The 115,343-nt window shown below is 44.1% G+C and carries 98 protein-coding genes, 4 pseudogenes and 2 riboswitches (2 of these 104 only partly in view); of the genes and pseudogenes, 25 read left to right on the forward strand and 77 right to left on the reverse strand.

Annotated features, from left to right (window positions below):
* The 3 genes from DEHRE_RS07300 to DEHRE_RS07310 form a co-directional block, all read right to left on the reverse strand.
* Positions 1-1,611, reverse strand: partial view of an ABC transporter ATP-binding protein gene (locus DEHRE_RS07300; RefSeq protein WP_025205688.1) — the 5' portion only. 183 nt of this gene lie to the left of the window's left edge; only the first 1,611 of its 1,794 coding nucleotides appear in the window; its start codon is at positions 1,609-1,611; the stop codon falls past the left edge of the window.
* An 81-nt stretch (positions 1,612-1,692) separates the two neighbouring features.
* Entirely contained in the window at positions 1,693-3,633 is a 1,941-nt protein-coding gene (locus DEHRE_RS07305; RefSeq protein WP_242837085.1) for a cell wall-binding repeat-containing protein, read from the reverse strand.
* A gap of 184 nt (positions 3,634-3,817) precedes the next feature.
* Positions 3,818-4,930: a PEGA domain-containing protein gene (locus tag DEHRE_RS07310; protein ID WP_019226864.1), complete on the reverse strand. Its 1,113-nt coding sequence runs from the start codon at positions 4,928-4,930 to the stop codon at positions 3,818-3,820.
* Between the two features lie 238 nt (positions 4,931-5,168).
* On the opposite strand from DEHRE_RS07310, the gene DEHRE_RS07315 reads away from it, so the two are divergent.
* On the forward strand, positions 5,169-6,713 hold the full coding sequence (locus DEHRE_RS07315) for an MBL fold metallo-hydrolase (RefSeq protein ID WP_019226863.1): 1,545 nt from the start codon (positions 5,169-5,171) through the stop codon (positions 6,711-6,713).
* On the opposite strand, the gene DEHRE_RS07320 is transcribed toward DEHRE_RS07315, so the two are convergent.
* From DEHRE_RS07320 to DEHRE_RS07340, 5 genes are all read right to left on the reverse strand, one after another.
* A complete protein-coding gene (locus DEHRE_RS07320) occupies positions 6,643-7,293 on the reverse strand; it encodes a response regulator transcription factor (protein ID WP_019226862.1) in 651 nt (216 codons plus the stop codon). The two genes, DEHRE_RS07315 and DEHRE_RS07320, sit on opposite strands and share 71 nt — an antisense overlap.
* A 391-nt stretch (positions 7,294-7,684) precedes the next feature.
* Complete coding sequence (locus tag DEHRE_RS07325) at positions 7,685-8,974, reverse strand: IS110 family RNA-guided transposase (protein WP_019226861.1); 1,290 nt, start codon at positions 8,972-8,974, stop codon at positions 7,685-7,687.
* 126 nt (positions 8,975-9,100) lie between these two features.
* Positions 9,101-11,455 carry a sensor histidine kinase gene (locus tag DEHRE_RS07330; protein ID WP_019226860.1) on the reverse strand — a complete coding sequence of 785 codons (2,355 nt, stop codon included), beginning with the start codon at positions 11,453-11,455 and terminating at the stop codon, positions 9,101-9,103.
* Positions 11,445-12,392 carry a polyprenyl synthetase family protein gene (locus tag DEHRE_RS07335; RefSeq protein WP_019226859.1) on the reverse strand — a complete coding sequence of 316 codons (948 nt, stop codon included), beginning with the start codon at positions 12,390-12,392 and terminating at the stop codon, positions 11,445-11,447. Before DEHRE_RS07335 ends, DEHRE_RS07330 begins: the two co-directional genes overlap by 11 nt.
* Before the next feature lie 6 nt (positions 12,393-12,398).
* Positions 12,399-12,593, reverse strand: coding sequence for a hypothetical protein (locus DEHRE_RS07340; RefSeq protein WP_019226858.1), 195 nt, complete (start codon positions 12,591-12,593; stop codon positions 12,399-12,401).
* A 335-nt stretch (positions 12,594-12,928) separates the two neighbouring features.
* Here DEHRE_RS07340 and DEHRE_RS07345 point away from each other — a divergent pair, with 335 nt between their 5' ends.
* Positions 12,929-13,381 carry a hypothetical protein gene (locus tag DEHRE_RS07345; protein ID WP_019226856.1) on the forward strand — a complete coding sequence of 151 codons (453 nt, stop codon included), beginning with the start codon at positions 12,929-12,931 and terminating at the stop codon, positions 13,379-13,381.
* A gap of 13 nt (positions 13,382-13,394) precedes the next feature.
* On the opposite strand, the gene DEHRE_RS07350 is transcribed toward DEHRE_RS07345, so the two are convergent.
* A complete protein-coding gene (locus DEHRE_RS07350; RefSeq protein WP_019226855.1) occupies positions 13,395-14,075 on the reverse strand; it encodes an alpha/beta hydrolase in 681 nt (226 codons plus the stop codon).
* Between the two features lie 235 nt (positions 14,076-14,310).
* Positions 14,311-14,621: pseudogene (locus tag DEHRE_RS07355) on the reverse strand (heavy metal-binding domain-containing protein).
* Positions 14,622-14,787: 166 nt separating this feature from the next.
* Here DEHRE_RS07355 and DEHRE_RS07360 point away from each other — a divergent pair.
* Positions 14,788-16,164, forward strand: a complete 1,377-nt coding sequence (locus DEHRE_RS07360) for an IS4 family transposase (protein WP_025205691.1) — start codon at positions 14,788-14,790, stop codon at positions 16,162-16,164.
* 62 nt (positions 16,165-16,226) lie between these two features.
* On the opposite strand, the gene DEHRE_RS07365 is transcribed toward DEHRE_RS07360, so the two are convergent.
* The 15 genes from DEHRE_RS07365 to DEHRE_RS07425 all read right to left on the reverse strand — a co-directional run bounded on the left by DEHRE_RS07365 (position 16,227) and on the right by DEHRE_RS07425 (position 33,259).
* Positions 16,227-17,900: a diguanylate cyclase gene (locus DEHRE_RS07365; protein ID WP_019226741.1), complete on the reverse strand. Its 1,674-nt coding sequence runs from the start codon at positions 17,898-17,900 to the stop codon at positions 16,227-16,229.
* 60 nt (positions 17,901-17,960) lie between these two features.
* Positions 17,961-18,046: riboswitch (cyclic di-GMP riboswitch) on the reverse strand.
* 172 nt (positions 18,047-18,218) lie between these two features.
* Entirely contained in the window at positions 18,219-18,713 is a 495-nt protein-coding gene (locus tag DEHRE_RS07370; protein ID WP_019226740.1) for a LiaF transmembrane domain-containing protein, read from the reverse strand.
* Positions 18,714-18,791: 78 nt separating this feature from the next.
* Positions 18,792-19,673: an N-carbamoylputrescine amidase gene (aguB, locus tag DEHRE_RS07375; RefSeq protein WP_019226739.1), complete on the reverse strand. Its 882-nt coding sequence runs from the start codon at positions 19,671-19,673 to the stop codon at positions 18,792-18,794.
* A gap of 230 nt (positions 19,674-19,903) precedes the next feature.
* A complete protein-coding gene (locus DEHRE_RS07380; RefSeq protein WP_019226738.1) occupies positions 19,904-20,935 on the reverse strand; it encodes an agmatine deiminase family protein in 1,032 nt (343 codons plus the stop codon).
* Between the two features lie 183 nt (positions 20,936-21,118).
* On the reverse strand, positions 21,119-22,801 hold the full coding sequence (locus DEHRE_RS07385) for an AMP-binding protein (protein WP_019226737.1): 1,683 nt from the start codon (positions 22,799-22,801) through the stop codon (positions 21,119-21,121).
* Positions 22,802-22,814: 13 nt separating this feature from the next.
* A complete protein-coding gene (locus DEHRE_RS07390) occupies positions 22,815-23,363 on the reverse strand; it encodes a helix-turn-helix domain-containing protein (protein WP_019226736.1) in 549 nt (182 codons plus the stop codon).
* Positions 23,356-24,078 (reverse strand): PilZ domain-containing protein, encoded by a 723-nt coding sequence (locus DEHRE_RS07395; RefSeq protein ID WP_019226735.1) that lies wholly within the window; start codon positions 24,076-24,078, stop codon positions 23,356-23,358. Before DEHRE_RS07395 ends, DEHRE_RS07390 begins: the two co-directional genes overlap by 8 nt.
* 396 nt (positions 24,079-24,474) lie before the next feature.
* Positions 24,475-25,413: an AEC family transporter gene (locus DEHRE_RS07400; protein ID WP_019226733.1), complete on the reverse strand. Its 939-nt coding sequence runs from the start codon at positions 25,411-25,413 to the stop codon at positions 24,475-24,477.
* Between the two features lie 55 nt (positions 25,414-25,468).
* Positions 25,469-26,551 (reverse strand): A/G-specific adenine glycosylase, encoded by a 1,083-nt coding sequence (mutY, locus tag DEHRE_RS07405; protein WP_025205696.1) that lies wholly within the window; start codon positions 26,549-26,551, stop codon positions 25,469-25,471.
* Between the two features lie 80 nt (positions 26,552-26,631).
* A complete protein-coding gene (locus DEHRE_RS15265) occupies positions 26,632-27,654 on the reverse strand; it encodes an AAA family ATPase (RefSeq protein ID WP_242836901.1) in 1,023 nt (340 codons plus the stop codon).
* A gap of 1 nt (position 27,655) precedes the next feature.
* Complete coding sequence (locus DEHRE_RS15270; protein ID WP_242836903.1) at positions 27,656-28,861, reverse strand: coiled-coil domain-containing protein; 1,206 nt, start codon at positions 28,859-28,861, stop codon at positions 27,656-27,658.
* Entirely contained in the window at positions 28,851-30,005 is a 1,155-nt protein-coding gene (locus DEHRE_RS07415; RefSeq protein ID WP_025205698.1) for a metallophosphoesterase family protein, read from the reverse strand. The genes DEHRE_RS15270 and DEHRE_RS07415 overlap by 11 nt, the downstream gene beginning before the upstream one ends.
* Before the next feature lie 252 nt (positions 30,006-30,257).
* Positions 30,258-31,430 (reverse strand): 5'-nucleotidase C-terminal domain-containing protein, encoded by a 1,173-nt coding sequence (locus DEHRE_RS15275; protein ID WP_242836905.1) that lies wholly within the window; start codon positions 31,428-31,430, stop codon positions 30,258-30,260.
* Positions 31,427-32,230 carry a metallophosphoesterase gene (locus DEHRE_RS15280; RefSeq protein ID WP_242836906.1) on the reverse strand — a complete coding sequence of 268 codons (804 nt, stop codon included), beginning with the start codon at positions 32,228-32,230 and terminating at the stop codon, positions 31,427-31,429. The genes DEHRE_RS15275 and DEHRE_RS15280 overlap by 4 nt, the downstream gene beginning before the upstream one ends.
* A gap of 75 nt (positions 32,231-32,305) precedes the next feature.
* Positions 32,306-33,259, reverse strand: coding sequence for an alpha/beta hydrolase (locus DEHRE_RS07425; RefSeq protein WP_019226728.1), 954 nt, complete (start codon positions 33,257-33,259; stop codon positions 32,306-32,308).
* 252 nt (positions 33,260-33,511) lie between these two features.
* Here DEHRE_RS07425 and DEHRE_RS07430 point away from each other — a divergent pair, with 252 nt between their 5' ends.
* Both DEHRE_RS07430 and DEHRE_RS07435 read left to right on the forward strand, forming a co-directional pair.
* Complete coding sequence (locus tag DEHRE_RS07430; RefSeq protein WP_019226727.1) at positions 33,512-34,189, forward strand: C40 family peptidase; 678 nt, start codon at positions 33,512-33,514, stop codon at positions 34,187-34,189.
* Positions 34,190-34,408: 219 nt separating this feature from the next.
* Positions 34,409-35,068, forward strand: a complete 660-nt coding sequence (locus DEHRE_RS07435; RefSeq protein ID WP_019226726.1) for a hypothetical protein — start codon at positions 34,409-34,411, stop codon at positions 35,066-35,068.
* A gap of 29 nt (positions 35,069-35,097) precedes the next feature.
* Here DEHRE_RS07435 and DEHRE_RS07440 read toward each other — a convergent pair whose 3' ends face one another.
* The 4 genes from DEHRE_RS07440 to DEHRE_RS07460 form a co-directional block, all read right to left on the reverse strand.
* Positions 35,098-35,901, reverse strand: coding sequence for a YlmH family RNA-binding protein (locus DEHRE_RS07440; protein WP_019226725.1), 804 nt, complete (start codon positions 35,899-35,901; stop codon positions 35,098-35,100).
* Positions 35,902-35,986: 85 nt separating this feature from the next.
* Positions 35,987-36,748 carry a DUF3307 domain-containing protein gene (locus DEHRE_RS07445; protein WP_019226724.1) on the reverse strand — a complete coding sequence of 254 codons (762 nt, stop codon included), beginning with the start codon at positions 36,746-36,748 and terminating at the stop codon, positions 35,987-35,989.
* A gap of 3 nt (positions 36,749-36,751) precedes the next feature.
* The gene (locus DEHRE_RS14110) at positions 36,752-37,609 is read right to left on the reverse strand and encodes a SatD family protein (protein WP_019226723.1); all 858 of its coding nucleotides are present in this window, start codon (positions 37,607-37,609) and stop codon (positions 36,752-36,754) included.
* Between the two features lie 480 nt (positions 37,610-38,089).
* Positions 38,090-38,956 carry a cell wall-binding repeat-containing protein gene (locus DEHRE_RS07460; protein ID WP_019226721.1) on the reverse strand — a complete coding sequence of 289 codons (867 nt, stop codon included), beginning with the start codon at positions 38,954-38,956 and terminating at the stop codon, positions 38,090-38,092.
* A gap of 196 nt (positions 38,957-39,152) precedes the next feature.
* Here DEHRE_RS07460 and DEHRE_RS07465 point away from each other — a divergent pair.
* The 4 genes and pseudogenes from DEHRE_RS07465 (at position 39,153) to tnpC (ending at position 43,118) form a co-directional block, all read left to right on the forward strand.
* A pseudogene (locus DEHRE_RS07465) lies at positions 39,153-40,621 on the forward strand (IS1182 family transposase).
* Positions 40,622-40,749: 128 nt separating this feature from the next.
* Complete coding sequence (gene tnpA, locus DEHRE_RS14115; RefSeq protein ID WP_019226926.1) at positions 40,750-41,082, forward strand: IS66 family insertion sequence element accessory protein TnpA; 333 nt, start codon at positions 40,750-40,752, stop codon at positions 41,080-41,082.
* Positions 41,076-41,432: an IS66 family insertion sequence element accessory protein TnpB gene (gene tnpB / locus DEHRE_RS07475; RefSeq protein ID WP_019226927.1), complete on the forward strand. Its 357-nt coding sequence runs from the start codon at positions 41,076-41,078 to the stop codon at positions 41,430-41,432. The genes tnpA (DEHRE_RS14115) and tnpB overlap by 7 nt, the downstream gene beginning before the upstream one ends.
* Positions 41,433-41,516: 84 nt before the next feature.
* Positions 41,517-43,118, forward strand: a complete 1,602-nt coding sequence (gene tnpC / locus DEHRE_RS07480; RefSeq protein WP_242836908.1) for an IS66 family transposase — start codon at positions 41,517-41,519, stop codon at positions 43,116-43,118.
* A 246-nt stretch (positions 43,119-43,364) separates the two neighbouring features.
* Here tnpC and DEHRE_RS07485 read toward each other — a convergent pair whose 3' ends face one another.
* Positions 43,365-43,826, reverse strand: coding sequence for a hypothetical protein (locus DEHRE_RS07485; RefSeq protein ID WP_019226119.1), 462 nt, complete (start codon positions 43,824-43,826; stop codon positions 43,365-43,367).
* Between the two features lie 19 nt (positions 43,827-43,845).
* Positions 43,846-44,283, reverse strand: coding sequence for a hypothetical protein (locus DEHRE_RS07490; RefSeq protein ID WP_019226118.1), 438 nt, complete (start codon positions 44,281-44,283; stop codon positions 43,846-43,848).
* Between the two features lie 336 nt (positions 44,284-44,619).
* On the opposite strand from DEHRE_RS07490, the gene DEHRE_RS07495 reads away from it, so the two are divergent.
* Entirely contained in the window at positions 44,620-44,805 is a 186-nt protein-coding gene (locus DEHRE_RS07495) for an SH3 domain-containing protein (protein ID WP_019226117.1), read from the forward strand.
* A 62-nt stretch (positions 44,806-44,867) separates the two neighbouring features.
* Here the strand turns inward: DEHRE_RS07495 and DEHRE_RS07500 are convergent, their stop codons facing one another.
* Both DEHRE_RS07500 and DEHRE_RS07505 read right to left on the reverse strand, forming a co-directional pair.
* Positions 44,868-45,203 (reverse strand): phage holin family protein, encoded by a 336-nt coding sequence (locus tag DEHRE_RS07500; protein ID WP_019226116.1) that lies wholly within the window; start codon positions 45,201-45,203, stop codon positions 44,868-44,870.
* Between the two features lie 63 nt (positions 45,204-45,266).
* Positions 45,267-45,491, reverse strand: a complete 225-nt coding sequence (locus DEHRE_RS07505) for a sigma factor-like helix-turn-helix DNA-binding protein (protein ID WP_019226115.1) — start codon at positions 45,489-45,491, stop codon at positions 45,267-45,269.
* On the opposite strand from DEHRE_RS07505, the gene DEHRE_RS07510 reads away from it, so the two are divergent.
* Both DEHRE_RS07510 and DEHRE_RS07515 read left to right on the forward strand, forming a co-directional pair.
* Positions 45,491-45,967, forward strand: a complete 477-nt coding sequence (locus tag DEHRE_RS07510) for a hypothetical protein (protein WP_019226114.1) — start codon at positions 45,491-45,493, stop codon at positions 45,965-45,967. The genes DEHRE_RS07505 and DEHRE_RS07510 overlap by 1 nt on opposite strands.
* A gap of 421 nt (positions 45,968-46,388) precedes the next feature.
* Positions 46,389-50,081: an Ig-like domain-containing protein gene (locus DEHRE_RS07515; protein WP_020424308.1), complete on the forward strand. Its 3,693-nt coding sequence runs from the start codon at positions 46,389-46,391 to the stop codon at positions 50,079-50,081.
* A gap of 69 nt (positions 50,082-50,150) precedes the next feature.
* Here DEHRE_RS07515 and DEHRE_RS07520 read toward each other — a convergent pair whose 3' ends face one another.
* The 19 genes and pseudogenes from DEHRE_RS07520 to DEHRE_RS07605 all read right to left on the reverse strand — a co-directional run bounded on the left by DEHRE_RS07520 (position 50,151) and on the right by DEHRE_RS07605 (position 73,197).
* Complete coding sequence (locus DEHRE_RS07520; protein WP_019226113.1) at positions 50,151-51,218, reverse strand: hypothetical protein; 1,068 nt, start codon at positions 51,216-51,218, stop codon at positions 50,151-50,153.
* Between the two features lie 336 nt (positions 51,219-51,554).
* Entirely contained in the window at positions 51,555-52,163 is a 609-nt protein-coding gene (locus tag DEHRE_RS07525; protein ID WP_019226112.1) for an ATP-binding cassette domain-containing protein, read from the reverse strand.
* Entirely contained in the window at positions 52,160-54,142 is a 1,983-nt protein-coding gene (locus DEHRE_RS07530) for a DUF1430 domain-containing protein (protein WP_019226111.1), read from the reverse strand. The genes DEHRE_RS07525 and DEHRE_RS07530 overlap by 4 nt, the downstream gene beginning before the upstream one ends.
* A 382-nt stretch (positions 54,143-54,524) precedes the next feature.
* Positions 54,525-55,907 carry a hypothetical protein gene (locus DEHRE_RS07535; RefSeq protein WP_019226110.1) on the reverse strand — a complete coding sequence of 461 codons (1,383 nt, stop codon included), beginning with the start codon at positions 55,905-55,907 and terminating at the stop codon, positions 54,525-54,527.
* Positions 55,882-56,412, reverse strand: coding sequence for a sigma-70 family RNA polymerase sigma factor (locus tag DEHRE_RS07540; RefSeq protein ID WP_019226109.1), 531 nt, complete (start codon positions 56,410-56,412; stop codon positions 55,882-55,884). Before DEHRE_RS07540 ends, DEHRE_RS07535 begins: the two co-directional genes overlap by 26 nt.
* Positions 56,413-56,931: 519 nt before the next feature.
* A complete protein-coding gene (locus DEHRE_RS14670) occupies positions 56,932-57,114 on the reverse strand; it encodes a hypothetical protein (protein ID WP_144284043.1) in 183 nt (60 codons plus the stop codon).
* A gap of 72 nt (positions 57,115-57,186) precedes the next feature.
* Positions 57,187-58,806 (reverse strand): ABC-F family ATP-binding cassette domain-containing protein, encoded by a 1,620-nt coding sequence (locus DEHRE_RS07545; RefSeq protein ID WP_019226108.1) that lies wholly within the window; start codon positions 58,804-58,806, stop codon positions 57,187-57,189.
* 91 nt (positions 58,807-58,897) lie between these two features.
* Positions 58,898-60,769: an ABC-F family ATP-binding cassette domain-containing protein gene (locus DEHRE_RS07550; RefSeq protein WP_019226107.1), complete on the reverse strand. Its 1,872-nt coding sequence runs from the start codon at positions 60,767-60,769 to the stop codon at positions 58,898-58,900.
* Between the two features lie 113 nt (positions 60,770-60,882).
* Positions 60,883-61,723: pseudogene (locus DEHRE_RS07555) on the reverse strand (alpha/beta fold hydrolase).
* A gap of 50 nt (positions 61,724-61,773) precedes the next feature.
* A complete protein-coding gene (locus DEHRE_RS07560) occupies positions 61,774-62,334 on the reverse strand; it encodes a PadR family transcriptional regulator (protein WP_019226106.1) in 561 nt (186 codons plus the stop codon).
* Between the two features lie 123 nt (positions 62,335-62,457).
* Positions 62,458-63,501, reverse strand: coding sequence for a DMT family transporter (locus tag DEHRE_RS07565; RefSeq protein ID WP_019226105.1), 1,044 nt, complete (start codon positions 63,499-63,501; stop codon positions 62,458-62,460).
* 62 nt (positions 63,502-63,563) lie between these two features.
* Positions 63,564-64,376, reverse strand: coding sequence for a carbon-nitrogen hydrolase family protein (locus DEHRE_RS07570; RefSeq protein ID WP_025205727.1), 813 nt, complete (start codon positions 64,374-64,376; stop codon positions 63,564-63,566).
* 183 nt (positions 64,377-64,559) lie between these two features.
* Entirely contained in the window at positions 64,560-65,375 is an 816-nt protein-coding gene (locus DEHRE_RS07575; protein WP_019226104.1) for an NADH-quinone oxidoreductase subunit B family protein, read from the reverse strand.
* Between the two features lie 231 nt (positions 65,376-65,606).
* Complete coding sequence (locus DEHRE_RS07580) at positions 65,607-67,280, reverse strand: hydrogenase large subunit (RefSeq protein ID WP_019226103.1); 1,674 nt, start codon at positions 67,278-67,280, stop codon at positions 65,607-65,609.
* 90 nt (positions 67,281-67,370) lie between these two features.
* The gene (locus tag DEHRE_RS07585) at positions 67,371-68,855 is read right to left on the reverse strand and encodes a hydrogenase 4 subunit F (RefSeq protein WP_019226102.1); all 1,485 of its coding nucleotides are present in this window, start codon (positions 68,853-68,855) and stop codon (positions 67,371-67,373) included.
* Between the two features lie 11 nt (positions 68,856-68,866).
* Positions 68,867-69,526, reverse strand: a complete 660-nt coding sequence (locus tag DEHRE_RS07590; protein ID WP_019226101.1) for an NADH-quinone oxidoreductase subunit K — start codon at positions 69,524-69,526, stop codon at positions 68,867-68,869.
* Complete coding sequence (locus tag DEHRE_RS07595; protein WP_019226100.1) at positions 69,519-70,514, reverse strand: respiratory chain complex I subunit 1 family protein; 996 nt, start codon at positions 70,512-70,514, stop codon at positions 69,519-69,521. Before DEHRE_RS07595 ends, DEHRE_RS07590 begins: the two co-directional genes overlap by 8 nt.
* 40 nt (positions 70,515-70,554) lie before the next feature.
* The gene (locus tag DEHRE_RS07600; RefSeq protein WP_019226099.1) at positions 70,555-72,606 is read right to left on the reverse strand and encodes a proton-conducting transporter transmembrane domain-containing protein; all 2,052 of its coding nucleotides are present in this window, start codon (positions 72,604-72,606) and stop codon (positions 70,555-70,557) included.
* A gap of 33 nt (positions 72,607-72,639) precedes the next feature.
* A complete protein-coding gene (locus DEHRE_RS07605; RefSeq protein ID WP_019226098.1) occupies positions 72,640-73,197 on the reverse strand; it encodes a TetR/AcrR family transcriptional regulator in 558 nt (185 codons plus the stop codon).
* Positions 73,198-73,423: 226 nt separating this feature from the next.
* On the opposite strand from DEHRE_RS07605, the pseudogene DEHRE_RS07610 reads away from it, so the two are divergent.
* The 4 genes and pseudogenes from DEHRE_RS07610 to DEHRE_RS07625 all read left to right on the forward strand — a co-directional run bounded on the left by DEHRE_RS07610 (position 73,424) and on the right by DEHRE_RS07625 (position 78,616).
* Positions 73,424-74,601, forward strand: a pseudogene (locus DEHRE_RS07610) (Ger(x)C family spore germination protein).
* Positions 74,602-74,686: 85 nt separating this feature from the next.
* A complete protein-coding gene (locus tag DEHRE_RS07615) occupies positions 74,687-76,297 on the forward strand; it encodes a spore germination protein (RefSeq protein WP_019226096.1) in 1,611 nt (536 codons plus the stop codon).
* Positions 76,298-76,335: 38 nt separating this feature from the next.
* Positions 76,336-77,415, forward strand: a complete 1,080-nt coding sequence (locus DEHRE_RS07620; protein ID WP_019226095.1) for a GerAB/ArcD/ProY family transporter — start codon at positions 76,336-76,338, stop codon at positions 77,413-77,415.
* Positions 77,384-78,616 (forward strand): Ger(x)C family spore germination protein, encoded by a 1,233-nt coding sequence (locus DEHRE_RS07625; RefSeq protein ID WP_019226094.1) that lies wholly within the window; start codon positions 77,384-77,386, stop codon positions 78,614-78,616. Before DEHRE_RS07620 ends, DEHRE_RS07625 begins: the two co-directional genes overlap by 32 nt.
* 8 nt (positions 78,617-78,624) lie before the next feature.
* Here DEHRE_RS07625 and DEHRE_RS07630 read toward each other — a convergent pair whose 3' ends face one another.
* Entirely contained in the window at positions 78,625-79,809 is a 1,185-nt protein-coding gene (locus DEHRE_RS07630) for an aminotransferase-like domain-containing protein (protein ID WP_019226093.1), read from the reverse strand.
* 207 nt (positions 79,810-80,016) lie between these two features.
* Between DEHRE_RS07630 and DEHRE_RS07635 the strand changes: the two genes are divergently transcribed.
* Positions 80,017-80,730, forward strand: a complete 714-nt coding sequence (locus tag DEHRE_RS07635; protein ID WP_019226092.1) for a uracil-DNA glycosylase — start codon at positions 80,017-80,019, stop codon at positions 80,728-80,730.
* On the opposite strand, the gene DEHRE_RS07640 is transcribed toward DEHRE_RS07635, so the two are convergent.
* From DEHRE_RS07640 to DEHRE_RS07650, 3 genes are all read right to left on the reverse strand, one after another.
* The gene (locus DEHRE_RS07640) at positions 80,699-81,535 is read right to left on the reverse strand and encodes a CvfB family protein (RefSeq protein WP_019226091.1); all 837 of its coding nucleotides are present in this window, start codon (positions 81,533-81,535) and stop codon (positions 80,699-80,701) included. The genes DEHRE_RS07635 and DEHRE_RS07640 overlap by 32 nt on opposite strands.
* 166 nt (positions 81,536-81,701) lie before the next feature.
* Positions 81,702-82,328: a carbonic anhydrase gene (locus tag DEHRE_RS07645; protein WP_019226090.1), complete on the reverse strand. Its 627-nt coding sequence runs from the start codon at positions 82,326-82,328 to the stop codon at positions 81,702-81,704.
* Between the two features lie 22 nt (positions 82,329-82,350).
* On the reverse strand, positions 82,351-83,535 hold the full coding sequence (locus DEHRE_RS07650) for a M24 family metallopeptidase (RefSeq protein WP_019226089.1): 1,185 nt from the start codon (positions 83,533-83,535) through the stop codon (positions 82,351-82,353).
* 503 nt (positions 83,536-84,038) lie between these two features.
* Here DEHRE_RS07650 and DEHRE_RS07655 point away from each other — a divergent pair.
* The 7 genes from DEHRE_RS07655 (at position 84,039) to DEHRE_RS07690 (ending at position 92,559) form a co-directional block, all read left to right on the forward strand.
* Positions 84,039-85,409 carry a TrpB-like pyridoxal phosphate-dependent enzyme gene (locus DEHRE_RS07655; RefSeq protein WP_025205736.1) on the forward strand — a complete coding sequence of 457 codons (1,371 nt, stop codon included), beginning with the start codon at positions 84,039-84,041 and terminating at the stop codon, positions 85,407-85,409.
* A gap of 203 nt (positions 85,410-85,612) precedes the next feature.
* Positions 85,613-85,747, forward strand: a riboswitch (cyclic di-AMP (ydaO/yuaA leader).
* 3 nt (positions 85,748-85,750) lie between these two features.
* Positions 85,751-86,947 carry an NlpC/P60 family protein gene (locus DEHRE_RS07660; protein ID WP_019226087.1) on the forward strand — a complete coding sequence of 399 codons (1,197 nt, stop codon included), beginning with the start codon at positions 85,751-85,753 and terminating at the stop codon, positions 86,945-86,947.
* Positions 86,948-87,216: 269 nt separating this feature from the next.
* Complete coding sequence (locus DEHRE_RS07670; protein ID WP_019226085.1) at positions 87,217-87,696, forward strand: DUF456 domain-containing protein; 480 nt, start codon at positions 87,217-87,219, stop codon at positions 87,694-87,696.
* Between the two features lie 200 nt (positions 87,697-87,896).
* Positions 87,897-89,654: an ABC transporter ATP-binding protein gene (locus tag DEHRE_RS07675; protein WP_019226084.1), complete on the forward strand. Its 1,758-nt coding sequence runs from the start codon at positions 87,897-87,899 to the stop codon at positions 89,652-89,654.
* Positions 89,655-89,815: 161 nt separating this feature from the next.
* On the forward strand, positions 89,816-90,334 hold the full coding sequence (locus DEHRE_RS07680; protein ID WP_019226083.1) for a hypothetical protein: 519 nt from the start codon (positions 89,816-89,818) through the stop codon (positions 90,332-90,334).
* A gap of 88 nt (positions 90,335-90,422) precedes the next feature.
* Positions 90,423-91,466 carry a DUF4474 domain-containing protein gene (locus tag DEHRE_RS07685; protein ID WP_019226082.1) on the forward strand — a complete coding sequence of 348 codons (1,044 nt, stop codon included), beginning with the start codon at positions 90,423-90,425 and terminating at the stop codon, positions 91,464-91,466.
* A 121-nt stretch (positions 91,467-91,587) separates the two neighbouring features.
* Entirely contained in the window at positions 91,588-92,559 is a 972-nt protein-coding gene (locus DEHRE_RS07690) for a DUF4474 domain-containing protein (RefSeq protein ID WP_019226081.1), read from the forward strand.
* An 81-nt stretch (positions 92,560-92,640) separates the two neighbouring features.
* Here the strand turns inward: DEHRE_RS07690 and DEHRE_RS07695 are convergent, their stop codons facing one another.
* Both DEHRE_RS07695 and DEHRE_RS07700 read right to left on the reverse strand, forming a co-directional pair.
* Entirely contained in the window at positions 92,641-93,756 is a 1,116-nt protein-coding gene (locus tag DEHRE_RS07695; RefSeq protein WP_019226080.1) for a DUF6765 family protein, read from the reverse strand.
* Positions 93,757-93,847: 91 nt separating this feature from the next.
* On the reverse strand, positions 93,848-94,612 hold the full coding sequence (locus DEHRE_RS07700) for a MerR family transcriptional regulator (RefSeq protein WP_025205739.1): 765 nt from the start codon (positions 94,610-94,612) through the stop codon (positions 93,848-93,850).
* A gap of 153 nt (positions 94,613-94,765) precedes the next feature.
* Here DEHRE_RS07700 and DEHRE_RS07705 point away from each other — a divergent pair, with 153 nt between their 5' ends.
* Entirely contained in the window at positions 94,766-95,251 is a 486-nt protein-coding gene (locus DEHRE_RS07705; protein ID WP_019226078.1) for a rubrerythrin family protein, read from the forward strand.
* A 568-nt stretch (positions 95,252-95,819) separates the two neighbouring features.
* On the opposite strand, the gene DEHRE_RS07710 is transcribed toward DEHRE_RS07705, so the two are convergent.
* The 19 genes from DEHRE_RS07710 to cobS all read right to left on the reverse strand — a co-directional run.
* The gene (locus DEHRE_RS07710) at positions 95,820-97,745 is read right to left on the reverse strand and encodes an MFS transporter (protein WP_019226077.1); all 1,926 of its coding nucleotides are present in this window, start codon (positions 97,743-97,745) and stop codon (positions 95,820-95,822) included.
* A gap of 35 nt (positions 97,746-97,780) precedes the next feature.
* Positions 97,781-98,212, reverse strand: a complete 432-nt coding sequence (locus tag DEHRE_RS07715) for a MarR family winged helix-turn-helix transcriptional regulator (RefSeq protein ID WP_025205742.1) — start codon at positions 98,210-98,212, stop codon at positions 97,781-97,783.
* Between the two features lie 270 nt (positions 98,213-98,482).
* Positions 98,483-98,929 (reverse strand): IS200/IS605 family transposase, encoded by a 447-nt coding sequence (tnpA, locus tag DEHRE_RS07720; protein WP_025205743.1) that lies wholly within the window; start codon positions 98,927-98,929, stop codon positions 98,483-98,485.
* Positions 98,930-99,144: 215 nt separating this feature from the next.
* Positions 99,145-99,897: an SDR family NAD(P)-dependent oxidoreductase gene (locus tag DEHRE_RS07725; RefSeq protein ID WP_025205745.1), complete on the reverse strand. Its 753-nt coding sequence runs from the start codon at positions 99,895-99,897 to the stop codon at positions 99,145-99,147.
* A gap of 33 nt (positions 99,898-99,930) precedes the next feature.
* Positions 99,931-100,809 carry an Hsp33 family molecular chaperone HslO gene (gene hslO, locus DEHRE_RS07730; protein ID WP_025205746.1) on the reverse strand — a complete coding sequence of 293 codons (879 nt, stop codon included), beginning with the start codon at positions 100,807-100,809 and terminating at the stop codon, positions 99,931-99,933.
* A gap of 81 nt (positions 100,810-100,890) precedes the next feature.
* Entirely contained in the window at positions 100,891-102,459 is a 1,569-nt protein-coding gene (locus tag DEHRE_RS07735) for a hypothetical protein (protein ID WP_025205748.1), read from the reverse strand.
* Positions 102,459-104,549 (reverse strand): efflux RND transporter permease subunit, encoded by a 2,091-nt coding sequence (locus tag DEHRE_RS07740; protein ID WP_025205750.1) that lies wholly within the window; start codon positions 104,547-104,549, stop codon positions 102,459-102,461. Before DEHRE_RS07740 ends, DEHRE_RS07735 begins: the two co-directional genes overlap by 1 nt.
* A 25-nt stretch (positions 104,550-104,574) precedes the next feature.
* Entirely contained in the window at positions 104,575-105,153 is a 579-nt protein-coding gene (locus tag DEHRE_RS07745) for a TetR/AcrR family transcriptional regulator (protein ID WP_025205751.1), read from the reverse strand.
* A gap of 244 nt (positions 105,154-105,397) precedes the next feature.
* Positions 105,398-106,372 (reverse strand): cytochrome b/b6 domain-containing protein, encoded by a 975-nt coding sequence (locus tag DEHRE_RS07750; RefSeq protein WP_025205753.1) that lies wholly within the window; start codon positions 106,370-106,372, stop codon positions 105,398-105,400.
* 227 nt (positions 106,373-106,599) lie between these two features.
* Positions 106,600-107,136, reverse strand: coding sequence for a hypothetical protein (locus tag DEHRE_RS07755; protein ID WP_025205754.1), 537 nt, complete (start codon positions 107,134-107,136; stop codon positions 106,600-106,602).
* Positions 107,137-107,439: 303 nt separating this feature from the next.
* Complete coding sequence (locus DEHRE_RS07760) at positions 107,440-107,700, reverse strand: hypothetical protein (RefSeq protein ID WP_144284044.1); 261 nt, start codon at positions 107,698-107,700, stop codon at positions 107,440-107,442.
* A 146-nt stretch (positions 107,701-107,846) separates the two neighbouring features.
* Positions 107,847-108,377 (reverse strand): cob(I)yrinic acid a,c-diamide adenosyltransferase, encoded by a 531-nt coding sequence (locus DEHRE_RS07765; protein WP_084544190.1) that lies wholly within the window; start codon positions 108,375-108,377, stop codon positions 107,847-107,849.
* Positions 108,378-109,889: a cobyric acid synthase gene (locus DEHRE_RS07770; protein WP_025205759.1), complete on the reverse strand. Its 1,512-nt coding sequence runs from the start codon at positions 109,887-109,889 to the stop codon at positions 108,378-108,380.
* Between the two features lie 37 nt (positions 109,890-109,926).
* Positions 109,927-111,048 (reverse strand): alkaline phosphatase family protein, encoded by a 1,122-nt coding sequence (locus DEHRE_RS07775; protein WP_019226066.1) that lies wholly within the window; start codon positions 111,046-111,048, stop codon positions 109,927-109,929.
* Entirely contained in the window at positions 111,023-112,108 is a 1,086-nt protein-coding gene (gene cobD / locus DEHRE_RS07780; protein WP_019226065.1) for a threonine-phosphate decarboxylase CobD, read from the reverse strand. Before cobD ends, DEHRE_RS07775 begins: the two co-directional genes overlap by 26 nt.
* Positions 112,109-112,785: 677 nt before the next feature.
* A complete protein-coding gene (gene cbiB / locus DEHRE_RS07785; protein ID WP_025205762.1) occupies positions 112,786-113,751 on the reverse strand; it encodes an adenosylcobinamide-phosphate synthase CbiB in 966 nt (321 codons plus the stop codon).
* A gap of 81 nt (positions 113,752-113,832) precedes the next feature.
* Complete coding sequence (locus DEHRE_RS07790) at positions 113,833-114,435, reverse strand: histidine phosphatase family protein (protein ID WP_025205764.1); 603 nt, start codon at positions 114,433-114,435, stop codon at positions 113,833-113,835.
* On the reverse strand, positions 114,428-114,823 hold the full coding sequence (locus DEHRE_RS07795; protein ID WP_025205766.1) for a hypothetical protein: 396 nt from the start codon (positions 114,821-114,823) through the stop codon (positions 114,428-114,430). Before DEHRE_RS07795 ends, DEHRE_RS07790 begins: the two co-directional genes overlap by 8 nt.
* Positions 114,820-115,343 carry the 3' portion of an adenosylcobinamide-GDP ribazoletransferase gene (gene cobS / locus DEHRE_RS07800; protein WP_025205768.1) on the reverse strand. It continues 250 nt past the right edge of the window, so only the last 524 of its 774 coding nucleotides appear in the window; the start codon falls outside the window, past its right edge — the gene reads right to left on this strand; the stop codon is at positions 114,820-114,822. Before cobS ends, DEHRE_RS07795 begins: the two co-directional genes overlap by 4 nt.

Consider the following 115,343-nt stretch of genomic DNA (forward strand, 5'->3'; position numbering starts at 1 on the left):
CGGAACCATTGCTTTTTGAATGTACAGCTCCGACACCGAATCCAGGGAAGAAGTTGCTTCATCAAAGATAATGATCCGGGGGGTTTTTAAGATGACGCGGGCGATCGAGATCCGCTGCTTCTCCCCTCCTGACAGCTTGATGCCTCTGTTCCCAACCACTGTTTGGTATTTGTCCGGCAGCGTCATGATAAAATCATGGATATAAGCCGCTCTGCAGGCTTCTATCATTTCATCTACCGTGGCATCTTCCCGGGCGTATTTTAGATTTTCTTCAATTGTATCATTAAATAAATAAGGCTCCTGCATCACAATGCCAATTTGTCTGCGCAGTGACTGAAGTGTTAGGTCCCTGATATCTTCTCCGTCAATTTTGACACAGCCGTTCACAACATCGTACAGTCTTGGGATCAGATTGGTAATGGTTGTCTTCCCTGCCCCGCTCGGACCGACCAGCGCGACCATGGTTCCGGACGCAACGGAAAAGTTGATATCCCGAAGAACGGGTATTTTACGGTCATACGAAAAAGAAACGTGTTCAAAGTCAACTTGACCGACAGCCGAGACGATTGTTTTCGCTTTGTCACGGTCCACAATCTCGATCGGCTGATCAAAATAGTCAAAGATCCGCTGAAACAAAGCGAACGAACGGACAACGCTGATATGGATATTTGACAGCTGAGCTGCAGGGGTATAAAGCCTGGCCAACAGCGCTACAAAAGCCACAATTTCCCCGACGGTGATTTCACCCTGCATATAGAGGTAGCCGCCAAAAAAATAGATGAACATCGGCCCGATAAAGGTAAAAATGCTGATGGTCATCGTAAACCATTGCCCGGCTAAAGACTCTTTCATCCGCAGACGGGATTCTTCCCGATTGACTTTTTCGAATTTCGTATAATCCGCTTGTTCTTTTGTAAAAATTTTCATCAAGATCGAACCGCTGATGCTGAACGTCTCCTGTAAGATCTGGTTCACTTCATCGACCTTGGTCTGGGTCTGGGATACAATCTTCCATCTGACTTTGCCGACCTTGCGCGTCGGTATGACAAAAAGCGGAATGATCACGATGCCGACCATCGCCAGCTTCCAGTTCATCGAGATCAGTGCTGCAGCCGTGGCGACAAGCGTCAGGGTACTATTAAGCGTATTGATGATCGTGCTGTTCAGCATTTCCTGGACGCCATTGATATCGCTGTTCATCCGCGTGATGATTTCACCCGGTTTGACCGTCGAGAAAAAACGCAGGGACATATGCTGGATATGGTCAAACATCTGGTTTTTCATCTTATAGATAATATTGCGAGCAATCAGGGTTTTGAGATAATTCTGTCCAACCATCAACAAACCGCTTAAGACAACTGCCCCGATGGCCACCACCATCAGAATCGTCAGGTACTTCATATCATGCTGAGGCAGAGCCTCATCTAAAATACTCCGGGTCGCTAAAGGCGGTACGAGTCCAAGCAGCGCTGAAATGACCAGGGACAGGATGATCACAACGGTTTGTTTCCAGTACGGAATAAAGTACCGGAAGATTCTGGCCAGCATTTTGCCTGTAATATTCGGCATCTCCACTGAATCATCTATAAAACGAACCCTGCCAAGACCCATGTTACCACCCACCCTTCCGATTAATTCTCTATGGGTAGATTAGCACGACTTGGCAGGATTGAAAAGTCCTTAACAAATCTCCTAATACCAGTATTGCGTATACCCGTCCCAATTATCAAATGACATATAGAATGAGTCTCCGTAGTACATTCCACCGCTGAACGCATTCGAGCCATACCTTGTTTGAAGGTCATTCAGCATAGCCTCCAGCCACACAAGATAAGCATTGAAATGATTATCCAGCACGTCGGATTCAGCAGAATCTGTCTCAGGGGTAACCGTAAATACGATAAATGCACTTCCATCATGGGAAGTATCGGTATTACCCTGATAGGTAGTCACGGTAACGGCATATTTTATTGTTTGGCCTGCAATCACGTTTGTGCCGTAGGCATCCTGAATATAAGAAGCCATATTGGAAAAGACACTGTAAATGGCCGGGAGAATTTCCGGCAGCGTTTTATTAATATTCTCCGAGAGCATTGGTCTTAACAGGTTAATCGGAACTGCAAAGTTTAAGTTCTGGCCGCCATAATACACAGCAGCAGTGATACCAATAACTTTCCCCTGATCATCCACCAGCGCCCCGCCGCTTGAACCGGAACTGATCGGAGCAGAAATCTGAATATATGTCGTTCCGTTAATATCTCTGGATTTTGTGCTGATTAAACCGTTAGATATAGTATCCTCCAATCCAAACGGGTTGCCGATCGCATAGATATTATCCCCTGTTTCAATCAGGCTGGAATCACCGAGGGAGACAGCAGTCAATCCTGTCGCACTAATTTTAAGTATGGCCAGATCGGTTGTTTCGTTATAGCTTAAGACCTTTTGGACATCATAGGTTATTCCTGCAGCTGTTTTTACTTTCGCGCTGTACGAACCTTTAATGACATGATAGTTCGTCGCGACTTTGCCGCTGGAATCAACAATAAACCCGCTGCCGCTCCCCAAAGCATTCCCGCTGCTATCATAGGTCTCAATGTAAACGATAGAAGGGCTGACCTTGGCAAAGATCTCTTTGGCGGTTAAGGTCCCTCCCGTTTCAATCCCAAGGTAACTGTTGACCAGGGATGATGAAATTGCAGCTTCCCCACCAAGTATATTCAGCTGTGTAATACTGGAGCTTAGGGCTGATAAGTAATTATTAATGCGGCTGTCCGATGTTTTTCCGGTCAAGATGATCGGTGAGCTCAATTTGGCGGCATAGGATGAGCCTGCCAAGGCATCGGCAAAATTATTACCGGTTGCTAAAAATGTATTGTCAAAGGCATATTCGGACTCAAAAGCTTTCAAAACCGCTAGATTTGTTGCGTAGCGATCGGTGCCTTGAATGCGTGTCGGGCTTGGAAGCGCGTTGACGACTGAATCATTGATCTCAGCAGTATTACCGATCACATAGGTTTGCTGAATACTGTTGTTTGCTACATATTGTTTCAGACTTTCACTGACCGTACTCTTGTCCACCAGGATCATTGGAATTTGTTTTTTGCCGGCGTAGGATGAAACCGAAAGCGCATTCGGATAATCACCCCCGGGAGCGACGACAAGCATTCCGGATGTATTACCGATACGCTTAGCTATCTCAACCGAGGTATAATATCTGTCGCTTCCGGACAGTCGGGTAACTAAGATTCCCATCGACTTCAGCTGGGCTTCAACAGCCGTAGAAACGACAGCTGTTCCACCGACAATATAGACATTCTTTGTGCCGAGCGCAGTCAGCGTGGACTTCGTAACTGCTGTTAGACTGTCTTTTTCCGTCAGTAAGATCGGAGCATTATACTTGGCCGCCAGAGGGGTTGAGGCCAAGGCATCGGGAAAGTTACTTCCGCAGGCGATAATCGCCCACTGTGAACCTCCGGACCAACCTTCTTTGGCAATATTAGCGGCAGTGGTATATCGTGTATCCCCAGAAATCCGATGCGTAGAGATCGCGGATAATGCCAAAGCATCAGGGACAAATGCGCCCAGACATAAGATTAAAGTCAACGATACAAAAATGCATCGCTTTGCGTACATTTTCACTTTTTATCTCCTTTCACCTTACAGCTGATTATATCCTTACATAATCCTCTATATGAAAGTGATTCTACCGTTATATTATATCATACCATTATTTACCGAAAAATAACGATCATAATTCTTTTTTTAAGCAGAAAATATGCAAAGAAATTTTGCGAGCATACCTGTGAGGCTCAAAAGGTTATCGGCTTAAACCGGAAGCCCAATGGATGGGATGAATCAAGATATAAAACGGGCCGGCGCTGCTTTCTTCGAGTTTTGGGTAAGGAAATGGTTCCCAGATACCGCCTGAATCGCTCATATAAGTGAAGTGTTGGATTATGGGTCCATAGGCAGTACCGATAATACCATAATTGTGCGGATCTTCCCCGGCCATAATTGCCTGATAATTCGTAACGCCAAGCCTAATATTCTCTTCTGCCCCGTGGGAAGCAATGGTATATACTTTTCCAAATTGCTGTCGGAAATGAGCAATTTCCGACTTTAATCGTCTTTGCAACTCTTGTTTGACAGCCGGCGTTATATCCTGCGCAGATTTGAGATGATATTGCAGGGAATAATCCGCCAAAGTCTCGTAATGCAGCCCAACTTCATGTCCTAGCGCCCTTACTTCTTTGAGAACTTCAGGATCAGCGGTGCCCCAACGAAAATAATAGGTACTTTTGACTCCTCTGAGATGTTCAATCTTTGCCATAGCTAAGGCATCCTCAGCGGATACATCCACATCATGCCTTAAAACAATAGTTTTCTTGGTAATCGGAACATGGTTATAGTAATCCATAACCCTTATAGGTTTGTAGCCAAGTAAGATAATTTCATCTAGAAATCCTTCATAGTTTTTTTGGTCCACCGGCAATATGATCTGTTTAATCGAAGCAGTTTCTGGCCGAAGTGTTAAATAGCGTATTGAGCTCACATGTCCGGGGTTTTTCGCCACAACCACATATTTTCCTGCTGAAAGCCTTTTCTTAACCGGTGTTTTGCCAATGTACGTGTTATTGACATAGATTGGGATTCCCTGCGTCGTCGAATCGGTCTTGATGTCAAGATAATAGCTATCCAAGCCTGTTTGAACCGTAATTTCTTGGGCTTTCTCATCCAAAGTCACAATAGCCCCTATCTTTTCTAAATAATCACGGAAATAGAAAATAGTGTCCTGACTGAATAAGTGATTCGGAGTATGAAATTTAATGATATTAACTGGGATGAATAATTTTCCGGCCATTAGAACAACTGCCAGCAAAAGTATGCCAACGATGGCTATCTGGGACTGTCGTGTAACGTTTAATTTCATATTCGCAGCTTTCCCCTGTCGTTCTTAAAAATATGTACCTGTCCATTTCTCAGAAAAAACATATGGCTTAAGACAAAATCATTTGTGAATTATCTTACAATATGATAATACGTATTATTTTTCATTATGTAAATATAAACTTTTCGGCTTCTAAAATAGGTTGACTGTATGATGCTGTGGAAAATTAACGAGCAGAACTTTATAATAAATACAACCAATTATTTGATTTGAGGTAGTTATGAACAGAAAATCTTATGTTACCCGCATGCCTGATAAGACAGGAGCTTTCCTGCTCGCTTCCAAAATCATTGCCAAATACTGTGGCAATATTGTCCGCGTGAGCTACAATAAAGCGGTCGATCTTCACATGCTTTTTCTGGATGTTGAGGCAACAGCAGAAAACCATCAAAAGATCGCCAAAGAACTTGAAACAGTCGGCTACTTGAAAAATGAAATTTCTGAAACACGTGTCATTGAGGTCAATATCAAAATCCCGGATCAGCCTGGTGCCGTACTGCCTGTGCTGAAAATCCTGGATCTCTATAATATTAATATTTCGTATTTGAACTCGAGTGCCAACGGTACACCCTATCAGGATTTCAAAATGGGCCTGCTGATCGAAAATCCGGATATGATTAAAATGTTGCTCGATGATATCAGCGTAGTTTATCAGATTGATATCATCGAATATGACGATTTTGAAAAGAATTTGGACAATACGATTTTCTATATCCGCCTGGCGAATGAAATGCAGCATATCCTTTCCTTAAGCACAGAGCAAACCATGGAATTCATCTCCGAATCCAACCGAATCCTCCAGATGCTGCAGGAAACCGGTGAGAGCCCCAAAAAAGTCTTTGGCTATATCCGTCGTTTTGCGTATTTTATCAGCAAGTACCGCGGCAGCCATTTCAGCGCCGACATCGATCAGGTCCAGATTAGCGAACAGGTCACACTGTACAGCATTCAGCCGCCCTGTGGCAGCAACACCTATGTGCTTGCTTCAGCTGAAGAACTTGTTTTGGTTGATACCGGCTATGCAATCTATGCCGAAGAAATGTTCAAGATATTCAAGGTACTTTTCCCGGCCTGGGATACGCTGATTAAACGCGTCTTTATCACCCATGCCGATGTCGATCACTGCGGCCTGCTCTCCAAACTGGAAGGCATACGTATCGGCTTAAACCAAAAGAGTGCCGACAGTCTACGATGCCAAGCCGCCGGAATGCCCGACTACCGTGAAAACAGTGATCTGGGCTGGGGCTACAGCAAGCTCAGCCGGATCATCTCCGGCTATTCCCCGCCAAATCCCGGGCAGTTCGAGGTACTCGACGCCGACTCCCCGACCCCGGCACCCGAAGAACACCAAGAACTGATCCCTATCGCGAAATTCACCGTTGCGGATCTGAAATTTCAGGTTTTCGAAGGCAGCGGTGGCCATCTTTACGGTGAGATGATCTTTGTCTGCGAAGAATACGGTCTGGCATTTACCGGAGATAACCTCGTGAATATCAGCGGCTTCTCCGAGGAAAGAGCCGCGTTCAATTCCCTGGCACCTTACCTGATGCGGAGTGTGAACATCGACTCGCCAAAAGCAACCGAGATGCGCAGACAGATCATGAAGCTGCTGGGAGAATTAGAAGACAAAAATAAAAAGCCCTGCCTTGTCTGCTGTGGGCATGGACCCTTATCGGCACTGGAAAACGGGGAGCTTAAGGCTCTACAAAAGGCCAGGTTAAAACAGCCTCTAACTTGGTATTCACGCCAAATTTCAGGAGGATAATATTGATTCGTTCACTGAGAACACGAATCGACACGCCTAAAATGGAAGCTATCTCCTTATTGGACAACCTCTTGGTCAATAATCTCATGATTTCCTTTTCTTCAGGAGTTAATATATTTTTAAGAATTTCCACAGGCTTGACTGGAAAGTGCATTTCATCAATATCTATCTGAATTTTTGGAAAGGCTAAAGGACTTTGAAAAAAGTACGTTCTGCCATCCATGACCTTTAGAATGGCCTGGACCACTTCCCGGATATGCAAATCCTTTATGATTACCCCCTGGGCCCCTTTACTCTTTGCTGCAATGACATACCCTTCCTGATTAAATTCAGTCATCAAAATGATTTTTACTGTGGGCGCAATTCGTTGGATTTGTTCGATCAAAGAGATTCCGTTGCTATCATTCAGATGGATATCCAGCAATACGACATCAGGCGGAGATTGACGGACAAAATCAAGGCATTCTTCCCCATTTTTTACAATCCCAACTGTTTCAATTTGCGGCTCCATGGAAAAAAGGAATTTGGTATTCTCCGCAAAAGGCCCGTGACTGTCAACAATTAAAACTTTAACGTTCATTTAACCCACCTAACTATCTCAATTTTTGAAATATATCAACGAATTACTCCGTCAATCGCAGTATTTCTTGAAACGCAATATTTTACATGAATTTCGCCAGTGCTATCCAAAACTCACCCTATCATAACTCGCTGGGTCTATGCCCTTACATTCCTTCGTTCTGTTTATGGATAAAAGCGGAGATAGCGTTTAAGCTTTAATGCTGGGTCATGCCCTAATGGAGGTGATCTCCTTATCTCCGCTTTATCGGCGTGATTTCATGTTTCTTGCTTTGCTGTAACATAGCCACTTGCCTTGTCGGATGTCATGGGCGGCGCAGCCGTTTATATACCCTTGACATCTAGCACGTAACCAAAACCCTTGTAATGGGCTGTTTAAGCCGTATTTAGGCTTAAGCAGCTTGACTGCCAATTTGGTTCTTTCTGTATTCCCCAAGCACTAATTCTGCCTTGTATTCGGTTTGCTTTTTTACCAGATTGTATATTACTGTTATTACTTTTTTGGAAATAACAACAAGTGCTTGCTTCTTCTTAAGCGGATTGGTTTCACGCGTTTTCAGGTATTGGTAAAGTTCTTTCATTTCTTTGTTTACCGCAACCATTGTCATGTCCATCAGGTATAAAATACTCCTTAAGTTTTTTCTTCCGCGCTTGGAGATTGCTGTTCCGCTTCTACTCTTGCCAGAGCTGTCTTCAACAAGGTTGTATCCGGCCATTTTGCTTATCTGACGCGGATGGTTAAATCTCATCGGATCGCCTATCTCGCCTAAAAAACTTGCTGCGGTGACCACGCCTATGCCGGGGATGCTGAGAATTATTTCGCCGATTCCTGTCGCAGCCAGGGCCAGTTCCATTGTGTTTTCCACTTGTTCGAGCTGCTTTGTTAATAATTCCAATTCCTCAATCATCAACTCTAATTTCAACTTTGACGACGCTGTTCCATAACTCACGCCTATGGAGTTTTGGGCTGCTTCTACAAGTTGCTGAGCCTTCTTCCTGCCTACTGTCTTTTTGACGACTTTCTTTATCTCGACAAGTACTCCCTCAACTCCCAATTCAAGTATCAGCGAAGGGAATGGACAGGTCTTTAATATCTGCATGGACGCTTTCCCATTTAATGGACTTTTGAATACGAGTTTCATTTCAGGAAAGTATTCATCCATGACTGCTGTTATGGTATTTTTTAAAGCGTTATGCCGCTTCATCAGGCTGATCCTGGCGTTTGCCAACACTCTTAGTTCCGCGAATATATCCTGAGGCATATATACTTCGTAATACCTGCCGTCACGCACAAGTTTCGCTATAGTTAGAGCGTCTTTCTTATCACTCTTGGTCTGGCTGTTGTCATCCAGCTCTTTGGCCTTTTTGGTGTGATAGGGATTAACCATGACTACTTTTACTTCATGCATCAACAGATAGTTAGCCAGCGGCTTCCAGTAGTGCCCTGTGGGTTCCATTCCTACGATTACGTCGTCAAGTCTTTTGTTCTTGCAAATCACTTCAATGCTTGCTAAGATAGTTTCGAAGCCGGTTTTATCGTTCTGGAATTTCAGGGCTTTACCCAATTCTATGCCCCGATAATCTACGAACCGGGCCCACTGCGTTTCTTTGGCAATGTCGACTCCTACTATCAGTGTTTTAGGTGTTATTGCTTCTAGTTTTTGATTGTTACGGTTCTTCATCTGTTTACATCCCCCTGATTCTCTGTGATTTTTGTGCGTTTGTCAGGCACACATAAAATCATAGCAGGGGGTTGTTTATTTCTCAAAGATCATTTTCATTCATTACAGGAATGCTTCAATTGTATCTTAATATACCGGAATCGTAGCTTTAAGCGTTGTACCTCTCTGAAAGCCGGAACTGATCAGCATTTGTCCCCCTAGGCTCTCAATACGTTCTTTCATGATTGCTAAACCGAAATGTGCCCCGCCTAACGATCCTTTTTCAAGTTGATCAGGATCGAAACCTTGTCCATTATCCTTCACCGTTAATTCTAATTTATCTCCACTTAGTTCAACACGGACTGTCTGCTTCTTTGAACCGGAATAACGCAGTGAATTGATTATTGCTTTTTGTATAAAGCGGTAAGCGGCTATTTCGACGTCTTCTGAAAAATGATCATTTAACTCAATACCTTCTGTTTCCAGTATGATGAAATTTGGTTCCTTCAGCATAATATCCTGAAACAGCGATTGTATGGCAGGAATTAAACCCAAATCCGATAAAACTGGCGGACGCAAATTGTGAACCGTTTGATTCAGATCATAGTTCAGATCATTGATTTGATTTCTGATCCAGGAAACCACCTGTTGGGTCGTATCATCACCGAGATTTTCTTTTTCCAATATTTTCAGCAGGCGGCTGATATCCAGAACACTCTGTACCGGGCCATCCAATATTTCTTTGGACAAACTTCCTTTGCCTCGTTCAATCATTCGGATTAAGGAATTGGTAATACACTGAAGTTCCCGGTTTCTTTTTTGCGAGCTCCAGGATGTTAGCGTCAAGGCATTAATATCCTTGGTCAAGTTGTCGATAATCAGCAGCATCAGCACTTCGTAGGCCAGCTGACCGGCAAGCAAAGTAAGAAAAGGTAATTCAGACTTTTCAAATTTAATATGGGAATAGCGGTGCCCAAAGAAAATGCCGCAAGTGGAATTTTGGGAAACAAACGGCACAAAAATCTCAGCGGGACAATCATCCGAAAGAAATCTTGCTTCCAAATCTTGTTTTTGGTTTCGACTAAAATACGCTTCTAATTCGGACTGTTCTTGACGGTTTTTTCTAAACCGGCCGACCGCTTTTCTCAAACAGCCGGTCTGTTCATTTTCAACAATGATGAACACCCCGTCAATTCCTAACGTTTTGACAGCTTCTTCAAAAACATGGTCTTCAGAGATAAGGGAGGTCATGCTTTTGTTTAACTCCGCAACCCTTTGTTTCAAGCCGATATTTGTTTGGAAAAAGCTAAGCCTTTCCAATAATTTGCTGATAATTAGCCGAATAAAATAAAGACAAACAAAAAACAGCAGGGATAGGAAAAACGCAGATAAATAAAATTCGATATTAATAGTATTGATAATTTTACAAAAGTAAAGAACGTACAAGGCAATTAAACTAATAAAAATTATTGTAAGGAAATTGGTAATTATTATTTTATACAACCTTCGGCTGTCCGGCAAATACTTGTTAACAATCGCATAATATAAAGAGACTGGCACGGCAGAAACAAAGATGGTACTAATCTCAGTGTAACCCAGCTTGTGCATATTAAAAATTGTTGGAAGGGCTATTAATACTACGCTCGGTGAAAAACCAATCACCATTCCGGTTAGGACAATCCCTGCTTCATTTTTTTCCGGCCGGTCTTTGTGTAGCCTCATGACTTGGACTAGGTTCCATACCGAAATAAGAATTCCGATAAGCATATTGGACAATGCCAGTTTTCTGATAAAACTCGCAAGATGGACTAACCCCAAAGACTGTAGGACAGTCAGGATAAGAATAATCGCAGATAGAATAACAGCGATTTTACAGCTGTATGTATTGATCCAATTTTTATTGAGAACAGGAAAAATGGAAAAAAAAGCAATCAACAATACAGGTGCTGCCGAAAACGCTATATACTCCAATTCTTTAGCGAAAAACAGACAACGGCCGGAAGCGTAGGTAAGAAGAATCACCAAGCCAAACAACCATAGCAGCCAGAATAAAGTACGGGCCTGTCGCAGAAAAGGGCGTTTAATCCAGGTCAAAAAACCTAAAAGCCAAAAAATGAACCCTAAAAGAAACGTAGGGCTTTCGCTCATAACTGTGAGTAAATCAAAGTGTTTGGGTATTATAATCTCCAGAGCTGAAAGTTCACCCTGCTTACAAAATTCAATCGAGGAAGTGCCTTCCATTAGATTCCATTTTTGAACTATATCGTATTCCCCTGGGTCCCCCCCGTTAATTTTCAGGATCTGGTCCCCCAGCTCAATACCGGAGCGATAGCCTTCTCCGTGGGTATCGCAAAATGTTATCAGCCATTGACCATTGACGTTCTCTAAATTTAGCCCAATGTAAGGTTGCTGTAGGCAAGCAGAAAAATAAACCAGCCCCAACACAATAAAGACGATACTCGCAATATAATAAATTTGCCGGTTAATGAATCTACCCCACAAGATTGATCATCTTCTCCTTCTGTTTTTCCGGAACAGGAATGGTCTCTAGAATTTCCCGAGCTTTTTGACGGTAAATTTCAAACATTACGGAGCAGTACTGGGCAACCCCTTCTTCGGTAGCTATCTGCTTTAACAGATGTTTTTCTTTATCTCTAAACGCTTGTGATTCTCCGGTGTAACATTGTGTTAAACGCTTAAACTGTCCGGCTGTTTCACCCTTGAGTGTATGACATAAATACACATACGGCAGGGTTTTCTTATTGCTAACAAAATCTTTCTTTTTTTCAAAATCCAGAAAATCATTGAGATCGTTACGGATTTGGTTCATAATCCCGAAGTTGAGACCAAACTTGGCCATGGACTCTGCAAGCGTTTCCGTGGCATTTCCAAGGATGGCCCCAATTTTACAAGCACAAGCAGTTATACTGCCGGACTTTTGCCTTACCATATCAAAGTATTGTTCCAGCGATACCCGCTGGCTGTCAGTATAGAGAAACTCCAGGAACTGCCCGTTACTGGCCGTGGTTCCCATACGCTGCAGCGCTGTGCAGACTTCCCTGTAAATCCTATCATCCGGTATTGCGGCTATAGCCTCAAAACTCAGCATTAAAAGACAATTGGCCAAGTTAATGGCATTGGCCTCAGGGATCTGACGCCAGGGCAAATCATCATGATCCTTGTCCTGTATATCATCAAAAATATCCGCTGCCAGGGCAAATAACTCCATACTTATGGCCCCTGGCAGCGCAGTCTCCGTATCCCCGCCTATACACTCACAGCACATACTGGTCAAATGAGCCCACCTAAACAACTCACCCGTTGGGCTGTCGGCATTTAGCGAAGCTTGGATTATTCGGCCCATTTCCAAACACAGTCCGGATGACCTTAAGATTCTTACAATTTCGGCATCAATAACTTGATCGGGCTGAAGGATCATGGCTTATTACCACGTCTCAAGGATACCAACTTCAATTGCCACAGTACCCCCGGATACTTCGCATCGGGAAAAAACATTTTGTATGACAGAGAGCTCACTGGTTTTTACAGCATTTTTACCATACTTGTCATCCTTGGTCATTAAATTCTTGGGATTTTTGACACATTCATGAACCAAATTAGCAATACCTTCATAGTTCATCTTAAAAAACCCCTTTCATAATAAAAAAATTTACCGTTTGTCTTACTGAAAGTAGTCTTTAGTCAAAGTTCTCATTCATTTCTGGTACATTTCCCTCAGCTTGATCAATTATAAGGAGAATTCTTCAAATAGCGCCAGATTCCTTCAGCGAATAATAGAATGTTTTGTCGAATTTTACATTTTATCCCATACAGTTCAAAAAATAAAAGCCCTGCCCCGACTGCGGTGGGCATGGGCCTCCTAAAACTCATCATAGGAATTGCAAAAAAATACTTGTAAAAATGTATATATTGGGAATACTAATCTCAAACATTTATAAAGAGGTAGTACGAAAGATGAAATACGATAAACCAACTTTAGCTATGTTTATGGGAGCTTTATCCACGATTCCCTATGAAATCGTGACAAGAATCCTCATGACTTTTGGGTTTGCCAAGTATAGTGTATATCAGCTTACTAGCTTTATGATAACATTGGACAGGCCTAATGCTATCCTGGGAGCGATATATTCCATCATATTAGGTTGTGTATTATCTCTTGTTTTTTACTACGCACTTAAATTCTTAAATCATGACTATTTTATAGTCAAAAGTATTGGCATTAGTTTATTAAACTGGTTAACATTAGAAGTCATTTTCATGTGGCTTATTGAAGGGCGTAACTTTATTCCGCCTAGACCGATCAATGATTATTATTCAGAAATGATCGGTTCAATTGTGTTTGGGATTACGCTAGGACTACTGTTTCGCTATTATTTATTTAAAGGTTATAAGAAAAGCACATCATAGGAACATTTTGCAATCACATTTGCAAAAAATCTTCAATACATAGCATCACCTGTTCAGCCGTCGGACTTAGAAGGATCAAATGACCGCCTTTTGGGAAATACCTAATCTTTTTCTTGTCCGACGACACATGTTTATTGATATAATCCACACTCTTTCTTCTTACAGTATCATCATCTTCAGCCTGAATAATTAGGATTGGACAATTTATTTCCTTTAATTTTGGCTTTGTTTGGTGTAGTAATAACAAAAATTGGATCATAGACAAAAACGGTGAGATCTTTTTTGCTTGTAAATATCTCTTGATATGGTTAGGCTTCTTGTTCTTCATATCATCCGCAATATTACGAAACACTTGGTATATATTCCAATAAAAGATGGGGGTATTGATTGTCACAATACCCTTAATATCATGTTTACAAGCAAGATTAAATGCAATCAGCCCTCCCATGGAGAACCCTATCAGCAGAATTTCTTCCCCAATTTCTTTCAATCTTAAAAGTTCACGTTCAGCAGAATCTATCCAGTCCATGTAAGTTGATTTTTTCATTTCATGTCTGGTTGTTGAATGGCCTTTTAATATAGGACAAACAACATCATAACCAAGAGCAGTCAAATATTCGGCCAAAGGCTTCACTTCGTGTACCCCGCCACCAAACCCATGAATGATTAGGCATTTCGTTTTCTTATTATCCATAGAGCTCACCTATCATTGCCCCTATTTTTACCTGTCACATTTATGATATATATCGATATCTTTATTATGTTCCAAAATTATAAGAAAATCATCACAGTAATCTTGAAGCGATACAGAGTAACCATTATTTTTTATATTTCTCTTTTTTAGCGATCGTTCCTCTTCAATCTTATATAAACTTGCAGAAAAATACCCGCCGGTTCAAAACCCGCGGGCATCTTTGGAATTCCGGGAACTACTCTACTCTTACGGCGGTTCCGGAAGTGCTGACCATCAGCATGCTGCCGTTGGCTCTTAATCCAGGTCGATGCCGACTACGGCATTAGCTCCCATCTGGAACGCCCGGTCTTCCATTTCTCGCAAGGCGATATTGCGGGCTTCCTGCAGTTTCTCTTCATAGGTGCCGGAACGACCGCCGATCACATCGGTGATACTCGCAAAAATATCGCGGACAATATTGGCTCCCATAATGGCTTCTCCGGTAATCACCCCGTAATATTCGGTGATCCTGCGTCCTTCTACGGACGGTGTCGTTGTTAAAATCATGTTGGTTTCCTCCATTAAGTTACTAACTCAACTTTCCCACCCTGTCGGGTAGGTTGAAACCTTGAAAGTCTTTGAAAGTATGGTTAAATACAACAAGGAAACCACCAAATCTGGTATAATGAGAATAACCACAAACCCAATAATACCAGTACTTTGGAGGTTTCCTATGACCAGTATTATACCAGATTTGACGAGTAACGAAAATGCTGTTTCCTCACGAATCGATCAATATTTTATCCAGAATTCATTTTCCAAGCTCCTTAAACGTTGCAATTTTTATAAAGAATCAGGAATTCCGTGTGTGACTATTTTAAAAGAACTTTTCACCCTTGTTTTTACCGGAAAGAATCTCTTTAGAACACTTGAAATGAAACCCGAAGAATTATCTTTCCGTAAAAATACAGCCTATCGCTTCTTAAACTCCGGTCATTATAATTGGTCAAAACTCCTGTTGTTACTAGCATCTAAGGTCATTGATTTTGTTAATGGTTTGACCAGTGATGATCGGAAATCGGTACTCATTGTTGATGATTCTCTTTACAGCAGAAGTCGAAGTAAGAAAGTTGAACTGATGACTCGGGTCTTTGACCACACAACCCATAAATTTGTGAAAGGCTTTCGAATGCTGACTTTGGGCTGGTCCGATGGAAACACATTTCTGCCTATTGGTTTTTCACTCTTAAGTTCCCAGAAACCGGAGAAGATCTTGAATCCGGCCAAGCCTTTGGATAAGCGAACGATTGCTTACAAAAGAAGAACCGAGGCGATGGGGAGTACAACCGATGCTTTGATTAATCTTCTCCACTGTGCTGCTCATATTCCAGCTAAGTACGTTCTTTTTGACAGCTGGTTTGCCCATCCTAAGACGATCTTAAGGGTCAAACAAGAAAAGCGCGATGTTATTTGCATGTTGAAGATTACAGAGAAAATTCATTACCACTATAACGGAAAATGGCAGCCCCTTCAGGAACTTCGTAAATTGGCAGGTGATATTGCTGATGCTAAAACAGGGATCATCGGTTCAATAACAGTTCAAATACGTGAGACCAAAAATATTCAAGACTTAACCGATGTGAAAATTGTTTTTGTTCAGGACAGACGATCGAAAAACTGGCTGGCCCTCCTGAGTACGGACTTGGAGCTATCTGAAGAAGAAATTGTCCGTATTTACGGCAAACGCTGGGACATAGAAGTTTTCTTCAAAGTATGCAAGTCGTATTTGGCTCTGGCTAAAGAATACCAAGGACGAAACTATGATGCTCAGGTAGCCGCAACATCCATCGTATTTCTAAGATACATTATGTTAGCAGTTGAAAGCAGAAATACTCAGGATGATAGGACAATTGGAGAACTATTTTACTATTACAGTGATGAAATGGAAGATCTCAAACTTTCTCAAGCATTAGTATTGTTAATCGACACTCTCAGGCGTGTTCTAAGCAATTTTCCTGTCATAAGCCAGGAATTAGCCAATATGATTATGGATACTTTTCTTAGCACTATTCCACGGTCTTTCAAAGAACGATTGTTGTTTGCAACCTGATGTGTCAGAAAAATCATGGCTTTAACCATTATTTAATGGTGGGAAAGTTGAGTTAATTACAGTTACCTATCATTCACAACAAGGTCTTCCTGCATAATCTTGTTAAAAACAGTAACCAGATACGGATCAAATTGTTTGCCGGCGCACTTATTGATTTCAACAAGTGCACTATAGGGGTCCATGGCCCGTTTATAGGGCCTTTCATGCGTGATCACATCGTAGGAATCAACAATAGAAACTATCCTCGAGAACAGCGGGATTTCATCTTCTTTCAGCCCCTGCGGGTAACCTTTTCCATTCCACCATTCATGATGACCGAGAACGGCTTCTGAGACATGCGCTAATTCCCTGGACGACTGCGTGATCCGATAGCCGATTTCGGAATGTTTTTTCATAATGCTCCATTCTTCCGGGGTCAAGTCACCTTGTTTTTTTAAGATTTCCCCCGGAACACCGATCTTGCCGATATCATGCAGCATTGCAACTTGGACCAATTCGACGATCTCTCTTGGGGACAGGCCGATCTGACTGCCGAATTTACTGACCAGACTTTTCAGCCTCATGACATGGGCTTCCGTCTGATAATCTTTTTCCCAGAGCAGTTTTTCCAGGAACTCGATGATGGCAAGGCGGGATTTCTTGCTTTCATTTAATTTGTTGCTATACATTTTTTCCTCAGCCTGGCTGATCATTTTTGCCAGGGGTTGTTCCCTGTTCTCATAAACCGTCAGGCCAAACGAGATATCTATTGGTACCGTTTGCGGGCGGGAGATTTTTAAATTATTTTTAATATTGTTTAAAAACACGCCGGCCTGATCAAGCGGCACACCAGGCATGATAATGATAAATTCGTCCCCGCCCCATCGGATAATCACATTCTCAGTGCCGATCGTCTCTTGCATGATTCTGATCCCGTCAGCAAGCAATTCATCCCCTTTTTCATGACCAAAGGTGTCGTTGATCAGTTTCAGACCATTAAAATCCCCCATGGCCAATGTTGCAGGCATGAGGGTTTTATCAAGGAAATCTTCCAGCACATTTTCAAAATAGGTACGGCTGTAGGCCCCCGTTAATTTATCATAAATGACAAGTTTTCTGATATTTGCTTCTTTGCTTTCGAGCTCCTCCCGGATGCTTTGAAAATACAGGGCCTGCATATTAAGATAAGCAAGCAGACCAACAACACCGGCAACTAAATAACCTACAGACGGTGAAATAACGTTAATTAATTTGCACAACGGATAAAGTAAAATCGACAAGGCCCAAAAAATATAGGTATAGCCAAGTATTATTCGGATCGGGCCTTGTGGTGTTTTTGCTTTTAAGCATGTCATAGCAGCTTTGGATAATAATGCAATGATCCAGACAACAGATAGAAGTAAAAGAGCGGTTGCCGAGATTCCCTGAACAGCAATACATATAAAAGCAACGATCAGAAAGCCCGTGCCGATATCCCAAAACACCGGGTAGCTTCTGCTAAAAAACAACAGCGTACCCTTGAATATCAGCCAGTACCCTGCGATCGAAGAGGCATAGTTGATAATCTGAAGCACCACGGACGGGCTGTCGGTTTCCAGCAATGCAGTTCTGGAAAGATAGGTTATCATGAGCATCAAGACAGAAAGACTCCATGCTAAGAAATAATGTTTCTTCTCGGAAAAATATAAAAATCCGTAAGATATCAACAAGACCAGGGTAATTGAAATACTGGCTGCAACGATGGAATCCGCTGTCATATTAAATCCCCTCCTCAGAAAAAAAAATCGCGGCCAAAGCAGCCGCGGTTTTCATCTTCTGTGTGCAACCCGACTGTCAATATGCTTCAGCACTTAGACTCGTAGCTTTGCGTCCCTGCTTTTCAACAGGTTTGCCAATGGATCATATGATTTTAACTCAATTATAGTAAAATACACGAAATCTGTCAATAAATGTATGAATAATCAATAAATGTATGAATATTCAGAGTCTGACTATTCATACATTTATTGATTAATATTATGCAATAGATATTATCATCCAGATCAGATTCTTCTTACATGGTTTCCAAATTTAGTTCATGTTTTTTTCCTTTGGATGATCAGGATCAGACCTGCCAGAATCAGCAGGATCGGGACCACCAGGCCTAGATCTATATAGCGCTGAATTGACGTTACAAACATCCCAGTAAAGGATATGCACGCTAGAGCGGTTAGAATAAAAACAGGCACCAGCAGACCGCGCGGGCGTCCGGAAAATAAATAGAGTTGAAATAGACCGACTGCAACAGCCAGCGGATAGACCGGCCAGGTATATCCGGAAAATTGCCAGTGTGTAAAAGTCTCAAAGATGAACAACAGACCAATAACGGTAAGGATACCACCGGGAACTAGCAATCCGGGGCTTTCTTTCTTACTGAAATAGTTGAATTCAAAAGCAAGCCCGAGAATAAGGATCAATACCGGCCAAAGAAATTCCATACTGAAGATTTGCCAGTTGCCAAGATTATCTATAAGCAGCAAGCCTCCTGTAAGGATTAGAATGATTCCCCAAAATAAGCCGCTTTTGTTCATATAGAGCCTCCTCTCACCTTATAAAGGTTAATAAGATACTCGAGATTTAAGAACTACAAATTCGTGTTAGATAATGGATTATTTTGATAAATAAAGTTCCCCGTCGTAGGAAGAAATCCTTCCATATAGATCAGGCCGGCGGTCTCTAAAGATCCCCCACTCCAGCCGCTGAACCTCGAGCTGGTCCAGATCAAATTCCGCGATTAGAACCGCTTCTTCGTTTCGTCCAGCCTCCGCTATCTTATTACCCTGCGGTCCGGCAATGAAAGAAGAACCATAGAAGGTGATTTTGGAATCATCCTCTTCCTCGACACCAATCCGGTTGGATGCGACCACAGGGATCAGGTTCGCGGCAGCATGGCCGAGCATGCAGGCCTGCCAATGGTCTTTGGAATCGATCGCCTGATCCATCGGTTCTGAACCGATGGCTGTCGGATATAACAGGATCTCCGCCCCCATCAGGGTCATGCAGCGGGCAGCTTCCGGGTACCATTGATCCCAACAGACGCCGACTCCAATCTTGGCGTAGCGCGTTTGCCAGACTTTAAAGCCTGTATCACCGGGGTTAAAATAGAATTTTTCCTCATAGCCCGGCCCGTCGGGGATATGACTCTTTCTGTATTTGCCGAGGATCTCACCATCGGCATCAATCACGGCAATCGTATTATAGCGCGCGTAGTTTTTCTTCTCATAAAAACTGATCGGCAGGACGATCTCCAGCTCTCTGGCAATTTTCCGGAAATGTCTGACTGCTTGATTATCTTCTAGCTCTGCTGCATAAAGGTAAAAATCCGATTTTTCTTTCTGACAAAAATACGGGGTTTCGAACAACTCCTGCAATAGGATGATCTGCGCGCCCCGGGCTGCTGCCTCCCTGACCAGTGTCTCCGCCCCCGCAATATTTTCTTCAACGTTACTGGTGCAGCGCATCTGGGTTGCTGCCACTTTGACGTTTCTCATCGTTAATATTCCTTCCCAATGCCTGATTTCGGTGTGTTCTGAACCTGATCTTACAGGTGTTTCTACTATTTTGTTAATTTGTATGCATTTTCTATTTTACATGATGCAGAAAAAAACCACAACGCAGAAGAGCGCAACATATAACAGATGTATCTGCTACGTTCTCCTCTTTGTTTATATTTTTATTTCAGATTTTGGTATATATTGTCGGGCAATTCATACACTGACCTTCAATGGTTTACAGCAGGCATCTGCTGGGTTGTACAGTGAACATTGCCGCCTTCCCCAATAATTGCCATTCCATTAATGGTGCGGATCCGTCTTTCTGGAAAGATCCCGCTCAGGGTCCGAATAGCCAGGGCATCTGTTTCGGCAGCCTGGCCGCCAAATACAGGTAAAATAATTCCGCCGTTGACAAAGTAAAAGTTCAGATAACTCAGCGTCAGGCGTTTACCGTCGGCAAATACGGCGGGAGGCTGCTGTATTGGGATGATTTCAAAGGTTCTTCCTCTGGCATCCGTTTCTCGGCTTAACACCGCAAGGTTTTCCCGGGTAATCGCATAATTCGGATCGCAAGGGTCATCACAGACCTGAATCAGGATTTTGCCAGGCGAAGCAAAACAGGCGATATTGTCGACATGTCCGTCTGTTTCATCTCCACATAAGCCTTTTCCCAGCCAGATGACTTTGTGGATACTCAAATATTTCTTCAATAGTTCCGTAATCTGCTCCCGGGAAAGATCAGGGTTGCGGTTCGGATTGAGCAGGCATTCGGCCGTTGTCAAGAGTGTACCTTCTCCATCCACGTGCAACGAGCCGCCTTCCATAATCAGCGGCGCATCAAACGGTTTCAGGCCGAGGTGCTTCAATATTTGCGGTGCGACCTGGTTGTCCAGATCCCAGTCCGGATATTTGCCGCCCCAGGCATTGAAGTGCCAGTTGATGCCGGCTATATCTCCCTGATCATTGACGATAAACGTCGGCCCGTTATCCCGAAGCCAGGCATCATTATGCGCCAACGGCAGGAGCTCGATCTGCCTGTTCCGAAAGCGGCCTTCGAGCAGCAATCGTTCTTTGGGGTTTACCAATACGGTGACGGGTTCAAATTCCCCGATAGCTCGAATAATGTCGGTATAACCCTCGCAAACAGCCTCGTAATTTTCCGGATGACACATTGATGCCCCGACCGGCCAGGAAATAAAGGTACGTTCGTGTCTGGCCCATTCCGCAGGCATTCTATATTTTAAATCGCTCGGAAACATCAGTTTATCCTTTCTTTAGCAACAACATATATCATCATTACTTTCAAATCTACTTTTGTCATGATGATTATTTATGGTTCATTTTACATGAAAATCCAACTACTTTTCAAGGCATAAAATCACCCCACGATGATTGTGGGGTGCATCAGACAATATTCAATGATTGATGGGTATACGTTAAAGTTATTCTTTATCTTGAAACTTTTCCGTGTCTTCACGCCGGATCTGGGCGCGTTTGATCTTGCCGCCGATCGTCTTCGGCAGTTCGTCGACAAATTCGAGAATTCTCGGGTATTTATACGGAGCCGTCACCTTTTTGACATAGTTTTGGATCTCTTTTTTTAACAATTCAGAAGCCGTATAGCCTTTGGCCAGCACAACAGTCGCTTTGACGACCGTTCCCCTAACAGCATCCGGCGCGCCGGTCACAGCACACTCCACGACTGCGGGATGCTCAATTAGTGCACTTTCAACTTCAAAAGGACTGATCCTATAGCCGGACGCCTTGATGACATCATCATTGCGGCCAACAAACCATAAAAAGCCGTGTTCATCCCAGTAGGCCATATCCCCTGTGTGGTATGTATCGTCATACCACACTTTATGGGTAGCAGTTTCATCCATGTAGTACCCACAGAACAATCCGGCAGGTTTATTGGAATCAGCCTCGCGGATGACCAGTTCTCCTTCGACTCCCGGAGGGCATGGAGCTCCGTTTTCATCGACCACATCGATCTTGTAAGCCGGGTTCGGTTTGCCCATTGCTCCCGGATAGATATCCAGCCATTCAAAGTTGGCAACCAGCACGGTTGTCTCGCTCTGGCCAAATCCATTTAAGATGCTTAAGCCGGTAATGCTTTTAAAACGGTTAAAGACATCCGGATTTAAAGGTTCTCCGGCTGTGGAGCAGTGAACAATCGAGGACAGATTATATTTTTCGAGATTGTGTTCAAGCAGAAAACGATAAATTGTCGGAGGTGCGCAAAACGTGGACAGCTTATATTTTTGCATCATTTCCAAAAGCTTTTCCGGGATAAACTTATCCATATCATAGACAAACTGCACCGCACCGCAAATCCACTGGCCGTAAATTTTCCCCCAGCCGAATTTAGCCCAGCCGGAATCGGAAACCGTCAGGTGCAGCCCGCCGTCCACGACGCGCTGCCAGTATTTAGCCGTCACAATATGACCAAGCGGATAGGTGAAGCTCTGAATGGCCATTTTTGGCATGCTCGTGGTCCCTGACGTGAAATAGATGATCATTGTATCGTCATTCGTTGTCGCGTCAGCACCTGTCGGCCGGACCCAGTTTTCGGAAGCAGCCTCCATGCTGCTGTCAAAATCAACCCAGCCGGGACGCTTAGCACCGACCAGAAACAGCGTCTGGAGCGTTGATGATTCTTCCCTGGAAGCTTCGACATGGTCGAGAATTACCGGATCATGATAGGCGATGATCGCTTTAATCGATGCGGCATTATTTCGATAAATAATATCCTTCTGCGTAAGCTGATTGGAAGAAGGAATATAGATCGCGCCGATTTTGGCCAGAGCCAGAATCGCTATGTACACTTCATAACGCCTTCTCAGGATCAGCATGACTTTGTCGCCTTTACGGATCCCGGCTTCGCTTAACATGTTCGCCGTTTTATCCGAGTATTTTTTCAGATCGGCAAAGGTAAATATCCGTTCATTATCGTGGTCGTCGCACCAGACCAGCGCTGGACGCTCTGGTTCCAGACGGGCATATTCATCGACGATATCATACGCAAAATTGAAATTGTCAGGTACTTTCACTTGATAATTCGCACAAAAATCTTCATAAGAATCAAAATCGGTTTTCCCGATATATCTTGAAGCGAGGTTCATCTGTTCACATCCTTTATAAAAGTATGACGGTTAAAAATTTTGCTGATCTTTTTTCGAGGGCTAGCATTTTATGTGGAATCAAGGAATTAAAATACAGAGAGTCTCCCGGGTCCAGCACATATTCCATACTGCCGATGATGACTTTCATCTTGCCTTCCAGACAGAAGTTAAATTCCTGTCCGTGATGGGAAACAAGTTCAGGACTATTTTCTGCATCCAGGGTCACCAGCAGCGGTTCAATTTTTCTGTTAACGTACTGATAAGCCAGACTCTGAAAATCATACTGGTCATACCGTTCAACTTTGAGACCCTTACCCTTTTTGATGAAGCAGACATCATGCAGTTTGGGCGAGACACCGGTAAGAACATCCGTTAAATCGACCTGATAACAATCGGCAATTTCATAGAGAATACTGATCGGAATATCATCTTCTCCTTTTTCATACTTCAGATATTCTTGAACAGGTAGTCCGATTTTACGCGCAGCCTCTTCTTCGGCCCAACCGGTAAGTAATCTTAAGCCTTTAATTCTCTCGGCAATATCCCTCACCTTTTCATTCATCTTTCAAGCCTTCCTTTCGCGTGAAATAGTGGATCATGTAATGATCCTCGAGGTACAGCCAGCGGGCCTTACACCTTTGTTCCTGCACAACGGCATTTGTCTCGAGAAGATGATCCGCTTTTTTGGCATCTTCCAGCAGGCAGAATGGGCAGGCATGATGCCGTTTGGCGACCGTGGAATAACAGCGCTCGCCAAGTTTGACACCGCTGTCCTGCGCTGCCTTATTTGTGGCGACAACGATCCGGCGGCTGGTAATCAGATAAGCCGGTTCTTCGATCAGCTCCAAGCCCTTGACAAAGCATCCGATGTATTTCTGTTTGCGTAAATCAAGCTGAATCTTCATAAAGCGGGTGTGCTTGATTTTATATTGATTCAGACATCGGGTGATCCGGCTTTCATCTTTCTGGGAATGAAAAAGGAATTTCATCCCGTATTCAAAGCCGTCATCTTTGGGGGTCTTGCGAATAATCAGCGCATTAAATGAAAATTCTTCATTTTCAAACGTAAACATGATATCGATAATGACAATATTGACTGGAATATCCACTGGGAAAAAAGCATATATCCCACCTGTGCTCAAATCCAGGATTGCAATCGGAAATGTTTTCTCCACTTCGACCTTCCGGTTGTTAATCGAGGAAATCTTCGCTGTGGCTGGAATATCATGGATCAAATCGACACGGAAATACTTCCGCTTTTCCTGAAAGTCTTCCATCCAATCACCTCATGAAACAGTTTGAAAATCATGTCAATGCGTTTTTCTGATAAATACCATTTTACATGATGTTGGATAGAACCACAACGAATGTACCCGCAAAAATTTGCGAATAATATGCCACGGATGAGTCCGGACAAAAAAATACCAAAGTCCAAACATTGATTTGGAGACTCTGGTATTGCTAAAAAACACAATGCAGAAATATTGAGTTTTATCGTTACAAGTTTTACAGATTATTTTCCGGATAAAGTGTTTCGGGTTTCTTTTCTGTTTTTTCTTTTTTGTTTCATAATATTCTTTGGATTTTTGTCGCCCATACCGATCCTCCCTCACATGTTATAGGATCATTTTATCCATATTATGGATATTCTATACATTGTAAAAGGGATGCTGTTAAAAATGAGACAGCACAAGTATCAGCAATGGAATTGATAAACAGCTAAGCAAGGTTGAAATCAGCACCGTCTGTGATGCCAGACGTGCATCATTTTTGTATTCAATCGCCATTAAAACCGTATTGGTTGCAATAGGCATGCCGGCCATGATGACCGGGATGGCAATTAGCCACATCTGATCAATCTGAAAGATATATTTGACCAAAACCAGGGTTAATAACGGCATCACAAGCAATCTGACGACCGACAGGATATAAATACCGATATCACTGAACATCCGTTGAAGCGGCAGTTCACTTAATGTCGCCCCGATGGTCAGCATTGACAGAGGAACACAGGTATTTCCAATCGCATCGATCGTGCCGGTCATAAATTCGGGCAGCGGAACAGCGGTGATAAATAAAATGAACCCGATGATACTCGCACCCACGCCCGGATTAATAATTTTTTTCAGGTTTAGCCTTGTAGGATGTTCGGTTTTATTCGCATTCATGATTTTAATGCCAAGCGTATACAACAACAAGTTAAACATAATATTGTAGATCGCAGCATAAAATATTGCTTCTTTGCCATAGAGCGCCTGAAATATCGGAAAACCTAAAAAGCCTGTATTTGCAAAAACAATTCCAAAATTAAAGATGGCTTCTCTGGTCAGATCTTTGGTCAGGATCTTCGCTGTCAGTTTCCCGACGAGAAAGGCAAGACCGTAGCAGGGTATCGTAAGCAAGAAAACAAAAAGTGCCGTATGCAGCCTCTCCGTAGTAAAAGATACTCTCATCCCGGACAGGATCAAGGCCGGAAGTGCAATTGTCAGGACAAATTTAGAAAAAACCTGAGTCGCTGCCGGTGGAATAATCTTCACTTTGGCCAGGACATAACCCAGTAAAATCGTTAAGAACAAAATCCCCAGTTGATTATAGACGCCTTGTAGTTCCACTTTTCTCTCTCCAATAGTTTAAGCTGAAATTTTACGAAAGTTATACAATTTATTATTATATCATAAGCTGAAGTACTTTTTGAAATGCTTTTGGAATCGGCAGGTCCTTCAGTTTCTCCCGGGAAATCCAGGCAAGCCCTGATTTTACCTCCGAGTCCGGCTTGAGCGAGAACAAAATGACATCCATTTGCCAGACCTGATGTGTGAAAACATGCCGAACGCTGCCCAAGTATTTAATAAATCGGAGATCTAACTCCCAGTCGCGACGGAACAGTTCTTCCGCAGAAGAACCAGATTCCTTTTGGACGAGCGGCAGTCCCCACATGTTGCCGAGCAGCTGTGTATTGCAGCGGTACTCCATTAGAATATCCCCGTCGTTACAGACAAGCGCCGTCCAGTAATTGAAGCAGGTTGCTTTTTTTGCTTTTTTCTTAACCGGCAGGACAGTCTCCCTGTGCGTACGATGGGCCGTACAGACGGTACGCCAGGGACAATCCCGGCAACCGGGAGTATTGGGTGTACAGCACATTGCGCCAAGTTCCATCAGCGCCTGGGTAAAATCCCCTGCCCTTTCCTTGGGAATCATCTCTTCGATGATTTCCGCAATTTGCTTTTGGATTTTTTGCTGGCTGATGTCATCTTCAAGTCCCAGCAGACGGGTTGCGACCCGCAGTACATTCCCGTCGACAGCCGGATAAGGCAGATTGTAAGCAATACTTGCAATAGCCCCAGCCGTATAGTCACCGATTCCTGGCAAAGCGCGGATTTCCGGAAAAGTGCGCGGAAAATTCCCAGCGTACCTGTCGCGGACCGTGATGGCAGCCTGATGAAGGTTCCTGGCCCGACGGTAGTAGCCGAGACCTTTCCATAAGGTTAAAACGTCTTCTTCATCTGCATCAGCCAGGCTGCAAATATCCGGGAACCGTTCCAGGAACCTCCGGTAATAATCTATAACCGTATCGACCCGTGTTTGTTGAAGCATGATTTCCGATAACCAAACCGTATAGGGGTCGTTCGTTCTTCTCCAGGGCAGATCCCTTTTATTTTGGTCATACCAGGTCAATAATAACGCAGCAATCTCTAACGGTTTCTCCTGAATATCTTTTGGTTTATCTACTAGATCTGCTAATTTATTCAAACTGCCTCCCTGTTATTTGCCTCAATGTTAGATAATGCTAGTTACATGCATTTAGAGTTGACAAGTAACTGGTAAGAAGATCAGGCATTGCTGCAGAGCTGATCAGCTATTTTCCGTAGTCTGGTATCCGCCGTACAAAAAATAACCTGACGGAAACGTGATAGTTCCTGCAGATAAGCCAGTGCTTTCTTCCAAAATCCCTCGGTTCCGTTCATTGATCCGGCCAGAAAGAACAGAGGAATCTCAATGCTGCTGTCCTCAAGAGCGGCTTCAGCAAGGGCCAGACGGTAAGCAAAATAATACGAATAGGCTTCGGCCATCATCATTTCTTTTTTATCCGACAGGTTCAACGAAAATGCCCGCCTCAAAAACCGCTGCGCTTTAATCTTTAAAACAATGCCGTTCTCGGTCTGCCATTTTTGCAGCGAGGCTTCAAGCAGTTCCGCTGTATCATCAAGGGTATGCTGTAATTCCTGATAGGTCTGCCATTGCTGTTTTACGCTCCCAAGTTTTTTCTCCAGGTCATGGTCAATTTTCACAGCCTGACTATCCTGAAGGTCTTTACGGATCTTCTGTAGCCGGCTGTTTCTCTCCGAAAGCGCCTGGCGGGAAGCCGCCAGGGCGGCCAACCTTTCTTCTTCTGGCAGACATGCTTCACGTTCCAGTTCGGCAAGCGGTTCCAAAGTTCTGGACAGTTGATCCAGATTCCGCTTATTTAAGGCGATATCATACTGTTCTTTCAGTAAATCATATTCTTTTTCAGTTTCTTCTTTGATCCGCAGTTCACGCGCAATCAGCAGCACGGCCTCAAAGACCTCGTCGATATCGGCATCAGACGAGATCCGGTTCTGCAATTTTTCGCGCAGTTGTGATGCATATTCCTGCAGTTTCTGTTCTGTTTCCTGCTGTTGTCCTGTCTGTGCCTGCAGCGTCTGAAGCATTTCCGTGATATGGCTGTTTTTTTGCTGGTACTCGTCCCAACCGCTTTTCCAGGACGGAAAATCGGCTGCATTAACCATCTTAAAAGCTTGTTGCAGCCGCTGACTGTGGGACAGGATGATTCTGAGCAGTCCTTTTTCCCTTGCAGCTTTTTTCCTGACCACGTTATAATCCGTCTGCAGCCTGATATTTTTGCAGAAGCTTTGTCAGACGTGAAGCCAATCGGTCTTCAATACTGACTGCCCCGGACCGCCGGATGACCCTGCGGTCAATCATGCGTCCAAGTACAGAGTCCTGCCATTTTTTCAGACGTGCGTATGATCGGGCAAGTGAACGTCGGTCTTTGTCAGTCACACCGGCGATCAGCGCATATTTTTTGAGCTTGGCTTTTTCTTTAGAAAGAGACCTTTCCAGTTCCTTCGCGGTATCAGCCAAACCGGCAAAGCCTTCAAGCTCCTTCTGCGCGGCACGAAGCTCTTCTTCGGCGCTGCGTAAGTGCTGCTCCTCATTTTCCGGCAGTTGCCGATAGCCGGATGATCTTAGAGAATCCTGAAGCTCATGGATGGCCTGAGTCTGCCGGGTGATCAAAGCTTCGCCCTGTTCTGCCTCTTTTTGAATCAAGGCCCAGGCATAACACTCTTCCCGCAAACCTTCAATCATGTCCCAGTCAACCTGTTTATCCTGAACAACGGCCGTCAATCGAATCCCGGTATCCCTGCGCAGTTCTTCGAGGCGGGCAAGTTCCCCCTGCAGACGACGCAATTCCCGGTAATCAGGGTTCTCTCTCAGGATGATAAGCCGCTGTTGAACCTTTTTCATCTCAGCAATTTTTTCTGTCAGGAGATGCTGTTCAGCCTGTAGGTTTTTGATTTCGATCTGCAGAAAGCGCTGTTCTTCCTGCCGGTGGTTTGCTTCTTCCCAATCTCGTCTTAATGCCTCATACTCGGCTTTGACCTGAGCCATTCCATCCGCCTGTTCTTCGACGCGTTCTTTTGCCCTGGCCAGGGCGTCATGCACCCGTACCAGGGAAAGCTCTTCATTTCCGACCTGCTGGAGATTGGAGACCCTTCGGTACAAACCATGCTTATTGGTATCCGGCCAGACAATAAAGCCGCCCTGCCGGATTGCCTCAAAAGTCATATGCAAACCTGTCTGTTCACCGGAAAGCAGGATTTCTGACAATCCTTGTCTTTTCCGCTTGTCTGACGGTACCGCCGATACCCGGTCGTCATAGTATTCCTGCAGTAATTGATACAAAGCTTTTGCCAGTTCGGGTTCCTCCAGATGCAGCACCGTAAAATCCCCGGGTAAGGACCACTCCGTATCCCCGAGCAGCGGATGCCCCTGCAGCCCAATCTTATCAATCCTCATAATCTTCCCGTCCCTGACTGATTGCGGCCAATCCAATTTTCTGAACTAATTCCCAACGCCGCTGTTCTTCAGGCCGGTTTTCTGAAGAAAGGCGTTTTTGGATCTCTCTCCTGAATACTTCGGTTAAATCCGGGAAGCCGCTGGTTTGGCGTCTTATAACATTGCCATCGGCGCAAAGAGCCGGACCAGACTGGGATGTATGGTAAACCTCAAAGTAGCTGAAGTCTTCGGAGAGAAGCTGATGCAAAGTCTGGACTGTACTTTCCTGATCCAGATATGGCCCAGACAGAACAATCCGGAACAAATCCCTTTGCCGTTCTTCTTTCGTTGTATCCGCCAAAAGCCCGCTAGCAATCTCATTCGGTTCAGCCGCCTGCGGCCAGAACTTTTCAATATAGTTCCGTCTGCCAAGTTCCACAAAATCAACCTGTGTCAATTTCCCGTCTGTTTCTCCAAAAAGCACGCCATGCGGTCCGCTGTCCTGAAAACTCCTGGCTTCAGGTGATCCGCAATCTGCCCAGAAAGTATCACCGATCTGATGCAGCCCACTGAATTTCTGCTGATGCCCTAACGCCAGATAGGTTAAACCACTTGCTGTAATCGTCTCTGGTTCCAGAGGAATAAACCTATCCGTATTTTGTGGGGACGCTATCTCTGCATGGAGCAGCATCATCTGAATAGGTACGTTGTGTAAGGCAGGCTGAATCATCCCCAGATCAATCCGCTCCTGACGGTAATTCGTCCATCCCGAGCCATAGATGACAGTTCCTTTGGCCGGAATTTCAATATGGCTGACGCCCCCCGCAAAGATATGAACATTATCGGGCCATTCAGCAAAACGGTAGGCCGAAGAAATGACCAAAGGATCCTTATCCCCAGGAGTGATAAAGACACGGGTGTCCTTCAAGCCGGAGAACGACCTGTAGACACGTTCGACCGTTTCTTTACGCGCATTCTCTTGGTCGAATAAATCCCCTGTCACATACAGAAAATCCACTTTTTCTTTTTGGCAAAGCGTCAGGACGGCTTCGAAAGTATGCCATAAGTCCTGATTGCGCATTGCTGTCCAGCAAGCCGGTCCTTCCCAAGAACGGCTGTCAAATTGAAATCCGGCACAATGCACAAAACGGATGGTACTCGCCATTTTTTCACACCTCACCCTGATAACACCAAAACATCAATCGCTCGTCACTTACCAGCCATGTAAACATCGCAGCAAGCGGGCTGTTTGCAGCCAATACGATTTCCCAAGTATGCTGTTATGTTAGTTCTTGGAGACCCCGGCAAATTCCTGCTTACAATTGCAACTTACTTTTTAGCTCGATAAAAAATAGAAAATAAAAGCCAGAAATCTTCTGGCTAAGATTCTGCATATTTTCATACAGAAAAACCGCATTTAGACAGATTTCTGGTTGATTCGAGCCAAGCGTCTGCGGCGGACAGCGATCCTGTAAATCGCAAAAATAATCAGCGCTATAACAACAAGAACAACAGTGTAGACCGTCAGGGTTATTTTGTTCGGATTGGCGAGCAGGGATATTGGATGATGACTGTTGTCTACCACTTTTCTTCCAAGTACCATGCCGTAATCATCGGAAATCGTTGGAACTCCGCCGACTTTAGCAAATGACTGAAGATATAAGGCGAGGGCCTGCCATTCTTTGACTTCGGCATTATTTCCGGCTGTGTCTTTGACGATCTGGGCTTCAAAATCTGTAACCGGCGTACCTTCTTCTGTTTTCGGCACAATCGATAATAGACCGTAAGATTTATCGCCGACGATCGAAAGCATCTGAGCAGAATACAAACCAGCAACCACCCTGTATAATTTGGTATCGTCAATCTCTTCAATAGAGCCGTCCGGCTTCTGCAATACGGCGTCAGTGACCTTATTGAATATCATCCGGTTTGGATTATACGTGAAGTTAATACCTGACATGAACAACTGGGCTTCAGCCATCATCGGCGAGATCGAGGCATCTACTTCGCACAGGGTCTTTAATTCCTGGCCGGTTAAATAGACAGAAACCAGCGGATACCCCGGAATATTATCCGGACCGATCCCGAGGGAGCTTACGCTAAAAGCGTCTGCTGCCGTGATCGCCCCTTTAAAGAAGGTACCTCTGATCGTCCCGGCAGGTACAACTGCGACATCCACCGGAACATAGCCGGAACCTTCCGCCTTCTTCACAGCATAAACGTAGGCATCGGAAATCAGGTTGGCCAATGGATCTTCCTGATGCGTATTCAATAAGTCGTTGACCTTCCGAAAGTTATAGGGGGATTCTGCCAACACTTGATCATAATTTAACTGAAACGGTGTAAAGAATTTGTCCTGAACCTGCTGCTTGAACTGACTTACAATACCGGCAATCTGCTGATCCTCAGACAGGCTTTCATCGATTGCCGGCAGACGGTAAGCGACAAGTCCCCAGTCTGAAGAACCGGATTTTTGAGAAATTTGCAAAACACCGAGGTACTTGCAGCTGTCTCCGGCGGAACAAATAAGTGTCTTGCCTTTGATGATCGGTTCTTCAAGTTTGGTGTGGGTATGGCCACTGATAATCACATCAATATCGGGAACTTTTTTGCCAGGATCTGGTCTTCAGATTCGGATGCCTTTTCCCAGGTCCCGGAATGGGATAAGCAGACAATTAAATCAACCTTTTCCTGGTCTTTCAGGATCGAAACGATCCGTTCGGCGTTCGCGACTTGATCCGTGAATTCCACTTCGGCTTTCGGTGCGTTGGATGCCGCATCGTTTCCAATCAGGCCAAAAACACCGATCTTTACCCCATTCTTTTCAACGACGGTGTATTCGGTGATCCCATAATCCTGATAAGCCTGTTGCAGAGCTGCCAGCGAAGGCGTTAAGCTGCCGTCCTCCTTGGCCGGAAAGGCAATATTGGCCTGAACGATCCGGGGCGAAATCTCCCCGTTTTTCCGCGCAGCAACAGCTGCCTGAAGGCTGTCGGCCAGTCCGGAAGCCCTGTAGTCATATTCGTGATTACCCGGGGTTACAACATCATACCCCATCTGCCCCATAACGCGAAGCTCCGGGGAGTCTGTCCGAAAAATCGTCTGAAATGGCGTTCCCATGGAATAATCTCCGGCATCGAGGAGCAATGCATCCGGGTCACCCTCTTTCTCGGCAGCAATGGCGCTCTGGAGTCTGGCAAATCCGCCTGACTGATTTATCACACCGTTTTGTTCGTCTTTGACCGGCAGGAGATGATCATGCATGTCATGTGTAAACAAAATCGTCATACTCTTCTGAGTTTCGGCCGAGGCAATAGGAGAATTAATGGGCAAAACAAACATTGTGCCAATCAGGAAAGCAACCAAAGCAAATTGGATCCTTTTCATCATCTTTCCCTCCTCATTTCTATATCTATGCTATCGGTCTACCTATCTGTCAATCAATCTATCTATCCGTCTATCCGTCTATCTATGCGCTATGTTATTCTTACCAATCTTGGAACTTAGCCACTGAATTATATCCTGAAGAACTTGAGAACGGTCCGTTTCATTGTGCAGTTCATGTCTGCAGTTTTCATATTGCTTTACAGTAACATCACGGATTCCAGCTTGTTGGTAACGCAGACGCAGAGCTGTGATAATTTCTCCGTAGTGGCCGACAGGATCCATTTGGCCGGAGAGGATCAGAATCGGAATGTCTTTCGGGATCTTCCTGATGTTAGACTTCTTTTGTACTTGCAAAATTCCGGCAAAAAAATCATGATAGAACGCTAAAGTACAGGTTCCCCCGCAGTAACTATCCTGAATATATTCATCGACAACAAGCAGATTGGTGGTAAGCCAGTCAAATTCCGTCCTGTTTTCTGCGCACCGGGCATTGAAGTTTTTAAAAGTCAGCTCGTGAATGAATTTGCTTTTGTAAAGCTTTCCTTTGACCAGAGCTATCATCCGACATAAAAAACGGCCAAAATACAGCATAAACGTCGTGTCTCCGCCCGGGCCGGATAAAATAAACCCCTGTACTCCCTGCTCATCTCCATAGAGATGCATATAATGCTGAAGAATAAAGCTTCCCATACTATGACCAAAAATGAACAACGGCAGTCCGGGATTTTCTTTTTTGATCAGAGCAACAGAATCATAGACATCATGTACCATAAGGTTCCAGCCGTCTTGACCCGCAAATCCTTCCATGCCTGCGGTTTCAGTTGTTTTGCCATGGCCTCTCTGGTCGTAGGCATAAACAATGTACCCTGCCTCCGTCAACTCCCTGGCAAACGGCGCATATCTGCCGGAATGCTCCGATATCCCGTGGATAATCAAGATGATTGCTTTGGCGGGGAGCGTATCCGGCTCCCATTTGGTTGCAAATATTTGATCTGAAGGATGGATATTCCAGTAGCTTTGCTTTTCTCTCATGCTATTTCCCCTTACGGCAAATTAGAGGTGTGGTATCCGAGGTGTGTGTATCCGTTTAATGAAAACATTCATTTAATGAATCACACCTAATATATCATCTTGAAGACAAATTATCATCCTTTTCCCACGTTATAAATATTTCCAGAATTTTGGACATGCCTTTTTTCCAATGAATTGTTAAAATACTGGTAAGAAGCGAACGAGACCGGTACAGAATTCCAGATGAAAAAATTTGACGCGTGGAGGATTTCAATGACGAAAAAAATGGTTGTTACGCTGCTTCTTTCTGCAATCCTGATTCTCGGCTTAGCTCAGGTAACGTCTGCTGCCCTCGGCGATACACTTCTGAAGACAGGCTCGACGGGGTCGGATGTCGTAGAACTACAAACCAAACTTAACTGTCTGGGTTACAGCGTCGGCACAGTGGACGGAATTTTCGGACTCAAAACACAAGCCGGTGTCATCGCTTTTCAGAAAGCCAAGAATTTATCGGCTGACGGAATTGTTGGGCCGATCACGGCTTCAGCCATAAACACCGCCTATACGAATAAAGCGCAGGGCGTCAAAGCCAGCGCGATTGTTGCGACGGCCCAGAAATACATTGGTGTCCCCTACAAATACGGAGGTACTTCCCCATCGACTGGATTTGATTGTTCCGGATTTGTTCAATATGTTTTTGCGCAAAACGGCATTACCCTGCCGCGTATTTCCAGGGACCAGTACCTGGTTGGCAAAGCGGTCAGTTTCGCTAATTTACAACCGGGAGATATCGTTTTCTTTTCAATTGCCAAAAACGGTGTCGTTGATCATGAGGGGATTTACATTGGCAATAACCAGTTTATCAATGCTTCAAGCTCCAAAGGTGTTGCTGTTTATAGTTTCGGAACCTATTGGAAATCTGTCTATCTCGGGGCAAAACGGGTGATTTAGTGGTTATATGAATCATGTTCATTTCGTCGGCTGAAATATATTTATTCATTTATTGAGAATGTCCGGATCGAATAATATCTGACATTCTCATTTTTTCTGACCTTGTGGCTTATTCGTTTATCAGTAAAAGTATTTAAAAAAAATCGCAGATTGTGTTATATTAAGACAAAACACAAATCAGTCTGCTAGCTTATCCTTTATGGACAGAAAGGACATCATATGCCTGCGAACCATCCGAAAAAACATTCGCATCATCAACCTAATCGGCACAATCACTCCACTCAGCATCAGCAATCCTGCAACTGTGGCCATGACCATTCCCAGAAGACCGGCCATGCCGTTCATGTTCATGATGCTGAATCCTGTCCGGTCTGCAGTGGTTCGGAAACCATTACGCCGGAAGAATACCTAAATAAAATTGAGGAAGCCGTAAATAAGCTCCCTCAAAATAAAACCAGGGACAGAATGCACCGGCTGATTGTCCTGACAGCCGGCACAGCCGCCTCGGCCGCTGAACACAAGGATACCATCCTGCTTCAAATCACAGAGGTATATCTGACGCTGCGCCTGGCGGAGGAATCCGGTCAAACGCTGGCTCCCGAGGACGCCCAACGTCTTTTCCGCGAACTTTCCGGGCAGGCCGGCCTTGCGCTTACTGCCAAATATGGTCTGGAAGGATTGACCAGGGTTGGCTTGGACGCAGACTCAAGCAGCACGCCGGGAACAGCCTCGCTTGTGTTTATTAGCTGCTATGCAATCGGCAAAGTATTGATGCAATATTTCAGGAAGCAAAAGGAAGGCTCCGCCTTGGCCGCTGAAGAAATCAAAGACTGCTTTCGGGCAGCGAAGGCCGAAGCAGAACGATTGGCACGAGAATAAATTTGGGTATTTATTTCAAGAGCGTTGTACTAGACATACTTTTTAATCACGATGGACTGGCGGCCTTTTTTAGAAAGTCCGCCTACTTCCTGAAGCTTGATTTTTCCGAAGCCGCGCAGAGATAGCGTATCCCCTTCCGCAACTGTCTTATCTGTTTTGTCACATTCCAGCGAATTTAGCATGACCTTCCCGGATTCAACATATTCCCCCGCTTTGGTACGGCTTAAGTTAAAACCTGCCGCGACCACACTGTCCAGCCGTAATGAGGCTACGGTGTCTTTCAGCAGAAGAACTTTTTCTTCCGGTATTTGCAGCAATCCCGCAGAGATGATTGCTGTTTTTATTTTGACACGGCCAACTGATTCCAGATTGTTTATCAGGAACGGCAGGATTTCTTTCAGGACAATCAGATCACAGCTTTTTTCTGTGACCAGAATGTCACCGACCGTTTCCCGTTTGATTCCTGCCCCCATCAAACTGCCTAGGAAATCCCGATGCGACAGGCCGCTGTCTGCAGGATATTCCGCCCGGATAAAAGCTAATGGGCAATATTCATCATCCTGAATGACCTGTTCGGGCTCCAAGTAGTCCGGAAAAAAGACCAATACGGTACGCTCAGCCCCTTCATAGCCTCCCCAGAAAAAGTGCCGGGATCTTCCGTCCGTAATAAGCATATTTTCGGCCAAAGACCGCTGCTGCTGATTGCAGAACCTTGTAAAGGTCGGAATATTCTTTTTCTCGGATTCTTCAAGCTTGTCAAGGACCCGGGCAAGCAGTAGCCTGCTTTCTTCATCCTGGGCATATTTTTTGACGATTTCGTTTTTATTAATCATGCAGCATCCTTTTAAGAACTTTTAAACAATTATTTCTTATATATCTATTGTACTGATTTTCAACGTATTCAATTAGTTTGATGGCTCACCTGATGATCAGTAATGCGTTACCGAGTGTAATACAGCCGAGTGCGATCACAATGCTCAACAGCGTGCCGACAAGATATTTTTCGGCGAAGTCCCGGTCGTTTAGCTGACTGAAACGCGCTAAACTTTTTGCTGCGAGCACAAAGCCAATGGCCCCGAGCTGCCCGTTCAGCCACAGTGTCAGTGTAATAAGCCGTTCCAGCACGCCGATCAGATACCCGCTTTTAATTAACTCGTTGGTATCCTCCTGATTCTGAAAATGAAATAAGATCAGGATCTTTTTGATAAAAATAGCGGCAGGCGACAGGCACAAGATATACAACAAGATGAGCACGGCACCGTTGTATAATTCCGGCCCCGTTAAATCCACCGAAATCCTGCCTAAGACACTTTCTCCGAGTCCGCTTGTTTCTGTAAGATAAAAGCCGCAGGCCAGGATAATCAGGATATGTAAAAACTGGTCGGCAACAAACAGGAAAAAATCTGTTTTTGCCAAGTCCGGCTGTTTGGCTGCATAATATTGAAGCAGACGGGTTCTGGAATAATCGATAGACAGGTGGCTTAGAACGATGATCAGCACTGCAAATATCATGTTATTAACAGGTCCAAACCAGATTAGAGCCAGAATCAGAAGGACGGCATAGATCAGACAATGCCAGAGAAAGTACTTGATCTGGTCACGTTTTTTGGTAGCCATTGCCGTGCTTTGCAGAATGAAGTCTCCAAGCAGATGGGCAATTATCGGCAGCAAAAAATTCATAACTCACCTCTCAAAGGTTCGATGGATCATCAGCAGGGTAACAATATCAATTTCACGAATCTCTGGAATGTTGGCAGATTTGATCACGTTGTCAACATTCTGTCTGGATGTATTGGTAATATTTGATATTTTTCCTGATAATCCTTTTTTATAGACCTCTTTCAGGGTCAATTTATTTTGAAGTGACTCCGAAGCAAAAATGGCGAAAGGTTCAATATGCTCGCTGTTAATCCAGGATACGTCATCGATTGAAGCCGCTTTGATTCGTGTTTTTTGATAATAGCTCTGGCGGTACCTTTCCGAAACAAGACCTGGCAGCCGCTTGAATGCAGGCAGATCCATTGCCTTTTGGTCAAACAGCGGCTGAATGACTTCGGTCAGCAATAAGACGTTGTTTTGATACAGACTCTGTTTCCTGACGAGCAGATCGGATGTTTTGAGCAAGGCATTAATGACCAGATCGTTTTCGTGCTTGGCGTTGAATAATAAGTCATAGCCGCTGCGTTCCGGGATTCTTAAAATTGCCTCCCTGGCCAGATGGTAAGCTGGTCCGTCCTGTTCCGTTGAAGTCCCGTCCGGAATCCGGACATCCCAGTCCCCTACCCCAAATCCGCAGCGAATCGGTAGAGGAGCCAGCAGCATTTTTAAAAGACGAACATAGAGTAATGCGGCTGTCGGTGTTTTGAACAGTCCTTGTACTTCGTCACCTGCGCTGAAGATGACGGCAAATTCCTGCGATCTTTGAAAGATGCTGTTCAGGACATTCAGGCACATCTTCATATATCGTTGAATCTGTTCACGGTCACTTTTGGGAAGCTTTTTCGAGTTTACCAGATCGGCAATCACAGCAGTGTAGAGCATAGAACCACCTCTAGTGTTATTATAACAGCATTAAAATTTAAAGCAATCTGTTTTGATTGCTTTTTGTATTTACAACCTAAATTAGTTGCTTGCTTTCTTTACCTTTAGTATACGACTAGGACCTCTGAAAGAGTCTTTTCTTACGAAATACTCTCCTAGCCCTGTCTTAACACAGCAGATACCAGGATATTTGAATCAACAAATACTCGTAAGGCATTACTTTTTTCCCTTTCCCCGTATGATATATTGTCAAGCCTTTCAATGTATCTTCGATACAAAAAATTTCTAAATTTGAAGAATTTGTATGCGCTTACAAATTCTTCGGTAAATGAAATAATTGGCTTAAACAGGTAAGGAATCTGGACCTGGATTAAATTGATAATTAATATGCTGACGATTATAAAATAAGCTTCTTTTGTTAGATTCAACTTGTGAATTTAGTCAAAAGAAGCTTTAATTTAATATAAAGTGACTAATAGGTTAGAATATCACTGTATAATTCTCATCAATTCCTGGTTTGTTAAGCTGCAAATTCCCGTTGGTATTACCCGTATTTTGCAGCAGCTCCTTAACTACGCCATCGGATACAACATCTGTCTGACCTATGGCAACAACGTTCGGGAGAATTTGGTTTTGCAGCAAGTATTCTTTCGTCTTGTCCACGGCAGTATCATTAACCAGAAAAACAGGAGAATGAGTTTTAGCGGCCAGTGCGGAAGCAGCTAAAGCATCCGGATAATTTGAACCGGTAGCAACATAAACGGTACTTAACTTGAGCTCTTTGGCAAAATTGCTGATTACCGCCATATTGGTATCATAGCGATCATTCCCCTGCAATCGTTTGACATGGGGGAAATTGCCGGCTACCCCGTCGCTGACAACATCATCGCTACCGACAATATAAGCGGCAGTGATGTTTTTATTTTTGATGTAGTCTTTTACGCTTTGAGGACATTTGTACGTCATGGTTAAGAGCACGGGCATGCCTTTTTGGGTTGCGATCGAAGAAATTGAAATAGCATCTGGAAAATTGAGTCCTGTTGCTACGCAAACCTCACCATTGAAATCGAGCTTCTCTGCAATTTTTACGGAAGTATCAAACCGGTCTTCACCTGATATACGCGTACAGCTTAGACCTATAGCTTTAAGCTCTTTTTCAACGTTTTCCGAGATGGCTCCCGTACCACCGATAATTACAGCATTCTTGGCCTCAAGTCTTTGAATTTCCTTTTTTGTACTACTGAGCAAATTCTCTTTGATGTTTAACAAAATCGGGCAATTGTATTTTTGCGATAACGGCGCGGCACAGAGCGCATCAATTTTTTCATAAGAAAATCGTAATTGCACACTTTCTTTTCAGTGCTCACGGTTCAAGAATCTCCCGTAATTTTAGATTTTAGATAAAGAGGGGATAAAACGAGGCCACTGAAAAAGTGGTACCTGAACCTCAAAAGCAAAAGAGCTGGAATTACGAAGAAAGAAGTAATTCCAGCTCTTTTTTGATACAATTAAATAGAGAAAAAACTTCAGCGCAGGTAATCATATGATAAAGAAACAAACAAGCCTGGCCTTAAGTCCCTATATGGGCATATACGATTTGATCATACCCAAAGATAATTTATTGCGACAGATGAACGAATTAGTGGATTTTAATTTTATCTACGACGAGTTGGTTAATGTCTATTGTCAAAATAATGGACGAGGTGCAATAGATCCAGTTCGGATGTTCAAATACCTTTTACTAAAAAGCATTTTCGACATATCAGATGTTGATGTGGTGGAGCGATCAAAATACGATATGTCATTTAAATATTTTCTTGATATGACACCGGAAGAAGAAGTCATTGACCCCAGTTCACTGACCAAGTTCAGAAAGCTACGGCTCAAAGATACAAACCTGCTGGATCTATTGATCCAAAAAACAGTTGGAATCGCTTTGGAAAAAGGTATTATAAAAAGCAAAGCCATCATAGTAGATTCTACCCATACCCAGGCAAGATACAATCAAAAATCACCTCGGGAGCATTTAATAGAATGTTCTAAGAGGCTACGCAAAGCCGTCTATGCCATAGATGATAAGATGAAAGAGCAATTCCCGGCAAAAGTTAATAATGGCTTACTGGAAGATGAACTAGCGTATTGCCAAAAACTAATAACGGTCATTGAAAACGCAGAACACATTTCCGGTTACCCTGCTGTAAGAGAAAAACTAAATATGCTAAAAGAAGTGGTTGAGGATGACCATGAACAATTAGCCTTAATGTCAAAGGATGCCGATGCCAAAATGGGTCATAAAACAGCGGATACAGCCTTTTTCGGATATAAAACTCATCTAGCCATGACGGAAGAACGGATCATAACTGCCGCAGTTGTTACATCAGGAGAAAAACATGACGGGAAACAACTTCAGGCCCTGGTAGAAAAAAGTGAACAAGCAGGAATTGAAGTTACAGATATCATTGGTGATGCAGCCTATTCCGAAAAAGATAACATCGTATATACGAAAGAAAATAACATCAATCTGGTTTCTAAGCTGAGTAAAACAGTGACACATCAACAATCGAACCGAATAAATCCCAATATATTTGAATTTAATAAAGATTGTCAGATGTATGTTTGTCAGGCTGGACATATGAGCTTTAAAAAGACAAGCACCCGGCCTAAAAACATGCTAAAGACGGTACAGGAACGGTAGAATCCTACTTATTCGACGTGGAAAAATGCAAAATCTGCCCCTATAAAGCAGGCTGCTATAAAGACGGGGCAAAAACCAAAACATATTCTGTAACGATAAAACACCACACGCATGAAGAACAGGCCATATTTCAGGATAGCGAATATTTCAAAGAAAAGTCAAAGGAACGTTACAAAATTGAGGCAAAAAACAGCGAGCTAAAACATAGACATGGGTATGGTGTTGCATCTGCTTCAGGCATATTTGGTATGCAGCTACAAGCGGCGACCACAATATTTGCTGTTAATTTAAAAAGAATTATAACTTTAATGGGTTAAAAAGAGGTAAGCGTAAACCATGTAGGCGGATTGTCATAGAATCAGCAGAATGAGAGAATATCCCAAAGAGTCTAAGTGTCACCAAAAGAGTCTAAGGTAGACATTTAGATAGAATGGGAGTGACTCAAATGGAGCAAAGCCTGCAAACCTTAAGCGTAAACCAACGGCTGGCCGAGTGGAGCGAGCGGATCTCATCCTGCCGGAACAGTGGAATAAGCATCAGGCAATGGTGCCTGGAAAACGGGATTGTCGAGAAAACATATTACTATTGGCAACGCCGAGTGTTTAAAGCATTGACCACGCATCAAGAGCCGTACTTTGCCAGAGTTCCCGTTGAACGCCGGAATGACTGTCTGGAAATAGCGGCAACAGTGCGCATCGGAAATGCCGAAGCCGACATTTACCCCAGCGCAGATGCATCAGCCATTGAAGCAATCTGCCGCGCGCTGAAGTCATGCTGAATGATTTCACCGGAGCCGACTGCATCTATATTGCCTGCGGATACACCGATCTTCGATGCGGGATTGACGGTCTATCTGGAATCGTCCAGCAGAAGTTTCGGCTGGATCCGTTTTCGAGCACCCTGTTTCTATTTTGCGGACGCCGATGTGACCGGATAAAAGCTCTGTATTGGGAAGGCAATGGGTTTGTTCTCCTGTACAAACGGCTTGAAAACGGAAGGTTTCAGTGGCCGCGTAGCCCCGCCGAAGCGCAGGCGCTTACCCCACAGCAGTACCGGTGGCTAATGGAAGGTTTAAGCGTAGAACAACCCAAAGCACACCGTCCGGCGTCAGGCCTCTGCATGGTTTAAGAAGGCTCAGAAAGGGTTCGAAAAGAATACTGGAAACCCTTGAAAACACTGGAAAAACTGGCTTTTTCATGGTATAATTTTGTTATGAAAGAGCTACAAAAAAATGAGATAAATAACGCCGAAATGGTCACCATTTCACGTGCGGAATATGAAGCACTTAAGGCACACAACACAGAGTTAAACAAACAGATTGAGTTGCTTCTGCAACAGATACGCCTGGGCCAAAAGAAACGCTTCGGATCTTCCTCCGAAAAAACGCAGGAAGCGGTCATGGAGCAACTGAGCCTTTTGTTTAACGAGGCAGAAGCGTATATTAAAATCGAGTCACCAGAGAAAACAAAAGTTGCTGCCCATACCCGCCAAAAGCGTTCCGGCAGCCTTGAGGAAATCCTGCCGGATAATGTCCCCGTTGAAGTCGTTGAGCATCGTCTTTCTGAGGAAGAACGGCTTTGTGCAGCCTGCGATACTGTCATGCAGGAAATCGGCAAGGAAGTCCGCCGCAGCCTTGTAATTGTTCCGCCACAGGTAAAAATCCGTGAAGACCGGTATTTCAGCTATGCCTGCCTGACCTGCAAAGCAGAGGCCTTGGAAACCCCCGTGTTGAAAACACGGAAAGATAAACCCGTCATCTCCGGAAGCTTTGCCTCCCCGGAAGCGATAGCTCACATCATGACCCAGAAATTCGTCATGTGTTCTCCCCTTTACCGACAGGAACAGGAGCTGAATCGAAGCGGTGTGATGCTATCCCGTCAGACGATGTCCAGCTGGATCTTAAGAGTAGCCGAGGACTGGTTGAAACCAGTGTATGAGGAGATGCACCGACGGCTCTTGCAGCACAGTGTTCTCTTCGCGGATGAGACCACCTTGCAAGTACTCAAAGAACCAGGCAAGAAGGCGCAAGCCAAAAGCTACATGTGGATGTACAGAACCGGCGGGGATACAGAGCACCCGCTCATACTTTATGAATACAAGCCGGATCGAAAAGCTGAAAACCCGAAGAAATTTTTGGAAGGATTCTCCGGATACCTGCATGCGGATGGTTATCAGGCTTATTACACGTTGCCGGAAAACATCACGGTAGTCGGTTGCTGGGCCCATGCTCGGCGTAAATTTGATGAGGCGGTCAATTCCTTGCCAAAATCCGAGCAAAAAGGATCTTCGGCAGTAATTGGGCAAGAGTATTGCAACAAGCTATTCTCGATTGAGGATAAGCTTAAATGTCTTACCCCTGAAGAACGATATACCCAGCGGCTGGAGTTGGAAAAACCGGTTCTGGATGCCTTCCTGACTTGGGCACAAACAAGAAACGCAGCTCCGAAGTCTGCCCTTGGAAAAGCCTTATATTATCTGCAACAGCAGTGGCCTCACTTGATAGAGTATCTGAAGGACGGCCGGCTGGAGCTCTCTAACAACCGAGCAGAACGGAGTATAAAACCTTTTGTCATGAGCCGAAAAAACTTTCTATTCGCAAATACGCCGAATGGTGCCCAGGGCAGTGCAATAATTTATAGCCTAATTGAAACCGCCAAGGAGAATGACCTTGATCCGTACAGGTATCTGGTATATGTCCTGAACACTGCTCCTAACATTGATCAAACACATCCAGACTGGGTGATTCCATTACTCCCGGCAAATGCTCCTGAGCATTGCCGAGTACCGTATGCTAAGAGCAAATGCGACGAATGATTTTTATATGACGCGAGCCTGCTGGTTACGGCGGGCTCTTTTTTACGCCGCTAGAGTTTACGCTTACAAAAAGAGAGTGATAAACTAAGCCATTACATATAAGAATTGAAAAACCAGGAGAATGAGTCAATATATCTCATCTTCTGGTTTTTTGGTTGTGTGGTTTAAGCGAAAAACAAAGTGTTTTTCAGTGGCCTCGATAAAACCCCTCTTTATGTTAGGAAGAACTCACCTGTAATTTGAAACTTATTTGCCTACAGCTGCAGCTTTTGCGGCTGCTTCTTGTTTGGCTAATTCTGCTTGGCCTGCATCGGAGGCTGAATTGAAGACTTCAAATTTTCCTATTACCGTATCGCCATCAGACGCATATAATGGAATCTCTGAATATGCAGGGGCATTTTTCATTTTCTCCATATACGCAACGGCTTCCTGCGGATTCTGAGGTTGATCTTTGTCTAAATCAGCTTTCTTAATATATCCAATTGTTCCATCAGTTCCCTGAGCCTGTATCAAATCCGGAAATTGCACAGATGTGGATGCCATGTTGGTGCCATAGGTTTGTCCATGGGCATTTACTTTGTAGTTAGGAGCAACATTAGAATTATCCGAGTCTGCTATCGCAGATATTGCTCCAAGACTCAAAGAGCCTGCTAAAAGCCCTATAGCTAAAGCTATACCGATAGTAAAAATACCAGATTTTTTTAACATATTTTTCAACCCCCCTTCTTTAATTACTTTGTCTTGGTGAGTAAGCACACGGTTCTTCTAAATAACCACTCCCATTGTACATTCTAAAACTTCCACCGGCATAATATGTGCCTTTGACACTTGTATATGGAGAAGTAGCAGTTAACATTACCTGAGGAGAACTATTGTATGCCCAAGGGCTGTACTTAACACATGTCCCTGCGTCATTATACATATAAGCACTAACCCCCATATAACCTGTTGGCGCACTTCCATTTGTGCAGGACATTATAGCACTGGCAGAAGCAAAACTAGGAGATGTAGTAATTGTGCAATAACCGTTATAGATATACCCTCCATAATTCATACCAAAGTTTGTTACTGGGCTGGATGCTTGACCGGCATACGCCATGGTCGCAACAGAGAGAAATAAACCAAGAAAAAATAGTATGAAAGAAACTCTTAACTTTCTAATCATATTATACTCCTTTCTAATTTATACAGGCAAATTTTTCCTTCCAATACTAATAGACAACATAGATTACTTTTTGCAACACATATTTAGGATTTTTTTACTCCTGAGACTGTCCCTAAAACGGCAACGGCGCCAATTGGCACTTTTCGTATCAATATTATTTTCAACTGGAGCTAACCGACTACCCCCCTTTAAATTTAGACATAAATCAAAAATGCAAAGCAGGCAAGAAAGAATTAAGTTCTAAAATATATTTCCAGACTGGTTGCTAAACCCTTACTATTTTTCTTTTTACTCATTGAATTAGCTAATTCGATGAGTAAAAAGGAGGATACTGTAATGAGTACAAATGTTTATGGAGGCCCAGGAAACAAAGCGTATGCCGTGGTGGGATATCTCGATGCACTCGATCCCTACACTGTCCTATGGGAGGAATACGGATGGAAATTTATTGAATACCCATCGGGATCCAAAAAAAAAGAGAGCGTATCTGCCAGGTTGAGCATCTACCAGGACCTTAGATAATCCTCCGAGTGAGACGTTGAAGTAAGAATATTTCTCAGGGTTTTGACCTGTAACGGTCTGAGTTAGCCTGTATCTCCCATTTGTTGCAAGACATTCTTTAACTTTTGTGGAAATGGCACTCCCATTTTAGCAATATTTTCAAGTATACTGATCCCTTCATTAGACAAATAGAACATAATCAGCATCGTTCTTAGAGTACTTCCTGAACCGATAATGTATTGATTAATAATGTTTCCCAAGGCAATTAGGGCAAATATCAATATTTTTTTACATATACCTTTAAATCCGATATTACTCGATACTTTCTTATCAAAAATCGCCAATAGGACACCAGTTACATAATCAAATGCTACAAATGCGACCAGCGCATAAACCAGGGAATCAAGCTCACCTAGCAACCATCCGAAAACCCCGCCTACAGTGCAATCATAATTTTGAGATAATTTAAAAGCAAATCCACATTAATCCCCCCAATGCCCTTGTTGTCCAAACCATTTTGCTAATTTCTTCAGAGCCCGTTTTTTTGTCTTATTAACTGCTTGTCTGCTGATTTCATTAATAGCTGCGGTTTCTGCTACGGTATAGACCAATAGATAGATCTTTTCGACAACAGATAATTCCGATTCCGTCAGCAGATGATCTATCCCTGTTAATTCCAGTTCAAAATGGGTGTCCAACGTAACCAATGCAGCTTCAGCATAATAAAGTTGCAACTCCGTTTTATGCTTCGGCAAGTACAAGTTCGACCATACTAATGAACATGGGTGTTGGCGAAGCCGTTGTTACCGAAAAAGTAGCAACAGGTTCTTTCCGCAAAGGAATCGCCGGAAAAGTTGGCTCGGGGATAATTGAGGGATATGTAATTGACAATAATATGGCAGTAGTCCGTAACAGTGCCACCAATATTTACGCACGTTATGCATTAACCGCTTGGAGCAGTCCCTCTAAAACCTCAACCGTAGGCGCCGATATCCCCGCGGGAGCAAGGCTTAAAGCTGCAGGCGGTTCTTACGACGTTGACGCACTGCATGCATTTAATAACGGCGCTATGGTTCATATTAGCGGTTATTATAGTGGAAGTACCTTCATTGCAAGGAATTGTTACGTTAACACAAACTGGGCTTCAGGAAGTACTGGCAGTTACTATGTTTACTTTGGTTAAGACATCTAGTAAGTCCAAAAGTGAAAAAGGCGACCTTCGGGTCGTCTTCCTCTTTTATTTAACCATAACAAGCGACATAGTGTTGCAACATTTCCAAAAGTGCAAGTTGACATCAACCCAATGTAACGTAAATGGCGCTTCATTATAATTAGCAGACAATCTATGATTGATCTCTCTTCCGTTACAGACTTTTCTTCTGTCTTCAAATTTCCGAGTTTTTGCCGAGTTTTTGCCGTTTAACAAGTTGCTGAGGAAATATAATCAAGCTGAAGGGAGAAATATTACAGAACGGCTAAACTATTTTCTTGATTTTAGGGCCTTAGAAAAAAGTTACCAAGCAAGTTTACGAATATCCATATTTCTTCTCTTTGCTAATTAATCAGCTGGTTCAAAAAATTTTTAAAAACAAAGGAGAGATATTATGTCAGTAAAAGTAAATACCGCAAGCGCTTCAACTGTATATCATGGACCAAGTTCCAGCATTTATGCCTCTGTGGGCAGTGTTGGCATAGAGCAAGTCGAGGTCTTCGCCGTGGAAAAAAACTGGTTCTATATCGAGTACTACACCGGAGCCACTACCAGGAAAAGAGGCTATGTCCCGTACAACACAATCACGAATCCGGCTACTGTAGCGGCCAGCGTCCCGACCCGGTCTTTAACCGGCTATGCCGATGTTTCAACCCTAAACATTACGGTATGCACAGGTCCGGGAACCTCAACCACTTATCCATTACCCGGGAATGTCTATGCCACGGAAGGTTTCACGCGTTTTAATGAAACCAGTGGGAGCTACACGTATATTGAATACAGTACATCGTCTGGCACCAAACGTGGATACGCCTTGACCAGTCAACTTGCAAGCAGGAACAGGGGGGTGCTTGCGAACGTTTCATCATCTGCTACCATTTATACCGGTCCCCGCAGCAATTACGTAACCGGGGGAGGTGTTTACTCCGGAGAATACGTAGTTATCCTGGAAAAAGACGCTTCTTCCTGGTACTATATTGAATTTAACTCAACTTCCGGTAGAAAACGCGGTTACGTCGATCAAAACTTAATTACGCCATATTCTTCGACCAGCGGACTTGGATCACTGAAAACATTTCAAAATGCAGCTTCCGTCCAACAGAATGTGTATGTTTATGCCGGACCAAATTTAGGTTTTGCCTCTGTTGGCTCTTTATCCGCTGATGAGACTGTCTTTTGGATTGAGGGTGTTACTGCGGAGTCTGCCTATTCTTTTATCGAGTACACAACCTCCTCCGGTCAAAAACGGGGCTATGTGTCGGCCAGCGGTCTTCAGACTCTCACTGGAGCTGTCGTTTCGGTTGCAAACGCAGACACTGTTTATCTTGGACCAAGTGACATAAACTACGCGTCTGTAGGAAGTGTCAGCCAGAATGATCCGGTCCTGGTTCTTGGCAAGGAAAAATCGTGGTTCTATATTCATTACCCCACATCAAGCAATAAGAAAAGAGGCTATGTTCCATACGACTGTTTGAATGATCCCTCTACCGTTGCCGCAGGTGTCTCGGAGAGGACGTTTACGGGTTGTGCCGATGCAACCAACCAGGATCTGACGGTCTATACCGGACCGTCGAACAATTACGCCGCTTCTGGAACTGTCTATTCTGGTGAAGGGGTCACCCGCTTTAATGAAAGTCAAAACGGCTTCACCTATATTGAATTTAGCTCCCCCTCCGGAACGAAAAGAGGTTATGTCGATACAACGCAATTAGCAGGCAGGAACAGAGGCGTTCTGGCTGAAGTCACTTCCACTCCCGGCGCTGTCTATTGCGGCCCGGATACAACCTATTTCTTAAGCGGGGGGCTCTCACTTGAAGAATTCGTCGTCATCCTGGAAAGAGACATTTCTTCTATTTATCCGACACAATGGTATCACATCGAATACAATACTGCATCAGGACGGAAAAGAGGCTATGTCAGTCAAAATTGCCTGACTGCTGCAGGCTCTCTGAATTCTGTTCCGGCATTGCGAACAGGTACCGGGTTAGCAAAAGCTGTCGGGAACCAAACCGTATATACCGGACCAAATACCAATTTTACAACAATCGGCACAATTTTTGATAACGAAAGAGTAAGCATACTAAGCAGCGCCTCGGTAGAATCAGCCTATGCTTACGTCGAGTACAACACAGGTGGTTCGGCAAGCAAGCGCGGCTATGTATCGACAGGAGTCCTTCAGTCGACTTCAGTGACCCTGCCAACTATTTCCGTTGCCAATGTCGTAGAAGGAAGTTATGGTACCAGCGGCAACAATCGTTCCCTTAACTATTACAAAATTGGCAGCGGCAGCAATGTTCTGGCGGCGGTATTCGCAGTTCACGGATTTGAAGATGCCTGGGCGGCTGACGGCGAGGAGCTGGTCAAAATCGCTAAAACGACGATTGAAGAACTTGCTGCGGAAAACCTCTCCGCATGGACAATCTACGTTATTCCCTGCGCCAATCCGGATGGAATTCTGGACGGTTGGACAAATAACGGTCCTGGCCGGGCAACAGTCAACGCAGGTAAGGATATTAACCGTTCCTTTCCGTATACCAATAATAATGACTTTTATCCCTATACTAACAGCCGGAATTTTAACGGCTCATTGGCACTGGGTTCAGTTGAATCGCTTGCCCTTAGCCAAGCCTTGCTGCAATGGCAAAGCGAAGCCCAAACCATGGTTTTATTGGATGTTCACGGCTGGCTCAATGAATCTCTCGGGGATACTACGATCGGGCAATATTTCCAGACTCAGTTCGGCTCAACTTTTAGTCTTAGCACATTATCTAGTTCCGCCAAAGGCTATGTAAGTCTTTGGGGACAAAATAAAGGCATGCGCGCGGCGTTAATTGAGCTTCCCTTCCCCAGCTCATCACAAGATATCATTGACAGGGATTTTGCCGGGAAATTCGTTTCAGCTACGTGCAATATGCTGAACGCTATCGCTTCAAGTGTGGCCGTCACGGGCGTCACGGTATCTCCCAGCCAAGTAACGCTTGCTTACAATCAGACCCAGCAGCTTACTGCGACCGTGTCCCCGTCCGACGCAGCGAATAAGGCAGTAATATGGTCAAGCAACAATACAAATGTGGCAACAGTGAACAGTACTGGCCTAGTAACCGCAGGCGCAGCTTCAGGAACCGCAACGATCACTGTTCGGACTGTAGACGGCAGTTTTGCAGCAAACTCAATGGTGACCGTTGCCTCAGCATCTATTCCTGTTACAGGTGTAAGCATGAGCCCAACATCTGTCACTTTGGATGCGGGAGATACCCAACAGCTAACAGCTACCGTCGTTCCAGCCAATGCGACTAACAAGGCGGTTACTTGGTCGTCTAGTAATACAAGTATTGCAACTGTCAACAGTAATGGTCTGGTAACTGCACAGGCAACTGGATCAGTAACTATTACCGTAACAACAAATAGCGGAGGATTCACAGCAACAACGGCGATAACCGTATCTAATAATGGAGGCGTCCCTGTAGGATACAAAACCTATAAAGTGGGTGCTACGTTACCAAGCGGCGGTCCATTTGCTGGCTGGGCAGTAACTCAAGGATTTAATGACAAAGAAACAAATAACAAAGGACATCTGGGTTACGATATTGCCCTTGGAAGCACTGGCACCCCTGTAAAGCCCATATTCGGCGGAACTGTAGCATTTGTTCGACCTGATAATTCAACTGCGAACGGGAGAATCGTTGTCATCGAGCATAATTTAACTGGAGTCCGGACATTCTATTCCTCTTACTCACATTTAAACTCTACGAGTGTTAGTGCCGGAGACTCTGTGACAACCAGTACGACAATAGGCACTATGGGCGGTTCTGCAAGTGGCAGTAATTCAGGTGTCCCCATTCACGTGCACCTTTGTACCTATACTAAGAGCAGTTATGCTACTGATCCAATGGGCTATTGCAGCGCTACCGATCCAAACACCGGCTATCACCCGTTAAAGTTTGAACAAGCTGCCGGAAGCTACTACAACGACTATTACTATGGCGGGGATACGAGTAAGTTCCCTCGTTGCGGCGGATGTTGTTTTTATGATCCATTTGGGGTCGTCAGCACCGACGGTCAAATCATTGAAGCTTTTCACCCATAAGAAAGAAATAAACAAAGAACTGGCGAGGCAACTCGCCAGTTCTTTGTTTTGTGTCTTAGTGAAGATAACTTAGTCGATCGGGCTTGTAAGTAACATTTTGGACACATGATCTGTAGTATCAAACTCCAATTTAAATATTAGCCCTCCGTCACTGTACCAAATGTTTTTAAGACCGTTTTCGTCATACCAGATATACCCGGCAACTTCAGTATACACTGCCTTTCCATATAAAGTCTGGATTTTACCGTTATCCCCAGTCTTGCTTTCGTTTTTCTCATCAGGAAACTTGGCGATGGCCGACTCCAATGAATCACCCACTTTAATACCCCTTATGAAACTAAAATCTGGGCGAGTGATTTCTATGCTGCAAAAAGAGTAGCTCTTACCTGCACCTTCAGGATAGTAAAAAGACACTACTGTATCCGCGTATTTGCGTTTCATTGTCACATCGATACGTCCACCTGTTTCTGGCACCATTTCCACATCAACCACAGGGCCGAAAAGCGTATCTGCTTTCTCTATCGTTAAGTCCGAAGTAAAACCGATAATCTCTCTCGTAAAAAATGGCAGTTTGTACATTACCTGCTTCGTTTGGTCTGCAGAAACCTTTTTAAAAGATGTTGACAGCTGGGTTTGCTTCTGCTGGTCATAGGGAAGTAATTGGAGGTTATTATAGGTAATCTGCAGGTATCCATTATTGATGACAAGAGTACCCTCTACGTGCTGAAGCTTATTTGAGGATTCTTTCTCCCCTGCGGAATAGGAGGCTTTGCCATCCGAGTCCTTCTGGGCATACGTACTGAATCCTCCTTGTGTAATTTTTCCTTCTTCATCATATTCCACAACAAAAAGATGGAAATCAAACCCGTTTTCCGTTTCATTATAGACTTGGATTTGAGCAATGTTTCTGTCACCGTATGCATACTGCCAGACTCCTGTGAATTTTTCAACAGGTTCAACTGATTCTGCTGGTACCGTTGGTCCAGATTCCTCGGATGACTCCGATATCGCAGGTGAGTTTGACGGTGACATTGTACCAGGAACGGAGTTGGTGGTTGGGGTACAAGCAGCAAAAAGTAGAATTAAAAGCGCTAAGATCATTATTAGTTGGATAAGGGATTGAGATTGTTTTTTCATTCACCTTTCTTCCTCTCTTAGCTTCTTAAGATTACTCACTTAAAATCACTTTTAGTATACTTTGAACAGACTGAACAATGAAACTTGATTACTTATAATGTTCTTTCTTTTTTTTACCAATTATAAAAAAACACCACCAGTAATTCAAGCAAAAGATTTCATAAGCCGGCTTATTATTATATTAGGAAAGCCTTCATATATTGCAGAACTGTAAAAGCTAAAATTCGTTGTAGTCATTCTACAACACTCATTGATCACGTCCCGGCCAGTTTTTTATTTTGCTGTTTTATATTGACTTGTAAATGACATTGCATTCGCATACGTTCAAATCGAAATTTATAGGTCGATAACCCTTTGTGCCTTATCCTTAACTTTTTGATCATGGGTCACGATAATGACAGTTTTCCCTTCGGCATTCAGCGAAAGTAGAATATCCATAATTATTTGAGCGTTTTTGGCGTCCAGCGATCCTGTTGGTTCATCAGCTAAAACGATATCGCATTTTTTAAGAAATAAACGCGCCAACGCTACGCGTTGCTGCTCCCCGCCGGACAATGTATAAACCTTACTGTTCAGCTTACCTTCTAGCCCGACTCTTTCCAGCACGTCTTCAATCGTATAATTGGTTCGGCTGTCCGGCCTGATCAGCTCAAGGTTCTGTTTAACAGTTTTATTCTCTATCAGTGCAAAATTCTGAAACAGAAAACCGACGACAGAACGGAAATACGCTAATTTTTGCTTATTTGTCGTGTACTCCATTCCGTTAATTCTCAAACTTCCGGCGTCAATGGGCTCGATTAATCCAATCATGTTCAACAGGGTGGTCTTTCCCGTTCCGCTGGCACCGGAAAAGCAAACAAATTCCTGTTCCTTGATCAGAAAACTATAATCTTGAAACAGAGTCAAACCATCAAATTTTTTGGTGATACTAATTCCTTCAATCATAATACCCTTCCTTTTAGAATGGCAGGTACATTGGCTTTTTCCACTGTACTTGCCTTCTTAGCAATAAATATTAACTCAACCGCCAGCAAAATGAGCCCTCCCCAGATGAGATCGGCACCTTCGGCAATCCCTAAAAGCCCTCTAAGCAAAAACGCCAGGATGATGCTCACCAGAAAAACGACTAACGTGATAAGTATCAACCTCTTATTTCTGGCAAAGAGTGAGTATCCAAGTACTTTTTTCAGCGCCAGTTCCATTGCGTTGAACTGATACTCCAGTTTGATAATAAAACTGATCAGCGCGATTTCCAGAGCCAGCAAAAAGATTGATAAAATAACGACTAATTTCACATTGCGTAAGATAATCGCCCAATTATGTTCATAGATATCCAGGGCATTGGATTTGACCCTGATTTGATCAGACAGCTGATACTCCGTGATAAACTGATTGAAGTCCCGCTCGGGGATATTGTACATCGTATCATAGGCATAGTACATATCGTTACCTGCCTGATATTCATCAATTTTTTGAAGCGTATTATTGAAAATTATAATCGGGTTCGCCATTGGTCGGCTTACGTACTTGTTCGGCTGATTATGAATGCCCACTAGACTAACATCGCCGTCATATACTTTGGTCTTAACGCTTGAAAGAACATTTTTTCCAAAAAAAACATCGATCATATCTTTCGCGATAAAATATTCCTGAGAATCCTCCGACATACCGGACGGGATCAGTAAATAATAATCATCGTCGGCACTTTGGACCGCCTCCGCCAAGGCATAGCTCACTTTTGAGATTTCTGCAAACGAATTTTGATTTATTAGGATAACAGGGTACGGGCTGCGGAAATTAGCTGTCAAATCATTGTATTGCAAGGAATATTTTTGAAACCGTTTATAGAATTCTTGATTCATCATGCTTTCATCTGAAATTGTTTTGCCTAAGTGATTATTTACCCTGTAATTCAATTGATAGTAACTATAATCCTTATGTTCGGAAAAAAAATCATGCTGCTTATACATTAGATACCCTTGCGCCAGTACGGCGAAATTACTGGATAGAACAATGAGGGTAAGTACGGTGGTTATGAATTTCAGGATATAGTTGGCTGTAAGAAGTCCACCGCCTGAGCGTCTGGCTGCGATATCTTTTTTAAAGTTAACACGCAAAACGGCCGCATTAATCAAGGTATTAGCAATTATGAACACCAGAAAAGCCAGGGCCAATGCTTTAATTTTAAATAGTACATTGGAATTGGATAATAGGCCTAATATGAACGGCAAACTAAGGAAGGCACTGACCAGGATACCGATATCAGCCAAAGCATTTTTGCCGAAAACGGTTCGAACATCCTCCCCAAGGGTTATCCGCACCATGATCTCCTTCTTCAGGCTGATGATTTCATAAATCGTCAGCAGCAGGATCAAGCCAAAAACGATAGACCAAACCGCCAATAGATTCAGCCAAGTCTCTTTATCGGAACTGAACAATTTAGGGAGTCCGCCTCCGTATTTACCTACCAGGCTCGCTTTAAATAAGCGCATGGCTTTCAGTTGGGATTGATCGCCGATGTAATAACAGTCTTTGAACTTTTCCATCGTCTTAATCTTACTGAAATCCGCATATCTAACTTGTGTTTCTCCCATAAAAAGGCTGTTATGCTTTCCTTCAAGAATACCTTTGATTTGTAATGTTTTCAAAGCGTTGGGCGTGCCGAATACCGTGATCTCTTTGGCGTAGGCCGAGATAATCGTACTGTCCACAAAGAAGAAATCGACATCGTACGTCTTTCCTGCATTGAGAAAATCTTGGATGACTTCTTTTTCCCCGATGGCGGCTTCCCGATTCACAAAATCAAATCCCGACTGGTAATAGGATTCTTGAAAGCCGTCCAAGTAAAGAATGAACAATTCCCCATTAAAAATAAAGCCAATCGTGATTAATAAGTATATGACTATCAGTTTTATTTTCTTCATAATACAGAAAACCCTTCTAGATTAATTGTGGCAAATACGGAGCTGAAAAATGCCTCCATATCGTCATATCGTAATCAAACCTTCAAACTCACTTATATTATATCGAAAGTACATGAGCTTTCAATCTGATTGAATTGAAAGCCCCTGTATTATTCAAATACTATGCTTGTTGGTCAATACTCAATACGCCATACTATAATAATTCACTGTGTTTCCGGAATGTTGTACTTCAAGATCCGATGTATCATTTGCCCATACCCAAGTTCCATAATGAGCCCTATTTCCATTTACAATTTTCGAAGCATGTCTTACTATAAGCATACGCAACATAGAAATTTATTTTCCAGTAGTCACTACAGTTGGATCTCTGATATTTTTTTGATTACTTTTTCAGAGTAATACTCCAATCTCCCTCAAGATAATATTGGAAATTTTCAAGTGTAATATCCAGTGTTGTTTGCTCAGCAGGGAAATTAGGCAAACTGATTACTTCATAACGGGGTTCACCGTATTTATCGCTTTGCTCATACCCGGGATCAACAAATGTTGCTTCTCCATCAATCTGTAATGGAATGGCATTGTATTTCTGATCGCATGACCATGTAAAACCTGACAAACCATTCTTTATTGCCTTGTCAAATTTTTTATCAATAACAATCTGCAGTCCAGTTTTGCTGGGGTTTTCTACGGTTTTTTTACTCCCATCTGAACGTCTTACAACAATGGAATTTTCATTTACCATCCGCTGCAAAGCAACAATATTGACGTTGTAAGTGCCAATACTAACCGGCAGATCGACGGGAGTATTATCCCCTTCCGATGGAATTTCCAACTTTAGATCCACCTTTTTATTCTCATTATCAGCAAGAATTATATAGGGAATTACTGCTTCTAAATCATCCTTTAAACGAGCTTCAAAATAAAATGTATTTTGGGGGACATCTTTATCCTGAGAGGATACAGGAAGATATTTTTTGCCTTGTATGTCGACAAGATAGATATTACCGTAAGTTAATATTTTCTTATTATCGTCACTTAATCCTATCAGTTTGACTTCAAGCAAATTATCTTTATACTGTGTTAAAGCCGCCACACGTATACCATTTTCATAAGATACATTGCCGAAATCCTCAAAATGCTCAACCCCCTCGACCTTCGACATAATGACCGGCACTGTTAGTCCTCCGATTAACAAATTAAAACGATCAACAACACGGCCAAATTGAAAGCTTGCAGAGCCGATCCACTCATAATCAGAAGATCCTTTCTCCCCGTCACCCATGGCATTAAATTCAGTAAGCTTACCCTTATTGCCTTTGCTGTCAGTGACCAATTGAGTATCGTTTTGTTTCCATTCTACAGGAATATTACTTCTGATTACAGCTTTGACAACATTGCCGTCAGTGAAACAGGAGAGAATTTCAATTTTTTGTCCATTTTCAGATTGAAAAATAATACTGCTATCGACTAAAGCATAGGTTTCAGCATCATTACTATCCACAATAACTGCATTTAAACCTGGTATATACTTTTTTAGCGGCTCAAAAGCCTCAGAAATATTACTATGAAATAAAAATACGATGCACATTACTACTGTAGCAAAACTTACAGTACAAATGGCAGCTCGTTTATAACCAGACGAGTAAGATTTGGGAGCCTTGCTCTTGCTGGCCTTTGTCTTAATCCTTTCTTTAAGGGAATCTGTAACTACAATGTGATTAAGTTTATCTTCAATGATTTCATTCAGATTGTCGAACTTGTCCATGATAAGACCACCTTTCCATACTTTGTTTCAATTTTTCTCTGGCCCTGCTTAGTCTCACGGCAACTGTAGATTCTTTCATTTTAAGAATTTCAGCAATCTCATTAATCTTAAATTGCTGATAATAATACAGAAAAATAACTTCTTTATGCTTTGGACTTAAGTTCATGATTTGTTCCAGAATTTCGCCGTTGTCTCTTTCCAAGACTAAAATATTGTTATTACAATTCTTCATTAAATGCTCGTCGATTTTGTCAACCGTGATGACTCTTTTAAACCATGAAGTCCGCAGATAATTTTTACATACATTCATGGCGATACTAATGAGCCAAGTTCTTTCACTTGCTTGTCTATTATAAGTCCCATATTTTCTGTATGCTTTGATAAAAGTATCCTGTAGGGCATCCTCTGCCAGGTGAATGTCTTTTAGATATAACCAGCAGAGACGAAGAATGTCATCACCATATTGATCCATCATTTTTTCTAAATCTGGTATATTTACAGGCACCGCTTAACCCCCTTTCACCTATTAGACACATCTTATTGCCAAAACCTTACATTATTATATATTACTTATAGCTTTTTGATTTGAAATTTAACACGTTGCTCAAAGAAGCTTAAGTGTTTGTAATACAAAAACTTATTCATGAATTTCAAGCACACGTTACCAGCATTTAGAAGAAAAATAAAGCTAAAAATTTAGGGTGCCCTGACTGATGTAGCAATTTTTGCAACACTTTTCGCAGAAAAACGTATATCACTATATTTTCCTGATGTTAAATATTCAAGCTGAGAGGTTCACTGTAACACCTACACGGGGCACGAGGTTATCATAAAAACCACGTCAAGCCTAAGCTCTGGCACTACCGCCTGAAGGCGCTCAGCCCTGCGATGCTCCAAGAGTTCACCAACGACATATACCTGCACGGGTATTTCAAGAACATGCTCGTGAACATCATGGGCATGCTGAACGCGGCGCTCGACTACGCCGTCCATCCCTACGATTCATCAAGGACAATCTGTTCTGTTACATGAACAGGCCTCGCTCGCTACCGAAGCCGATCTGCGGCTTGCAGGGGTTGTCACCCCGCTTCACATGGTTAACGTCGGGGTTTCCAAATTGTACCACATCATCATTTAAAATAGGAATTTTCTCACAAGCAGATTCGACCCAAAAAGTCAAATTGCTCAAAAATAAAAATGCTGCCAATCGTCTGAATAAACGATGAACAGCATCAATTTTTTCTGCCGCTTTACATTTTATATTAGGAAATAAAATAGCCTACATCTCGTACATCTTTTTGCGCAGCGCCTGGATATCTTCACTTTCCAGATATTCGTCGTACGTAATCTGCTTGTCGATGATCCCGTTCGGCGTGATTTCAATGATCCGGTTGGCCACGGTCTGAACAAACTGGTGGTCATGTGACACAAACAGAATCGTCCCCTTATAATTGATCAGCCCGTCGTTCAAGGCAGTGATCGATTCCAGGTCGAGGTGATTGGTCGGTTCGTCAAACAACAGCACATTGGCGCCGGAGAGCATCATCTTCGCCAGCATGCAGCGGACCTTTTCGCCTCCGGAAAGCACTGCTGCTTCCTTCAGCGCTTCTTCGCCGGAGAAAAGCATTCTGCCAAGCCAGCCTCTGACAAAGGTTTCGGTCTGGTCACCGGAATATTGTCTGAGCCAGTCGACAAGGCTCAGATGAACATTGTCAAAATAGGCCGCGTTATCTTTCGGGAAATAGGACTGGGATGTGGTGACGCCCCATTTGAAGTCTCCGCTGTCGGCAGTTGTTTCCCCGATTAATATTTTGAACAAGGTTGTCTTGGGTAGACCGTTAGGACCTACAAACGCAATCTTATCGCCTTTGCTGACAATAAATGAGACGTTATTCAGGATCTTTTCCCCTTCTACTTCTTTGCTGATTCCGTTCACGGCCAGCAAGTCATTCCCTGCTTCCCTGTCCGGTTTAAAATCAACAAACGGATATTTGCGGGATGACGGTCGGATATCCTCCAGAGTCAGTTTTTCCAGAAGCTTTTTACGGGATGTGGCCTGTTTGGACTTGGAAGCATTGGCACTGAACCGCTGGATAAACTCCTGCAATTCTTTTTTCTTGGCTTCCGTCTTTTCATTAGCGTCTCTCATCTGCTTCAACGCCAGCTGGCTTGATTCGTACCAGAAATCATAGTTACCAACATAAAGCTGAATTTTGCCGAAGTCGATATCGGCAATATGCGTGCAGACTTTATTTAAAAAGTGTCTGTCGTGAGAAACGACGATGACGGTGTTCTCAAAGTTATACAGAAAGTTTTCGAGCCAGGTAATGGAGGCAATGTCGAGGTGGTTTGTGGGTTCGTCCAGCAACAGGATATCTGGACTTCCAAATAGGGCCTGGGCCAAAAGGACCCGGATCTTTTCATTGCCGTCGAGTTCCTTCATCTTTTTATCGTGGTACTCTTCGCCAATACCGAGTCCGTTTAAGAGGGTTGCCGCTTCGGATTCGGCTTCCCAACCGTTCATTTCTGCAAATTCCGCTTCCAGCTCGGCGATCTTCATGCCGTCTTCTTCGGAAAAATCGGGTTTGGCATAGAGAACTTCTTTTTCATCCATAACCTCACAGAGCCTTTTGTGGCCCATCATGACGGTTTTTAAGACCTCAACTTCGTCAAATTCAAAGTGGTTCTGCTTTAAGACAGCGATTCTTTCACCGGGGTCAATCGAGACATCTCCTTTATTGGCTTCTATCTCACCGGAGAGAATTTTTAAAAAGGTCGATTTGCCGGAGCCGTTCGCACCGATGAGACCGTAACAGTTCCCGGGGATGAATTTAATATTGACGTTTTCAAATAAAGCACGTCCGCCGTAACGAAGAGATATTCCAGTCGTACTGATCATTTTATTACCATCCTTATTCGTGCAACCAAGTCGCCATTATAATACAATCAAGTAGTCATTATAACATACGTAATCAACGTTTGTCGAAGGATTATAATTTTGCAGCAGCAATTTTTTCAGCAAGGTCGTTCAGATAGATCCAGCGTTCCATCTTGCCGGCAATGGCACATTCCAACGCTTCTTTCTCGGAAAGTAATTCCTGCAATTTGGCATAGTTACTGGTCTCCCGCGAAATGGTTTCATCCAGTGTACGCAAGTTTGCTTCGAGCTGTGCAATCTCTTCTTCGATCTTTCTGTATTCCTGTTCTTCCTTGTAGGTAAACTTCAATTTTTTCCTGGGTTCGGCGGTTTCACCCTGGGGATCACTACAATTAAATTGGTCTGAAATGCCTATGTTGCTTGAAGTGATTATAGTATTTGAAGTACTTGAACCACTTGAAGGACTGTTTCTTTTAGAACTATCTTTTTCTTCTCTGCCCTTATCCGTAATTTGTTCCTGATAATCGGAATAACCGCCGACATATTGCCGCAGTGTCCCGTCTTCCTGGAATTCAAAGATCCGGTCTACGACTTTATCCAGGAAATAACGGTCATGGGAGACGACGACCACAGCACCGTTGAAGTTCTCCAGGTAATCTTCCAAAATGGTCAGCGTCTCTATATCCAGATCATTGGAAGGCTCGTCCAGCAGTAGGATGTTCGGGGCTTTCATCAGCACGCTGAGCAGATAAAGTCGTCTGCGTTCGCCGCCGGAAAGCTTGGCAATGGTATTCCACTGTAAATCAGCTGGAAACAGGAAGCGTTCCAGCATTTGCGTGGCTGTCACTGTTCCGTCCACCGTCTCAATGTTTTCGGCAATACCCCGAATATAGGCGATGACACGCTGAGAGGGGTCCATCTCTTCGCTTTCCTGTGAAAAATAACCGATCCTGACGGTTTCCCCTGTAACGATCGTCCCGCTGTCCGGCTCAACCAGGCCCATGATCATTTTTAACAGCGTCGATTTGCCGCAGCCGTTTTTGCCAACAATGCCGATTCTGGCGTCACGCAGAATGATATGGTCAAAATCCCGGATCAGCATTTTTCCGGTATAGGATTTTGCGATATGGTTCATTTCAATGGTCTTTTTACCAAGGCGTGATGCCACCGAGCTGAGGTTCAGCTTCTCCCCGGCTGTTGGTCTTTCTCTCTCACTTAATTGCTTAAATCGTTCAATCCGTTCTTTGCTTTTCGTCCCTCTGGCTCTGGCGCCGCGGCTGATCCACTCCAGCTCCGTTTTGTAGAGGCTGCTGGTTTTTCTTTCCGTGCTGATTTCCATTTCTTCGCGCTGAGCTTTCAGCTCCAAATACTTGGTATAATTCGCCGGATAGCTATAGAGGTTTCCCCGGCTGATCTCAATCATCCGGTTGGTCACCCGATCGAGGAAATAGCGGTCGTGCGTGATCATAACAATCGCTCCGCTGTATTTGCGCAGATAATTTTCCAGCCAGAGGACCATCTCATTGTCCAAATGGTTGGTCGGTTCATCCAGAATCAAAATTTCGCTCGGTTTGACCAGAGCACGCGCAATCGCAACGCGTTTCTTTTCTCCGCCAGACAAAAAGCTGACATCCATTGAAAAATCCGTAATGCCCAGCCTGGTTAAAATCGACTTTGCTTCATATTCCATCAAGTCCTGGTCTTCGGATGAGGCTCCCAGAAACACCTGTTCCAAAACCGTCAGATGTTCACCGAATATGGGGTTTTGCGGAAGATAACTGATCCTGACGCCGGAAGCCATCGTCACCGTACCGGCATCCGGCGTTTCAATCTCGGCGATGATCTTTAAAAAAGTTGATTTCCCGGTGCCATTAGTCCCGATCACACCGATTTTATCTCCCTCATTTATGAATAGAGACATATCTTTTAAGAGTTTTTTCTCACTATAACTTTTCGTAATCTTTTCTGCCGATAATAGAATCAAATGAAGCACCTCACACTGGCTAAAAATAGTTTCGCATTCTCGCGGTAAAATAACTCCTTGCAAAGGCAGCCAATGTTAAAGATATCATATCGCACCTAAAATTTCTAATAACATTATTCCTGAATTAAAAAATCATAGATTTCCGTGGTTAGATTGGTAAGTGTATGGCCTGCCTCGGGTAGAATATTGATCTTACCCTGCGGAACCAATGTTTCCATCCGCCGAGCAGTCTTCGCCGAATGAAGCATGATATCTTTGCCGCCGACAAATAAAACTACCGGCATCGTCAAGGACTTCAGTTCCTGATCGGGAAAAATGGGTATCATTTCACGGCGAAAGTTGAAACTCTTGCCAATCAGCAATTGATAATCCAGCACGATATCGGGGATAGGCTGATTACCATTCACTTTATAGAAAAGTTTTTTTAGTCCGCGATCTCCAAAACACATATAGAACATCGCTGTAAAAAGGAAAGAACCCTTTTGCGGTCCGACGCCGGATGGGCAAAGCAAAACAAGCTTTTCTACTTTTTCCGGCCGGAAAACAGCATACTTGATCGCGAGCCAGGCACCTAAAGAAATCCCGATTATACTTGCTTTATTGATCGCTAACGCTCCAAAGACATCATCAAGCCACTCCGCATAAGCAGAACTGTCGAAAGGCAGCTGTTCTTCGGCACTTTTCCCAGGTTCCCCTGGAATATCGACGGCCGCGAAAATGCTTCGTATAGGTCGGCATATCACCCAGCCACATCACGGAATTCATCCCGCTGCCATGGAGAAGAATCAGCGGCGGCGCGTTCGGATCGCCTCCTGCTAAAACAAACGTTTTGCCATACCGGGTAGTCAGATGGATCATCTCATATTGCGTTGACCATTGTTCCAATAAAGCATCATATATCCTGAGAACTTCTTTTTTCCCTTCCGGAGTACGGAAGGCCATTCTGTTTTTCATAGCTTTCCCTCCATTCGATATTCATCTGCCATTTTCTTCTTGTCGTGTATTCATTGCTGGAAATCGCTGCCGAGCTTATTCCGGACCGTTTCCAGCCAGCTCAGTTCACTTTCATAGGATGAAATGATATTCTCTTGAATCATCCCCCACATAGTAAGTTCCCTTCTGCTTCTGGCTGGTGAAAACCTGCCTCTGCGGCTTTTCTCTTTTTCCAGGATGATCTGCATTTTTATTTGCTCTTCATATGCCAACAACAAATTTTTCAATTCCTCATCATTCAGGAGATCCGACCAGGCAAGCTGTATCAGAAATGTTTTTTTGATTTCCGCGATTTCCGGCGTTGAAAGCACCCATTTTTTCAATTCTACGATCCCCTCTGCCGTGATCGTATAGATTTTTTTGGCAGGTGAACTTTCCTGCATCTGGATTTCATTGGTCACAAAACCCAGGTTCAGTAGTTCAACCAAGGCTTTATAGATCTGATTGTTATTGCCGGACCAATACATAAACGATGAATCCTGAATAATTTTTTTCAGATCATACCCCGTCAGAGACTGCGTACTGAGAATTCCCAGAATCGCATAATTAATGGACATCATCATGGACATCATTTGTTCGTCTTCACTTCCATTTTAAAAAATACAGTAACATATGTTATTAATAACATATGTTACTGTATTTGTAAAGTGCTATCCCATTTATAAAGAGTTTTAATATCAAATCAGGTCTAATGCCTAATGCTTGTGATGCATATCCGGTGCATGATGATGCGCATGTTGTATGGTTTCATGTTCGTGCGGATGACTGTGCTCCCCTGTCGTAAAATCAGCGTGAACATGGCTATGATGGCCGTCACCATGATGATGGCGATGGTCATGACACAACGCTTCATGACGATGTTGATGGTCATGTTTCTCCCTAGCCGCATAATAGGCCCCGAATATCATTAGAATGGCTGCAATGATAAAATTACTTGTTATGGGTTCTTTGGCGACAATAAAAGATAAGCCAACGCCAATAAACGGTGCAACAGCATAATAGGCGCTTGTTCTAGCCGCCCCGAGGTCTCTCTGGGCTCTGACATAGAAAAGGATACTGAGGCCATAAGCAAAGAATCCCAGTATCAGCGTAAAAAGAATATAGCTGTAATCGGCTGTCATTTGTTTGGTGACAAAGGCAATAAGCAAGGAGCCAGCTCCAGATCCCAATCCTTTAATGACGACAATCTGCATAGGATCTTTCAGCGAAAGCATTTTCGTAAAATTATTCTCTAATCCCCAGCAGAGACAGGCCAGTAATACAAATATTGAGCCTGCGGAGAATGACAGTCCTTGAAGATCTTTTAGTGATAAGAGTATGCTGGAAGCAGTAATGAGAATGATTGCCGTCCAGAGCCTTGGCCCGATTGTCTCCTTAAAGAGCCACAAGGCAAGAAATGCCGTCGCCGCGATTTCAAAATTGCTCAATAGAGATACATTAGCAGCCGCAGTCGTAGTCAATCCGACCAGGAGCAGGATAGGCGCACTCATATCCAAAAGAACCATTCCAATTGTAAAGGGCAGATCCTTCCTGGCAATACCTGCTTCTTTAGATAACGGCTTATTTACTTTAATTATCAATCGCAGCACCAACATGCCGCTCCCTGCACCCAGATAGAGAAGCGCAGCCATCATGATCGGTGATAAATGGGACAATAGCAATTTGGACAATGGCGTGCTTATCCCGAAAAGTGCGGCTGCCAGGAGTGCCTGGAATACTGCAAACTTTTGTTTCTGCATCGAAAACTCCCTGCCTTACCTTGTCATAATCTCCGCGTTACGTGATGACATTTTGAAGTCAGTTAATACAGGTCCGACCTTCTCTGGGCAAGAAGCGGCAATTCACGGCGTACTTTTGTAACTTCAGCCAGGTCCAGATCCTGCATAATAAAACCTTCCCGTTCATCCATTTGCTGCAAGACATTCCCCCATGGTCCGACCATGATCGTGTGCCCCCAGGACGTATATCTGGCTTCCGGATCACGGGCTGGAGCAGCGCCCACCGTAAAAACCTGATTATCCACTGACCGGGTACGGAAAAGGATCTCCCAGTGGGCCGGACCGGTCGTCATATTAAAGGCTCCCGGCACAATAATGATCTTCGCACCCTGATCAACCATAAGCCTCGCCAGTTCCGGAAAGCGTAAGTCATAGCAAATACAGACTCCAATCGTTCCGAATTCCGTGTCAAATACAGTGGCCTTGTTTCCAGGGCTTAAGGTATCCGATTCCCGAAATTGCTGTCCGCCCTCAATCTCGATATCAAAGAGGTGAACTTTGCGGTGTTTGCCTATTTGCCGGCCTTGGCGGTCAAACACGTACGATGTATTATATATCTTGTTCTCCGGATCTCTTTCCGGCATCGAACCTGCAACGAGGTACATTTTATACTGTGCCGCCAGAGATGAAAGCTTCTGCCAGCATGCCCCGCCCTCTTCCTCTGCATAATCAGGAAATAAAGACGTCTGATACGGACAGTTAAACATTTCCGGAAAAATGACCAGATCGACATTCCCTTTAGCCAGGCTGTCCAAATGTTGTTGGAGACGGTTGAAGTTCTCCATTTTGTCTGGAGATACTTGTAACTGAAGCGCTGCAGCTCGAACAATAGACAAGAAGATCCATCCTTTACACGTTTTTTATTCTTATACATTCTCAATTTATCAAGCTGAACAATCATCAAAATAATATAGCACAAAAAAAATCCTAAAATACTTCTATTTAGGATTTTTATCTGCTTACTATCCATTATCATACACGTCCGGAAAAAGTCAACTGGTACCTTGTCAACTCTAACTTTACTTCATCCGGTCCAGCGCTTTCAAGATGCCGTAAATGATGGCCTGAGGCCTCGGTGGGCAGCCAGGGATATAGACATCCACCGGTACAAGTGAATCTATGCCGTTGCTGGTGGCATAGGAATCCTTGAAAATGCCGCCGCTGCAGGCGCAGGCACCTACTGCTACGACCAGTTTTGGATCAGGTGCTGCATGATACGTCTTCACCAGCGCCAGCTGCATATTTCTCGTCGCGGTGCCAGTCACCAAAAGCATATCGGCATGTCTTGGCGACGCCACAAAACTGATCCCGAGCCTTTCAATATCGTTGACAGGATTGTTCAGCGCATTTATTTCATAATCACAGCCGTTGCAGGAGCCAGAATCCACCTCTCTGATCTGCAGGCTCCGGCCGAACATTTTTTTAATCTTTGCTTCCAGGTCCATGCAGACCGCTTTGTAGGAGGTGTCAGGCAGGTTGTTTTCATCAATAATCAGCGTTTGATTTTTGACAGCCACTGTTTTATCCACGTGGAGCATTGCTTTATCCTTTTCAGCCAGCTCAAATTGATTGGTGGTCGTTACTGCGCCTGTCGGACAGACTTCTTCACACAGCACACAGAAGATGCACGCGTCATAGTTAATCCCAATGATTCCTGCTTCCTTAGCCATCACGATTGCCTGAGATGGACAGCGCAGGACACATTCCCCGCAAAAATTGCACTTTTCAGGATTGATTTCGGTCTGCCCCAGGAACGGACCTCCACTGGCGGGTACTTTGGGATATTCCTGGGTAAGCCTTGGATATTGAATGATCTTTTTTAGCGTCTTAAACATTTTTCGTCTTCCTTGCTCGTACCGTATATTTTGTTATCTGGGGTATGTCTGCATGCCACAATACCGCTTTCGGCCTTTTGTGCCATGGATGGCACAAAAGGCCGGAAAGTGGTATTGTGGCCCTCAGACCTGCCCTAGATAATGGTTTTTGATATATATAATAGAGGATGTGCCAAGAATCTGTATAGGTAATTTAAGAACGTGGTACTCATACATAGTACGCCGCTTGCTTTAGAGATCGTTCCCTGCGTAGGAAAGGTTAAAGCTTTTATTGATCAGCGGAAAGTCCGGCACAATATTGCCTTTGACGGCATGACAGAGGGCCGGCCAGTTGCAGAAAGACGGCGTCCGTATTTTATAGCGGTACACAGTATTGTTCTCGCCTGTCATCAGCCAGTGGATGTTCTCGCCGCGCGGGGCTTCGGTCAAGCCGAAAGCAAAGCGATACGGTTCAACAGCCTCAACAAGTTCCAGTACTTTCCCTGAAGGCATTTGATTGATCGCTTGGATCATCAGGTTAATGGATTCAAAGCATTCCTCAATTTTGGTATTCAGCCGGCAGTTGATATCGCCGTTGTAATGTTTCGGGATATTAAAATTGAGCTGCGGATAAGCTGCGTACGGGAAAGATTTCCGGACATCATAGCGCAGTCCTGAAGCCCGGCCACCTGGGCCGACCGCGTTTAGATCGGCCGCAATTTCCAGCGTAAGGATACCGGTATTTTCAATCCTGTCAATAAACAAGCTGTTGGCTTTGATAATCTCGACAGTTTCCTCAAGCTCGCGGCGGATTTTATTCAGCTGGCCAATCAGACTGGTTTCCTTTCCTGCCACAAAGTCTTTTCTAATCCCGCCCGGCTTATTGACACTTCGCAGGAAACGCATGCCGCACAGTTCATCAGCTAAGGCGTAGGCCCAGCCTCTGATCATCCGAAACTGGAACGTTGCAAACCCATAAGCAGCGTCAAGACAAACACCGCCGAGATCGCCCAAATGGCTGGTCAGTCTCTCCAGCTCGGCAAAAATGACCCGGGTGTAGGCTGCCCTGATCGGAGCCTCGATTCCGGCAATTTTTTCGATGGCTTGACAGTACGCCAGGGAATTTGCAAAGGTCTCATCTCCGGAAATCCGTTCTGAAATATACAGGCATTTCTCAATGCTTTGCTGTTCGGCCAGTTTCTCTATTCCTTTATGGACAAAGTACAATTGCGCTTCAAGATTAATGATCGGTTCTCCGGCCACACTGAAACGGAAATGGCCCGGTTCAATGATTCCGGCATGGACAGGTCCGACCGGAATTTCATAGACCCCTTCCCCTTCAACTTTGCGAAAGCTGATTTCTTCTGCAGCCCGCTGTGGTCTGTACCCTGCTGGAAAAGCTTTGTGCAGTGGATAAACCCCGTTCGGCCAGTTGCTATGAAAAACCAGTCTTTTGGCATCCGGATGGCCTATTGGGATGATTCCGAATAGATCCTTAATTTCACGCTCATACGTTGCCGCAGCCTGGATGACATGACTGATTGACGGTATTTCCATTTTGTCAGGACTGACCAACGTTTTTATCACCGGAAGCAACGTATCCTGTCTGTCCGCAAAAACGTAATAAACGCCGAAGCAAGAATTCTGGCTTTGCTCATCATTGGCAAACATCAGAACGAGCGGATAACCCAGTTCTTTATTTAAGTAAGCGCATATTCCAGGAATACTTTCCGAAGCTATTTTTAGGTAAAGCTCATGCTCCCGGCCCTTCCTGTTTCTCCCGCCAATATCGGCCAACTCTGCAACGAAGAACTTTTCTGCGATTATTTGTTTTAATTCAGATGCCTTCATCATCTCTACCTCTATTTTCAGCAATATTTCATTGACTAGTACAACGTTCTCAAATTCCCTGCTCAAATAATTCATCCAAGCTTGATTAGCCAAAATTAGGTCTGGGGGTCACAATGTTGCTATCTTTAAACCATTTTGTTCTAACAGGATTTACGAATCCCTTCCTTAGATTGTACCCAGGACAATGCTCTGGGCCTGAATGATCAGCTCCCGGACTGTTTCCGGCAGATAGATCCCGCCGGCTGCAACGGCTGTCAGTAAAACAACCAGGCAGACTGTTCCGGGAATGTTGATTTCTCCTGTCCTAGGATCAGCAGCCTCCGTACTGTCCGGCTGACCATAAAACATTTTAAACAGCGTCACAGCGATTCCGGCAAAGACAGCCGCCAGAAGCAGAATGAACACAATTCCGACCCAGAGGTTTAATTGGTTGAAGATTGCGGCGGTAATGCTGAACTCACTCGCAAATACGCTGAAGGGTGGTGTTCCGGCAATTGCAAACAGACCTAGCAGAAAGACCGTTCCGGAAATAGGCAGCGTTTTCAAAATCCCTTTGATCTTGAAAATCTGTTTGGTGTCATATTTCTGCATGATATTACCGGCAGATAAAAACAGCATGGATTTGGTCAGCGAGTGATTGATCATATGCAGCAACCCGCCAAAAATAGACAGCGGTGTAAAGATCCCGATAGCAACAGCGATAATTCCCATATGTTCAATACTGGAATAAGCCAGAAGCCGTTTATAATCCTTCTGCGTCAGAATAAATACAGCCGCGGTAGCAATCGATAAAATCCCGATCCCGATGAGGAGCCTCCCGGTAAAGCTACTGCTCCCCTGATTGTGATTCACAATGGCCGTCGTCCGGATAATGCCATACATCGCGCTGTTCAAAAGAACACCGGACAGCATGGCACTAATCGGAGAAGGGGCCTGACTATGCGCATCAGGCAGCCAGGTATGCATCGGAGCAAGGCCGGCTTTCGTCCCGAATCCGACCAAAATAAAGATAAACGCCAGGCGCAGAACGGAACTTTTTAAGGATGCCGCGTTGGCGTACAGCGCAGTCCAGTCCAAAAATGAGCCGTTCTCCAATATTCCGGCCGAAGAAAGGTGTAGTAAAATGATGCCGAGTAGGGCAACTGCAATACCGACAGAACAGATAATCACATACTTCCAGGCAGCTTCCAGCGCATAACGATTGTTATAAAAGCCGACTAAAAAGGCCGAGGCCAGCGTTGTCGCTTCAATCGCAATCCACATCAGACCCATGTTTTTGACTGTCAGCGCCAGTACCATCGTAAAAATAAAGGTCACCATCAGCATATAGTACAGCCGGATTTTTTTGGCCGGCAGCTTACCCTGTTTGACTTCTTCCTCAAGATAACCGATCGAAAAGATGGCCGCCATCAAACCTATCATCAGGACAATATCCAGAATCATCATGCTCAGGGCATCGAGATAGAAAAATCCGCCCAGCGAAGAATAAGCAATCGCTCCATACAGTATGACTTTATAGGTCAGGACAGCTGCGATGATCAGCAGCAGCACAGCAGATGAGACGCTGACGAGGTGCAGCAGCCGCTTCGGTTTAAGTATAAAGAGCAGCAGTAAGGCAATGATTGGAATGACCAGAAGTAAAAAGCCCATATCGTTGTATCTTATCCTTTCAGATTATTGAGTTGATCCGTATCAATGGAGTCGAATTGGTCATTAATTCGAAACGTCAGCATACCCATGATCAGAACGAAGGTCACCAGGTCAATGAATATCCCAAGGTCCACAATGAAAGGCATTCCCTGCGTTGCGAGCATGGCCGTGATATACAGACCGTTTTCAATGACCAGAAAGCCAATGATTTGTCCAAGCGCTTTTTTACGGCTGATCATAAAGAAAAGGCCGATCCAGATCACGGAAACCGAGTTGACGAGCTGCATATTGGACATCCCCTGGCTGCTGCCGTCAATCGTTGCCAGCGTGAAGTAAGAAAAAACAACCAGTCCGCAACAGACCAGAACCAGAATTGGAATATTTAAGATAAAGTCTTTTTCAACTTTGTACCTTACAGAGGCATATGTCCTGTTCAGAAGACCTGGAATGTAGATGACTTTCAGAACAACAATCAGGATACAGACAATCAAAATATCCCAGCGTCCTTCGTCCGACAGGCTTCTGACTCCCATGACCCCGGCAGCCAGAGCAATCAGCATGGACTGAATACGGAAAGACTTGATATAGGAACTGATTCGCTTATTGGCCATAAGCACAAAAGAAGAAAGTAAAATCAGCACAGATAAGGTTTCCAAAAGATTTTCAGACATGATAACCTCCCAGGATAAAGAATTGCAAAATTCCCAGAAAAGCGAGAATAAAAGATAAGGCAGCCAGATTCGGGATACTGAAAAGCTTAAACTTAACTGTATTGACTTCAATCAACGCGATGACCAGCGCCATAAGGGCCACTTTGAGCAAATAAAGCAGAAGTGACAAAATAACAGCGCCGAAGCCCATAAACGGAATCAGCTGGTCATGCGGAATGAAGATATTCACAAACAGGGTGATAAAAACCAACTGTTTCACGGCTGCACCGTATTCCAGTAAAGCCAGGTGCCGGCCTGAATACTCCAGGATCATCGCCTCATGCACCATCGTTAATTCCAGATGGGTGGACGGATCATCGACCGGAATTCTGGATGTCTCCGCAATGATAACGATCAGCAGCGCCAGCCCCACCATCATATAAACCGGATGAGCCAAAGGAAACCCTGTAACCTGTACGGTCTGCATAATGCGAGGCAGTGAAGTGGACCCGGAAAGGAGGCCTACCGTAAACAGGGTCACAAGGATGGATGGTTCAATCAGTGAAGAAATCATGGCCTCCCTGCTGCTTCCCATCCCACCGAAGGTACTCCCCGTATCCAGGGCTGCAGCCATCATAAAAAACCTGCCGAGTGCCAGGATGGAAACGAGCATAATAAAATCACCCGGAATCAGCACCGGTACAATCTTGGTTGACACAGGAATCAGTAGCGCGGCAGTCAGAGCTGTCGCAAAAACGATATACGGAGCTACCTTATAAATCCACGAAGATACCTCTGAAACGACAGAGGTCTTTTGCAGCAGTTTATAAAGATCAAAATACATCTGCAAGACAGGCGCACCTTTGCGCTTTTGGGTCAAAGCTTTGACCTTTTTGATCAGGCCGCTCACAAACGGTGCAGCCAAAAGAGTAACAATCAGTTGAATTAAAATATAGGTGATGCTGTTCATTGCTTCATTTCCTATCCTTCCCGGTGTACAGTCTTTCATTAAACTTCTGCCTCGAATGCAAATCCCTCAGTCAAATTGTTTAAGCCAAACGGTTATAGAGCATCAGTAAGAGAACTGCCGCAAATATATAGATCAAATAACTATGGATGCTGCCGGTTTGAATTTTATACTTTGTTCTTTGGGAAAACTTTTGAAGTCTTTTGATGACAGGATGATAGAGGTAATCTTCAAATATCGAGGCGACCGTCGTCGCATATTCGATTGACTCCGGATAATAGAAGGAGTCTCCCTCTGTCGTAATTTTCCTGGTTGGTCTGAACAGGATCCTGAAAACAATCTTGATCGGTTTGGAAAAACCGGTCGCGCTGTACTGCATGCGTGCATTCAGCGCTTCAAAGCCGCAGTCCCACGTTCCGTATTTTTGTTCGATATATTTACCGCCAACGATCCGGATGACCAGAAGCGTAAACAGGATGATTCCGGCCAAAGCCAGGACCAGGGCCATCGGAGATATAATGCCCGGGGAAACCGTCAGCGGATAATAAACCAGCATAAAGCCTCCCTGAAGCTGACTGAAGACTGAGCCGCCGCCGAGACTGCCAACGACCGGATCCAAGAGCTTTAAGATCGTTAACGGAAAAAGTCCGATCCCGAGACAGATCAACGCAAGAAGGCCCATCCCGATATTCATGGTTTTGGGAACTTCCTGCGCATTCGCCGCTTGTTCGCTTCGCGGAAGGCCTAGAAAGGATATCCCGAACAGCTTCACAAAACAGGCTGCAGCCAAAGCTCCGGTCAAAGCCAGCGCTGCCACGGCGACCGCCGAAAAGAAGTTTAAGCCGAACTGTCCGGGCAGTATATTGGCAAATAAGGACTGATATGTCAGCCATTCACTGATAAAGCCATTAAACGGTACAATGGCCGATATGGCCAAAGAAAAGCATAGGATCATGAAACCGGTAACGGGCATCTTTTTCAGAAGCCCGCCAAGTTTTTCGATATCTTTGGTATGTACAGCATATTGAATTGCTCCGGCTCCGAGAAACAGCCCCCCTTTAAACAGAGTATGGTTGAACGTATGCAGCAGCGCTGCTGTTAAGGCCAGGCCGCCGATGAGCAAATGGTTTTGGGCAAAGGCGATATACGAGACCCCTAAGCCAATCAGGATAATCCCGATATTTTCTACGCTATGAAAGGCCAGCAGTCTTTTAATATTATGTTCCATCAAAGCATAGGCAACCCCAAGTACAGCTGACAGCATGCCCAGAACAAGAATGACAATTCCCCACCAGGTATTCTGCACCCCTAAATAGCAAAGCACAAAACGGATCAGTCCGTAGATGGCCGTCTTGATCATGATTCCCGACATCAGAGCCGAGACATTGCTCGGGGCAGCCGGGTGAGCGTAAGGCAGCCAGATATGCAGCGGGATAACGCCTGCTTTTGTGCCAAAGCCAACCAAAAATAAGATGAAGGCAATGTTTCTGGCCATTTCAGGGATCGCTGCGCCATTTTGAGCTATCGTCAGGTCGAAAGAATGTGTGTAGTGATACATGATCATAAATCCAATTAAAAGACAAGCCGTTGCCAGATGGGTCATTACAATATATAACGTTCCGGCTTGCTGATTTTCTTCTTTTTCCGATTCAAATACCACCAGGAAATAAGACAGCAAAGACATTGCTTCCCAGGAGATATAGAAAAATACGGCATTGGCCGAGGTTAGTACAAAAAACATTGAAATAATAAACATTACATATAGAAAGTTAAACAGGCCGATGTTCCTTTTCCCGTTGTAATGGGAAATATAGCCGATCGAGTAGATCGAAACACAAAAGACCAGGATCGACAGTGCCAGCACAAAGAAAGCAGAAAGATTGTCAATACTGATATTTAGGGTAATGAACGGAATCGCGGATTGTAGCGAAAAAATGTTCAGCGTTCCAACGCCCGAGAAAATCTTTCCGACTGAAGCTGCCGCTGCGGCTGCGGAAGCCAAGATACATAGCGCATTGACAATCACATTGCCGGTATTTTGTTTTTTGACGAAGAGATATCCAAGGGAAATAACAGCTCCGAGCAGATAGCCAAATATTGAGACTAGATATAAATGATGCAGTAAAAGCTCCATGAAACATTCGTCCTCCATATATGAAATCAACGTTTAACCATTTGAACAGATCCCCCGCCAGAAATTCTCCCAAATCTCCTCAAAATGGACAGTCACATCTTCAGGTTGATAAATGAGGATGCTTGACAGCAGCCCGTGCGTCATGGCCGTATAGGATATTGCCACGGATTCGGGGTCTTGGCACCGGATGACCCCTTTATCCATATTGGTTTGAATAATATCTTTAACCATCTGGAACCGCTCTTCTGATAAGCAGTGGATTTTTGCAATCAGCGTTTCAGCGAAAGCTTTAGGTGGAAAAAGCAACAGCCTCTTCCAGAAATACAGTTTGGTCAGCGACTTGTCATAGTAATCGAAAATCATAACGAACATGCTTTTCAGATCATCACAATGCTCGTTGATCTCGAGAAAGTACTGGTTAATTTCCCGATTGATGACCGCATACAATAAATCTTCTTTACTGGAAAAGTGGGCATAGATTGATGCTTTTTGGATGCCAACTTCACTGGCAACTTCGGTTAGGGAAAACTCTGTCCCTTTGTCTGCAAACAGTCTGAAAGCCGAGTCCATCAGCTTTTGCTTCGTTTCCACCGTCGTGTTCCTCCAAAAAACAAAATGCCTACCTAACGTTAGGTAGCCTCAATAAATTATAGGATTGACCCAATAACTTGTCAAGCACTTTAGAAAAGTTCATAAAGTATCTTGCGCCGGAAAATAATAGACTTATAACGTTCATCAAGAAGAAAAAAGTGAGGCGTTACCACTGAATAAACTACTGAAAAAACTCCGTTTTAAATACATAGGGACCCTCAGCGTTTTGCTCTCACTTTTATTATTATGTTCAGGATGCTGGAGCAGCAAGGAAGTCGAAACGCTAGCATTTGTCACGCTAAGCAGCTTTGATTATACCCAAATCAACGGTCAGGATGTTTGGACTGCGGCCACGCTAGTCCTGGGAACACAAGGCAGTCAGGGACAGAATCAAGGAAAAGAGTCAGGTCCGAAAGTCAATACGGAACAGCTTATCACCGGTCAGGGACCAACAATGCAGGCTGCAATTAGAAATTATTCCGCAAAATTATCAACTGTCCCTTTTTATGGTTACGCTACAGGCTTTATTCTTGGGGAGGAGGCTGCCAAAGAAAAGGCACCTGAAATTATCGAACATTATGCCCGCTTCCCGCAGACCAGGCCACGCGATATTATTTTGGTGGCCAAAGGTGAAGCCAAGGAAATACTTAAGACGGGAGGCACAATGAACCAGTTGTTTTCTGAGGAGACATCCCAGTTTATCGATTTAAAAGCCACAAACACCGGCAAATCTTACGGTATGTATTTCTATAAGTTTGTATCCTGGCTGACAAGCACTGACCGTGATGCCGTTTTACCACAAATTAAGATTATGCCCTTGGAATCGGATAACAAAGAATCCGAAGCTAATCCCAAAACTGAAGGAAGCATTATCGAAGGCCTGGGTGTTTTTCAGTCTGGCCATTTGGTGGGCTGGCTTGATGAGGAACAAACGCTTGGTTTTCTGCTGCTGACGCAAAAAATAAACAAAGGCCCGATTTCCATCCCCGTTCAGAAGGACGGAACCATGTTTAACTATTTTCTAAGCAGTTCAACGTATAAAATAAAACCAGTCGTTACCAACGGAGAGATATCTTACCACGTTACAATTCAGACGAAAGGAGAAATTGATGAAAATAACAGTTTAAGGCTAACTAAAGAAGATATTGAACAATTAGAATCTGTTGCTAGTGAAAAAGTAAAAAAATAGCCACTGCAACAGTTAACCAGGCCAAAACCTACAAGGCTGATTTTTTGGGGTTCTCCGAAAAGCTGCATCAAAAAGATCCCAAAACATTTCATGCTTTGGGATCGGGATGGCGGGAAGCTTTTGTAAACTCTCAAGTAGAAATTAATGTGAAAGCAAAAATCATTAGCACCGGCAGACTGAAAGAAAAACTAGAAGTGAATCCTCCGAATGAATAAAATTCCTTTTAGAGGTGTTCATAAATTTTCCTTAATTGGGAAATAATACTCTATACCTTTTTAGATAGGATGAGGCCAACAAAAGATGTTTATCAATCGACTGACAAGAACCTTAAAAAGCTGGACAAATAAAGCACCTGAACCCACCGCTGCCCCTGAGCCTCCCAAAAAACAGCCGTTGTCCAGAAATTATGAGGATAACATAAAAAAACTGCAGCAGCTTTTTGCCAATTGTTCGGATGTCCAGTTCCATCCATTTCAAATTAATTTGGAAGAACCGGTAAGGGCTTTCATTATCTATGCCACAACTATCACGGATAATCAAGTGATCAGTGATTCTATACTGAAAACCCTGTTGGAAGAGACGCGCAAACTGCAGCAATTGACAAAGGGCGGCAACGCAAACCTGCTGCAGATCATTCAGGACAGCCTGCTGAATCTTACCGAAACCAGCATGGTTTCTAATCTGGATGAAGTCGAACGAAAAGTGTTTGCAGGCAATGCGGTTCTGATCATCGACGGTTCGTCTTCAGCCCTGGCTGCCGGGGTACGAGGCGGCGAAAATAGGTCCATTGTTGAGTCTGATACCGAACCAGGTGTGCGCGGGCCAAAGGATGGGTTCATTGAGTCCATTGATACAAACATGAGCCTCATCAGAAGACGTTTAAAAACCAGCAGACTTAAGCTGGAAACTTTAGAAGTTGGTGAGCTGACCCATACAAAAATTGCAATCTGCTATATTCAGGGGATCGTGAATGAACAACTGCTGCAGGAAGTGAAGCAGCGGATTGGCAGAATCAAAACGGACAGTATCCTGGAAGGCAGTTACATCGAAGAACTGATTATGGATGAGCAATATTCCCTGTTTCCGCTGGTACAATACACGGAAAGGCCTGATAAGGTCACTGCTTCGCTGTTGGAAGGCAGAATCGCGATTCTGGTAGATAATTCTCCGATGCCACTGCTCATTCCGGCGACATTTGTAACCATGCTGCAGGCAGCCGAGGATTATTATCACGGTTCAGTATTTGCGACGTTTACAAGGATTCTGCGCTTGATTGCCTTAAATTTGGCCTTGTTGCTGCCGTCAGTCACCGTTGCCGTTTTCTCTTTTCACCAGGAATTGTTGCCGACGCATCTCGTCAGTTCTGTGGCAGGAACGAGGCAGGGTTTACCGTTGCCAATTGCTTTGGAGATCCTTGTCATCGAGTTTACATTTGAACTTTTGCGGGAAGCCGGTATCCGGCTGCCGAAAACTATCGGTCAGGCTATCAGCACTGTCGGCGGTCTAGTTATCGGCCAGGCAGCTGTCAATGCAGGCCTGGTCTCCCCAATCTCCGTTATTGTCGTAGCGACCACGGCAATCGCGTCTTTTTCGATTCCAAATTATGATGCCGGCTATGCGCTCAGGATACTGCGGTTTATGTTGATTTTACTGGCCAGCATTCTGGGAGGAGTCGGTATCATGTTCGGCCTGATGATCATCCTGATCCATCTCTGCAGCCTACGTTCTTTCGGTGTCCCCTATTTGATTCCGTTTGCTCCTTTAAGCCTTGGCGAAATCAAGGATATCCTAGTCAGGGCTCCATGGTGGGCTATGTCCAAACGGCCAAAGTCGTTCCGTACGGTGGATCCTATCCGGCAGAAAGACAACCAGGGTCCGTCGAAACCAATGGATAGGAGGAAAAGGTCATAAATTCAGAAAAGATATCCGGTGTCCAACTTGCTTCTTTGATGTTTATGATTGTCATATCCACTGCGCTCCTGTTAATCCCCGGCATAACAGCGGAAAAAGCCGCAGAATCAGCCTGGCTTTCCGTCCTGATTGCGCTTGCTGTCGGGATCGTTAACCTCATGCTGATTTATTATCTGGGAAAGCGGTTTCCGAAGCTGACGCTGCCCGAATATGCCGAAATCCTGCTCGGCAAAACCCTCGGGAAGGTCCTGACTTTCTGCTATGTATTATTCTTTTTGATCATAAGTATTACGGTATTAAGAGAATTTACTGATTTTTTGAATATGAACCTTATGCCCGAAACTCCGCCTTATGTTTTTCAAACGGGTTTGATGATTGTGGCTGCCTATGCGGTTGTTAAAGGAATCGAAGTGATTGTGCGGGTCAACCAGTTTATTCTGCCTTTGTTTATACTGTCTCTGGCGATCTTGCTGGCGTTAGCCGTCAGAGATATGGATCTGAGCAATCTGCAGCCTTTTCTGGATAAGGGCGTCCTGTCCGTTGTGGATGCTTCCCTTGTTCCTATAGCCTGGTTTGGCCAGATTGTTATACTCGTATTTTTATTTCCAAAAGTAAACCAGGCAGAGGATATTTTAAAAAATGGCATTTTCGGAATTATCGCTGCCGGTATCCTGCTGACTTTCATTACTGTTGCCACCCTTACTGTTTTTGGGCCGGAATATACGGGTGATATGTACTTTGCTTTTCTATATTTAGCTAAATATATCAAATTCATTACAATTCAAAGGCTTGAATTCCTTGTTATATTTATCTGGGTATCCGGTATCGTCGTCAAAGTAGCCGTCATGTATTACCTGGAGACAATGACCTTAGTCCGGATGTTTTCTCTCCAAAGCAAGAAGTATGTTCTCCTGGGGCTTGCTCTACTAAATATTATTCTGCCAAACTTATTATTTGAGAGTCCTGTTGATGTCGGCCATTTTCTTAAGAATATATGGCCATTTATTGGTTTAACGTTTGAGCTGCTGATCCCTGGTCTGCTGTTGCTGCTGACTGTCATCAAAAAGAAAAAAGTGGGGCGTACCATTGAAAAAACTACTGAAAAAACTCCGTTTTAGATACATAGGGACCTTCAGCGTTTTGCTCTTACTTGTATTATTATGTTCAGGATGCTGGAGCAGCAAGGAGGTTGAAACGCTAGCTTTTGTCACGCTAAGCAGCTATGATTATACCCAAATTAACGGTCAGGATGTTTGGACTGCGGCCACGCTGATCCTGAAGCCGCAAGGCAGTCAGGGACAAGATGAAGGAAAGAAGTCCAGTTTGAGCGGCAATGCAGAACAGCTTGTTACCGGTCAGGGACCAACAATGCAGGATGCAATTAGAAATTATTCCGCAAAATTGTCAACCGTCCCTTTTTATGGTTACGCTACAGGCATGATTATTGGGGAAGAGGCCGCCAAAAAAAAGGCACCTGAGATGGTCGAACATCGTGCCCGCTTCCCGCAGACCCGGCCACGCGATATCTTTTTAGTGGCCAAAGGTGAAGCCAAGGAAATACTTAAGACGAGAGGCACGATGAACCAGTTGTTTTCTGCGGAGGTATCCCAGTTTATCGATTTAAAAGCCACAAACATCGGCAAATCTTATGGTATGTATTTCTATAAGTTTGTATCCTGGCTGACAAGCAATGACCGTGATGCCGTTTTACCACAAATTAAGATTATACCCTTGGAATCGGATAACAAAGAATCCGGAGATAATCCCAAAACTGAAGGAAGCATTATTGAAGGCCTGGGTGTTTTTCAGGCTGGCCATTTGGTGGGCTGGCTTGATCAGGAACAAACCCTTGGTTTTCTGCTGCTGACGCAAAAAATTAACAAAGGCCCGATTTCCATCCCCGTTCAGAAGGACGGAACCATGTTTAACTATTTTCTAAGCAGTTCAACGTATAAAGTAAAACCAGTTGTCTCCAACGAAGAAATATCTTATCATGTTACAATTCAGACGAAAGGAGAAATCGATGAAAATAACAGTTTAAGGCTAACTAAAGAAGATATTGAGCAATTAGAACCTGTCATTAGTGAGAAACTAAAAAAAGTAGCCACCGCAACAGTTAACCAGGCCAAAACCTACAAGGCTGATTTTTTGGGTTTCTCCGAAAAGCTGCATCACAAAGATCCCAAAACATTTCATGCTTTGGGATCGGAATGGCGGGAAGCTTTTGTGAACGCTCAAGTTGAAATTAATGTGAAAGCAAAAATCATTAGCACCGGCAGACTAAAAGAAAAATTAGAAGTGAATCCTCAGAATGAATGAAATCCACATCAGACAAATTCGCGCAGGACACCGGCAAGGCTTTGCAGTCCTTCTTCAATTTTATCGTCAGGCATATTCGAAAAATTGATCCGGAAAGTATTTTCCCTGCCGCCGTTCGGGAAGAATGAACCGCCGGGTACAAACGCGACGTTCTGTTCCAGGCTTTTGATCAGCACATCCCTGGCATTGATATCCGTCGGAAGCTCAATCCAGGCAAAGAGCCCTCCTTTGGGTCTGGTAAAGGTGACTCCCTCGGGGAAATGATCCTCCATCAATTTTATCGTCAGATTGCGGCGTCTTTTATAGACTTTGCGAATTTTTTCAATATGTTCATCGATATTATATAATTCAAGGTATTTGGCAATTTCTCTCTGGGCCAGGGTGTTGCACTGCAAATCCGTTCCCTGTTTTACAAGGACATATTTTTCAACAACCTTCTGATCACCGGCAACCCAGCCGATCCGGTAACCCGGGCAGAATATTTTGGAGAACGTTCCGAGGCTTAAAACACAGCCCTCGTGGTCAAAAGCCTGCAGGGACGGAAGCGGTTCATCCTCAAAACGCAATTCACCATAAGGATTATCTTCAATGATCATGACCTGGTGTTTCATAGCTGCCTTAACCAGGTATTCCCTGCGGGGCAGTGTCCAGGTTCTGCCTGTCGGGTTCTGAAAGTCAGGAATCACATAAATGAGTTTGACGTTGGGCGTACTGTCCAGTATCCTGTCCAGTTCCGCAGGGATCATGCCATCCTCATCCGTCGGCACTTCTTTGAATTCGCAGCCATAAGCTTTGAACGCACTGATAGCAGCAAGATACGTCGGACTTTCGCACAGCACGACATCTCCTTCATCAAGAAAGACCTTTCCGGAAAGATCCAGGGCCTGTTGTGAACCGTGGGTCAAAAGGATATTATCCGGCTCAAATTTGGTGCCCAGCCGGTTATTCATGCGTGCTGCAATCCATTTCCGCAAAGGAAGATAGCCTTCAGTGGTCGTATACTGTAAAGCCTCCGTCCCTTCTTCTTCCAGCACGATCCTGCTGACTTCCTTGATTTCGTCGAGTGGAAACAGCTCCGGTGCCGGGAGTCCGCCTGCAAAGGAGATGATTTCCGGATTTTCCGTGACTTTTAGTATTTCCCTGATTTCTGAGGCTTTTAAATGACTGATTCTTTTTGCATAGTTGTATTCCATGACGCTCTCTTTTTCCTGCCTTTTCGCACAAATTCACATATTTATTAGTATCCCACATTTGATAGGAAGATTAAAGTCCTAATCTAGTAGATCGATTCGTAAATCCCATAACAACAACGGTACCTTGGTTTGCCCGGATTAGCCTCCAGCTTTTGTAAATTAATTTTGCGAGAGAAAAATGTTATAATAAGTAGCGAGGTGATAGGAATGCAGATTCTTAAAAATGACTGGCATGATTTGCTTCATGCCGAATTCGATAAAGAATATTATCAGAAGCTTCGGAGATTTCTAATCGATGAATACCGATCCCGGATCGTCTTCCCGGATAAATTCGACATCTACAATGCCTTGCATTATACGGCGTATCAGGATGTAAAAGTGGTCATTCTGGGCCAGGATCCCTATCATGGCCCTCAACAAGCCCATGGTTTAAGCTTTTCTGTCCAGCCTGGTGTCCAGGCCCCGCCGTCCCTGATGAATATCTTTAAGGAACTGCACGATGATTTGGGATGTTATATTCCAAACAACGGTTATTTAAAGAAATGGGCCGACCAGGGCGTCTTGCTGCTCAATGCTTCGCTGACCGTCCGGTCCGGCCAGGCCAATTCCCACAGTAGCATAGGCTGGTCCAAGTTTACCGATAAAATCATCGCGCTCTTAAATGAGCGGGAAGACCCTGTTGTTTTTATCCTCTGGGGAAAAAATGCCCAGTCTAAGCTGAGCATTCTCAATCCATCCAGGCATTGTATCATCAAATCTGTTCATCCCAGTCCGCTGTCTGCCCATGCCGGTTTCTTCGGCAGCAGACCGTTTTCCAAAGCCAATCAATTTTTGGTCTCGATTGGCAAGAAGCCAATTGACTGGCAAATAGAAAATCTGCCTGCCTCATCTACCACATTAGCCGGATCGCATCGTCCGTGATTTGGACTGCGCCTTCTTTGAGCAGCCTGCCTAACGCCCGCTTGAAAGCGGATTTGCTCATTTGCAGTTCCGACTTGATTTTTTCAGGAGAACTGTTGTCATTGAGCTTAAGCACACCGCCGTTTGCTTTTAACTTCTCTAAAATGACCCGGGCATCCGTCTCTATTTGCTGCGCGATCTCTTGTCTTAAACTTAATTCCAGCTTGCCATCCTGTCTTACCTTCTTGATTCGGATGTCGACCTTATCACCGATCGCGATGCTGCCACACAATTCCTTATTTGGAATCATCCCGTGATATTGATTATCCACGGCGACAAACGCACCAAACTCAGGATTAAAGTTATAGACAGTGCCATGGGCATTGTCATTTTCTTTATAAGGAGAGTTTATTTTGAGCAAATCATATATTTTCATTGTGGCATATAATTGATGGCTGTTATTGAGCGCTAATCCCACCAGGTAGGCTCCGCCTTTTTTGACCTCACTGACTTGCTCTTTAAGCGGCAGCAATAAGTCTTTCTCCAAACCCCAGTCTAAAAAAGCGCCAAATTCTGTCGTATCGACGACAGTTAAAGCAGCCGTTTCACCAAGTACCAGCCTTGGTTTTTTTATGGAGGCCATGATCCTTTCTTTCGTATCCTTATACACAAATACTTCGATTTTATCACCTATTCTGATATCCTTTGGAGCCAGGCTTATCGGTAATAATACACTATTTTGCGTATCGTTCTTTGCATTCAGGATATACCAATTTTGAGATGTTTTCACGACTTTTAGTTCCTGCATTTTGCCATATTCAATCATCCAAATTTCCTCTTTATTTCATATATCTGATATCAGCTCTTAGTATTTCCTATTATATCTTTATTTAGAAGATTGTACTACTATCGGTCATTTTTATACTAAAATCCAGGAAATCATACGATCTTTGACTCCCTGGATCAAACGATATCCAAGTCTTGATTCGCAGTTAATTCACAAGTTCAAATTCACTATTATGCCGATTGTAGCGGAAGACCTCACCCGTTTCAATAATATAGTACCAGCCTTCGATTGTCAGCGTCTGATTCAGGACTCTTTCCTTGATAAACGGATATGATAACAAATGTTTGAGCTGCTCCACAATGTTGATTTGTTCAGTCATCCATTCCCTTTTCGCCATTTCCGATTCTGGAATATTCATTGCTGTAATCTTTTCTTTAACATTCCCTGCCAATTCCAGCCATTTTCGGGTGTGCGGAATCGATTGCATTTCTTTCTCCGAGGCATATAGCGATTTGCACCCTCCGCAATTGGAATGGCCGCAGACTACGATATGCTGAATGCCAAGAATATTGACGGCATATTCAATTGCAGAAGTCGTGGCCAAATACTCTTCTATATTACGGTAAGGCGGTACAATGTTGGCGATATTCCGGATAACAAACAGTTCTCCGGGTAAAGTTCCGGTGATTAAATTGGGTACCAGTCTCGAGTCCGAACAGCCAATGAATAACGTATGCGGGCTTTGAGAATTCCCTAATTCTTCAAAAAGCTGCCTGTGCTCCTGGAAATCCGTTTCTTTAAATTGAATAAGGCCCTGAAGTAATTTCTCCATATTTTACATCCTTGCTTCTTATTTATACCTCGATAATGTCCGTTCCTCCGCCCGTGAGACATCTGCCGCCGGCAGCACTTACCACATAGGTGTCTTCCACGCCCACCATGCCAATGTTGGGCAGACCCTTTTTCGGTTCGAGCGCGATGACCATATTCTCAGTGAGTTCCGCTAGAAAACCATTCGTAATCACAGGCAGTTCATCGACATGGAGTCCAACGCCGTGCCCGAGAAACTTAACTTGCCGTTCCCCATACCCCATAAAGTTCCGTCTGAAGTCTTCACTGAGCGTGCTCATTACCGATTGATAGATTTCCGACGGTATCGCCCCTGGAATCAGTTTTTCTGCCAGACGCTGCTCAATTTCCATACAGGCGCGATGCGCCTTCACAACATCGGCATCAGGCTTGGCTCCAAAAATATAGACCTGGGTTTTATCGGAATGATAGCCATTGCAGCCAAAACCGACATCGACAAAAACCAAATCCCCTTTTTTTAGCTTTCTTTCCCGGCTGCCTAACAAAGGAACGGCAGGACACATACCATAGGCCCCACCGGGGCCGTCAAAGCTGGTTGGGTAAAGAGAGCTTTCGCCAAAACCAATCTGTCCGGCAACCATTTCCGTCTGAAACATGGAAAAACGGCTAACACCATGATGCCCAATCTTAATCATGGCGGCATAAAGTTCCGCTACAAAATTGGCCTCGCTCATACCTTCCCTGAGCAGCGGCGGAACAAGTTCATGCAGCAGCTTACAATGGTTTTTTCCTGCTTGTTCCACCCATTCCAGCTCGTACGGCGATTTGACCGCTCTGACCGACAGCACCAGCTTGTCTACTGAATGAATACTTGTCATCGTGAAGTACTTCTTCAGCCGCTGCAGCATGGCGAGCGGCACAATCTCTGTTTCAAGATACGTATTCCCTAGCCCAGGTCCGATCATCCCGGCCGCATCACGGTAACTTTCCATCGGATAGATCGTTGTCAGAGGCGATTCAGCTTTGGCGCGATCATAACTACGGCGCACAAAATAGTGCCGGGTCCGGTCTTTTTGAATTACAAGCATGCCGTCCTGCATTGTTCCTGTAAAATAATACTGATTCACTTTACCAAGTATAAGGATAGCATCCCATTCAGGATAGGTCTGATCCATGAGGTCGCATAAGTGATTCAGTCTCCGGTCAAGTTCGTTTATCATAAGTGCCACAGCCAATTCCTCCGTTAGACAATGTATCGCGTACTTCTCTAGAGTTTACCATACTTTGCGTTTTTTCAAAATGGTGCAATTCCCTGACTTTGAAGTTTTACATTTTCTTGACAAAAAGTTAATTTCAAGCTAAGATTTAAGCAATATTTGATACTGTTAAACCGCAGAATGAGAGTAGTAACATGATGTTTGCTGTTTCAAGAGAGCCGCAGTCGGTGGAAAAGCGGTAACAGCACTGATGTGAATGGACTCATGAGGGCCGTGCAGAGATTACAAAGAATGATTGATGTAAGCGTATGCAGGCCGGGAACTCCGCCCGTTATGAATGGAGCGTATGTCCGTCATACGTTTTAAGCGGCGTGTAAACGCAAGTTGGGTGGTACCGCAGAGATCAAAGTCTTTGTCCGATAGTTTGGACAAGGCTTTTTTTTAATAGATTTTCGTTTATTCAACGAAGATTAATCAAAAGATAGTTAATAATAATCTGGAAAGGAATGAAGACCATGACAAGCATACCTTACAAAATCTATTTACCTGAAGAAGAGATGCCCAAGTACTGGTATAATGTAAAAGCTGTTATGAAAGAGCTCCCGCCGCCCTTTATTCATCCGGGCACGATGAAGCCCTGCACCGCAGATGATCTGCGGCCGATCTTCTGTGACGAACTGATTGAACAGGAACTGAACAACACGGACGAATATATCGAAATTCCTGAGGAAGTTCGTGAATACTACAGGATGTACCGTCCTTCCCCGCTCGTGAGAGCCTATAATCTCGAAAAGCTGCTGGATACACCAGCAGAAATCTATTTCAAATTTGAAGGCACGAATACTTCAGGTTCCCACAAATTAAACTCTGCAGCTGCCCAGGTTTATTATGCCAAAAAACAGGGTCTATCTTCCCTGACAACGGAAACCGGTGCAGGACAATGGGGTACGGCCTTATCGATGGCCTGTGCGTTTTATAATATTCCATTAACGGTCTATATGGTGAAGGTGTCTGCAGAACAGAAGCCTTACCGGAAAGCCGTCATTGAAACCTATGGTGGAAAAGTCGTTCCATCTCCTTCCGACACGACGGAAATCGGCCGGAAGATTCTGGCTGAAAACCCCGGCACAGGCGGTTCTCTTGGCTGCGCGATTTCGGAAGCGATTGAAACATCTGTCAAAACCGAAAACTGCCGTTATGTACTTGGCAGCGTACTCGACCATGTCCTGCTGCACCAGTCCGTGATCGGTGAAGAAACCAAGCTTGCCTGTGACAAGTACGGCATTGAGCCTGAAATGATCATCGGCTGTGTCGGCGGTGGGTCAAACTTTGGCGGTCTGGTTGCACCCTTCATGGGTGACAAGATCCGCGGCAAAAACAATATCGAGTTTATTGGTGTTGAACCGGCCTCCTGCCCTTCTCTGACCCGCGGTAAATATGCGTTTGATTTTGGAGATACAGGAAAAACGACGCCCCTGATCAAAATGTATACGCTCGGATCAGGGTTCATTCCCTCTCCGAACCATGCCGGAGGCCTCAGGTATCACGGTATGAGCGGAATTGTTTCCAAACTGTACAATGACCGCTATATGACAGCCCGGGCAGTTGAACAGTCCAAGGTATTTGAAGCAGCTACAGCCTTTGCGCGCTGTGAAGGCATCCTGCCTGCTCCGGAATCCGCACATGCTTTGCGGGTTGCAATGGATGAAGCGCTCAAGTGCAAAGAAACTGGTCAAAAGAAGACCATCCTGTTTGGCCTGACTGGCACCGGATATTTTGATATGGCTGCTTATATGAGCTATAACGCCGGCACAATGACAGACTATATTCCGACCGATGCTGATCTGGAAAAAGGCTTTGCTACGCTGCCAAAAGTGGATCTATAGAATCAGCATTCCTAACAGACTTCGTGATAAGGGAATGTATCTAAACACAGCCTATGAAGGGCGCTTCAAATATAAATTGAGGCGTCCTTCCTTTATATCTCTTGGGCGTTGTAGCTTTGCACAGCGTTATAAAATTTTCGTTCCGAGGCAGGATATTTAAATTATGTGTCGAAATATTACAAAATTGCGTATTATAATATGAACTAAATAAAGAGCTGAATCCAGGCCAGCCTGGAGCGGGGGAACTTCTTTTTCTGGGGTGAATCGCATTTTGCGTAGGGCCTATACCTTTGGTCCGAATCCGTCAACTAACCTCGTAAGCAAAGAAAGGTGAAAATTTGATGCATTTTAAGCAGATCATTTGCGTTATCTTGGCCTGCCTTAAAAAAATATCATGGAAATCACCGCGCCTGCTCGGTGGTTTATTTATTACTATGATATTAATCGGGTCGTTTGCCTGTTACCTTGCCGCTCCAATGAATGCCATCGCTGTCTCAGTCAACGGGAAACAACTTGGACTCGTCTTTAACCAGAATACCGCAGATACACTTATGGCGTCTGCAGCCAAAGAAAAACCTTACGAGATGGCCTATACCAATATCACCGTCAGCAATGCCGATTATCTTCGTTCTGCGCTGCGGCCAAACAATGTTGAAGAAAAAATTAATCAACCCTACGATGCCTATCAGTTCGCCATTAATGGTACTGTGATTGCCGTTTTGCCGGACGCGGAAGATATTGATCAGGTCTTAAAAGAATTTCAGGCGTATTACGTGAAACCAACGAAAGATAATGTCGTGACTTCCGTTAAGATCGCCGAAGACGTCATATCCTCCAAAACAACGGCCGGGCTTTCTCAAATTCAATCACCTGAACAGGTTTTGAAATCTCTGATTGACCATAACTCCCTTACGGTCATCTGTCAGGGAAAATATACGGAAACGCAGAAAATCCAATATGATACCATCACCAAGAAGGATTATAAGCTCGGCTTTGGTAAAAAAGAAGTGATTACGGCAGGCAGTGACGGATCGAAGTCCGTAACCTATTCTTATGTCCAGAGTAACGGCAAGTATTCGGAAAAGCAGGTTGTCAAGGAAACGATTCTCCAGGACGCTGTGACTGAAGTGATTGCCGAAGGCCCGACTGCCAAGCCGATCCTGGTTGCTTCCAGATCCAATAGCTATTCAAATGTCGTTGATTATGCACTGGGCTATGTCGGATGCCCGTATGTTTATGGCGGAATAAGCCCCGGCGGGTTTGACTGTTCCGGATTTACCCGCTATGTATACGCTGCGGCCGGTGTCTCCCTTCCCCATTCCTCTTTCGCGCAGTATGCTTCCGGTACCCCGGTTGGCAGGGATGAGCTGCAGCCGGGAGACCTTGTCTTTTTCTCGACCTATGCCCGGGGCGCCTCACACGTCGGTATTTATATTGGCGGAGGACAATATGTGCACGCCTTTAATTATTCAACCGGCGTTGTCGTATCCAATCTAAGCGCGCATTCGTCCAGTTATCTTGGTGCCCGCAGATATTAACAACTTTGCTGGCAAGAGTTATCAAAACGAACACGATGATGCTAATAGTTTACTTTTAGCATCATTTTTATTTGCGAATCTCTTCCTAATCTCAGCTGATCGTAACCGGCATTGCCAGATTGACACTCTCTGTCATAACCGAGCTGTTTGCATTAAAAAATTGAATTTTTCTTTCCAATCCAGTATATTTATACGGGTAAGCAGCAAATTCATTGGTTATTATCATAGAACATATGAATGATCCTATCTGAAAATGGAGGGAAGAAAGAATGGATATGATTGCTTTAATCATTGCGGTTGTTCTCTTTATTGCGGGTATTGTTGGAACTGTTCTTCCCGTTTTGCCCGGCGTCATTTTGATCTATGCAGGCATGCTGGTCTATGGCTTCATGACAGGCTTCGCAACATTAAATGCCTACTTTTTCATCCTGCAGGCCCTGGTCGTAATCCTGCTGTTCTTTGTGGATTATTTTGCCTCGGCTATCGGAACGAAACGCTTCGGCGGAAGCAAGCAGGCAGCCTGGGGCGCAGTGATCGGCACCATTCTGGGTTTGATCGTTCTTGGACCGCTTGGTATCATTCTCGGTCCGTTTTTGGGGGCGATTGCAGCCGAACTGATCCGTGGTACGGAATTAAAGAAGACAATCCAAATTGGTTTAGGTACACTGCTCGGTGTCCTTGGCGGTACTGCTGTCAAGATCGGTGCCGAAATCATTATGATTGTCTATTTTTTCGTGCGCATCTATTAATGACTTTGCATAAATATTCTATAGAAAGCACATTTCCCCTTTGATTTCTGACAGAAATATTAATTTCATTGTTTCCATAGAATGGGATTTATCCACCTGATTTTTTAATTTTAATGAAATATGCTATACTGTTCCGAGAAAAGAGTAGGATTCCTGCAAGTATTTGCAGGCTTTATTTTTAGAAAGTGTGGCTCTGCAGCATGAATATCCTGAACCGTTTTGTTCGTTATTATAAGCCTTACCGCCTGTTGTTTTATACGGATATGCTTTGTGCAGTGATTGTCTCCGTCGTCGATCTGTCCTTCCCTCAAATCCTAAATCACTTAAACAAAAATGTTTTTACTCAAGGCAGAGAGGTGATCCTGCACAGCATCGGCTTTTTCGGCGCAGCATTGCTGACACTCTACATAATCCGCTACTTTTGCCAGTATTTTATCACTTGCTGGGGCCATATCATGGGAGCCCGGATGGAAGCCGACATGCGCAGGGATTTATTCACGCAGTTTCAAAGGCTTTCTTTCTCTTACTACGACCAGAACAATACCGGTGAGCTGATGTCCAGACTCGTTAACGACCTTTTTGACATTTCCGAACTGGCGCATCACGGACCGGAGAATATCTTTATTTCCTTCCTGAAAATCATCGGGTCATTTGTTTTGCTGATGCTGCTGAATGTGCCAATGACTCTTATCCTGCTCGCTGTCACAGCAATCATGGTGATTTTCAGTATTCAGCGTAATCTCAAGATGAAAGCGGTCTTCTTGGATAACCGGGTCAAAATTGCCAAAGTCAACACAAGCCTTCAGGATAGTCTGGCTGGAATCCGGGTGGTCAAGTCCTTTGCCAACGAAGAAGCAGAAAAAATGAAATTCCGGAAAAGCAATCAGGACTTTCTGGCATCCAAAGCCAGCAGCTATAAAATGATGGGAGGTTATTTTGCCTGGAATTCCTTCTTTTCCGGGCTGCTTTATATTGTCGTCATTATCTCCGGCGGCCTGTCCATTGCCGGTGGATCACTAACGCTTACGGAACTTGTCATTTACCTGCTTTACATCAATATCTTTGTTCAACCATTGGAAGTACTGATTAATTTTACCGAACAGTTTCAAAAGGGTTTTGCCGGGTTTAAACGCTTTGAGGAAATTATGGAGACAAAACCTGATATTATTGAAAAACCAAACGCCCTGCCTCTGGAAAATGTCAAAGGTGAAATAGAATTTTCCAATGTTTCTTTCCGATACAACCTCGATGATGATGTCCTCCAAAATGTCAGCGTCCGGATTCCTACCGGAAGGAAAGTTGCTCTGGTGGGTCCCTCTGGCGGCGGAAAGACAACATTGTGCTCCCTACTCCCCCGTTTCTATGACGTTACCGAAGGAACCATTACGATTGACGGTAACGACATCCGGGATGTCACGCTGGATTCCTTAAGAAATGCAATTGGGATTGTGCAGCAGGATGTCTATATGTTCAGCGGTACGATCAAGGAGAATATTGCCTACGGCAAAGCGAATGCCTCCGACCAGGAAATCATCGAGGCTGCCCGCAGTGCCAACATTCATGAATTCATCATGTCTTTGGGACTTGGTTATGACACGTTCGTCGGTGAACGGGGCGTCCGGCTTTCGGGAGGACAAAAACAGCGACTTTCGATAGCAAGGGTATTTTTGAAGAACCCGCCGATATTAATCCTGGATGAAGCGACTTCGGCACTGGATAATGAAAGTGAACGCTATATTCAGGAGTCTCTGTCCAAGCTATCGCATAACCGGACGACGATTATTATTGCCCATCGTCTGAGTACCATTAAAAATGCTGACGAAATCATTGTCATTACAGATGAGGGCGTTCAAGAAAGAGGCACTCACCGCCAGTTGGTTAATCTTGACGGGATCTATGCCCGGTATTACAACATGCAGTTTGAGGGAATCGATACACAAGAACGTCAGCCGGAGTAATGCAGATCAACGTAAACGTATTCAAAGTAATTATTGTCCATAAGCACTAATGATCGGTATTATTTTGCCGAAAAATTTTTGCAGAAAAATTTAACTTAATAATATTTTTGTTATTTGACAAAAATAAGTTAGGTCATAATTGCTTATGGAGGTAAAGATAAATGGATGAAAAAAACAAGACCATCTTAGCTTCTGCCAAAAAAGACATGGAAGTTAGTGAGGAAATCGGCGATCTAAGAAGCCAGTTATCCGCAATGGAAAACACCATGAATCAGTTGAAACAAGTATCATTCAGTAACTTTTCTTCTCAGGGTAGTACAGTAAATCAGAACGAAATCATTCAGCAAAGCCAGCAGGCAGCCAATCAGCTGCAGCAGCAAATTCAGGGCTTCCGTAACCAGACCCAGCAGCAGAAACAGCAGGCAGATCAACAGCTACGACAAGCTATCCAAACGGCGATGACCGCTTTGACACAGGCCAATCAGCAGATCCAGGCTCACCAAGTACTGGAACAGATGGGGCAACTTATTGATCAGACTCAGGGCCAGTTATTTCAGATGAGCCAGCAGAGTCAAAATATGGTCAGCCAGCAGGGCCAAAGCCAGCAGCCTTCTCCTTCTCAGTATGGGCAAAGCATTCAGGGTCAGGGTATGCAGGGACAGAGCAGACCGAGTCATTAATCTCAATTTATCAATACCCAGTATTTGCATACTGGGTATTTTTACATATTATATCCATATATTGGTATTCTATTAAGGAGGAAGGAAGATGTTATTATTTAACAGAAATGCCTCATACTCTTATTATCAAAGTATGCAGCAATCAACCTGGGATAAATCAATAACCGATACTGGGACATCAGCGGCGACATCAATAGAGACTGAGACTGAAACTAGAACAAAGACTGAAGCTGATTCAGCACTTGCAACAGAAGAAAATAAATCTCATACCGGGTCTGTCTCCGTTGGTACCGGTAACGAAGATCTTGATGAAATCATTGAAATTGCCGGTTATTCCTATGATGCGCGACAGGATATTTTTATCTCGAATATGAAGCCCTGGCAAAGGTATATCGGTTACTGCCGGCTTTTTGATGAGGCTGCCGCACCGCTTGGCATGATCATCGACTGTGAACCCATAACCTTTGATTACCTCAACGAAAAGTGGATGGTTGGCCTTTGGAAAGGTCAGTATGATTTGGTCAACGGCGGTGAAATCGGCCTGTATAAGTCAAACGGTCTTGTTTACCAGTCCGTCAACGATAAGGAGCTTCTGGACATGTCGTATACCATCAAGAAGAATGGAAAAAAACTTTTCTCCAGAAAAGCAAAACATTGGTGGCTGACCGGTTTCAAACTCGGAGAATTTGCTGAGCCGAATGAGCTGACGATGGATATCTGCCTCACGTTGAAAGACGTTAATATGAGGAATGCTTTTCTTGCAGGAATGCGTAAAGCCGGCTACAACGAGCACGAATTAGCCGTAGAGGATAACAGCGTAAGCTTCACGTTCGATATCCCCAAGACGGCCCAGCCCTGGACCCGCACACGATTGACTGATCAGTTGATCCAGCGCAAAAATAAATTCTTATGTGAAAAATATCAGGAAATAACCGGCTCTGAGGGTACCGTCCAGGAACGGCTCAAATTGTTGGAAAAACAAGATCCCGGAATGTACAAGAAAGTGAAAAAAATTGGCAAACGCACCCCTTCCCTGGAAGTCTGGATGGAAGTATTGATGACAGCTCTGATTATTATCCTCTTTTTAAGAGCCAATACAGTCAGATTACAACGTTTAAGCATTGAATCCTAAAAATTTATTCATTTTAAAAATTTTATTTGTCACGGACAAACCTGTTCCAGAGTTTGTCCTTTTTACATAAAATATTATTGTCAAATATTCTAAAAATTAAATCTGTTAAGGGGCGAATCCAATGTTATTTCACAAATCCAACGCTTTCATTCGCTATCCTATTCAAACCGGAATCTCCAATCCTGAAATTATGGAACGTCTTGCGGTTCCCGCTCAAGGTACCGGTGACCCCGATTTGGATCAGGTGATTGAAAATGCCGGTTATCGGTATGATCCAGGACAGGATATTTTTTACGCGACTTTAAATCCATGGCAAAGAAATGCCGGGTATTGCCGAATTTATGATGAGGTATCAGCCCCGACGGGTATGATTATTGATTGTGAACCGGTTTATTTTGAATATGACGGCAAGAAATGGATGATTGGCTTCTGGAAAGGTCAGTACGATCTGGTAACCGGCGGAGAAATCGGGATTTATACCGGAGCATTTCATTTTACGCTTCCGGGAATTTTTAGCGGAATGTTTTATAAATCTGCTGACAACGATGAATTGCTGCCGATGTCCTTTGTGTTAAGGAAGAATGGAAGCGTGCTCTTTACCCGATCAGAAAAACACTGGTGGCTTACAGGTTTTAAATTAGGCGAATTTTCTGATCCTTCGGAATTAACGATGGATATTGATCTTGCTTTTCCGAATACAGCAATGCGGGACGCTTTTCTAAACGGTTTAAGAGATGCCGGATACAATGACCAGGAATTTTATTTTTCCGGAAATAACGTATCTTTCACTTTTGCTAAGCCGCATACCGTCCAGCCAAGAACGCGAAAACCCAGTACAGACCGGCTCATTCAGGCTAAAAACAAATTGTTATGTGACAAATATCAGGAAATCACGGGTCCTTACAGAACAATGCAAGATAAAATGAAAGCGATTGAGAGCCTAGCCCCGCAGTTATATCAAACCGTCTTAAGACTCGGAAAGAGCAAGGAATTTTATGAATTGTGGATGAAGGTTCTGATCCTGGGCTTAGTTGGTCTTTTTGGTTACAGAAGAAGCAGAGAACTTTTCGAACATCAAAGAATCAGTGAATAGCAGCAATTTTCGGGACAAAAGGTCCTTTTTTTTGCCTATTTTTTACGATCCCCTCCCAAACCTACCTCTTTGTTCTCTTCGTTATTTAGGAATAAACAGTTTGTTTTGATGACAGCATTCAAAGAATCTTTTTTTATACCACTTGACCGCCTGATAAAAATGGTACCAGTCGGATTCTGCAAAATGATCAGCAAGAATCACATTGTCTACTCTCCTGTTGTTAAAGGTTTGGGGATTAAAATTTTGAAACGCTTTTCTCAACCATTCACTCTCCTGATAGACAATGCCAGACCATTCATTTTTCTGAAACATCCCGTATTTAAGCATGAAGGCAATCCAGCTTTCTTCCCTGTTTCTATCCGAATCTTTATTAATCAGCTGGCTCATAAGTTTAGGGGTATCATCGAATTGATAATTTGAATCCCGGAATTCAGGATGTTTTTTTAAATAAATCTCAAGGTACCCTTTTATTTTGGCCAAAGCTCGCTGATACCTTTCTTTATTGTCAATCTCCACAACGGTGTATCTGCCCTCGAAGGTATCGCTGCTGTCATACCGATAGGACCAAACAAGGTAAGGCAGATCAGGAAAGGTCAACGCCTGCCCGTGGCCATAAGCGGGCACAATACGGTCAAACATTTCGTCATATTTTTCTCCGCATAACTGTTTAAACAAATACAAAATCAGATCAGGTATTCCTAAGTAGACTTCATTGCGCGCTCCGCAATGATTAATATCATTCACTTTGCTGAGCATGCCGCTGAAACCCTGATGTGAAAAAGTATCGGCATAAGCATGCAGAACAATCCCAAATTTAATCAGATTATTGTCGTCCAGGGCCTCATTTAAAAGCACCAGGGCCACTGGCGACTCCTCTTTACAGCGGAGTTTCTTAGTGAAGTTTTCTCCTTTGCAGCCAGGAACAAAATGGAAGGCACAGGTATTGTTGATCATTGCCTCGTAATTAAACGTTTTTATTTTAAAATAGGAATGACAGGTTGCCATATTTAAAAAAACGGCACGGTTATCAGAGCGGTCAACACTGACTTCCGGTGCCGGATTTTGGATCGTCATCAGATTAATTCTGGCATCATCCACATACTGCGAAGCATAGGCAATTTTTCTGGAGCTTTCCTTGTTGAACCCACATGACCTGCAAAATGCCAAAAGCGCATAATAATGAATATCTCTTTTCAATAGAAGGCTCCTCCTTTGCCATGTCCATCTTGATCTTATACAAACCTTCAAGATAATATATGGAAATGGCAAAACGGAAGTGAACCTTTTTCTATTCGTTCATCCCGGTATAAATAAGAATCGCATCCCGTAAAAAGGCTGCTGTCCCAGGATGCTTCTTATCATAGTAGGCTGTAAACCTCGGGTCATCAGCATACATCTGTCCCAGACCGGCATGTGCTTCTTTGCTGTATTCCTTCCAAAAATAGCTCAGCCAGTTACGGTGCAGCTCTGCGGTTTCCTGAGCAAGTCCGGAGGCAGGATCACCTGTTTGGAAAGCTGCTTCAAGCTTTTCCGTAATCATGGCAGAAAGCCTAGTCATTTCTTCATACTCCTCAGGTTTCATGCCCTGAAATTTTTGATTGGACTGATCGACAACATCGTCTCCATATTTTTGGCGGATTTCCTCGCCATAAGTTGTTTCATTTTCTTGAATCATTTTTTTCTTGAGTCCTTCAAATTTTTCTTGGTCAGACATGGTCAGTCTCCCTTCATAAGACGCAATCGTTTTCTCAATATTCACGATAAGGCTTTCAAGCTGCGCTTTTTTTTCCAGCAGCTGTGAACGGTGCTCTCGGAAAGCTTTTAGTTCATTAAAAGACGGTGAATTGATCACTTCCTTAATTGTTTCCAGCCCCATACCCAGTTCACGATAAAGCAAGATCTGCTGCAGCCTGTTTACTTCCGCCTGTCCGTATAGGCGATAGCCTGAAGAATTAATCCTGGCCGGCTTTAGAAGCCCCATCTGATCATAATACCTTATTGTTCTGGGACTGATGCCTGCCAACCGGCTAAGTTTCTGTACAGAATATTCCACACCACTCACCTCAAAACTAGGATACACCTTGACGTCGCGTCAATGTCAAGAAAAATATTTCCGATACTTTGGGACAAAATAAGATATAATATTACAATTATAGGCTATTTATGGTAATATTATGAAAGTGGAGAATGATAAGGAGGGATTTATATGACATCGCAAGACAATATGAAAGAATCTTTTGCTGGCGAATCTCAGGCTAACCGAAAATATACCGCTTTCGCTCAGAAAGCTGAAGAAGAAGGATATAACGGCGCTGCCAAGCTATTTCGGGCAGCAGCTGAAGCTGAAGCCCTGCATGCGTTAAGCCAGATGAAAGTGCTGGGTATGCTGAAATCAACAGAAGAAAATCTCAAAGCTGGGATCGATGGTGAAACTTTTGAGTTTACGAAAATGTATCCGCGTTTTCTGGAGAAAGCAAAAGATGAAGGCGATTCTGAAGCACAAAGAGTTTTTCACTTAGCTAACGAGGCTGAGAAATCGCATGCCGCCTTATACAAAGACGCACTTAAAGATTTAACGGCAGACAATGACTATTATTACTGCCAGGTATGCGGCTATATCCATAAAAACGAAGCACCGGAAAAATGCCCCGTTTGTGGTGCACCCTCTTCAAAATTCAAGAATGTGCAATAAAAAGCCCAATCAAGAGCACTGCTACAACGCTGCGACAATTTTGCCGGCAGCGTTTTTATTGTTTAATAGTAAACTCTGGGTTTACATCATGTAGCCTAACTGCTCTTCGGCTATTGCGCCATCCATGGCGCAAATAGCCGCGCTCCGCATCGTGCTCCGCTTGGCCGCAGATAGACTACATGACGTTATATTTCGGGTCCATTAAGCCATTATATAAAGGTCTCTCGTCGCTTATTTGCTGTTCTGAATGCTTTAAAATGGAATTAATGTTTATTATATCAATGCCAGACACTTCATACTGCTGAATTCTTCAAATATTGTAGCCTTACACAGATATGGAGTCGAGCGTTAAGTGTCAGTGGCGTTAAGCGAGCAAAAACCGCAGCGTCAAGACATGCCAACGGTGAACATTCTAAAAAGCCCAGAGGTTTTGGCATGTTAGCGAGGATTTGTGCGAGTAGCCACGAAAACGTGCGAGCGGAATATCTGTGTAAGGCTGCAATTACTCAAGAATATAAAAAGAAGCAACTCAAAATATTAATTCTATATTTGCGGCTTGTGTTTAGCCCTATCCTTGCTTATTGACTGGTTTTCTTCGATAGAAGCACAGGAAGATCAAGCCAATCAGAGAAGAAATCGTAACTGTCAGATACACCTGCTTAAATCCGCTGTTTAAGGTTTTTTGGAATTCTGATTCAATGACCGTGCTTCTCTGATCAATCTCCGCGAGATAATTTTGTTTGGCTGTGTCAAAAGCTCCCGGGACGGCATCTTTTAAGACCGTCATTTTTTCTATCGTATCCCGGAAGGATACGCTTGACTGGGGCATCGATTCCACAACCGTAAGCTCATCAATTCCGTTTTGAATCCCGGTTTGAATATTCGAAATCATATCCGGAGCCATGCCAGCAAAGAAGCTCCCTGCAATCAATTTGCTGTTCTCCGTGATGGTCGTAACGTCAGAAGATTTTATTTTGTCCATCAGCTCGTCAGGAATTTGATAGTCACTGCTGCTGTTCATATTGATTTCAATCTTTTCCAGATAGGAAAAGTTGGGCATATCGACGGTTGCCAGAACATTTTTCATCATTGGATTGCTTTTCATCTCATTGATTTCTGTTGTAAGTTCCTGTGCATACGGCAGTTTCGGCATGGAGACTTCTTTGGGCAGCAGGTTCATCACATTATTCTGAACCGCCACTCCGGCATGCGCCAGAAAACCAACCATGACTGCCGGCGCAATCGCCGTTCCGATCGATCGAACAAGAGACAAGGCGGCGAGTGCCGAATTGGACTCTTCATCTTTGGCATTTTCCAGCATCATATAATTTAATGGTGTGCCCATCGTAAAGCCCATACCAAGACCCATGAGAACCAGACTGATGTTTACCATCAGCATACTGGGCTGGTCAGCTGCGACAAAGATCAGAAACAGCGAACCAAGCAAAGATATCAGAAAACCTAGACCTAGAATCATTTTAGGTCCGTATTTATCGATCAGCTTTCCGGATAAAGGAGCGCCAACCCCTGCAAACAAACCGAGAATGATAACAAAATAGCCGCCGCTCCCGGAAGCAATTTTCAGTGAGTTTTCGGCAAACTGCGGTACAAAAATCATCCCCATTAACACAATTCCGGTAATAAAGGCAATGATAAAGGTGATCATGATCCTCGAGTTTGTAAAATACGATAAATTCATCACCGGATCCTCTGCTTTTTTCTCAGCCAGGATAAAGAAAGGAATAAGAATCCCAAACAGAGTCAGGAAAGGATAAACACTCGTACTGATTAAAGTTGACTTGAAATCAAAGAAGTCAATATTTTTAAGTCCATACATTAAAGCGAGAATCATCACGGTCAGAATTAGGATTCCACCGATATCAATCTTTTTGACATTGTCATTTCTGTTGTTTGGCAGACAGAGAAAGCCGGCGATCAGGATAAACAGCGTGATCGGCAGATTCACATAAAAAATAAACTGCCAGTTGCTCTTGCCGAAAATATCCAGAATTGCACTGCCTGCCGAAGCACCGAAAATATTGGCAATCCCGTATACTCCCCCAACCAGTCCCAGGGCCATCCCCCGTTTTTCCGGAGGAAAAGTCGTGCCAAATTCAGCAGTCGCAACCGGAAGGATTCCGCCTCCACCAAGCGCCTGGACAATTCTGGCTGCGAGCAGGACCGTAAAGCTGTTAAACTCCTGGGCTAAACCACAGAATAAAGAACCCAGACCAAAGAGAAAGATACTGGCAAGATAAATGTACTTGCGTCCGAACATATCAGCAAGTTTACCCATGATCGGAATACTGGCCGCATAAGCCAGTGTATAAATCGTAATCATCCAGATCCCGGTTTTTTCATCGACCAGCAAATTATTTTGAATAACTGTTCTGGCTGGTGTGACAATTCCCGTGTCAATCGCACCCATAAAAATACCGAGCAGATATAGAATCATAACGAGAACAAAGCTCTTTTTCGTATTTGATTTGTTCAACTTGCTTAACTCCAATCTTTAGATTTTTGATTGGTCTAAATCTTTTCGTATTTGCTGATGGCTTTCATGCTGTTGGCAGCAATGACCGACGTAATCCTTTCGAGGTGGGCAATGTCTTCCTGGATAAGTCCTTCATAGATGGCTGTATGCCAGTCAGTCAGGATTTCCTGCATGTTGTCCATTATTTCCACTCCCTTTGGTGTCAAGGAGATCATTTTCTCGCGGTGGTCCTCAGGGTTGATCATTCGATTCACATACCCTTTTTCTTCAAGTTTGCTTAAACTTTTGGCAACCGCTCCCTTGTCAATGACAAAAAAAGCCGCAATCATATCCTGATTTACTGGATCGTTTTTAGACAAAAACATGAGAATCTCTTGTTCGGAATGACCCAAATTATATTTTGTTAACCTTCTCATGGAATAAATGCGGCTAAACCGAAAAATAACCGATAGGTCTTTCATCAACATTACAATCACTCCTTCCAAAATAGTTGACCTAGACAACTGTTGTCCTGGCAACTATCCTATTTGATTTTTGGATGTTTGTCAACAGAAATATCTATACACAAATCTTTGTTACAAAAGACGTTGACAAAAAACTGGAGAATAACCCAAAATACAGTCATGACCACCCGTAAAACGGGTGGCATGCTCTAGCCCTATAAGGGCTTATTGCAAGCCTGCACCTAAAAGTGCTGGCTTGCACTTCGTTCAAGCCATTCAGCATTTATTACCTGGCTAACCCCTGAAGGGGTCTTCTAACTCTTTGACACTTACCTTATCATTTATCTGATCATGCAGTTCCTGTTCTCTTACATATTTTGCTATGGTCGCTTCATTTAGTCCCACAGTACTGACATAGTACCCGGTTGCCCAGAAATGGCGATTGCCAAACTTATATTTCAAATTGGCATGCCGATCAAATATCATCATTGCGCTTTTTCCCTTCAAATACCCCATGAAACTTGATACGCTCATCTTCGGTGGAATTGATACAAGCAGGTGGATATGATCGGGCATTGCATGCCCTTCGATTATCTCTACACCTTTATATTTACAAAGCTCCTTTATTATCTGCGTTATATCTGACTTGATCTGCTTATATATTACCTGCCTCCTATACTTTGGTGTAAATACTATGTGGTATTTACACATCCATTTTGTGTGTGCTAAACTTTTATCCATAGAAATTCCCCTTCCTTTTTGCTTTTTGATGGCTTGAACATTCATCATTATAGCGGAAGGTGAATTTCTTTTTTATAATTCTTTGTCTCCACCCGTGTAACGGGTGGTTTTGTGTTCAAAACGTATACGTTTTGAACTTGCTGAAGCATTAAAAATACCGTTGAAATTGAATTTCAACGGTTATGCATCAGTAAATATGCCTGATCAAGGAATTCCTAGACAAATTTTTCTTTTTGAATTTTATAGAGAAAACTTAATAGTATTTTATGCGGCATAATTTTCGTAAATATAAAGGCGGCTTTCATGACTACTCCAGGAATAATCAGATGCTTATGCTTAAGCATCTGATCAACCGTATACCTGGCTACATGAGGACTGTTCAATGCCTTTACGCCAAACTTAATACTGGCAACTTTTGCGAACTCGGTGTGTACCGGCCCCGGGCAAAGAGCACCTACGTAAACCTTGCTGTTTGTTTTTCGAAGTTCCTCATGTACGGCTTCTGTCAGTCTGAGTACATAGGCTTTCGACGCATAGTAAGCAGCCATTAATGGTCCGGGTAAAAAAGCAGCCGAAGAAGCTACATTTAAAATATATCCCCGGTCGCGCTGCTTGAAGTCTTGCAGAAACAACTTCGTTAGAATGTGAACTGCTTTGATATTGGTATTAATCAGTTCTAATTCTTTTCCAAGATCAGTCTGATCAAAATCACCGTACACAGCAAACCCGGCATTATTGATCAGTATATCAATCTCCTGATCCTTGACCAGGTTGTAAAGACGGAAACAGGATTCTTCCTGTGCAAGGTCAAGACTGACCGTCTGGACATCACAGGAAAGCTCGTTCTTTAAATCTTCCAGCCTGTCAAGGCGCCGAGCAACCAGGATTAATTCATATCCTTTCGTGCTGAGCACTCTGGCAATATCCCGGCCAATACCTGAACTGGCCCCTGTAATTAAGGCTTTCATATTCTTGATGTTTTCCTTTCCAAGCGCTATGGTTCAGTTTGCGGCATTCCTCAGCTTCTCAAGTTCCTCTTTCGAAAACAGATACATCTCATTGCAAAAATGGCACTGGACTTCCGCCTGACCGTCGGTTTGAATGATCTCTTTAATTTCCTCTTTGCCTAAGCTGATCATTGCGTTGCCGATCCGCTCCTTGGAACACTGGCATTGAAATTTCACCGGCATTTTCTCGAGTACCTGAACATTGTTTTTGCCTAAAATTTCTTCCAGCATCTCCTCTGGCGTAAATCCATGCTGAATCATCGTTGAGACCGGCATCATCGTTTTAAGATGTTCTTCAATTTCAGAAATGGTCTCTTCACCAGTTCCGGGCAATAGCTGGATAATAAAACCGCCGGAAGCTTGAATTGTATTATCCGGTGCAACCAAGACACCGAGTCCGACCGAAGAAGGGATCTGTTCGGATTTGACGAGATAATACGTAAAATCTTCGCCAATCTCTCCTGAATACAACGGAACCTGTCCTGTGAAATAGTCCCGCATGCCCAGATCTTTAATGACTGACAGCGTTCCTTCAGAACCCACGGCTCCGCTGACATCTAATTTACCTTTTTTATTTAAATCCAAATGAGTTTGAGGATGGATGACATACCCCCTAACTTCCCCGCGCGCATTGGCATCGGCCAGGATAACCCCCAGCGGACCGTTGCCTTCAACTTTTACAGTCAGTTGTTCATCGCCTTTGAGCGTTGCCCCGAGCATTAGACAAGCGGTCAGTGTCCGGCCAAGTGCCGCTGACGCCGTCGGCCAGGTTTGATGCCTGCGCTGGGCTTCACTGACAGTTTCCGTTGTCAAAGCCGCATAAGCACGCACCTTGCCGTCATAGCTCAAAGCCTTAACCAAATAATCGTTCATTTTAATCTCCTTAGCAATCTTAATCGACAATAAAAAACATTAGACCACAATTAGCAGAAAAGTTCAATGGTTTAGAAAAGGTTAACGAAAAAGATTTAGAAAACGCTCCCATACGGATAACTTTCCAGAGTCCGTAACTGAGGCTTTATCGTCTGCATCAGCTTTTAAGTCCGGGGTCCGAATAATAAACTGAACACTTTTCGGGGAAATCTTCGAGGACACAAAAGATACCGGCTTTGTCTCTTCCCCGCTGCCAAATGAGAGTGTCTCCAGCAATCCGGAAGCCTCATCTATACCGTTTTTAAATTGTCTTTGCCCGTCAATCAGTTTTTGAACCTGAACAGGCAGAACAGATGCACTGGATGCCAGCTGGTTTAAGCCGCTGGTCAGCGCTGTTAAACTGTTGGCCAGTGAGACTGAACCTGATTTTAATTCCGTCCCCTGCTGTGCAAATTGATCCAAACCTGTTGAAAATTCTGTGATTCCCTGGGCAGACTGGGCTACGCCTGTTGTATAGCTGGACAGACCGCTGCCATATTGGGATAACTGAACCTTCAGGGTTCCAATCTGCTGAAGATAAGCCTGTCTTTGTTCAGCTGGTAGAGAATCTAGCAGCGGCGTTAATTGATTCATCATTGCTGTTACGCCGGAGGAAAGGCTGGTATACTGGGCTGAAAGTTCATGTCCCTGCTGGGAAAGCTGAGATGTGCCGCCGCTGATCTGTTTAAACTGCTCCGCAAGGTTTGATGCTCCGGCTGAATACTGTTCTATCCCCTGACGCATCGTGCCGGCTCCCTGCTGAAGTTGGGCAGAGCCCGAAGCAATATGCTGCAATCCTTTATTTAATTCGATTAAGCCGGCCTTCAGCTTCTCTGTACCGGAAACAATTTCCCCGGCACCGCTCGACATTCTCGTTATACCTCCGGCATCAATGTCAAGATTCAGGAAACTGGAACTGTCAAAACAGGTGCAGGTCATCGTCATGGACGCCATCTGAAATTTTTCAGTATCATACACCACTCTATACTGCGCATTTTTCTGGGGCAACACCATGTAGGCCAGTGTTAGGGTCTTGCCGGAAATCATGGTGGAGGCTCCTGATGAAGAAACGACCGTATTTTCATCCAGATCCAGCGGCAGCTGGACCTGACAAAGATAGTTTTCCCTGTAATACGCTTTGGCTTCAACATTCGGCTGAATTTTCAGCGTAATTTCAATTCTTCCTTCTTTGCCAACAATGTCTTCGGGCTTAACCTCCTGGCCGTTCAGCCGATAAGTAACAGCAAACGCAAACGGCAGTTCTCCATCAGCCAGTTTGCCCTGATAATAGAAACCCGCATCCCGCGCCGGCAGCTGCCAGGAAATCTTGCCGTCCGTAAGCACTGGGGTTTCACTGCCGGAAAGATTGGTAATCGAATCGTAGACACCGTAGTCCAGGTAAATGCCGGACTCAGGCGTATCAATCCTGTTTACGACCGTGATACCGGATATACTCCCATCCGTTTTGAGGTCCGCATAAACGGTCTCATCTTTAACAACGGTAATATTCTGGCTGCTTTCTGTGCTCTCCGTATCTGAAGCAGATGCAGATAAGGAGAATATTGAAATCAGCAGCGTTACTGTCAGGAAGCATGCAACTAGTTTTTTCATCAGATTGTCTCCTCCCTCCCACTTTCTTTCGCAGACAAAGTGGTTTTCATCATTACTTTATCAAACGTCATCAGCAGCACCGGCAGTAAAACAAGGACCATCAGTCCTGACAGTGCCGCACCCCTGCCCAGCAAAATACCAATATCACTGATAGCTTTAATTTGGGAAAGCAGTCCTTCCGCAAAACCCGCCACGGCAAGAATCAATGCTGAGATCATCACGGTATTTCCGGCAGTATTTAACGCAGACAGTACTGCGTCTCTAGGTTTTTGCGTCTTCCTGAATTCGAGATAGCGGTTAGACATCAGAATCCCATAATCAATCGTTGCGCCAAGCTGGATGGAACTCACAACCAAATAACCGATAAACACCAGACTTGATCCCTGAAAATAGGGTATCCCCATATTGATCCAGATAGAAGACTCAATGACTGCGATCAGCAGCACCGGAACAGATATGGAACGGAACGTCAGCAGAATAATCAGACCCACAGACAGAATTGAAAACAGGTTAACTGTACGCGTGTCATGTTCAACAGTATTTTTGATATCGGCAATACTGGTGGCATTCCCCGCGGCATACCATTCATCAGGGTAATACTTTTGCACCGACTGTTCGAGTTCTGCAACGGCTTCAAAAGTCTCAGGCGTTTCACCGGCAATGTTCATAAGAACGATCATACGGGTATAATGTTCTGACAGGAACATATCCCTGACGCTTTGCGGCAGTAAAGAACGTGGGATTGCAGGATCTACCAGCGTGACCAGAGTCTGAACATCGCGGATATATTTCTGTTCCTCCAGTTCCTGGGAAAGCTGTATTTCAGCAGCAATATCGTCATTTGGAACTAAAATCACAACAGGATTATAGACACCGAAGCGGCTTTCAATGTTATTTCTTTCCTCGACAATAGTTCCCTCACTGGAACTTCCTGAAGTATTCCCATATAAAAAGTCAGTATTCTTTTGTGCCAGGAAAGACGGAATAACAATCATCACAACCAGGGCAAACAACAGATATCTAACTTTGATTGTGCCCCGGCCTATCTTCATAAAAGGCGGAACGAGGGGCCTGTGCCGGGTTTTGTCAATCGTTTTGTGGAAGATCGCAATCAGAATCGGCAGCAAAATGATCACACTGATATAGCTCAGACAGATTCCCTTAACCAATACCAGTCCAAGATCCTTGCCGATCCCGTACTGCATAAAAAGCAGGGCTAAAAACCCAGCTATAATCGTCAGCGCGCTCGCCGAAATAGATGAAAGTGTATTTTTTACTGCTTTGGCAATTGCAGAAAGAACCTCGGCCCCGGCATCCTTTTCCTCAAGATAGCGGTGGCAAAGAAACAACGAAAAATCCATCGAAATGGCGAATTGCAGCACCGCAGCAATTGAATTGGTGATGAAAGATATGTTATGGAAAAAGGCATTTGTTCCGGCATTGATAATCACAGAAACCCCTATGACGCTTAAATACAGCAGCGGTTCTATCCAGGAGTAACATGCCAACATCAGGATGAGGACGCAGAGCGGAATAACGATGATCATAATCTTGGACATTTCCGAGCCAAGCACTTCCCGCATATGGCTCGAATCTTCAGCTTCTCCCGTGATACTGACATTTTCGCCTAACGAAGCCCGGATCGCTTTCAGGGCATCCCCTGTTTCCATGGAATAATCCCCCTGAGCAAATTCAATCTGAAACAAGGCAGAACCATCTTTGTAGTAACTATCCAGAACGTTTTGGGAAATAAAGGTCTCCGGAACCGTAACATCTGTGACATCGTCCAGCCAGATCACGTTTTTTACACCCGGAACCTCTTTGATTTTTTCCTTGGCTTCAAGGGCTTCCCGTATAGAGATGCCTTCCACCATGACCTGCGCAGTTCCTGGATAACCAAACTCCTGGTCCACAAGCGTAATCGCCTGCTTGGTCATGGATTGTTCCGGCAGATATTCCGCTAAATCATAGTTAACTGTAATACTGGGTACAAGCGCAATACTGGCAATAATGACTGCCAAATAGATTAGTAAAACGACCCGTTTATGGACAATAAGGCCTTTCACAAACTTTTCTATAAACAGCTGCATATCTTATCATCCTTTACCGTTTCTTTTAAAGTCTCTTTTGGATATCCCCAATAATCAATAAAAGAAATTTGTTCAATAGATTGGCAAGACGCACTTCATCTCCGCCATACTTATTAAAAATATTGATGATTCCTTCAATAAGCGCCAAGGCCAAGGAGTCGGCAAGCAGCATATCACTTCCGGGCTTGGAACTGCTTAGGAACAAATCGTTTTCCAGACGCTGCTTGACAAGCTCAATCAGTTCCGCCTTTGTATTTTCGTATTTGGAGCCCGCGACGCTTTTCATCAGGATCAAAAACTGCGTTCTGTTGTCCAGAAAGACCTTGGTGATCGCTTCCGTAACATAGGTGATGCTTTGCATCGACAGGCTGCTTTTATCGCATATGTCAATGAATACCAGCTTCCGTAGCTGCTCTATAGTTGACTGAAGGATATTATCGAGCAGGTCATCCTTACCGGAAAAATAAGAGTAAATATTCCCTACAGTAATCCCGGCTTGCTGCGCAATACTCCGCATTGAGGAATGACGGTAGCCTGAGACTAGAAATTCCTCTTCCGCAGCCTCGATAATTCTTTTTTTAATCTCTTCTTTTGGTACTTGCATAAATAAACACCCATTCATTATTCTTATTTTCAGTATATCGCGGCCGAAATCCAGTTGTCAATATTAAACATGAGTTCATTTATACCGCGATACTCTTATTCTATGTGTCCGTATTCCGCATATGCATCTGGTGGTAAAGGATCTTTACTTTCCGATACACTAAAAAAGCAGGTGCAAAAAAATACTTCTTTTTTTACACCTGCTTCATCTATGATTGATTATTCTTTCATAATTGGCAGTGCTATTAATCGCTTATATTCCCATAGAGTTCCTGATAATTCTGTTCTGCCACCCTTATCTCACGTTGGGCCTTATCGCATTGTGGATACAAAAGAGAGCAGTTTTTATGGCAACCGTTACAATGCAACTGGGACAGATACGCATCAAGACTGATTTTTTCTTCCGGACCGGTGGTATCACCAACAGTTGCATCCGTAGCGGAATCATTTGCCGAAACAATAGCATCAGCGTCTTCTGAATCATCATTGCCAATCGTCATGTCATCGATGATACGTTCTTCTGTATTATTATTGTCAGAACCTGAACCCTCCGAATAGGTTATGTTTTCATTATAATAATTCTCTGCTGCGGGTTCAGTTCTATTTTTGGATGTACTTTGCGATGTCGTGATCTGCGTCTCAGCAATTTTGCTCAACTGACTCTCATCGCTTGTCGAAACTGTTGAAAGAACCCGGGTATACAACATGATGACCAGCAGGCACGCTGCACCAAGGCGAACCAGTGTTTTTCTGACATTGCGCTCTTTCAGGTTTATGATGATCCTGCCTACTGATTTTACGAAATAGCTGGCATGAATTGCAAGATGGGTGATCAGAAAGCCCAGACAGACGTACGACGTCCATTTATGGACCAGATAGATCCATTCGCCATGAATCGTATCTGAAGGAAACAAAACCTTCGATATCAGTACTCCCGTAGTCACTATGATCGAAATACTGATGAAGATTGCGAGGTTCAAAGCATATTTCATCTTTACGGAAACTGCGGTCCTATTTTTAAGCTTGTTTTGCAGCAGATTAAGCGTGGTGTTTTTCACCCAGGACCAGTTCAACAGAATATGGATACCGAAAAGAGCAAAAACAAATAGCCCTGCAATCTCATGAAAAGCTAACCCGGTTCCAAAAGCATCCAGCAGGAACACAAAAAATATGCTCATGGCAATATCTAATATAATCTTTGTCACTAATTTACTGCTCATAAAACCACCTAACCATTATGTATTCGCATCAATTTCTGATACTGTAAATTTTATTCAATATGTATTCTATGCGCATTCTGTGTTGGTTCTATGGCAGAAAGATGACAATTTTATGAACAATCAGCATAAACTAGAGGGTATCGCCCAATTACTTTTTCGTTGTTGGGCGATACCCCCTTAGCAAATAATAATTACATCTCTAATGTATATACTCATTGAATTGCAGATTACTCAAGACCATTTATGGCTTTAATAACCACAGATTTTTTTACGCAGAAATCCTGAATGACAGTTTTTTGCCTGTTAGGTCCCTGCAGGTATTCCTTCTGTACCGTGCAATAGAATCCTGCCAACCCCATTGCTTCCTGAGGAATCTCAAACGCACCTGGTATCGGGTGATCTGGGGAATAAACGACTTCAATATCCTGATGCCAGGTCCATCCCAATTGGTCTCCTGAAAGGTATTTCCATAATCGGGCTTTCTGCCAGGCTCCCGCACCTAACGGCGGGTTAAAATGAATCATTGGATCAAAAAGCTTATTCCATTTTCTTTCGACAAAAACAATGTCTGTTTCCTTCGGATTAAATGGCTCTGGAGGTAATCCCTGAAGAAGTGCTTCCCAGTTTTCCAGTGTTCCGATAAACATTCTTGCCTGAGCGTTATAACCGTATTCATCAAATTCAGCATAAGCAATCCCTGGAATGGATAGGATCATGATCAGAAGCAGCAGTACTGGGTAAAGAAGTCTGTGTTTTACTTTCACGCCGTTTCTCTCCTCTCACGGAAAATTTATTTATACAATTCTCCGTTCATTTTCCAATTCCTTCCATCAATACCGCCAACAGAGATATTTTGATTTTTATTTATTTTACAGAACAATTACAGTACTTACAGAATGGCTATTTAATTAAAACTGCCATAATACTGGCACACAAATAAACAGCCTCTTCGCATTATTACGAAGAGGCCTTAAGTGTATAACCCGCAAAATTCCTCATGGACACAAACAGATAATTTTACTCGAGTCACCTACTTTAACCCAAATACATGGAATCACAAACGGAACTTACGCTACTTTCTCTACGCCTTTCTTGAGAATCACCTGGATAACGGAGTCTAGAAATGGAGCCTGGTGAAAACCTAAGGTCAAGGTATCAAACTGATCTACTGAAACAACATACTTGTGAACCTGAACGTTAACTGGAAATCGATGGACCTCAAACACGAATCTTAACGGAAAACTGAGAAATTTTGCGGGAAACTGATCTGAATAAATAAAGCCAACCCTGAAGGTGGCTTTGAATCCGTCCGGCAACATCCCATACATCCCTCTGACCTGTGCCTCGAATTCCAACCTGACCTGTCAGCAAAAGGTAACACTGTATGTTTTTAACCATTATTTATTAAATTTTCTGACTTCAGTATAATGCGAAGACCTGCTTTTTGTCAAGATGAAAGCAAGGCTGTAAAATATTACCGCTCAATGCCGAGGCGCGCTTTGATCCCTTTATCATAAGGATGTTTAACTTTCTTGACCTCAGAGACATAGTCCGCAAGATCAAGCAGTTCCTCCGCAGGCCCCCGTCCGGTCATCACAACCTCAAGCCCTTCAGGTTTCGTACGCAAAAATTCAAGCAGAAGCAAACGGTCAATGAGGTCATAATTATAGGAGGCTACTGCTTCATCAAGAATCAGCAAATCGACCTGACCTTCACAGCACGCTGAAATCGCCTGCTGCAGGATCTTATTATAAATGATCCTGCGTTGCTCTTTCTGCTCATTTGTTTCCTGCTTATAGAAACCGAATGACTCTTCACCGCGCAAAAACATTATCCCCGGAATTTTCTCCAGGGTGTGCAGTTCTCCTGTGTCCTGGCTTTTTAAGAACTGAACAATTAATACCCTGCGCCCTCTGCCTGCACACCTGACTGCCAGACCGAGAGAAGCGGTCGTCTTTCCTTTGCCGTCCCCGCAGTAAATATGGATAAGACCCTTTTTCATCAATTATACACCTGCCTCCAAAATATTCATGATTGCAGCCATGTCGACGTTTTTTCGGATTTCATCAGCTAATCGGTCATACTGCTGCTCTTTATATTGTTTATAGCTTAACTGTTTAAGACTGGTTGAATCCAACCCTTTTTTATTCAACAGACATTCGGCAATCGCTACAGCGACCCCTTCTTCATCAAATATTCCATGAACATAGCTGCCCATAACATTCCGCTTTCGGGCGCCTTCCGTCTTTTGCACCTGAAGGCCTGACTCTATGTCGATATGCGTCAGAGGCTCGGTATCCCCTGTTTCTGTCACGCCCATATGAATTTCATAACCGCGAAAACGGATCGAGGATAATCCGGAAAGAACACCATCAAGCTGACTGAACCGGCCTTCCACCTGCGTCCTGGTCTTCTGTTTGGAGAATATTGTTTTCATATCCAGCAGACCCATTCCCGTGAGACTTCCGCCCTCTTCTACGCTAAAAGGATCTTCCAACGTTTCTCCAAGCATTTGGTAGCCTCCGCATACGCCAAATACGATTGTTTCCCCGTCAGCAGCCTGCTTTTTAATCTTTGCTTCCAGACCGCTCTGACGCAGCCACAACAAGTCAGCCATCGTATTTTTCGTCCCTGGCAGGATGATCATATCCGGATTCTTCAGCTCAGCCATGGATTTTACATAGCGCAGGGAAACTCCGGGAATCAGTTCAAAAACGTTAAAATCAGTAAAATTGGACATCCTTGGCAGCCGGATCACTGCAATATCTACTGCTTGCACTATTTTGTCCACAGCAATTCTTTCGGATAAACTGTCTTCATCTTCAATGTCGATATTCAGATATGGAACGACACCGATGACCGGAATATTGACTTTTTCTTCGATCATCCGCAGCCCGGGCTTCAGAATTTCTACATCTCCGCGAAATTTATTGATCACAATTCCTTTGATCATTTCCCTTTCATCTTCACTTAAGAGCATCACCGTGCCGTAAATAGATGCAAAAACGCCGCCCCTGTCAATGTCAGCAACAAGCAGGACAGGAGCTTTAGCCATTTTGGCCATCCCCATATTGACGATATCATCCTCCTGCAAGTTAATCTCTGCGGGACTGCCTGCTCCTTCGATGACAATAACGTCATTTTTCTGGTCAAGCGTCTGGTAGGACTCCATAATGTTTGGAATGAGCCTGGTCTTATATTTAAAATAGTCTGCTGCATTCATATTACCCAACACTTCACCGTTGACAATGACCTGCGATCCCTGATCGTTCGTCGGTTTCAGAAGGATTGGATTCATCAGGACACTGGGTTCCTGCCCGGCAGCTTCTGCCTGGACAACCTGTGCTCTGCCCATCTCCAGCCCTTCTTTGGTAATATAGGAGTTCAACGCCATGTTCTGGGATTTGAAGGGCGCTACCTTATAACCTGCCTGTTTAAAAACACGGCACAGACCTGCCGTGAACAAGCTTTTCCCGGCATTAGACATTGTTCCCTGAACCATGATTGATTTGGCCATCGTGTCACACCCGCTTTCCTGTTTGTTCTGTTATTATTTACTCTGAAATCAGATACTTCAAGGCCTTATTCGCTTCTAAATCCCCCGGCGGAAAGGTTTCCCCGGCTTTTCGGAGGATATACGGAACGTCCAAGGCCGAATGCTTACCGCTGACAGGGCTGGTAGCATGATCGGCACAGACAAGGATCCTGGTTTCATTTGCCAGGTTCTGACGCAGAAAGGCAAAAAACTCCCGGTCAATTCTTTCAATAAATTCAATTTTTTCCCGATAATCATGCCGGTGAGCGGCTTCATCTGCTCCATTGATATGCACAAGCACAAAATCATGACCGGACAACAGGCGGCAGGCTGTTTGAGCCTTAAGGGCCAGATCTGTATCCGTATCTCCAGTTGCTTCTTCTAGTTCAGGAACATCCATCTTCAAGGCCAATGCAATCCCTTTGGCAATTTCTGCACCGCAGACTGCCGCAGCCTTTTTGCTATACAATTCTGCAAACGCAGGTAAACAGCTTTTCCCGGATATTCCCCACGGATAAAACATCAATTGCTGTTCTTGGCTGCTTAGGTGTTTTAACCTGTTTTTTCCCTCAGAAACAAATTTTTGTAGTATTGGGGCTGACGCGTAGATGTCCGCTAATAAAGCATCTGAATCACCGCCCAAAAATTCATGCGGCGGATAAGTCTTACAATCCAGCGTTTGAAAGTAATGCTTTTTGACAATGATCAGGTTCCTATATCCGGATAAATGCAGCACCTTGATATTTGGATCGATATCGGCCGCTATCTTCGCTGCTTCCTCCATATCCGGACCGGTCAAGTTCCCGCCGTTAAAAGAGCTTAGTATTCCGTGACTGTCAAGTGCGGCAAGATTACAGCGCAGAACGACTTCATCCTGTTCCAGGCAGTAGCCGTTGGCAAGCAGTTCGAGTGATGCCCTGCTTTGTGGAAAATAAGCAGGATCAATACCTAAAAGATTGAGGATACACGGCATGCTTTCCGGCAGGTAACCCTGCGGGCAGGAACTAAACCAGCCGGTATAACCTCCGGCGGCAATTTGGTCAAGTTCAGGATGACGGGCAGCCTCAAACGTGGTTTGCCAGCCTAATTCTTCAATTTTTTCATCCGCAAGTCCGTCAACAATGACCATGACTGCTTTCATCAAATATCACATCCCTGAGTGCGGCGCTGAGTTTTAAATTATCTTCGCGGCTTTTTACAGCAACCCTGAAGTATTCATCATTCAAATTGACATAGTTGGAGCATGGACGTACCATAATCCCTCTCTTGATCAGCTTTTCAGTTAGGTCTGTACGCTGAGTCCGGAAAAATATGTAGTTTGCTCTGGAGCCGATGATCTGGAGACCAAGGCCCAATAACGAATCAATCAGAAATCTTCTTTCTGTTTGAATCAGCTGCTTCGTTTGCTGCAGATAGGCTGTTTCTTTCAAAGCAGCGATGCCAGCCATTTGGGCCGGCGTTGAAACACTCCAGTCCTGACCGGCGGACCTCATTTGTTCGAGCAATTTTTTGTTGGATGTCAAAGCGTAGCCAAGTCTAAAACCCGGCATCGCAAATATCTTGGTAAAAGCTTTCAGAATAACAAGATTTTCATACTGTTCAATACAGTTTTGCACAGAAAATTGTTCTTTATCTTCGACGAAGTCCATAAAGCATTCATCAATCATCACAATTGCACCGATCTCCTGGCTCTTGGCAAGCACCTTTTGCAAAAATGCACGTGAACACAATTGACCGGTAGGATTATTGGGGTTACAGATGATCATGAGGTCCAGGCCTGGGCTTATTTGATCCAGCAGGTCCTCACGAGCTGAAAAATCGTGCTCTGGCCGTAAAAAATAATATTCTACCGAACAATCCACCGTATGCAGCGCTTTTTCATAGTCTGCAAACGTCGGAGCAAAGATCAGCGCCTTTTTCGGTTTCAGAGCCAGCGCAAGTCTGAAAATAATCTCTGCAGCCCCATTGGCGGCAAGAATATATTCAGGATCCGTATACTCATAGTTAGCCAGAGCCGCAACAAGATCCCGGCAAAACGGGTCAGGATAGTTCGTACATTCATCAAGTGACCGGATCACGGCTTCCTTTACAGACTCCGGCAGCCCCAGTGGATTGACGTTGGAAGAAAAATCAAGGATTTCCTGCCTGCCTGTCAGTTTTTTTACCGAATAAATGTCTCCGCCGTGGATATATTGGTACATCTGCTCTCACCTGTCTCTGTCGTATTTGTAGCCTAAGTATGTTTAAAGGTTTGAAATTATTTTATGGAACGCTTCTGTAGTTTTAATAGGTTCTTTTCTGTGGCTCGCGTCTCTTCGTAACCGCCTTTTCGGCTATTGCGCCATCCATGGCGCAAATAGCCGCGCTCCACATCCATGTTCCGCTTGTCAGGTCGGTTACGAAGATACGCTAATCTGTAGAAAGTTTAGGAAAGCACCGAACCGAATACATTAAGTCCCTTTATACTGTCTCAGCCAGTATTCCTCGCTTTGTTGGCAAGCACAAGTCTAAAATCCTAATTGCCGCCATGTGAAGCACGATGTAGAGCGTTGCGTTCAGAAGCAACAATGCTTAGAAGGTACTACTACAAGGAGCAAGTCATAAAAAAGCTAGTTACAGAAGGCAAAGTAAACCTGCATATTAAACTTGATAGTGCTTTTTGAGCCGCTAAAGTCTTCCACCCTTAAGATCAGTCTGGGAGTCACAGTTCCGCGACGAGCGAAGCCTGGACGGCGTAGCGCGGCCTTTTGCGTCAAGGAAGACGCAACGGCCGAAAGCGGTATTGTGACTCACTGACCTGCCCCAAAGAACATTTCACCTCTTACAGATTGGCGTAACAGCAGTCGTATTCATATGCCCCTGCTAAACAGAAATACTATCAGCCAAATTGCACGATAAGCGCTCTGACAGCGGACCCAAGAATCAGTCCGACAAGCGACGTCGCAACCATCAGTTTGTTGGCGCGGCGGATGTCTTCAGCCTCGATCTCCCGGATCGGGTCACCGATCGTTGGCTTGACCACCTGCTTGCCGAAGTAATAGTTGCTTCCGGCGAGCTGAACATTTAGGGCTCCGGCACAGACGGCTTCAGTGTGGGCGGAATTCGGACTGGTATGATTGTGACGGTCACGCCGGTAGATTCTAAAAGCGTTTTTAAAATCATAACGGGTCAGAAAAACCGTCAGGAGCATCAAATAGGCAGAAATTCTAGCTGGCAGATAATTTACGACATCATCCAGTTTGGCAGCAAAACGGCCAAAATAAAGATATTTGTCATTTTTATAGCCAATCATCGAGTCCAGGGTATTGACCGCTTTATACAAAAAGCCCAAAGGGGCTCCGCCAACCAGAATGAAAATCATCGGGGCGATGACGCCGTCGGAAAGATTTTCAGCCACGGTTTCCACAGCGCCTTTCGCTACCTGGGAGCTGTTCAGGTTCTCCGTGTCCCGTCCGACAATCCACGATAATTGATAACGCGCTTTCATAATATCGTTCTTCTGCAGAGCATCATATACCTTCATGCTCTCAGCTTTCAGCGACTTCGTAGCCAGAATCTGATAACACATTAAGGCCTCGGCAATAAACCCTAGCAGTGGACTGATGCTTTTAAGCAAATACAGCAGGCCTAACGGCACGAGAAATGTTATCGTGACAATGAAAGCAGTCAGCAGTACCCCGCACCAATACTGGCTTCGATCCGTCTTGCAACTGATCCGGTGCAGGTATTTGTCTCCTGCGGCAATCAGCGAACCGATCCAGCGAACCGGATGAGGCAGCCAGGAAGGATCACCAAAAATTAAATCCAAAATATAACCTGTAATTAAAGCATAAAGTGTAATCATTCAATACCAACTTCTTTATCATTTCGTCATTCACCAAAAAACAAGTGGGTGATCAAATTCGGACCTTTATATTCTTATCCTCTAAATCTTAGATATCGCCGCTAGCTTTCTCTTTTCGGCCCATAAACCCGGATCGATGGTCATCTGATAGCCTTCGCCGTTTTTTATTTGCCAATGGTAAAAATCAAATATTTCCGGAGAAAATGCCTCAAGCAGCATCATGATCGTACCGCCGTGAATAATCAGTGCGGCCTGTTCAATTCCGGCTTCATCTACTTTCTGAATAACCCGGCTAAAACCGTCCAGGCAGCGTGACCTGAACACTTCCGGCTGTTCTCCGCCCGGGATTTGCTGTTTTCCGCCACTGTCAATCCAGCTTTGGTACTCGGCAAGGTCCTTCAGTTGTTCATACGATTTGTTCTCAAATATACCGAAGCTGCATTCCGCAAGTTCAGGAATTATACTGTAAGGGACATCCGGATAAATCAGCTCCTTGGTCTGAAGGCAGCGGAGCATCGGACTGACAAAGACATGTTCAACCGCCGTATAGCGGCCGGCAGCAATATGCTCGCGGAGTTCGAAGATCCCCTGTTCAGATAAAGGCTCATCCGTAATTCCGATATACCTGCTTCTCAAATTGCCCTCAGTCTTGGCATGCCGGATCAGGTAAAGGAACTTATTCATGCTCTTCACCTTTAATTAGAACAGGAATGGAGCAGAAGACGCGATAGACCTTAGCCGCTTTCTGGGCGGCTGCACAAAGGATCCTCCCGGTCGTTTCCTGCATTTCCCGGTCATCTTTCAAAACCGGCACCACGGCTGAGCTTAATTCATCACAAATCAGAATCATGTCGGGGTGCTGCTCGATTCCGTCAGCGATAAATTTCCGGGCATCAAGGCCGGCTTCCTGCAAACGTCTGATCAGCAGATGCAGATGGTCAAGCACCGGACGCTGAAAAGCCCCTTCGAAGCTGCAAGTCCCTCCGTCCGTAATGTTTCCCGAAGCGATATCCCATCTGCTCCTGACAAATTCCAATTTCCCCTGACTGCCGCCTCCGATCACCAAAATCATAGCATAACGCCTCCTGCTATTGCTGAAATTAGGAGTATTCCTGTTTCACTTACCACAATATAAAAGCCTGCCAGATCACCGGTTATACCCCCAAAATACTTTTGGGCCATCAGGTAAAATAAGTAAAAGGACAGCACAATAAATAGAACTGCAATGCTTCCGACAATCACACTCACGTACAGCATTGCCGCAACACATGATAAAGCAATCAAGCAAATGATGGTTCTTACCGTTTTCTTCGAGGCATAACCTGCAAAGATTGAAGCAAGTCCTGTATTTCTGACACACGGAAAGGAAATAACCGCTAAAGCAGCCATTGAACGTGACAGAATAAACGAAACAAGAACGAGAAAGAAAAAGTCCGGTGTCAGATACGTCTCGTACCACGCCGCAAACTGCAGCAGCAGGACAGCTGACGTATAGATGACTGCAAAGGCTCCAACATTGGGATCCTTAAGGATTCGAAGCTTTTCCTCTTGATCCTTATAGGAATTTAAAGCATCCGTCGTGTCGCAATAAC

The sequence above is a fragment of the Dehalobacter restrictus DSM 9455 genome (assembly GCF_000512895.1).
GTDB lineage: Bacteria > Bacillota > Desulfitobacteriia > Desulfitobacteriales > Syntrophobotulaceae > Dehalobacter > Dehalobacter restrictus.

What these genes read in the sequence shown, in the direction of transcription:
- DEHRE_RS07305 (WP_242837085.1), bottom strand. Translation starts at nt 3,633, where the DNA reads ATGTACGCAAAGCGATGCATTTTTGTATCGTTGACTTTAATCTTATGT.
- DEHRE_RS07310 (WP_019226864.1), bottom strand. Translation starts at nt 4,930, where the DNA reads ATGAAATTAAACGTTACACGACAGTCCCAGATAGCCATCGTTGGCATA.
- DEHRE_RS07315 (WP_019226863.1), top strand. Translation starts at nt 5,169, where the DNA reads ATGAACAGAAAATCTTATGTTACCCGCATGCCTGATAAGACAGGAGCT.
- DEHRE_RS07320 (WP_019226862.1), bottom strand. Translation starts at nt 7,293, where the DNA reads ATGAACGTTAAAGTTTTAATTGTTGACAGTCACGGGCCTTTTGCGGAG.
- DEHRE_RS07325 (WP_019226861.1), bottom strand. Translation starts at nt 8,974, where the DNA reads ATGAAGAACCGTAACAATCAAAAACTAGAAGCAATAACACCTAAAACA.
- DEHRE_RS07335 (WP_019226859.1), bottom strand. Translation starts at nt 12,392, where the DNA reads ATGATCCTTCAGCCCGATCAAGTTATTGATGCCGAAATTGTAAGAATC.
- DEHRE_RS07340 (WP_019226858.1), bottom strand. Translation starts at nt 12,593, where the DNA reads ATGAACTATGAAGGTATTGCTAATTTGGTTCATGAATGTGTCAAAAAT.
- DEHRE_RS07345 (WP_019226856.1), top strand. Translation starts at nt 12,929, where the DNA reads ATGAAATACGATAAACCAACTTTAGCTATGTTTATGGGAGCTTTATCC.
- DEHRE_RS07350 (WP_019226855.1), bottom strand. Translation starts at nt 14,075, where the DNA reads ATGGATAATAAGAAAACGAAATGCCTAATCATTCATGGGTTTGGTGGC.
- DEHRE_RS07360 (WP_025205691.1), top strand. Translation starts at nt 14,788, where the DNA reads ATGACCAGTATTATACCAGATTTGACGAGTAACGAAAATGCTGTTTCC.
- DEHRE_RS07365 (WP_019226741.1), bottom strand. Translation starts at nt 17,900, where the DNA reads ATGACAGCGGATTCCATCGTTGCAGCCAGTATTTCAATTACCCTGGTC.
- DEHRE_RS07370 (WP_019226740.1), bottom strand. Translation starts at nt 18,713, where the DNA reads ATGAACAAAAGCGGCTTATTTTGGGGAATCATTCTAATCCTTACAGGA.
- aguB (WP_019226739.1), bottom strand. Translation starts at nt 19,673, where the DNA reads ATGAGAAACGTCAAAGTGGCAGCAACCCAGATGCGCTGCACCAGTAAC.
- DEHRE_RS07380 (WP_019226738.1), bottom strand. Translation starts at nt 20,935, where the DNA reads ATGTTTCCGAGCGATTTAAAATATAGAATGCCTGCGGAATGGGCCAGA.
- DEHRE_RS07385 (WP_019226737.1), bottom strand. Translation starts at nt 22,801, where the DNA reads ATGAACCTCGCTTCAAGATATATCGGGAAAACCGATTTTGATTCTTAT.
- DEHRE_RS07390 (WP_019226736.1), bottom strand. Translation starts at nt 23,363, where the DNA reads ATGAATGAAAAGGTGAGGGATATTGCCGAGAGAATTAAAGGCTTAAGA.
- DEHRE_RS07395 (WP_019226735.1), bottom strand. Translation starts at nt 24,078, where the DNA reads ATGGAAGACTTTCAGGAAAAGCGGAAGTATTTCCGTGTCGATTTGATC.
- DEHRE_RS15270 (WP_242836903.1), bottom strand. Translation starts at nt 28,861, where the DNA reads ATGAGGATTGATAAGATTGGGCTGCAGGGGCATCCGCTGCTCGGGGAT.
- DEHRE_RS07415 (WP_025205698.1), bottom strand. Translation starts at nt 30,005, where the DNA reads ATGGCGAGTACCATCCGTTTTGTGCATTGTGCCGGATTTCAATTTGAC.
- DEHRE_RS15280 (WP_242836906.1), bottom strand. Translation starts at nt 32,230, where the DNA reads ATGATGAAAAGGATCCAATTTGCTTTGGTTGCTTTCCTGATTGGCACA.
- DEHRE_RS07425 (WP_019226728.1), bottom strand. Translation starts at nt 33,259, where the DNA reads ATGAGAGAAAAGCAAAGCTACTGGAATATCCATCCTTCAGATCAAATA.
- DEHRE_RS07430 (WP_019226727.1), top strand. Translation starts at nt 33,512, where the DNA reads ATGACGAAAAAAATGGTTGTTACGCTGCTTCTTTCTGCAATCCTGATT.
- DEHRE_RS07435 (WP_019226726.1), top strand. Translation starts at nt 34,409, where the DNA reads ATGCCTGCGAACCATCCGAAAAAACATTCGCATCATCAACCTAATCGG.
- DEHRE_RS07440 (WP_019226725.1), bottom strand. Translation starts at nt 35,901, where the DNA reads ATGATTAATAAAAACGAAATCGTCAAAAAATATGCCCAGGATGAAGAA.
- DEHRE_RS07445 (WP_019226724.1), bottom strand. Translation starts at nt 36,748, where the DNA reads ATGAATTTTTTGCTGCCGATAATTGCCCATCTGCTTGGAGACTTCATT.
- DEHRE_RS14110 (WP_019226723.1), bottom strand. Translation starts at nt 37,609, where the DNA reads ATGCTCTACACTGCTGTGATTGCCGATCTGGTAAACTCGAAAAAGCTT.
- tnpA (WP_019226926.1), top strand. Translation starts at nt 40,750, where the DNA reads ATGGAGCAAAGCCTGCAAACCTTAAGCGTAAACCAACGGCTGGCCGAG.
- tnpB (WP_019226927.1), top strand. Translation starts at nt 41,076, where the DNA reads ATGCTGAATGATTTCACCGGAGCCGACTGCATCTATATTGCCTGCGGA.
- tnpC (WP_242836908.1), top strand. Translation starts at nt 41,517, where the DNA reads ATGAAAGAGCTACAAAAAAATGAGATAAATAACGCCGAAATGGTCACC.
- DEHRE_RS07485 (WP_019226119.1), bottom strand. Translation starts at nt 43,826, where the DNA reads ATGTTAAAAAAATCTGGTATTTTTACTATCGGTATAGCTTTAGCTATA.
- DEHRE_RS07490 (WP_019226118.1), bottom strand. Translation starts at nt 44,283, where the DNA reads ATGATTAGAAAGTTAAGAGTTTCTTTCATACTATTTTTTCTTGGTTTA.
- DEHRE_RS07495 (WP_019226117.1), top strand. Translation starts at nt 44,620, where the DNA reads ATGAGTACAAATGTTTATGGAGGCCCAGGAAACAAAGCGTATGCCGTG.
- DEHRE_RS07510 (WP_019226114.1), top strand. Translation starts at nt 45,491, where the DNA reads ATGCAGCTTCAGCATAATAAAGTTGCAACTCCGTTTTATGCTTCGGCA.
- DEHRE_RS07515 (WP_020424308.1), top strand. Translation starts at nt 46,389, where the DNA reads ATGTCAGTAAAAGTAAATACCGCAAGCGCTTCAACTGTATATCATGGA.
- DEHRE_RS07520 (WP_019226113.1), bottom strand. Translation starts at nt 51,218, where the DNA reads ATGAAAAAACAATCTCAATCCCTTATCCAACTAATAATGATCTTAGCG.
- DEHRE_RS07525 (WP_019226112.1), bottom strand. Translation starts at nt 52,163, where the DNA reads ATGATTGAAGGAATTAGTATCACCAAAAAATTTGATGGTTTGACTCTG.
- DEHRE_RS07530 (WP_019226111.1), bottom strand. Translation starts at nt 54,142, where the DNA reads ATGAAGAAAATAAAACTGATAGTCATATACTTATTAATCACGATTGGC.
- DEHRE_RS07535 (WP_019226110.1), bottom strand. Translation starts at nt 55,907, where the DNA reads ATGGACAAGTTCGACAATCTGAATGAAATCATTGAAGATAAACTTAAT.
- DEHRE_RS07545 (WP_019226108.1), bottom strand. Translation starts at nt 58,806, where the DNA reads ATGATCAGTACGACTGGAATATCTCTTCGTTACGGCGGACGTGCTTTA.
- DEHRE_RS07560 (WP_019226106.1), bottom strand. Translation starts at nt 62,334, where the DNA reads ATGATGTCCATGATGATGTCCATTAATTATGCGATTCTGGGAATTCTC.
- DEHRE_RS07565 (WP_019226105.1), bottom strand. Translation starts at nt 63,501, where the DNA reads ATGCAGAAACAAAAGTTTGCAGTATTCCAGGCACTCCTGGCAGCCGCA.
- DEHRE_RS07575 (WP_019226104.1), bottom strand. Translation starts at nt 65,375, where the DNA reads ATGTTTAAGACGCTAAAAAAGATCATTCAATATCCAAGGCTTACCCAG.
- DEHRE_RS07580 (WP_019226103.1), bottom strand. Translation starts at nt 67,280, where the DNA reads ATGAATTATTTGAGCAGGGAATTTGAGAACGTTGTACTAGTCAATGAA.
- DEHRE_RS07585 (WP_019226102.1), bottom strand. Translation starts at nt 68,855, where the DNA reads ATGGGCTTTTTACTTCTGGTCATTCCAATCATTGCCTTACTGCTGCTC.
- DEHRE_RS07590 (WP_019226101.1), bottom strand. Translation starts at nt 69,526, where the DNA reads ATGTCTGAAAATCTTTTGGAAACCTTATCTGTGCTGATTTTACTTTCT.
- DEHRE_RS07595 (WP_019226100.1), bottom strand. Translation starts at nt 70,514, where the DNA reads ATGAAAGACTGTACACCGGGAAGGATAGGAAATGAAGCAATGAACAGC.
- DEHRE_RS07600 (WP_019226099.1), bottom strand. Translation starts at nt 72,606, where the DNA reads ATGGAGCTTTTACTGCATCATTTATATCTAGTCTCAATATTTGGCTAT.
- DEHRE_RS07615 (WP_019226096.1), top strand. Translation starts at nt 74,687, where the DNA reads ATGTTTATCAATCGACTGACAAGAACCTTAAAAAGCTGGACAAATAAA.
- DEHRE_RS07620 (WP_019226095.1), top strand. Translation starts at nt 76,336, where the DNA reads ATGTTTATGATTGTCATATCCACTGCGCTCCTGTTAATCCCCGGCATA.
- DEHRE_RS07630 (WP_019226093.1), bottom strand. Translation starts at nt 79,809, where the DNA reads ATGGAATACAACTATGCAAAAAGAATCAGTCATTTAAAAGCCTCAGAA.
- DEHRE_RS07635 (WP_019226092.1), top strand. Translation starts at nt 80,017, where the DNA reads ATGCAGATTCTTAAAAATGACTGGCATGATTTGCTTCATGCCGAATTC.
- DEHRE_RS07640 (WP_019226091.1), bottom strand. Translation starts at nt 81,535, where the DNA reads ATGATTGAATATGGCAAAATGCAGGAACTAAAAGTCGTGAAAACATCT.
- DEHRE_RS07645 (WP_019226090.1), bottom strand. Translation starts at nt 82,328, where the DNA reads ATGGAGAAATTACTTCAGGGCCTTATTCAATTTAAAGAAACGGATTTC.
- DEHRE_RS07655 (WP_025205736.1), top strand. Translation starts at nt 84,039, where the DNA reads ATGACAAGCATACCTTACAAAATCTATTTACCTGAAGAAGAGATGCCC.
- DEHRE_RS07660 (WP_019226087.1), top strand. Translation starts at nt 85,751, where the DNA reads ATGCATTTTAAGCAGATCATTTGCGTTATCTTGGCCTGCCTTAAAAAA.
- DEHRE_RS07670 (WP_019226085.1), top strand. Translation starts at nt 87,217, where the DNA reads ATGGATATGATTGCTTTAATCATTGCGGTTGTTCTCTTTATTGCGGGT.
- DEHRE_RS07675 (WP_019226084.1), top strand. Translation starts at nt 87,897, where the DNA reads ATGAATATCCTGAACCGTTTTGTTCGTTATTATAAGCCTTACCGCCTG.
- DEHRE_RS07680 (WP_019226083.1), top strand. Translation starts at nt 89,816, where the DNA reads ATGGATGAAAAAAACAAGACCATCTTAGCTTCTGCCAAAAAAGACATG.
- DEHRE_RS07685 (WP_019226082.1), top strand. Translation starts at nt 90,423, where the DNA reads ATGTTATTATTTAACAGAAATGCCTCATACTCTTATTATCAAAGTATG.
- DEHRE_RS07690 (WP_019226081.1), top strand. Translation starts at nt 91,588, where the DNA reads ATGTTATTTCACAAATCCAACGCTTTCATTCGCTATCCTATTCAAACC.
- DEHRE_RS07705 (WP_019226078.1), top strand. Translation starts at nt 94,766, where the DNA reads ATGACATCGCAAGACAATATGAAAGAATCTTTTGCTGGCGAATCTCAG.
- DEHRE_RS07715 (WP_025205742.1), bottom strand. Translation starts at nt 98,212, where the DNA reads ATGTTGATGAAAGACCTATCGGTTATTTTTCGGTTTAGCCGCATTTAT.
- tnpA (WP_025205743.1), bottom strand. Translation starts at nt 98,929, where the DNA reads ATGGATAAAAGTTTAGCACACACAAAATGGATGTGTAAATACCACATA.
- DEHRE_RS07725 (WP_025205745.1), bottom strand. Translation starts at nt 99,897, where the DNA reads ATGAAAGCCTTAATTACAGGGGCCAGTTCAGGTATTGGCCGGGATATT.
- hslO (WP_025205746.1), bottom strand. Translation starts at nt 100,809, where the DNA reads ATGAACGATTATTTGGTTAAGGCTTTGAGCTATGACGGCAAGGTGCGT.
- DEHRE_RS07735 (WP_025205748.1), bottom strand. Translation starts at nt 102,459, where the DNA reads ATGAAAAAACTAGTTGCATGCTTCCTGACAGTAACGCTGCTGATTTCA.
- DEHRE_RS07740 (WP_025205750.1), bottom strand. Translation starts at nt 104,549, where the DNA reads ATGCAGCTGTTTATAGAAAAGTTTGTGAAAGGCCTTATTGTCCATAAA.
- DEHRE_RS07745 (WP_025205751.1), bottom strand. Translation starts at nt 105,153, where the DNA reads ATGCAAGTACCAAAAGAAGAGATTAAAAAAAGAATTATCGAGGCTGCG.
- DEHRE_RS07750 (WP_025205753.1), bottom strand. Translation starts at nt 106,372, where the DNA reads ATGAGCAGTAAATTAGTGACAAAGATTATATTAGATATTGCCATGAGC.
- DEHRE_RS07760 (WP_144284044.1), bottom strand. Translation starts at nt 107,700, where the DNA reads ATGTATGGGATGTTGCCGGACGGATTCAAAGCCACCTTCAGGGTTGGC.
- DEHRE_RS07770 (WP_025205759.1), bottom strand. Translation starts at nt 109,889, where the DNA reads ATGGCCAAATCAATCATGGTTCAGGGAACAATGTCTAATGCCGGGAAA.
- DEHRE_RS07775 (WP_019226066.1), bottom strand. Translation starts at nt 111,048, where the DNA reads ATGAAAGCAGTCATGGTCATTGTTGACGGACTTGCGGATGAAAAAATT.
- cobD (WP_019226065.1), bottom strand. Translation starts at nt 112,108, where the DNA reads ATGTACCAATATATCCACGGCGGAGACATTTATTCGGTAAAAAAACTG.
- cbiB (WP_025205762.1), bottom strand. Translation starts at nt 113,751, where the DNA reads ATGATTACACTTTATGCTTTAATTACAGGTTATATTTTGGATTTAATT.
- DEHRE_RS07790 (WP_025205764.1), bottom strand. Translation starts at nt 114,435, where the DNA reads ATGAATAAGTTCCTTTACCTGATCCGGCATGCCAAGACTGAGGGCAAT.
- DEHRE_RS07795 (WP_025205766.1), bottom strand. Translation starts at nt 114,823, where the DNA reads ATGATTTTGGTGATCGGAGGCGGCAGTCAGGGGAAATTGGAATTTGTC.